Origin of the sequence: Pseudomonas sp. TH39(2020), assembly GCF_016650715.1 — a bacterium.
GTDB lineage: Bacteria > Pseudomonadota > Gammaproteobacteria > Pseudomonadales > Pseudomonadaceae > Aquipseudomonas > Aquipseudomonas mandelii_C.
On record NZ_JAEKFF010000008.1, the window covers coordinates 630637 to 745979 of the forward strand.

At 58.6% G+C, this 115343-nt stretch carries 105 protein-coding genes and 3 pseudogenes (1 of these 108 running past the window's edge); 64 read left to right on the forward strand and 44 right to left on the reverse strand.

The window, feature by feature from the left end; genetic code table 11:
* A pseudogene (locus JFU47_RS31215) lies at positions 1-723 on the forward strand (nucleotidyltransferase domain-containing protein) (it extends 53 nt beyond the left edge of the window).
* 397 nt (positions 724-1120) lie between these two features.
* Here the strand turns inward: JFU47_RS31215 and JFU47_RS31220 are convergent.
* Entirely contained in the window at positions 1121-1642 is a 522-nt protein-coding gene (locus tag JFU47_RS31220) for a hypothetical protein (RefSeq protein ID WP_201188157.1), read from the reverse strand.
* 108 nt (positions 1643-1750) lie between these two features.
* Positions 1751-2434 carry a winged helix-turn-helix transcriptional regulator gene (locus JFU47_RS31225; RefSeq protein WP_140683593.1) on the reverse strand — a complete coding sequence of 228 codons (684 nt, stop codon included), beginning with the start codon at positions 2432-2434 and terminating at the stop codon, positions 1751-1753.
* Positions 2435-2538: 104 nt separating this feature from the next.
* On the opposite strand from JFU47_RS31225, the gene JFU47_RS31230 reads away from it, so the two are divergent.
* A complete protein-coding gene (locus tag JFU47_RS31230; RefSeq protein WP_201188159.1) occupies positions 2539-3480 on the forward strand; it encodes a carbon-nitrogen hydrolase family protein in 942 nt (313 codons plus the stop codon).
* 42 nt (positions 3481-3522) lie between these two features.
* The gene (locus JFU47_RS31235) at positions 3523-3957 is read left to right on the forward strand and encodes a GFA family protein (protein ID WP_140683588.1); all 435 of its coding nucleotides are present in this window, start codon (positions 3523-3525) and stop codon (positions 3955-3957) included.
* Positions 3958-4056: 99 nt separating this feature from the next.
* Here JFU47_RS31235 and JFU47_RS31240 read toward each other — a convergent pair whose 3' ends face one another.
* Positions 4057-4527, reverse strand: coding sequence for an anti-virulence regulator CigR family protein (locus JFU47_RS31240; RefSeq protein WP_140894189.1), 471 nt, complete (start codon positions 4525-4527; stop codon positions 4057-4059).
* Positions 4528-4879: 352 nt separating this feature from the next.
* Between JFU47_RS31240 and JFU47_RS31245 the strand changes: the two genes are divergently transcribed.
* The 4 genes from JFU47_RS31245 to JFU47_RS31260 all read left to right on the forward strand — a co-directional run bounded on the left by JFU47_RS31245 (position 4880) and on the right by JFU47_RS31260 (position 9074).
* Entirely contained in the window at positions 4880-6376 is a 1497-nt protein-coding gene (locus tag JFU47_RS31245; RefSeq protein ID WP_201188161.1) for a methyl-accepting chemotaxis protein, read from the forward strand.
* 474 nt (positions 6377-6850) lie between these two features.
* Positions 6851-7660 carry a glycosyltransferase gene (locus JFU47_RS31250; RefSeq protein ID WP_201188163.1) on the forward strand — a complete coding sequence of 270 codons (810 nt, stop codon included), beginning with the start codon at positions 6851-6853 and terminating at the stop codon, positions 7658-7660.
* 83 nt (positions 7661-7743) lie between these two features.
* The gene (locus JFU47_RS31255) at positions 7744-8547 is read left to right on the forward strand and encodes a 2OG-Fe(II) oxygenase (protein WP_201188165.1); all 804 of its coding nucleotides are present in this window, start codon (positions 7744-7746) and stop codon (positions 8545-8547) included.
* A 41-nt stretch (positions 8548-8588) separates the two neighbouring features.
* Positions 8589-9074 (forward strand): GNAT family N-acetyltransferase, encoded by a 486-nt coding sequence (locus JFU47_RS31260; protein WP_201188167.1) that lies wholly within the window; start codon positions 8589-8591, stop codon positions 9072-9074.
* 22 nt (positions 9075-9096) lie between these two features.
* On the opposite strand, the gene JFU47_RS31265 is transcribed toward JFU47_RS31260, so the two are convergent.
* Positions 9097-9405 (reverse strand): panthothenate synthetase, encoded by a 309-nt coding sequence (locus tag JFU47_RS31265; RefSeq protein ID WP_201188169.1) that lies wholly within the window; start codon positions 9403-9405, stop codon positions 9097-9099.
* A gap of 287 nt (positions 9406-9692) precedes the next feature.
* Between JFU47_RS31265 and JFU47_RS31270 the strand changes: the two genes are divergently transcribed.
* Genes JFU47_RS31270 through phnE form a run of 4 tightly spaced genes read left to right on the forward strand, consistent with a single transcriptional unit; the run spans position 9693 to position 12923 of the window.
* Positions 9693-10544 carry a putative selenate ABC transporter substrate-binding protein gene (locus JFU47_RS31270; protein ID WP_201188171.1) on the forward strand — a complete coding sequence of 284 codons (852 nt, stop codon included), beginning with the start codon at positions 9693-9695 and terminating at the stop codon, positions 10542-10544.
* On the forward strand, positions 10541-11338 hold the full coding sequence (locus JFU47_RS31275) for a phosphonate ABC transporter ATP-binding protein (protein ID WP_201188173.1): 798 nt from the start codon (positions 10541-10543) through the stop codon (positions 11336-11338). Before JFU47_RS31270 ends, JFU47_RS31275 begins: the two co-directional genes overlap by 4 nt.
* Complete coding sequence (locus tag JFU47_RS31280; RefSeq protein WP_123366384.1) at positions 11332-12159, forward strand: PhnE/PtxC family ABC transporter permease; 828 nt, start codon at positions 11332-11334, stop codon at positions 12157-12159. The genes JFU47_RS31275 and JFU47_RS31280 overlap by 7 nt, the downstream gene beginning before the upstream one ends.
* Positions 12156-12923 (forward strand): phosphonate ABC transporter, permease protein PhnE, encoded by a 768-nt coding sequence (gene phnE / locus JFU47_RS31285; protein ID WP_201188175.1) that lies wholly within the window; start codon positions 12156-12158, stop codon positions 12921-12923. The genes JFU47_RS31280 and phnE overlap by 4 nt, the downstream gene beginning before the upstream one ends.
* 38 nt (positions 12924-12961) lie before the next feature.
* Here the strand turns inward: phnE and JFU47_RS31290 are convergent, their stop codons facing one another.
* The 4 genes from JFU47_RS31290 to JFU47_RS31305 are packed head-to-tail and all read right to left on the reverse strand — an operon-like array spanning position 12962 to position 17186.
* Entirely contained in the window at positions 12962-14086 is a 1125-nt protein-coding gene (locus tag JFU47_RS31290) for an agmatine deiminase family protein (RefSeq protein WP_201188177.1), read from the reverse strand.
* Positions 14087-14115: 29 nt separating this feature from the next.
* Positions 14116-15219 (reverse strand): extracellular solute-binding protein, encoded by a 1104-nt coding sequence (locus tag JFU47_RS31295; protein ID WP_201188179.1) that lies wholly within the window; start codon positions 15217-15219, stop codon positions 14116-14118.
* A gap of 1 nt (position 15220) precedes the next feature.
* A complete protein-coding gene (gene aguB, locus JFU47_RS31300) occupies positions 15221-16129 on the reverse strand; it encodes an N-carbamoylputrescine amidase (RefSeq protein WP_201188181.1) in 909 nt (302 codons plus the stop codon).
* Between the two features lie 4 nt (positions 16130-16133).
* A complete protein-coding gene (locus JFU47_RS31305; protein WP_201188183.1) occupies positions 16134-17186 on the reverse strand; it encodes an agmatine deiminase family protein in 1053 nt (350 codons plus the stop codon).
* Between the two features lie 134 nt (positions 17187-17320).
* Between JFU47_RS31305 and JFU47_RS31310 the strand changes: the two genes are divergently transcribed.
* Entirely contained in the window at positions 17321-18175 is an 855-nt protein-coding gene (locus tag JFU47_RS31310; protein WP_201188197.1) for a LysR substrate-binding domain-containing protein, read from the forward strand.
* An 8-nt stretch (positions 18176-18183) separates the two neighbouring features.
* Here the strand turns inward: JFU47_RS31310 and JFU47_RS31315 are convergent, their stop codons facing one another.
* Positions 18184-18534, reverse strand: coding sequence for a hypothetical protein (locus tag JFU47_RS31315; protein ID WP_446739652.1), 351 nt, complete (start codon positions 18532-18534; stop codon positions 18184-18186).
* A 67-nt stretch (positions 18535-18601) separates the two neighbouring features.
* Between JFU47_RS31315 and JFU47_RS31320 the strand changes: the two are divergent.
* A pseudogene (locus JFU47_RS31320) lies at positions 18602-19031 on the forward strand (tetratricopeptide repeat protein); the annotation flags it as partial.
* Positions 19032-19095: 64 nt separating this feature from the next.
* Positions 19096-19590 carry a PaaI family thioesterase gene (locus JFU47_RS31325; RefSeq protein ID WP_201188199.1) on the forward strand — a complete coding sequence of 165 codons (495 nt, stop codon included), beginning with the start codon at positions 19096-19098 and terminating at the stop codon, positions 19588-19590.
* 143 nt (positions 19591-19733) lie between these two features.
* Here the strand turns inward: JFU47_RS31325 and JFU47_RS31330 are convergent, their stop codons facing one another.
* Positions 19734-20324, reverse strand: coding sequence for a TetR/AcrR family transcriptional regulator (locus JFU47_RS31330; RefSeq protein WP_201188201.1), 591 nt, complete (start codon positions 20322-20324; stop codon positions 19734-19736).
* A 195-nt stretch (positions 20325-20519) separates the two neighbouring features.
* On the opposite strand from JFU47_RS31330, the gene JFU47_RS31335 reads away from it, so the two are divergent.
* From JFU47_RS31335 to JFU47_RS31365, 7 genes are all read left to right on the forward strand, one after another.
* Entirely contained in the window at positions 20520-21233 is a 714-nt protein-coding gene (locus JFU47_RS31335; RefSeq protein WP_201188203.1) for an SDR family oxidoreductase, read from the forward strand.
* Between the two features lie 10 nt (positions 21234-21243).
* Positions 21244-22152, forward strand: a complete 909-nt coding sequence (locus JFU47_RS31340; RefSeq protein ID WP_201188205.1) for an alpha/beta fold hydrolase — start codon at positions 21244-21246, stop codon at positions 22150-22152.
* Positions 22153-22205: 53 nt separating this feature from the next.
* The gene (locus tag JFU47_RS31345; RefSeq protein ID WP_201188207.1) at positions 22206-23531 is read left to right on the forward strand and encodes an epoxide hydrolase family protein; all 1326 of its coding nucleotides are present in this window, start codon (positions 22206-22208) and stop codon (positions 23529-23531) included.
* A gap of 219 nt (positions 23532-23750) precedes the next feature.
* Entirely contained in the window at positions 23751-24191 is a 441-nt protein-coding gene (locus JFU47_RS31350; RefSeq protein WP_201188209.1) for a phage infection protein, read from the forward strand.
* A 153-nt stretch (positions 24192-24344) separates the two neighbouring features.
* Positions 24345-24917, forward strand: coding sequence for a chorismate mutase (locus tag JFU47_RS31355; RefSeq protein ID WP_201188211.1), 573 nt, complete (start codon positions 24345-24347; stop codon positions 24915-24917).
* A gap of 147 nt (positions 24918-25064) precedes the next feature.
* Positions 25065-25493 (forward strand): nuclear transport factor 2 family protein, encoded by a 429-nt coding sequence (locus JFU47_RS31360; RefSeq protein ID WP_201188213.1) that lies wholly within the window; start codon positions 25065-25067, stop codon positions 25491-25493.
* Between the two features lie 181 nt (positions 25494-25674).
* Entirely contained in the window at positions 25675-27390 is a 1716-nt protein-coding gene (locus tag JFU47_RS31365; RefSeq protein ID WP_201188216.1) for an amidase, read from the forward strand.
* A 149-nt stretch (positions 27391-27539) separates the two neighbouring features.
* On the opposite strand, the gene JFU47_RS31370 is transcribed toward JFU47_RS31365, so the two are convergent.
* Positions 27540-27929, reverse strand: coding sequence for a c-type cytochrome (locus tag JFU47_RS31370; RefSeq protein WP_201188218.1), 390 nt, complete (start codon positions 27927-27929; stop codon positions 27540-27542).
* Between the two features lie 113 nt (positions 27930-28042).
* On the opposite strand from JFU47_RS31370, the gene JFU47_RS31375 reads away from it, so the two are divergent.
* Positions 28043-28351 (forward strand): DUF7693 family protein, encoded by a 309-nt coding sequence (locus JFU47_RS31375; protein WP_123366360.1) that lies wholly within the window; start codon positions 28043-28045, stop codon positions 28349-28351.
* On the opposite strand, the gene JFU47_RS31380 is transcribed toward JFU47_RS31375, so the two are convergent.
* Both JFU47_RS31380 and JFU47_RS31385 read right to left on the reverse strand, forming a co-directional pair.
* The gene (locus tag JFU47_RS31380) at positions 28335-29609 is read right to left on the reverse strand and encodes a glucarate dehydratase family protein (protein WP_201188220.1); all 1275 of its coding nucleotides are present in this window, start codon (positions 29607-29609) and stop codon (positions 28335-28337) included. The two genes, JFU47_RS31375 and JFU47_RS31380, sit on opposite strands and share 17 nt — an antisense overlap.
* Positions 29606-31003, reverse strand: coding sequence for an MFS transporter (locus JFU47_RS31385; protein WP_201188222.1), 1398 nt, complete (start codon positions 31001-31003; stop codon positions 29606-29608). The genes JFU47_RS31380 and JFU47_RS31385 overlap by 4 nt, the downstream gene beginning before the upstream one ends.
* Before the next feature lie 106 nt (positions 31004-31109).
* On the opposite strand from JFU47_RS31385, the gene JFU47_RS31390 reads away from it, so the two are divergent.
* The 3 genes from JFU47_RS31390 (at position 31110) to cls (ending at position 34319) form a co-directional block, all read left to right on the forward strand.
* A complete protein-coding gene (locus tag JFU47_RS31390) occupies positions 31110-32012 on the forward strand; it encodes a LysR substrate-binding domain-containing protein (protein WP_201188224.1) in 903 nt (300 codons plus the stop codon).
* A gap of 257 nt (positions 32013-32269) precedes the next feature.
* Positions 32270-32830, forward strand: coding sequence for a lipid-binding SYLF domain-containing protein (locus tag JFU47_RS31395; RefSeq protein WP_140679951.1), 561 nt, complete (start codon positions 32270-32272; stop codon positions 32828-32830).
* A 193-nt stretch (positions 32831-33023) separates the two neighbouring features.
* Positions 33024-34319 carry a cardiolipin synthase gene (gene cls, locus JFU47_RS31400; protein WP_242485191.1) on the forward strand — a complete coding sequence of 432 codons (1296 nt, stop codon included), beginning with the start codon at positions 33024-33026 and terminating at the stop codon, positions 34317-34319.
* Positions 34320-34617: 298 nt separating this feature from the next.
* Here cls and JFU47_RS31405 read toward each other — a convergent pair.
* Both JFU47_RS31405 and JFU47_RS31410 read right to left on the reverse strand, forming a co-directional pair.
* Positions 34618-34773, reverse strand: a pseudogene (locus JFU47_RS31405) (cysteine hydrolase); the annotation flags it as partial.
* A 206-nt stretch (positions 34774-34979) separates the two neighbouring features.
* Positions 34980-35339 carry a DUF6124 family protein gene (locus JFU47_RS31410; RefSeq protein ID WP_140679954.1) on the reverse strand — a complete coding sequence of 120 codons (360 nt, stop codon included), beginning with the start codon at positions 35337-35339 and terminating at the stop codon, positions 34980-34982.
* A 678-nt stretch (positions 35340-36017) separates the two neighbouring features.
* On the opposite strand from JFU47_RS31410, the gene JFU47_RS31415 reads away from it, so the two are divergent.
* Complete coding sequence (locus JFU47_RS31415; RefSeq protein ID WP_201188229.1) at positions 36018-37295, forward strand: DUF5677 domain-containing protein; 1278 nt, start codon at positions 36018-36020, stop codon at positions 37293-37295.
* An 85-nt stretch (positions 37296-37380) separates the two neighbouring features.
* Here JFU47_RS31415 and JFU47_RS31420 read toward each other — a convergent pair whose 3' ends face one another.
* Positions 37381-39330 (reverse strand): AAA family ATPase, encoded by a 1950-nt coding sequence (locus JFU47_RS31420; RefSeq protein ID WP_201188231.1) that lies wholly within the window; start codon positions 39328-39330, stop codon positions 37381-37383.
* Positions 39331-39988: 658 nt separating this feature from the next.
* On the opposite strand from JFU47_RS31420, the gene JFU47_RS31425 reads away from it, so the two are divergent.
* From JFU47_RS31425 to JFU47_RS31440, 4 genes are all read left to right on the forward strand, one after another.
* Positions 39989-40207: a hypothetical protein gene (locus JFU47_RS31425; RefSeq protein ID WP_109636033.1), complete on the forward strand. Its 219-nt coding sequence runs from the start codon at positions 39989-39991 to the stop codon at positions 40205-40207.
* A 125-nt stretch (positions 40208-40332) separates the two neighbouring features.
* The gene (locus JFU47_RS33695; RefSeq protein ID WP_123366410.1) at positions 40333-40641 is read left to right on the forward strand and encodes a hypothetical protein; all 309 of its coding nucleotides are present in this window, start codon (positions 40333-40335) and stop codon (positions 40639-40641) included.
* 751 nt (positions 40642-41392) lie between these two features.
* On the forward strand, positions 41393-42217 hold the full coding sequence (locus JFU47_RS31435) for a phage protease (RefSeq protein WP_201188233.1): 825 nt from the start codon (positions 41393-41395) through the stop codon (positions 42215-42217).
* Positions 42218-42326: 109 nt separating this feature from the next.
* Positions 42327-43187 carry an AarF/UbiB family protein gene (locus JFU47_RS31440; RefSeq protein ID WP_201188236.1) on the forward strand — a complete coding sequence of 287 codons (861 nt, stop codon included), beginning with the start codon at positions 42327-42329 and terminating at the stop codon, positions 43185-43187.
* Positions 43188-43202: 15 nt separating this feature from the next.
* Here the strand turns inward: JFU47_RS31440 and JFU47_RS31445 are convergent, their stop codons facing one another.
* From JFU47_RS31445 to JFU47_RS31470, 6 genes are all read right to left on the reverse strand, one after another.
* Complete coding sequence (locus JFU47_RS31445; RefSeq protein WP_140679963.1) at positions 43203-43661, reverse strand: GNAT family N-acetyltransferase; 459 nt, start codon at positions 43659-43661, stop codon at positions 43203-43205.
* A gap of 156 nt (positions 43662-43817) precedes the next feature.
* Entirely contained in the window at positions 43818-45221 is a 1404-nt protein-coding gene (locus JFU47_RS31450) for a purine-cytosine permease family protein (RefSeq protein ID WP_201188238.1), read from the reverse strand.
* Between the two features lie 50 nt (positions 45222-45271).
* Positions 45272-46012: a TorF family putative porin gene (locus tag JFU47_RS31455; protein WP_201188240.1), complete on the reverse strand. Its 741-nt coding sequence runs from the start codon at positions 46010-46012 to the stop codon at positions 45272-45274.
* Positions 46013-46122: 110 nt separating this feature from the next.
* The gene (locus JFU47_RS31460) at positions 46123-47865 is read right to left on the reverse strand and encodes an amidohydrolase (protein ID WP_140894205.1); all 1743 of its coding nucleotides are present in this window, start codon (positions 47863-47865) and stop codon (positions 46123-46125) included.
* An 18-nt stretch (positions 47866-47883) separates the two neighbouring features.
* Positions 47884-49752: an amidohydrolase gene (locus JFU47_RS31465; protein WP_201188242.1), complete on the reverse strand. Its 1869-nt coding sequence runs from the start codon at positions 49750-49752 to the stop codon at positions 47884-47886.
* A gap of 315 nt (positions 49753-50067) precedes the next feature.
* Positions 50068-51090, reverse strand: a complete 1023-nt coding sequence (locus tag JFU47_RS31470; protein WP_201188537.1) for a helix-turn-helix transcriptional regulator — start codon at positions 51088-51090, stop codon at positions 50068-50070.
* Between the two features lie 309 nt (positions 51091-51399).
* Between JFU47_RS31470 and JFU47_RS33215 the strand changes: the two genes are divergently transcribed.
* The 7 genes from JFU47_RS33215 to JFU47_RS31500 all read left to right on the forward strand — a co-directional run bounded on the left by JFU47_RS33215 (position 51400) and on the right by JFU47_RS31500 (position 55619).
* Entirely contained in the window at positions 51400-51699 is a 300-nt protein-coding gene (locus JFU47_RS33215) for a hypothetical protein (RefSeq protein WP_242485192.1), read from the forward strand.
* A gap of 199 nt (positions 51700-51898) precedes the next feature.
* Positions 51899-52246: a metalloregulator ArsR/SmtB family transcription factor gene (locus JFU47_RS31475; RefSeq protein WP_201188244.1), complete on the forward strand. Its 348-nt coding sequence runs from the start codon at positions 51899-51901 to the stop codon at positions 52244-52246.
* A 23-nt stretch (positions 52247-52269) separates the two neighbouring features.
* Positions 52270-53553 (forward strand): arsenic transporter, encoded by a 1284-nt coding sequence (locus JFU47_RS31480; RefSeq protein WP_201188246.1) that lies wholly within the window; start codon positions 52270-52272, stop codon positions 53551-53553.
* A gap of 29 nt (positions 53554-53582) precedes the next feature.
* Positions 53583-54053, forward strand: a complete 471-nt coding sequence (locus JFU47_RS31485; protein ID WP_201188248.1) for an arsenate reductase ArsC — start codon at positions 53583-53585, stop codon at positions 54051-54053.
* Positions 54054-54066: 13 nt separating this feature from the next.
* On the forward strand, positions 54067-54759 hold the full coding sequence (gene arsH, locus JFU47_RS31490) for an arsenical resistance protein ArsH (protein WP_201188257.1): 693 nt from the start codon (positions 54067-54069) through the stop codon (positions 54757-54759).
* Positions 54743-54844 carry a NapC/NirT family cytochrome c gene (locus tag JFU47_RS31495; protein WP_342215406.1) on the forward strand — a complete coding sequence of 34 codons (102 nt, stop codon included), beginning with the start codon at positions 54743-54745 and terminating at the stop codon, positions 54842-54844. The genes arsH and JFU47_RS31495 overlap by 17 nt, the downstream gene beginning before the upstream one ends.
* A 64-nt stretch (positions 54845-54908) precedes the next feature.
* Positions 54909-55619, forward strand: a complete 711-nt coding sequence (locus JFU47_RS31500) for a class I SAM-dependent methyltransferase (RefSeq protein ID WP_201188259.1) — start codon at positions 54909-54911, stop codon at positions 55617-55619.
* Here JFU47_RS31500 and JFU47_RS31505 read toward each other — a convergent pair.
* The 4 genes from JFU47_RS31505 to JFU47_RS31520 form a co-directional block, all read right to left on the reverse strand.
* Complete coding sequence (locus JFU47_RS31505; protein WP_201188261.1) at positions 55588-56166, reverse strand: eCIS core domain-containing protein; 579 nt, start codon at positions 56164-56166, stop codon at positions 55588-55590. The genes JFU47_RS31500 and JFU47_RS31505 overlap by 32 nt on opposite strands.
* A gap of 230 nt (positions 56167-56396) precedes the next feature.
* A complete protein-coding gene (yiaY, locus tag JFU47_RS31510) occupies positions 56397-57545 on the reverse strand; it encodes an L-threonine dehydrogenase (protein WP_140679976.1) in 1149 nt (382 codons plus the stop codon).
* Positions 57546-57838: 293 nt separating this feature from the next.
* Positions 57839-58585: a tetratricopeptide repeat protein gene (locus JFU47_RS31515; RefSeq protein ID WP_201188263.1), complete on the reverse strand. Its 747-nt coding sequence runs from the start codon at positions 58583-58585 to the stop codon at positions 57839-57841.
* 153 nt (positions 58586-58738) lie between these two features.
* Entirely contained in the window at positions 58739-59695 is a 957-nt protein-coding gene (locus JFU47_RS31520) for an AraC family transcriptional regulator (protein WP_201188265.1), read from the reverse strand.
* Positions 59696-59893: 198 nt separating this feature from the next.
* On the opposite strand from JFU47_RS31520, the gene JFU47_RS31525 reads away from it, so the two are divergent.
* From JFU47_RS31525 to JFU47_RS31535, 4 genes are all read left to right on the forward strand, one after another.
* Complete coding sequence (locus tag JFU47_RS31525; protein WP_201188267.1) at positions 59894-60847, forward strand: diiron oxygenase; 954 nt, start codon at positions 59894-59896, stop codon at positions 60845-60847.
* An 80-nt stretch (positions 60848-60927) separates the two neighbouring features.
* Positions 60928-61350: an MAPEG family protein gene (locus tag JFU47_RS31530; RefSeq protein WP_201188269.1), complete on the forward strand. Its 423-nt coding sequence runs from the start codon at positions 60928-60930 to the stop codon at positions 61348-61350.
* A gap of 230 nt (positions 61351-61580) precedes the next feature.
* Positions 61581-61982, forward strand: coding sequence for a hypothetical protein (locus JFU47_RS33220; RefSeq protein WP_242485193.1), 402 nt, complete (start codon positions 61581-61583; stop codon positions 61980-61982).
* Between the two features lie 58 nt (positions 61983-62040).
* Positions 62041-62781, forward strand: coding sequence for a Mut7-C RNAse domain-containing protein (locus tag JFU47_RS31535; RefSeq protein WP_140679982.1), 741 nt, complete (start codon positions 62041-62043; stop codon positions 62779-62781).
* A 41-nt stretch (positions 62782-62822) separates the two neighbouring features.
* Here JFU47_RS31535 and JFU47_RS31540 read toward each other — a convergent pair whose 3' ends face one another.
* Positions 62823-63518, reverse strand: a complete 696-nt coding sequence (locus tag JFU47_RS31540; RefSeq protein ID WP_201188271.1) for a tRNA (adenine(22)-N(1))-methyltransferase TrmK — start codon at positions 63516-63518, stop codon at positions 62823-62825.
* A gap of 884 nt (positions 63519-64402) precedes the next feature.
* Entirely contained in the window at positions 64403-75445 is an 11043-nt protein-coding gene (locus tag JFU47_RS31545) for a peroxidase family protein (RefSeq protein WP_201188273.1), read from the reverse strand.
* Between the two features lie 680 nt (positions 75446-76125).
* Between JFU47_RS31545 and JFU47_RS31550 the strand changes: the two genes are divergently transcribed.
* The 4 genes from JFU47_RS31550 (at position 76126) to JFU47_RS31565 (ending at position 82630) form a co-directional block, all read left to right on the forward strand.
* A complete protein-coding gene (locus JFU47_RS31550; RefSeq protein WP_129436876.1) occupies positions 76126-77862 on the forward strand; it encodes a type I secretion system permease/ATPase in 1737 nt (578 codons plus the stop codon).
* Positions 77863-77868: 6 nt separating this feature from the next.
* Entirely contained in the window at positions 77869-79209 is a 1341-nt protein-coding gene (locus tag JFU47_RS31555) for an HlyD family type I secretion periplasmic adaptor subunit (protein ID WP_201188275.1), read from the forward strand.
* Position 79210: 1 nt separating this feature from the next.
* Positions 79211-80539 carry a TolC family outer membrane protein gene (locus JFU47_RS31560; protein ID WP_201188277.1) on the forward strand — a complete coding sequence of 443 codons (1329 nt, stop codon included), beginning with the start codon at positions 79211-79213 and terminating at the stop codon, positions 80537-80539.
* 561 nt (positions 80540-81100) lie between these two features.
* Positions 81101-82630: a cytochrome c family protein gene (locus JFU47_RS31565; protein ID WP_242485194.1), complete on the forward strand. Its 1530-nt coding sequence runs from the start codon at positions 81101-81103 to the stop codon at positions 82628-82630.
* Here JFU47_RS31565 and JFU47_RS31570 read toward each other — a convergent pair.
* Both JFU47_RS31570 and JFU47_RS31575 read right to left on the reverse strand, forming a co-directional pair.
* On the reverse strand, positions 82627-83481 hold the full coding sequence (locus JFU47_RS31570) for a nitrilase family protein (RefSeq protein WP_201188278.1): 855 nt from the start codon (positions 83479-83481) through the stop codon (positions 82627-82629). The genes JFU47_RS31565 and JFU47_RS31570 overlap by 4 nt on opposite strands.
* Positions 83478-84977 (reverse strand): purine-cytosine permease family protein, encoded by a 1500-nt coding sequence (locus tag JFU47_RS31575; protein ID WP_201188280.1) that lies wholly within the window; start codon positions 84975-84977, stop codon positions 83478-83480. The genes JFU47_RS31570 and JFU47_RS31575 overlap by 4 nt, the downstream gene beginning before the upstream one ends.
* A 147-nt stretch (positions 84978-85124) precedes the next feature.
* On the opposite strand from JFU47_RS31575, the gene JFU47_RS31580 reads away from it, so the two are divergent.
* Positions 85125-86027 carry a LysR family transcriptional regulator gene (locus tag JFU47_RS31580; RefSeq protein ID WP_201188282.1) on the forward strand — a complete coding sequence of 301 codons (903 nt, stop codon included), beginning with the start codon at positions 85125-85127 and terminating at the stop codon, positions 86025-86027.
* Positions 86028-86057: 30 nt separating this feature from the next.
* Here JFU47_RS31580 and JFU47_RS31585 read toward each other — a convergent pair whose 3' ends face one another.
* Entirely contained in the window at positions 86058-86591 is a 534-nt protein-coding gene (locus JFU47_RS31585; RefSeq protein WP_123366327.1) for a cysteine hydrolase family protein, read from the reverse strand.
* Between the two features lie 69 nt (positions 86592-86660).
* Positions 86661-88388, reverse strand: coding sequence for a gamma-glutamyltransferase (gene ggt, locus JFU47_RS31590; protein ID WP_201188284.1), 1728 nt, complete (start codon positions 88386-88388; stop codon positions 86661-86663).
* Positions 88389-88538: 150 nt separating this feature from the next.
* On the opposite strand from ggt, the gene JFU47_RS31595 reads away from it, so the two are divergent.
* On the forward strand, positions 88539-89054 hold the full coding sequence (locus JFU47_RS31595; RefSeq protein WP_201188286.1) for a methylated-DNA--[protein]-cysteine S-methyltransferase: 516 nt from the start codon (positions 88539-88541) through the stop codon (positions 89052-89054).
* Between the two features lie 168 nt (positions 89055-89222).
* On the opposite strand, the gene JFU47_RS31600 is transcribed toward JFU47_RS31595, so the two are convergent.
* Together JFU47_RS31600 and JFU47_RS31605 are read right to left on the reverse strand one after the other, a co-directional pair.
* Positions 89223-89816: an NUDIX domain-containing protein gene (locus JFU47_RS31600; protein WP_201188288.1), complete on the reverse strand. Its 594-nt coding sequence runs from the start codon at positions 89814-89816 to the stop codon at positions 89223-89225.
* Between the two features lie 61 nt (positions 89817-89877).
* Positions 89878-90315 (reverse strand): hemerythrin domain-containing protein, encoded by a 438-nt coding sequence (locus JFU47_RS31605; RefSeq protein ID WP_123366323.1) that lies wholly within the window; start codon positions 90313-90315, stop codon positions 89878-89880.
* 145 nt (positions 90316-90460) lie between these two features.
* Here JFU47_RS31605 and JFU47_RS31610 point away from each other — a divergent pair, with 145 nt between their 5' ends.
* Entirely contained in the window at positions 90461-90889 is a 429-nt protein-coding gene (locus tag JFU47_RS31610; RefSeq protein ID WP_201188290.1) for a GNAT family N-acetyltransferase, read from the forward strand.
* 5 nt (positions 90890-90894) lie between these two features.
* On the opposite strand, the gene JFU47_RS31615 is transcribed toward JFU47_RS31610, so the two are convergent.
* Positions 90895-91245, reverse strand: a complete 351-nt coding sequence (locus JFU47_RS31615) for a hypothetical protein (protein ID WP_201188292.1) — start codon at positions 91243-91245, stop codon at positions 90895-90897.
* A 160-nt stretch (positions 91246-91405) separates the two neighbouring features.
* Here JFU47_RS31615 and JFU47_RS31620 point away from each other — a divergent pair, with 160 nt between their 5' ends.
* The 9 genes from JFU47_RS31620 (at position 91406) to JFU47_RS31660 (ending at position 96423) form a co-directional block, all read left to right on the forward strand.
* Entirely contained in the window at positions 91406-91654 is a 249-nt protein-coding gene (locus tag JFU47_RS31620; protein WP_008154823.1) for a hypothetical protein, read from the forward strand.
* 20 nt (positions 91655-91674) lie between these two features.
* On the forward strand, positions 91675-92004 hold the full coding sequence (locus JFU47_RS31625; protein ID WP_140680003.1) for a DUF6388 family protein: 330 nt from the start codon (positions 91675-91677) through the stop codon (positions 92002-92004).
* Between the two features lie 35 nt (positions 92005-92039).
* Positions 92040-92744, forward strand: coding sequence for a YoaK family protein (locus JFU47_RS31630; protein ID WP_201188294.1), 705 nt, complete (start codon positions 92040-92042; stop codon positions 92742-92744).
* Positions 92745-92951: 207 nt separating this feature from the next.
* Positions 92952-93344, forward strand: a complete 393-nt coding sequence (gene tusD, locus JFU47_RS31635; RefSeq protein WP_008154829.1) for a sulfurtransferase complex subunit TusD — start codon at positions 92952-92954, stop codon at positions 93342-93344.
* A 1-nt stretch (position 93345) separates the two neighbouring features.
* On the forward strand, positions 93346-93708 hold the full coding sequence (gene tusC, locus JFU47_RS31640; protein ID WP_201188296.1) for a sulfurtransferase complex subunit TusC: 363 nt from the start codon (positions 93346-93348) through the stop codon (positions 93706-93708).
* A complete protein-coding gene (tusB, locus tag JFU47_RS31645) occupies positions 93708-94001 on the forward strand; it encodes a sulfurtransferase complex subunit TusB (RefSeq protein ID WP_123366318.1) in 294 nt (97 codons plus the stop codon). Before tusC ends, tusB begins: the two co-directional genes overlap by 1 nt.
* Entirely contained in the window at positions 93998-94333 is a 336-nt protein-coding gene (locus JFU47_RS31650) for a TusE/DsrC/DsvC family sulfur relay protein (protein ID WP_140680010.1), read from the forward strand. The genes tusB and JFU47_RS31650 overlap by 4 nt, the downstream gene beginning before the upstream one ends.
* Positions 94330-95331, forward strand: a complete 1002-nt coding sequence (locus JFU47_RS31655) for a glycosyl transferase family protein (protein ID WP_201188298.1) — start codon at positions 94330-94332, stop codon at positions 95329-95331. The genes JFU47_RS31650 and JFU47_RS31655 overlap by 4 nt, the downstream gene beginning before the upstream one ends.
* Positions 95332-95421: 90 nt before the next feature.
* Complete coding sequence (locus JFU47_RS31660) at positions 95422-96423, forward strand: glutathione S-transferase family protein (protein ID WP_201188300.1); 1002 nt, start codon at positions 95422-95424, stop codon at positions 96421-96423.
* A 117-nt stretch (positions 96424-96540) separates the two neighbouring features.
* Here the strand turns inward: JFU47_RS31660 and cysG are convergent, their stop codons facing one another.
* From cysG to JFU47_RS31690, 6 genes are all read right to left on the reverse strand, one after another.
* A complete protein-coding gene (gene cysG, locus JFU47_RS31665; protein WP_201188302.1) occupies positions 96541-97935 on the reverse strand; it encodes a siroheme synthase CysG in 1395 nt (464 codons plus the stop codon).
* The gene (gene serS, locus JFU47_RS31670) at positions 97936-99216 is read right to left on the reverse strand and encodes a serine--tRNA ligase (RefSeq protein WP_123366314.1); all 1281 of its coding nucleotides are present in this window, start codon (positions 99214-99216) and stop codon (positions 97936-97938) included. It lies immediately after the preceding gene.
* A gap of 15 nt (positions 99217-99231) precedes the next feature.
* Positions 99232-99606: a fluoride efflux transporter CrcB gene (gene crcB, locus JFU47_RS31675; protein WP_123366313.1), complete on the reverse strand. Its 375-nt coding sequence runs from the start codon at positions 99604-99606 to the stop codon at positions 99232-99234.
* On the reverse strand, positions 99606-100928 hold the full coding sequence (locus JFU47_RS31680) for a replication-associated recombination protein A (RefSeq protein WP_111448954.1): 1323 nt from the start codon (positions 100926-100928) through the stop codon (positions 99606-99608). Before JFU47_RS31680 ends, crcB begins: the two co-directional genes overlap by 1 nt.
* A gap of 157 nt (positions 100929-101085) precedes the next feature.
* A complete protein-coding gene (gene lolA / locus JFU47_RS31685; protein WP_008154853.1) occupies positions 101086-101709 on the reverse strand; it encodes an outer membrane lipoprotein chaperone LolA in 624 nt (207 codons plus the stop codon).
* Positions 101710-101774: 65 nt separating this feature from the next.
* A complete protein-coding gene (locus JFU47_RS31690; RefSeq protein WP_140680021.1) occupies positions 101775-104180 on the reverse strand; it encodes a DNA translocase FtsK in 2406 nt (801 codons plus the stop codon).
* Between the two features lie 307 nt (positions 104181-104487).
* Between JFU47_RS31690 and trxB the strand changes: the two genes are divergently transcribed.
* The 4 genes from trxB (at position 104488) to infA (ending at position 107287) form a co-directional block, all read left to right on the forward strand.
* Positions 104488-105447: a thioredoxin-disulfide reductase gene (gene trxB, locus JFU47_RS31695; protein WP_140680023.1), complete on the forward strand. Its 960-nt coding sequence runs from the start codon at positions 104488-104490 to the stop codon at positions 105445-105447.
* Positions 105448-105511: 64 nt separating this feature from the next.
* Positions 105512-106192, forward strand: coding sequence for a leucyl/phenylalanyl-tRNA--protein transferase (gene aat, locus JFU47_RS31700; protein WP_201188304.1), 681 nt, complete (start codon positions 105512-105514; stop codon positions 106190-106192).
* A 57-nt stretch (positions 106193-106249) separates the two neighbouring features.
* Positions 106250-106957 (forward strand): arginyltransferase, encoded by a 708-nt coding sequence (locus tag JFU47_RS31705; protein ID WP_008154860.1) that lies wholly within the window; start codon positions 106250-106252, stop codon positions 106955-106957.
* 111 nt (positions 106958-107068) lie between these two features.
* Positions 107069-107287, forward strand: a complete 219-nt coding sequence (gene infA / locus JFU47_RS31710; protein ID WP_002553999.1) for a translation initiation factor IF-1 — start codon at positions 107069-107071, stop codon at positions 107285-107287.
* 156 nt (positions 107288-107443) lie between these two features.
* Here infA and clpA read toward each other — a convergent pair whose 3' ends face one another.
* Together clpA and clpS are read right to left on the reverse strand one after the other, a co-directional pair.
* Positions 107444-109714 (reverse strand): ATP-dependent Clp protease ATP-binding subunit ClpA, encoded by a 2271-nt coding sequence (gene clpA, locus JFU47_RS31715; protein ID WP_095129000.1) that lies wholly within the window; start codon positions 109712-109714, stop codon positions 107444-107446.
* Positions 109715-109744: 30 nt separating this feature from the next.
* On the reverse strand, positions 109745-110128 hold the full coding sequence (gene clpS, locus JFU47_RS31720; RefSeq protein ID WP_140680026.1) for an ATP-dependent Clp protease adapter ClpS: 384 nt from the start codon (positions 110126-110128) through the stop codon (positions 109745-109747).
* A gap of 225 nt (positions 110129-110353) precedes the next feature.
* Here clpS and JFU47_RS31725 point away from each other — a divergent pair, with 225 nt between their 5' ends.
* Entirely contained in the window at positions 110354-110635 is a 282-nt protein-coding gene (locus tag JFU47_RS31725; RefSeq protein ID WP_201188306.1) for a cold shock domain-containing protein, read from the forward strand.
* Between the two features lie 61 nt (positions 110636-110696).
* On the opposite strand, the gene icd is transcribed toward JFU47_RS31725, so the two are convergent.
* Positions 110697-111953 (reverse strand): NADP-dependent isocitrate dehydrogenase, encoded by a 1257-nt coding sequence (gene icd / locus JFU47_RS31730; RefSeq protein WP_010458895.1) that lies wholly within the window; start codon positions 111951-111953, stop codon positions 110697-110699.
* 496 nt (positions 111954-112449) lie between these two features.
* Here icd and JFU47_RS31735 point away from each other — a divergent pair, with 496 nt between their 5' ends.
* Positions 112450-114675: an NADP-dependent isocitrate dehydrogenase gene (locus tag JFU47_RS31735; RefSeq protein WP_123366305.1), complete on the forward strand. Its 2226-nt coding sequence runs from the start codon at positions 112450-112452 to the stop codon at positions 114673-114675.
* Positions 114676-114890: 215 nt separating this feature from the next.
* Complete coding sequence (locus JFU47_RS31740; protein WP_140894224.1) at positions 114891-115337, forward strand: NUDIX hydrolase; 447 nt, start codon at positions 114891-114893, stop codon at positions 115335-115337.
* The last annotated feature ends 6 nt before the right edge of the window (positions 115338-115343 follow it).

Below are 115343 nucleotides of genomic sequence, written 5' to 3' on the forward strand. Positions count from 1 at the left end.
GTCCAACGTCGAGGTGCAGCCACAGTTTCAGGATTTGCTGGCGGACGTTTGCATGACGCTCGCTCGGTCGGAACCTCTGCTGGACGGGATTTATCTTTATGGCAGCGTCGCTAGAGGCGACGCCGTACTGGGAGTTTCCGACCTGGACCTGACCCTTGTTCTGCACAGCCCTCCTGCGTCGCAGGATCTGGAAATGCTGGAGTCGAAAAGGCGGATGCTGGAAAGTCGGCATACCGAAGTCATCAAGATCGATTTCGACATCGGCAGTCGTTCTGAAGTATTGGCGGCTGACAATCGATTGAGCTGGGGCTATTGGCTCAAGCATCACTGTCGTTGCTTATGGGGGAATAATCTGGCCAAGCGATTCGACCGGTTCAAGCCGTCGCGTGATATCGCCATTGCCGTGAATGGTGACTTTGAATCCGTACTGACCCGGTATGCCGATCTTATCGATCAGGCGACCACACCGACGCAATCGCTACGCTTGCAACGCGAAGCCTCGCGCAAACTCATCCGGTCAACTCAAGTGCTTCGCTCTGAACAGGACTTGATGTGGCCGCAAACACTGGAAGAGCATGTTGAGCTGTTTGTTCAGCATTACCCGTGCATGAGAATGCAGATCTCTTTTTCTTGTCCCAGGCAAGGACCCCATGCGCGAAGCCAAAAGAGTTTACGACTCAGCTCCATGATTTTTTGACCTGGATGGCTTCAGAAACCAGTTAGGTCCGCGTGATGGCTGTGACTTGATGGATATGATCGGCCGACGCTTACGGGTTCAAGCAGCGGAACAAACGAAAACGGGCGCCTTGCCGGGCGCCCGTTTTGTTTAGGGTTGCGTGCTGCGGGGTTTGGTTGCTTGAAGCAGCTAAGCTTTACCAGGAGGCCTTCGCGAAACCCTGAAAGTCTGGAGGCAAACAATGAGCAAACAACCTCAACCCCGGAGCCGCTCCAACCCCCAACCCAGATCCCGCCCGGTAGTGCCTGCCCTGCCCTGCAAAACAGGCGCCGAATCCGGGGGCTTGCGCGGTCACTACCCGTCGAAGAAGTACAATTGACCTCAAGCGTGCGACAGGCTTTGCAGTTGAGTCTGTTGTACTTCCCTATCAGCCGTTATGGCCGATCAGTACGATTTTTTCGATACCGACGTCCCGGCTTTGCTCAACCCTTTCGCGTTGTGATCGCCTGGCGTCGAGGTCGAGATTGCACTGGCTTTGGCCACGCCGCGAGTATCTCTGGAATGGGCGATGCCTGAAGTCGTTTGGCCATGACCGCGATCACTATTGCGTTCACTGCCATAGTGGTTTCCGCTTTCACCACGGTCGCGAACAGCCTTGCCGGCATGATCGCTGCTCAGTCCATTGCCGTGGCCATTACTGGTAGAACCGCCGGAGTGATCTGAACCGCTGTGACCGCTGCCTGTACCGCCGCCGTGGCCACCGCCATTACCACCTCCGTTGCCTCCCCCATTACCACCTCCGTTACCGCCACCACCGCCGCCGTTACCGCCACCACCACCACCACCACCACCGTCTTTCGCATAGGCGGAGTTCATGATGGACAGGTCAGCAGGGAGTAATGGGGCGGCTGCAAGCATCAGGGCGCAGGACATTACAGCAATGAGACTCTTATTATTTAAAAGCATGGTGGCTTCCGTAGGGTTGATATCGCGAGTCTTACGACGCTTTTCGCCCCTGACAGTTCAAGTCCTGCGACCGACGGAATGCCATGAGTACTGCCCTAATAGGCGGCGCTAGCGAGCGGCGCTCCGGGTACCCGCGAACGCACTCGTACCAAGCCAGCGCCACAAGCTTTCCGCATCCTTCACCGCGCCATCTACACGCAGTTCTCGCGACTGCAGAACTTCCCGCGGTGTGCGGTCGCCCGTCCACACCTCGGTCAACGCTCGCACGCTGGAGTCCACAACGAGCGTCAGTTCACGTCCGGGATCGTCGCGGCACAGGTCTGCCACACCCTGTTCAACCACGAGCCACCACGCTTGCTCACCAGGCCGCGCGTCGCGGAATTTGAACTGGATGACCACCGGTCGGGACGGGAACGTTTCGATGCGCACGAACCGGCGCACGTCCCACATGAGCAGGCCCGCGTCGAGTTCGTCATCGCGAAGGCGACTGCCGATCCAGCGCGCGCCCCAATGCCCTAGCGCCATGATGATGGGGCGCAATTGCTCGCCTGCCTCGGTCAGGCTGTACTCCCAGACTTTACCGGTGGCCGTGCGGTGCACGACGCCGATTTCTTCCAAATGGCGCAGACGTTGTGCCAGCAGGTTGGTGGACATCCGTGGAACGCCGCGGTGCAGTTCATTGAAGCGCTTGCTGCCGCACAGCAACTCGCGCACGACCAAGGGTGTCCAGCGCTCGCAGAGGGCTTCAGCACCGCGCGCGACTGTGCAGAACTGACCGTAGCCTTCTTCCATCGCCAGGACTCCGCAACTATAAACGCTTCAGATTCTGAACTAGCCCCGCCACCTCGCCACGCGCACGCTGAAACCTCGAAAGCTAACCGCCAAAGGAGAACGCCATGACCAAGGTAGCCATTATTCAGCGCCCGCCCGTGCTGCTCGATCGCAGTGCGACGATCGCCCGGGCCGTGCAGTCGGTCGCTGAGGCAGCGGCGGCGGGAGCCTCGCTGATCGTTTTGCCCGAATCGTACATTCCCGGTTACCCGTCATGGATCTGGCGGCTGGCGGCGGGAAAGGACGGGGCTGTAATGGGCCAGTTGCACACGCGGCTGCTGGCCAACGCCGTCGATATCACCAACGGTGACCTGAGCCAATTGTGCGAGGCCGCCAGGGTTCACGCCGTGACGATCGTGTGCGGCATCAATGAATGCGACCGGCGCAATGGCGGGGGCACGCTCTATAACAGCGTAGTCGTTATCGGCGCGAACGGCGCCGTGCTCAACCGACACCGCAAGCTGATGCCAACCAATCCCGAGCGCATGGTGCATGGCTTCGGTGATGCCTGCGGTTTGCGTACGGTCGATACTCCGGTCGGTCGCGTGGGTGCGCTCATCTGCTGGGAAAACTACATGCCGCTGGCACGCTACTCACTGTATGCCCAAGGGGTGGAAATCTACGTCGCCCCCACGTACGACACGGGCGATGGCTGGATCAGCACGATGCGCCACATTGCTCTCGAAGGCCGTTGTTGGGTGCTCGGCAGCGGCACCGTGCTGCGCGGCAGTGACATCCCCGACGACTTCCCGGCGCGTGCGCAACTGTTTCCCGATCCGGACGAATGGATCAACGACGGCGACTCCGTGGTTGTCAGTCCTCAAGGCCGGATCGTGGCCGGTCCATTACACAAAGAGGCAGGCATTCTGTATGCGGACATCGACGTCTCACTTGTGGCGCCAGCGCGGCGGGCGCTCGACGTCACCGGGCATTACGCGCGCCCTGACATTTTCGAACTGCAGGTGCGGCGCACGCCGGCGACAGCGGTGCGCTACATCGACGGGTGAAGTCCGGCGGTATCGCCTGAGCATTGATCAAGGAGTCATGCCATGAGCATTGAACGGTCTTACAAGGGCAGTTGTTTTTGCGGCGCAGTCGAGTTCACCGTCAGTGGCGAGCCGGTCGGAATGGGCTACTGCCATTGCGAGTCGTGTCGGCATTGGTCAGCGGGACCGGTCAATGCCTTCACGCTGTGGAAACCCGACGCAGTGCAAGTGACTCGAGGTGCTGACAACATCGGCACCTATAACAAGACACCGCAGAGTTTGCGCAAGTGGTGCAAGACCTGCGGCGGGCACATCTTCACTGAACATCCGGGGATGGGGCTGATCGATGTGTATGCCGCGGTCATCCCGGATCTCGCGTATTCGCCAGGGCTTCACGTCCACTATCAGGAGACCGTGCTGCGCATCAGGGATGGATTGCCCAAGCTGAAGGACGTCCCCAACGAATTAGGGGGATCGGGCATCAGCGTGGACGAATAGTGCGGGATACGCCGGTTGCCACCTGCTCGGCAGCAACTCGGCAATTTCATGGGCAGCCGCGTCTGAACAGCCTTCAAATGGGCATATGGATCATGCCCATTAATCAAAAGCACCGTTGAGCACTTCGTAGATAAGCCCGGTTGCCAACGCGACCAATATCAAGTCGGTGCCAACTTGCTGCCATTCATACCCATCATACTGAGGCAGCCTGCCGATCAACCGGCCGTCCAGTTTTTTGGCAATCCCGGGAGGAAGCGGCTTACCTCGCGCGAGGTTCTTTTGAATGCCGGGTGGCAATGCAGGTCCGGGGCTCCAGTAGTCTCGATACCCGCCAACAATCCCAAGAACGCTGCCGCGATTGATGCTTGGGCCATTATCCCAATCGCCGCCCCCGGAATTTTTGCCTTTGCCTCCCTGACCTCCCTGGTTGCCATGAACCTGGCTGTTTTGCGGGTTTCCCTTGCCGTTTCCCTGGCCCTTTCCATTACCAGGATCGGCCAATGCAGTCACTGAACCGGAAACCAGCGCAAGGCATGTAATTGCTGCAATCAATGAGCGAGATCTGAGCATGAGTCGTTCCTTCGGGGTGGCGGGACATCTCTCTGTAATTTAGACGCTGTCGGTGATGTGGGTTCCATTTCCTCCCATCGACACCCAAATTCCCACGGCCGGATTGCAACGGAGCCTGTCGTACTGCCCGTCACTTCAGCATTACCTGCCTCTATTTCTGACATTGTTTCCGGTGTTCAGCGTCGAACACGGGAGGTGTGATGGCAAACGGCTACGCTCTTCAGGGTTTCTCATGTATGCCTCGACATGCCGACTACAGATTTGAGTACCTGACTCTGCAGTTCAGTCAAGAGATAGCACGAGCGACAAATGACCTGCTTTATTCCGGCTCAATTACATGGAGTAAACGTGAATGCCTTTGCCCCCTCGTTTTCTTGACCACTACCGCAAGGCCGACCGAATCATGCTGGGCCTGATCTGGCTGATGTTCCTCTTCGCGTTGGGTCTGGCTTTCTGGCACGACACCTTTATTCAGGCGTTGTTGGTGGGTGGCGGCACGAGCCTGCTGCTGACGGTGTGTTATCGCGCAATGGGCGGCACGCGGTTGATGCGGTGTTGCCTGGGCATTGGTTTGATGGTCATGGCGGCGTTGCATATCAATCAGGCCGAGGGCGTCATTGAAGCCCACTTCGGTATTTTCGCGTTGCTGGCGGTGCTGACTTTTTATCGCGACTGGCTACCGATTCTGGTCGCCGCTGCAACGATCGCCGTTCATCACGTGGTTTTCCATGCGCTGCAACACCAAGGTTTTCCGGTCTACGTCATGGCGCATCACGGTGGGTGGACGATGGTGTTTGTTCACGCCTTCTATGCGGTCATGGAGACGGTCGCCCTGCTCTATCTGGCCGTACACAGTCAGGCCGAGGCAGTGGAGAGCCAGGACATGCTGGACAAGATGCTCGCGGCCACGTCCCAGCTCGCCGTCGATGCTGGCAAGGGAGACAAGGCCACAATGCATGTATCGCTGGCGGATCGTTTCGATCAATTCCTGATGCAGATTACCGCCCTGGTTGACGGGGTTGTTCGCGACTCTCACGGCTTGGGTGAGCTGGGCCAGGAGCTTGCCAAGGCGAGCAATACGCTGGAGAAAGGGGCCAAGCATCAGCTGACGGAAATTGCCCAGATGACGGGTTCGATGCAGCGGATGGGGGACGCGATGGGGCATATTGCCGTTCACGTCGAACATGCCGTTGAACATGCCGGCCAGGCCAGCGTGCAAATCACCCGAGGACAGGAAAGTGTGAACCGCGCGCAGCATGAAATCACTCAGTTGGCGTCTCGCCTGAAAGGCACCCACTCAACCGTGCAGGTGCTGGCGGGACAGGCGGAGCAAATCGGTACTGTCCTGGAGGTCATCAGCAGTATTGCTGACCAAACCAACCTGCTGGCGCTCAACGCCGCCATCGAAGCTGCTCGCGCTGGTGAGCAAGGCCGAGGTTTTGCCGTAGTGGCCGATGAAGTGCGCAGTCTGGCGCAGCGCACCGCCCTCTCCACGAAGGAAATCAGGACAATCATCGAGGACTTGCAGCAAGGCAGCCGCAAAGCCGTCGAGGCGATGCATGACAGCCGTGAAGGCGTGGAGCGCTGTGTCGAAGACAGTCAACTGGCGGCGGCGATGTTGCAGGCGGTGGGCAGCGACATTTCGCATATTGATGAACTCAATGGGCGCATTGTCACCACCACCCGCGAACAATCCACGGCAAGCCGCGAAGTGGTCGGGCGCTTGCAGTCTGTGCAGGCCATCGCGCAAAACACGTCAGACGATGTCGAAACCCTTGCCCTGAGCAGCCAGCGCTTGCCCCCCATCGCCGTCCGCCTGGATGCACTGGGCCGTACGTTTCATCAGTAATGCTCAATGCGCAGTTAGTGCCAGCATGTACAGAAACGGTTGTTTTCTGTGGCGCCGCCTCGGTCATAACAACCCGGTAAATTTTCCACACAGTGCATTTCCCTCATAACCATGAAAGATAGGTCCCAGGGTCATCAGCGGGCGACAGTCGACACGAGATCCGGCGCTCATTAATTTGGCCAGCGACAGTAATCTACATGCCTGCGACTTAGCCAAGCTGCGTGTACGAGAGGTAGCTAGCAGGGGACATGTAACAAATTAAGTCACGAATGTTTACCGACAGAGCCGATCCTTATACGATGAAGTCCGCATATACTGCGGACCATCAGGCAGAGTAAGCTATGATTATGTTTGACAAGCGGCCTAACAAATTGTGTTTTTATAGTCAAGCAAATCTTACACAAACAAATTAGCGAGAGCTGTATACATGTTCAATTATTCCTACAACATGCAATATCATTGGGCGCATGAACGATGAATAACACTAGCTTCCCGGCTGACGACCCCAAAACCTTCAGCATAGTTATAGTCAATTACAAAACACCAGAAATCACCAAGATATGCTTAGACTTATTGCACCAGCATTTCGGCAGCCACGGCGTCCCAATATGGGTAGTTGACAACTATTCCGCCGATGAAAGCACTGAGTATTTACGAACTCTTGACTGGATAAATTTAATCGAGCGCTCTGTTTCCGAACCAGAACCTGGGCATATCGCGCATGGCAAAGCACTTGACCTGGTTTTGGAGCGAGTTGAAACTGATTATTTATTTCTAATGCACACCGACACATTTGTTTTCGATAAAAATGTTTTTCCGATGATGCTGAATAAATGCTTAAAAAACAAAAAAGTCGTAGCCGTCGGTTGTGTTGAGCAATTAAACCGCGGCACCACGAGAACGCTTTGGCGCTTTAGCTCACGACTGTTCAAACACCATTTCAGGCACCTGAAAATCTCCATGGGTTTACGCTCCAGAGAACCCAAGCCGTACAGAGAAGTCTACTTGAAGAGTTTTTGCACATTGTGGAACTGCAAACTTATCAAACAGCACGACATGCATTTTTTGATGGATGATCGCGTGCCAGGCTACACCCTCCAAGACCGCATGACCGAGCTTGGCTATGTCGTCGAAATGTTATCACCGCGTAAAATCTTCAGTTATCTGGATCACATCCAGGCCGGTACTGTTGCAGCGGCTGGCGGCTATGAAAAGACTCATAGACGAACCAAAATGTACAACGATATTCTTAAGCGCCTGAAAAAAGAAGGCAGTAAAAGTTAAGCGACGAAGAGACACAACGAGCAGTGCGCTGGACGCTGCTTGAAGTCACCCACAAGTCTTTATATCAAGTTATTGGAGCGGTAATGGCACCCATCACTCAAGCACTACCTATGACCCTCTCCCCGGAGCTTGATTTCGACCAGAACGCCGCCAGCGCCATGGGTCACTCATTGGCCAGTCGCTATATTCAGGCTACGCCATTTCCGCACATCGTCATCGATAATTTCCTGGATGAAGAGCTGATTGCGAGTATCTGCTCGCACTTCCCAATCGAGCCAACCAACAACGAAATGCTCTATGAGCGCGGCTATAAAGGTCAACTAAAACGTCAAATCAGTCCCAACGAATGCCCCCCCTTTTTGAAGACTGTTTTCAACGCCTTTAACTCAGCCCCCATGTTGCAGTTTCTTGAAAAGCTCACCGGCATTGAAGGCTTGATACCCGACCCCTACTTTGCTGGTGGCGGCTTGCATGAAACGAAAAGTGGTGGTTTCCTGGGGGTACACTCGGACTTCAGACTCAACAAAAAGCTTAATGTTGAGCGCCGACTGAATATCATCATTTATCTAAATGAAGACTGGCGAGAGGAATACGGCGGCAATCTTGAACTTTGGGATGTCGGGATGAAGACCTGCCTTAAAAAAGTCCTGCCCATTTACAATCGCTGTGTCATTTTCAATACAGACAAAGACAGCAATCATGGGCATCCAGAGCCTTTAACAACTCCAGAGCACATCACGCGCAGGTCCATAGCGCTGTATTACTACACCGCAGGAACCATGGTGATCGATCCTGCACAAAGAAATAAAACCCACTACAAGCCAAGGCCCAAAGATCGTTTAAGCCTAAAGTACTACCTGGCTAAACTAATCAAGAAAAAAAACTAGACTACGAAAGCAGCCATTGCGCGCCATCTTTAAGGAAGAACATGGACATTCGATTGACGGAAGCCAAAGACTGGATGTTTTTGAAGCAAGTCCGTCTTGCTGCGCTTCTGGACACACCGACAGCGTTTGGAGTGAGTTACCAAACGGCCGCTCATTACACTGACGAGCAGTGGATAGAACGCGCCTCGTCAGCGGCCGGACCGGAATTCTGGTTGGCCATCAAGGACGATAAATCGGTGGGGATGATAGGTGCGGGAGTCACTCAAGCGAATCGCTATAACCTGATCGGAATGTGGGTAGAACCCGCTGCACGTGGTTCTGGTGTGGCAGCTCAGCTTGTTGAGGCGGTGAAATCTCGCGCGATCGACAAAGGGCATGATCGCGTTTTTCTGGATGTCTCCCCGGACAATGCAAGAGCCTCGAATTTCTATCTAAAGCAGGGTTTCTCTTTCATCGATGAATGGGAACCTTTGGCCAGTCATCCACATATCAGGGTTCAGACCATGCTGTGGACTGTACGGAACTGACTAATCAGACGTGGCTGGCCACTCAGCACGCCCACGTTTGCCCCAGCGTCTCCAGACCGGCCTTTTGCAGATCCTGCGCGCTCATCACAATACGGAACTTGCAAGTGGCGTTAAAGTTGAGAAAAAAGGGCTCCGCCAAGGCGGGGATGTCGGAGGGGTCTTGTACGTCGACCACAAAAATCCCACCACGCAAGCCATCTTGCTCGGTAAAATACGCCGCCTCTGGTTTGATGCTGTTCAGGATGCGCTCAATAACCTCGCCCACCTTCCCGGCTTTGACAAGGGTGTTGAAGGGTTCATTAGGGCACTCGACCATCAGTAACATCTTCATCATTCAATCCTATGTTCAACTTGCACCTGTAGTGTCATCAAGAATAGCGAAGCCTGAGCTAACCCTCGTGCCGGGTTACGGGCGGTCATGAAACATGGCGATTTCGGGCTGCTAAAAGCGCTAGCCCAAGGATCATCCTGGCCGGATCGACGTCAGGCTTGTCGTACTAACAATTGGGCCAAAACGGTCAATTTCACTCCATTTCGTCTACCCTCACATGCGCCATGCAGCAACCCGCTTGCGCTTGGCGTATCGACATTGTTGCCTTAATGCACCGGAGATTTTTCATGCTCAACCGTACCCTGGCATTGGCTGTCGGCTTGACGCTGTCTTTTTGCACCCTGTTGGCGCAGGCCGCCGACACCCTGAAAGTCAGTGCGATTCCCGATGAAGCCCCGACCGAACTGCTCCGCAAGTTCAAGCCACTGGGCACCTACCTGGAACAAAAATTGGGCATGAAAGTCGAGTTCGTTCCCGTGAGCGACTATCCGGCCGTGGTCGAGGCGCTGGCCACCGACCGAATCGATATGGCTTGGCTGGGCGGCTTCACGTTCGTGCAGGCCCGCCTGAAAACCGGCAATGCCATTCCGCTGGTACAGCGCGAACAGGACGCCCAATTCACCAGCAAATTCATCACCGCCGACCCGGCCGTCAAGTCACTCGCCGACCTCAAGGGCAAGACCTTCGCCTTCGGTTCGGTGTCCTCCACATCGGGCAGTCTCATGCCGCGCTATTTCATGCTGAAGGACGGCATCAAACCGGAAACCTACTTCAGTCGCGTGGGCTATTCCGGCGCCCATGACGCCACTGTCGCCTGGGTCCAGGCCGGTAAGGTGGACGCCGGGGTACTGAACGCCAGCGTGTGGGAAAAACTGGTCGCCGCCGGCAAGGTCGACACCACCAAGGTCAGAGTGTTTGAGACCACCCCGGCCTACTTCGACTACAACTGGACCGTGCGCGGGACCCTCGACCCGGCGCTGGCGGCCAAGATAAAAGCAGCTTTTCTGGCTCTCGATCCCTCGAACCCGAAGGACAAGGAGATTCTGGATCTGCAGGCTGCCAGCCGATTCATCGAAACCAAACCCGAGAACTACAAGGGCATCGAGGAAGCCGCACGCGCTGCCGACCTGCTCAAATGACATTGCTTCTGACCCAGATCAACCTTACCCACGCCAACGGCGTCCAGGCGTTGCGTGGGGTGGATTTGCACATCGGTGCCAGCGAACAGGTCGCCATCATCGGCCCGTCCGGTGCGGGCAAGTCGAGCCTGCTCAACCTGCTGGCCACCGCCCTGCGACCGGACAACGGCGAGCTGCAGGTGCTCGGCGAGCGCGCCTGGCAGCTGTCTGCCCGTCAGCGTCAGCGTCTTCGCGCGCGCATCGGCCTGATCCATCAAGCGCCCCCGCTGCCACCGCGCCAGCGCGTGGTCACTGCGGTTCTGGCTGGAAAGCTGGGTCAGTGGGGGCTGGGCAAAAGTCTGCTGAACTTGTTGCGTCCGGTGGATATTCCGGGCGCACGTGCGGCGCTGGCCAGGCTGGACCTCAGCGACAAGTTGTTCGCGCATTGCCAGCAACTGTCCGGTGGACAGCTACAGCGCGTGGGCATTGCCCGCGTGCTGTATCAAGCGCCCGAGGTGTTGCTGGCCGATGAGCCGGTCTCGGCCATGGACCCGGTGTTGGCCGAGCACACGCTGTCGGTACTCTGCCGTCATGCCCGGCAGCACAACGTCACCCTGGTCGCCAGCCTGCATGCGGTGGAGCTGGCCCTGGCGCACTTTTCGCGCATCATCGGCTTGCGTGATGGACAGATCCTGTTCGACCTTGCGGCCAGCGAAGTCGACCGCGAGCTGCTCGACAAGCTCTACGCCAACGAACAACTGCAATCCCCACCGATTACTCCGGCGCCCTTGAGTGTGCAGATTCCCCGATGCTGACCCGTGATACCCGAGACCCGGCTACCCTGCCCCGCCTGCTGCTCATCTTGCTGGCCCTGGCCTTGCTGTGGCCGGGTATTCACTTCAGCGAGTTGGACCTCAGTGTTCTGGTGGCGAGTGACAGTCAGAGCGAGATGGGCCGGTTTGTCTCAGCCTTCTGGCCACCGGCCCATGGCGAGGAATTCATTGAGCTGTTAGTGCAAGCCACTCTGCAGACCCTGGCCATCGCCACGGCCGGCATGGCTCTGGCGTTGCTGTTGGCCGTCCCCGCCAGCCTGCTGGCCAGTCGTGCTCTGTCGCTGTCTGCTGCCTCCCGAGCCGGCCACCCAAGCTATTGGGGCCAATTGCTGCGTTGGCCGGTCCGCGGTTTACTGATCTTCCTGCGCAGCGTGCCGGAAATCGTCTGGGCGCTTTTGTTCGTGCGCGCCGTCGGCCTCGGCCCGACGGCCGGGGTGCTGGCCATTGCCATTACCTACAGCGGGATGTTGGGCAAGGTCTACGCGGAAATTTTCGAGTCGGTCGACCAGCGCCCGGCCCATGCACTGCTGCAGGCTGGCAGCGGTCGGCTCGCAGCCTTTTTCTACGGGATCCTGCCCAATGTCGCTGCCGAGCTGCTGTCGTACACGGTGTACCGCTGGGAGTGCGCAATCCGCGCCTCGGTGGTGATGGGTTTCGTCGGTGCCGGCGGTCTGGGCCAGCAAATGGACCTGTCGTTGCGCATGTTCGCCGGCGGTGAAGTGGCCAGTTTGTTACTGACGTTTCTCGTCCTGGTACTGCTCGCCGATCAACTCAGCCGCCTGCTGCGCTGGAGGCTGGCATGAACCGCCTGATCAACCTGATGCTGCTCCTGTGTATCGGCGCAGCGGTGGTCGCCTCGTTCATCTACCTGGGCATCGACCTCGGCGAGCTCGGTGGCAGCGGTAACCTGAAGCAGATGGGCGCTTATGCGCAACGCTTTCTCAGCCCCGACCTGAGCGCGGGCCATCTGCAAGCCATCGGCCATGGTGCCCTGGAAACCCTGGCCATGTCTGCCCTCGGCACCCTGCTCGCGGCGGTACTCGGCCTGTTTTTGGCATTGCCCGCGGCCGGGCGTTTCGGCTGGCCTTTGCAGAGCGCGTCGCGTCTGGTGCTCAACGCTTTGCGCGCGGTTCCGGAACTGGTGTGGGCGGCGCTGATGGTCCTGGCCGCCGGGCTCGGCCCCAATGCCGGCACCCTGGCCTTGGCCTTGCACACCACCGGCGTGCTCGGCCGGCTGTTCGCCGAAGCACTGGAAAACACCCCACCCGAACCGGCCGAAGCCATCCGCCTGCAGGGCGGCAATGCCGTTTGGGCTTTCTGTTACGGATCACTGCCCAACCTGTTGCCACAACTACTGGCCTACATCCTGTACCGCTGGGAAAACAATATCCGCATGGCCAGTGTGCTCGGCTTCGTCGGTGCCGGTGGTTTGGGGCAAATGCTCTATGTCAGCCTCAGCCTGTTCCAGGAAGCTCAAGCCAGCACGGTCATTCTGGCGATGCTGTTGCTGGTATTTGCTGTCGACACATTGAGCAGTTGGAGCCGTCAACGCTGGGTCAAGGCCTGACGGCTTCGCAGATCCGGATGGCAAAGCGTTGATCCAGACTAAGCCAACGGTTGGTGACTGGTCACACAGTGGATACCGCCGCCACCGGCAGAGACTGCGTCGATGTTGAGCTGTACCACTTCACGGTCCGGGTAGAGTTCCGACAATAAATCAAAGGCTTTGGAGTCTGCCGCCCTGTCACCAAACTCGGGCGCAATGACCGCCCCATTGATCACGAAGTAGTTGATGTAGCCAGCCGCAAAGTCCGGGTTGTTGCGGCTGAACTTGCTCTTACGTGGGTTGAGCGGTGGCGACACGGTATGCACCTGCAGCTTGCGGCCATCGGCATCCGTGGCATTGTTGAGAATGTCCAAATGGGCCCGCGTGACGCCGTAATCGTATGACTGAGGGTCGTTGTCGAGGTTGGCGATCACAACGCCGGGCTTGACAAAACGGGCGTAAAAATCGACGTGGGCATCCGTGATGTCCTTGCCTTTGATCCCCGGCAGCCAGATGATCTTGCGCAAGCCCAAGCGCGCTTTCAGCTCTTGCTCGATCTCGGCCTTGCTCCAATCGGGGTTGCGGTTGGCATTGATCCAGCTGCTTTCGGTCATGATCCCCGTGCCGTGACCATCCACTTCGATACCTCCGCCCTCGCCCACCAACTCGCTGCGGATATGGCGGGCATCAACGGTGCTCGCAACCAAAGCGGCCAGTTGCGCATCCTCGCCGTGCTGCTGTTTGTTGCCCCAGCCGTTGAAGTTGAAATCCACGGCGCCGAGCCCGCCGTCCCCATCAATGACAAAGTTGGCGCCAGTATCGCGCATCCAGATGTCGTCGAGTTCGCTGGTGACGTAGGTGATGTTAGCCGTGCCGCAATATTCTTCGGCCAGCTCCCGCTCACCCTCACGACAGAACACGGTCACCGGTTCATATCGCGCGAGGGTGCGAGCGATCAGGCCAATGGCGGCTTGTACGTCGGGGGTGAAATCCTCCCAGATCGCTTCCTGTGCGCCAAATGCGATGAAGGCCCCCTGATGCCTGTCGCCTTCATCCGGCATACGCCAACTGTCGGGCGTAGCCGCTTGCGCGCAAAGGGGTGTCAGGCCAAGCCCGATAGACGCTGCCGCGCCCAAACCGGCGACGACCGATACCTGCTTGATGAACTCACGACGCGTCGACATGTGTTGCTCCCTGGAATATTTGTCTGAAGTCATTTCGCGGTGGCCGTCTTGAACTTGGTCCAGGTGCGCATGCGCGCCCGCATATCGGGCTGGGGAATGTCCTTGCCCGGAATCAGCCGTGTGTAAGTGGCCTCATCGAGGTAAATATCCGGGTTGTTGCGCATGGACTCATCGACGCTCGCACGTGCCTTGGCATTGGAGGTGGGGTAGCCGGTGAAGTTACTGATGGCAGCCATGTTGTCCGGGCGCATGACGAAGTTGATGAACGCATAGGCGTATTCCGGATGTCTGGCGTCGACCGGAATCGCCATGGTGTCCATCCACACCGTGGTGCCTTCACGGGGGATGCGGTATTGGAACATGGCGTGCTTGCCGGCGGAATCCGCCGTCCGTTGCGCCTGCGTCATGTCGCCGCTGTAACCGAGCGACAGGCACAGGTTGCCGTTCACCAGGTCGGTGACCGGCTGCGACTGGAACTTGCGGATGTACGGCCGTAGTTTAAGCAACAGTTCACTCGCCGCGGCCAGGTCCTCGGGCTTGGCGCTGCGTGGCTCGCGGCCCAGGTAGTTGAGCACCACCGCCAGCACTTCGTCGGGCGAATCGATCATCGAAATGCCGCAGTCGGCAAATTTGGCAGCCAGTTCCGGTTTGAACAACATGTCGAGACTGTTGACCGGAGCATCCGGTAAACGCTGTTTGATCTGCTCGGCATTGTAGGTCAGGCCGATGGTGCCCCAGGTGTAAGGGACGGTGGCCTGGCGCGAATACTCGTAGTGCGTTCGCAGCTTCTGCAAGCCAGGTTCGATGTCATCCAGGGCCGTGAGTTTTGACCGGTCCAGCGGTTTCAGGCTGCCGGCGCGCATCAAGCGTTCGGCGACGGTGTCACCCGGGAAGATCAGGTCATAACCGCTGCCGCCGGCGAGCATTTTGGCTTCCAGTGTTTCACTGCCATCCATGACGTCGTAGATCACTTTGATCCCGGTTTCGGCGGTGAATTTGGCCAGCGTGTCCTCGGCAAAATAGTCGGCCCAGTTGTACAGCCTGAGGGTTTTTTCTTCCGCGTGCAGCGCCGGCAAGGCACAGCCCAGCGCCAGGCCCAAGGCGCCGCTCAACAGTTTATTGATCGAGTGCATATCAAACCTCTTGAGTCTTCCAGCGTGCATGGGTGTGACGACCGTCCTGAGTCAGCAGCGCGCCGTACATGTCCGGACGGCGATCGCGGTAAATGCCCCAGCTCAAGCGCTCTTCGCGCATGGCGGCCAGGTCCAGGCTTTGCACTAGCACGCCGGTGCTGTCGCGGTCGGCCTCGGCAAGCAACTTGCCCTTGTGATTGCAGATAAACGACGAGCCGTAGAAGCTCATCTGCAAGGTCGGATCGGTGGTCGCCGCCTCTCGGCCGACGCGATTGGCCGCCACCACCGGCAGCAGGTTGGCGGCGGCGTGGCCGCGCATGGTCATCTGCCAGTGGTCCCGGGAATCCAGCGTCGCGCAGCCAGGCTCAGAACCGATGGCGGTGGGAAACAGCAAGACTTCAGCGCCCATCAACGCCAGGCAGCGCGCGGTCTCGGGGAACCACTGATCCCAGCAGATCCCCACACCCAGGCGCCCGAACGCCGTGTCCCAGGCACGAAAACCGGTGTCGCCGGGGCTGAAGTATTCCTTCTCCTGATAGCCGATGGCGTTGGGAATGTGGGTCTTGCGATACACCCTCAGCAGGCGCCCATCGGCATCGGCCACGCACAAGGAATTGAAGTAGGCACTGCCGGCCTTCTCGAACCAGCTCAGCGGCAGCACCACTCCCAACTCTTTGGCCAATGCGGCAAAGCGCTTGAGTACAGGGCTGTGTCGATATTCTTCAGCCAGCTCCAGGTGCTTGTGGTTTTGCTCGATGCAGAAATACGGCGTGGCAAACAGCTCCTGCAACAGGATGACCTGGGCGCCTTTGGCCGCGGCCTCGCGCACAAGTTGCTCGGCCTGATCGAGGTTGTGTTGCAGGTCCCAGGTGCAGGGCATCTGGGTGGTGGCAATGGTCAGAAGCGTCATGGCATCAACCCTCCACCGGCCAGGCGGGCTGTTGCTGAGTGATGCAATGCACACCGCCACCGCCGTGGGCCAGGTGATTGATCCGCACCGGCACCACTTCTCGCCCGGGGAACGCCTGAGCCAACACTTCGGCCGCGACGTTGTCGGCATCAATGCCGTAGGCCGGCATGATGATGGCGCCGTTGGCGATGTAGAAGTTGGTGTAGGAGGCGCAGAACACTTCGGCATCGGTGTCCACGGCATCGGTGGCTTCATACAATTCGATCAGCTCGAACTGTCGGCCTTGGGCATCGGTGGCCAGCTCCAGGGCTCGACGGTTTTCGCGGGCCACTTCGGCATACACCGAGTGCTGGTCGTGGGTGGCGTCCACCAGCAACACGCCAGGGCGGGCGAACGCGCACACGCCATCGACGTGGCCATCAGTCATGTCGCCGGTCACATAGTCCGGATCGCCTGGCAGCCAGATCGTCTTCTTCACGCCCAGCAGACGCGCGAAGATTTCCTCCATCTGCGCCTTGTTCATGCCCGGGTTGCGATTGGGGTTGAGCAACACCGACTCGGTGGTGATCAGCGTGCCCTCGCCGTCCACATGGATGGCCCCGCCTTCATTGCTCAGCGCGGTACCAAAGCACTCCACGCCCAAGTGATTGAGTGCGCGACGAGCCAGGCTTTCGTCCAGATCATGGGCCGACTTGCCGCCCCACGCGTTGAAGCGCCAGCTCACCCCGGCCAGGCCTTGTTGCGGATGGCAGACGAAGCTCGGACCGGAGTCCCGGCACCAGCTGTCGTTCACCGCCAGCTCGATCAATTCGATGTTCGGCCCACATAACGCTTTGGCACTGGCGATCGCAGAAGGGTCGACGACCAGTTTCACCGGTTCGAAACGGGCGATGGCGTTGGCGACGCGAGCGAAGTCCTCTTGCACCTGAGGCAATGTCACGCCCCAACCGGACTCCCAGAGTGCGGTGTTGTGTGGCCAGACCATCCAGGTGGCGGCGTGCCTGACCCACTCGGCCGGCATCATCCAACCGCTGTTTCGAACTTCATTCTGCTGCATGACAAGTACCTTTAAGTTAAGTCATTGTGTTCAATGAAAACTGCTTGGGTGGTCCTGGCATGCATGCTACGGCCGTAAAATCAGGCAAACAAACGATGGATTTAGCGGACAAATGATTAGAGGAACTTATCAATATGCTCAAGCACTGGCCGCCTCTCAGCACCCTTCGCGGCTTTGAAGCCGCCGCCCGCCTGGGCAGTTTCCACAAGGCGGCCGCCGAATTGCACCTCACCCAATCGGCGATCAGTCAGCAGATCCGCAGCCTTGAGGCGTACCTCGAACAACCCTTGTTCTTTCGCAGTGGACGCAGCGTCAGCCTGACCGATGCCGGGCACGACCTGCTCAGCACCACCCAGGCGTTGCTGCAACAATTGGCCGTCGGCATTCGCCGCCTCGGGCAGTACCAGAAACCCAATCAACTGGTGCTCAACACGACGCCGGCGTTCGCCCGTCACTGGCTGCTGCCACGCTTGGGGGATTTTCGCCGCGAACACCCGGACGTTGATCTGTGGATTTTCAGTACCGATGAAGTCCCGGACATGACCACCCAGACCATCGACCTCGCAGTGCGCGATGACATCAGCTCCCAGGCCGAGTGCAGCTTCAAGGTGCTGCACGCCGACCGCCTCTATCCGGCGTGTCACCCGAGCCTGTTGGCACTGCCACGGGAACAACGCACAACCCTGCATGGCGAGCGGGAAATGGATTGGAGTCACTGGGCGGTGGAGGCTGGCATCGATGTGGGCCAGAAAGATCAGGGGCTGAATTTCTCCGACCCCGGCCTGCTGCTGGACGCCGCGTGCGCGGGGCTCGGTATCGCCCTGGTCAGCCGGTTATTGAGTCGGCAGGCGCGCGCCCAGGGATTGTTGCAACCCTTGGTGGAACAAACCATTCGCGGCCCGAACTGGGCCATGCTGACCCATCGTGACAGTGAGAATAATGCGTTGGCGCGAAGCTTCAGTGAGTGGCTGCTGGCTAACCTGGACTGAGTGAAGCCTCACGCTACGGTTCGCGCTGTGCGTACTTTCGCGTATTTCGACAGTCCGATCTTGATGCCAACCAGCATGGGCGCGGCGACTACAAAAAGCAGGGCGACAGCAATGAACGCGGTGTCGAAGGCAATCACAGTGGCTTGACCTGACACGATCCGGCCCAGAAGACTCACCGCTACACGGCCGGCGGCCGCTGCATCCATCCCTTTCACCGACAGCATGGCTGTCGTGGTCGTCAGCCGTTCGATGACCGCAGTTCCTCCCGGGGTGACATTGGCGCCGAGGACCACGGCATTGGCGAAGACGTTATGGTCGATCAGTGTCTGGAGTCCTGCGACGCCCATCAGACCACCCAACTGGCGCCCCGTATTGAAGAGACCTATACCGCAGGCGAGGTTTCGGCTGTTGAGGCCGCTGAAAGCGATCAGCGTGATCGATAGAAACAGGAAGCCAAGGCCCAACCTCCTCCCGCCTGGTACCTGGGCGGTATCCTGCGCGCACTGCGCGGTGAAACAGACGAAGCGATTGAGCATTTGACGCATGCCGTTCGTTTGAGTCCGCTGGACCCGGAAATGTTCAGGATGCAGGTCGGAATGGCGCTCGCGCATTTCTTCGCCGGGCGCTTCGACACCGCTTCTGCCTGGTCGGAAAAGGCGCTGGGGAACCTGCCCAGCCTCCTGGTCCCGGCGGCCTTGGTGGCAGAATGGACAAAGCGAAACAGGCGATGCAGCGCCTGCAAGAGCTGGATCCATCGTTGCGCGTCTCCAACCTGAAAGACTGGCTGCCCATCCAGCGGCCCGAGGATTTCGCGCGCCTCGCGGATGGACTGCAGCGGGCGGGGTTGCCCGAGTGACCGAAGCCCGATTGCAGCGTTAAAATCCGACGGTTTGGTTCACATTTTTGAGGATGACCACGGTATGTCCAGGCTCGACATCTCCCTGCAAGACACCGCCGCACCTGAAGGCGTTTGTTACGGCTGCGGCAGCAGTAATCCGCACGGGCTTCACATCAAGAGCTTCTGGCATGAGGACGGCGTGCATGTCATGGCCGAACACGTGCCCGATGCCAAGTATTGCGGCTGGCCGGATCTGGTTTACGGCGGACTGACAGCGATGCTGGTTGATTGCCATTCAAACTGGACGGCGATGGCATATCACTACCGTATGGAACGCCGCGAAGTCGGGAACCTCCCACGCATCAATTGCGTCACTGGCAACCTTGGCATCAAGTTCATCAAACCGACACCGATGGGTGTACCGCTGACCCTGCGTGCGAAAGTCGAAGGTGAAGTCGGACGCAAAACTCGCGTCATCTGCGAGGTCTATGCGGGGGATGTGCTGACGGCTATTGGAGACTCCATTTTTGTTCGCGTAGATACCGAGCAACTGGCAGCCGTTGCTCATAGTCGGTAGGTTGCCTCCACGCACGCCGGCCTCGCCAAATGCGGTTCATTTGCAGCGAATTGCTGGTCTGATGGGGCCGTCAGTTGCAGTTATTGCTGGCCGAGAATCGTGTCAAATGCAGTCCGGCGCGTTTTTATCGCATGTCTTTCCAATTAGTCCGGTTTGCGGAGCGCGGCGTCGATAATGTGACGCACGCCCCTCAGTGCCTGGGCCGACACCTCCGGTCTGGCCTTCGCCGTGGCACGTGCAACCGAGAGGCCGCCAACCATTGCGGCAACGATGCCCATGGCGATCGCAAGCGCGTCGGCGCCAGGATTGTTGGCCGCCACTCTGCGCTCGAACGCCCGCACCAGCACCAGGTAGCCCTCGGTAAACTTTGAGCTGATCGCCACATCCTGGCGGCCAATTTCGCTGGCTGACGCGGCCATTGCACAGTGGTCGGCGTAATCGTCGCGTTTATCGACGGACAGATAGTCGCAGAGAAACCGTTCCAGGTCCGGCTCGCCGTCCACCGTACCCGAATAGAGCTTGGCATTGCTCTGCTCCAGGCTCCACGCGAGCGCCTCGGCTGCCAGCGCTTCCTTGGATGGGAAGTGTGCGTACAGCGCGCCGTGGGTCAAACCAGCCGACTTGCTGATTTCGGCAACGCCCACGCCATCGATCCCTTTCTGCTGAAACAGGCGGCTCGCCGTCTCCACCAATGCAGCGCGATTGGCTTCTGATTTTTCTTTCGAGATTTTCATGATGAGGCTCCTATGCGTTCATTCTTGCACACTATGATTGCACTCACAATGAACAAAAACCCTATACTAGCAAGGCTTTATTACGCCGCTAATATTTGTCTTGACTTTAATAAATGCGACCACCATTATTAATTCAATGATTGCGATCGCAATCTTACAGGGCGAAAGCCGCTTATCCAACCAGAGCACACCATCATGAAAATAAAAAATTCCGTTGCCTTCGTTACCGGCGCCAACCGTGGTCTCGGTCTTGCGTTCGCAAAAGAACTCGTGGCCCGCGGCGCGAGCAAGGTGTATGCCGGGGTGCGCAATCCCGAAGGCGTCGACATTCCGGGCGTGATCGCCATTCGCCTCGACGTCAGCGACCCGGCATCGGTTGCCGCGGCTGTGGCCCAAGCGGGCGACGTGACACTGCTGGTCAACAATGCAGGCATTGCCCGCATCCTGCCATCCATGCTTGATCCTGGCCTGGTAGAAGCCGCTCGCGAAATCTTCGAAACCAATTACTACGGCGTCATGCACGTCAGCCTGGCCTTCGCTCCTGTGCTTAAAGCCAACGGCGGCGGCGCGATCGTCAACGTCCTGTCGGATGCGACCTGGGTCGCTGCGCCTTTCCTGTCCGCTTACGCGGCATCGAAAGCGGCAGCGTGGAGCTTCACCAACTCGCTGCGGCTCGAACTCCATGGCCAGGGCACCAACGTGCAAGGCCTGCATGTGGGCTTCATCGACACCGACCTGACCCATGGTTTTGACGTGCCAAAAGTCCAGCCATCCGAAGTCGTGATCCAGTCGCTGGACGGCGTGGAAGCCGGCCTGCAAGAAGTGCTCGCAGACAAAGGGACACGCGCCATCAAAGCCAGCCTGTCTACTGAGCAAGCGGCTTATCTGAATCCCGAAACCGTCGCGTGAGGAGCACACCATGCACCTCTTCCAACGGCTAGCCCTCGGGGCGGCATTCTTTGCCATCGCAGTCAGCGGCGCCATTGCCGCGCCGACTGCCACGCACAACAGTGCACCCAATCAATTCGTGGAAGCTGACGGAGTGCGTTATGCCTATCGTCACTTCGGGGCGGAGACTGGCATTCCTGTCATCTTGCTCCAGCACTTTCGCGGCAATATGGATTACTGGGACCCGGCAGTGACCGATGGCCTGGCAAAGCAGCGCCCGGTCTACCTGTTCGACAATGCTGGCGTGGGTCTTAGCAGCGGCGAAACACCCGATTCATTCGAAGGTATGGCCGACCACGTTGCCGCATTTGCCCGCGCCCGCGGGTTGACGCAAGTAGACGTGCTTGGCTTTTCAATCGGCGGCATGGTGGCGCAGGAAGTTGCGTTGCGTCATCCACAACTGGTGCGCCGGCTGATCCTGGCGGGAACGTCGCCGCGCGGCGGGGTCTCGGGACATGATCCACGGGTTCCGGGGATCGCGCTGCGCGAATCGATCGCCACGCAAGAAGAGACCGCTTACCTGTTCTTCGATCCGACGCCGTCAAGCCAGCAGGCGGCCCGGGAATTCTGGGAAAGGCGCCACCAGCGCACGGAAGACCTCGACAAGCTCAGTTCGATGAAGGTCATCGCAGCCCAAGGGGCGGCGCTGGGCAAATGGAGCATTCCCGGTGACGGCACTTTTTCGCAATTGAGCAAGATTACCCAGCCAACTCTGGTGGTCAACGGCAGCAAGGACGTGATGGTGCCCACCGAGAACTCCTACACGCTGCAACAGCATATTCCGAACGCCAAGTTGCTCATCTATCCAAGCTCGGGACACGGTGCATTGTTCCAATATGCCAACGATTTCGTGCTGCAAGCCAATGCCTTCCTGAACTAGATCGGAACCCATCGCGCTCGAAACTATCGCCCCAATACCCCTGGAGAACGACCATGTCAGCACTATCGTTTGCCGCGTTCCGGCGCGGCCTGTTAGCTGTTTCAGCAACCGCTGGTGCCATCGCACTGGTCGCCCTCGTCTCGCCCACTTACGCCCGGGCCAGTACGACGCCGCAGGTTGTCGTCACCGTCGAGAAGGACAGCGCGATTCGTCCATTCAAGGTCAACATCCCTGAAGACGCGGTTGCCGATCTGCGCAAGCGCGTACTGGCGACCCGTTGGCCCGACCGTGAAACGGTCAACGATCAATCTCAAGGTGTACAACTGGCAAAACTGCAGGCGCTGGTGGGCTACTGGGGCACGCAATATGACTGGCGCAAGGTTGAAACCCAACTCAATGCCTTGCCGATGTTCGTGACCAACATCGACGGCCTCGACATCCAGTTCATCCACGTCAAATCGAAACATCCCAACGCCCTGCCGTTGCTGCTCACCCACGGCTGGCCCGGTTCGATTCTGGAACTGACCAAAGCCATCGGCCCGCTGACCGACCCAACGGCCTACGGCGGTCGAGCCGAAGATGCCTTTGACGTAATCATTCCCTCAATGCCCGGCTACGGTTTCTCGCAGAGACCCACCGACGGCGGCTGGGGTCCTGACCGTATCGGCGCGGCGTGGGATGTGTTGGTGAAGCGCCTGGGCTATAAGCGCTACGTGTCGCAAGGTGGCGACTGGGGATCGGTGATCGCCGACGCCATGGGACGCCAGGCACCACCCGGCTTGCTGGGTATCCACGTGAACATGCCGGCCACCGTGCCAGCCGATGTCGCCAAGGCGATCAACGACGGCACCCCGCCTCCCGCCGGTCTGTCGGCCAAGGAGACCGCGGCCTATGAGTCGCTGAAAACCTTCTTCAGCAAAAATGCGGCTTACGGCGCCATGATGAGCACCCGGCCACAAACCGTCGGCTACGGCTTGTCGGATTCACCGGCAGGGCTGGCCGCGTGGATGTTCGATAAGTTCAACCAGTGGACCTACAGCGGCGGCGATGCGGAAAAATCCCTGACCAAGGACGAAATACTCGACGGTATTTCACTCTATTGGCTGACCAACAGCGCCATCTCGTCTGCTCGCCTGTATTGGGAAAACAACACCAACAACTTCAATGCCGTGGAACAGAAGACCCGGGATATCAAGATCCCTGTCGCCGTGACTGTGTTTCCGGGCGAAATCTACCAGGCGCCGAAAACCTGGACCGAGCGCGCCTATCCAAACCTGATCTATTTCAACGAAGTGGATAAGGGCGGGCATTTCGCAGCATGGGAACAACCCGAGTTGTTCGCCAAGGAACTGCGCGCAGCCTTCCGCACCTTGCGCTAAGTATTGCGTTGCATTGGCCTGCCCATTGTCCTGATGGGCAGGCCGTACCACCGATTTCCGTCCGCAAGGACGTCGCGGTTCTGGCTGAGCGGTAGAGCCAACGACTGGAGGATCATTGCCGGCGTCGATAGTCACCATCACCTCAATGAAGTTCTCATAAAAAATCCGCGGCGTAACATCAGCCCCATACCAAACAACTACACCCCGGAGCACACCATCATGAAACGCCAAATCCTCCTCAGCATCGCTTTCTCGGTTTTTGCAGTTAACGCTTTCGCCGCTACCTCTGCTCACCCCGTTGTCGCTGAAGGCGGCTCGGATCGTCTGATTGAAAGTCGTGTGGCTGAGGGTGGTTCGGATCGTTTGATTGAAAATCGTGTGGCCGAAGGTGGTTCGGATCGTCTGATCGAAAAACGCGTCGCTGAAGGTGGTTCGGATCGTCTGATCGAAAAACGCGTCGCCGAAGGTGGTTCCGATCGTCTGATCGAACACCGCGTCGCCGAAGGTGGCTCCGATCGTCTGATCGAAAAACGCGTCGCTGAAGGTGGTTCGGATCGTCTGATCGAAAACCGCGTCGCCGAAGGTGGTTCGGATCGTCTGATCGAAAAACGCGTCGCTGAAGGTGGTTCGGATCGTCTGATCGAAAGCCGCGCTGCATAAATGAATAGCTTTACCGAAGCACTCAACGAAAAGCCCGGCCTGACAAGCCGGGCTTTTTCGTGCACAAAATAAATCGATCCCTGCTTAATGCCTCCGCCACACCTGTGATACATAACACCTGATTGTGAGTCCCGTACCCGATGAGGTTTGCCGATGCCCCGTTCCCCACATTTACCGCAACTGCTGATCTGCGCCGTCCTCGGTTTACTCGCCAGCAGCGCACAGGCCAGTGTGCCCTCCCCGGTACCCGATAGCTTGCAACCGCTGCTGGTGACGTTGAACGAACGTCTGAGCATTGCTGATCTTGTGGCGCTGACCAAGTGGGACAGTGGCAAACCGATCCAGGACAGTGCCCGGGAAGCGCAAGTCATCGCCAACGCCAGGAAGCTGGCCGTTGAGCGCAAACTGGACCCCGACGAGTTCGCCGAATTGATCGCCGCCCAGATTGAAGCCAACAAGCTGGTGCAGTACGGGCTGGTGGCCCAATGGCGAGCGGCTGGCAAAGCGCCTGACACGCCGCGACCAGACCTCGCCAATCAAATCCGGCCACAGCTTGATGAGCTGCAAAACCGCCTGTTGCAGCAATACGCCGCCTTCGCGCCCTATCGCAATGACCCGGAATGCGCGAACTGGCTAGCCAAAGAACGATCCAGCCTGATCAAGGACGGCCTGCATGGTCAGGCACTGATACGCGCCACCGGGGAGCTGTGTGTCGCTGATCAGTGACTGAGTAGCTTTAAAGCGGTCTCTGAAAAGAAGCCCGGCCTGATCAGCCGGGCTTTTTTTTGTGAGCTACTTTTAGTGCATCCGCAGGGTCGCAAGTCGATCCTGGCGGCACTATTGAATGTCACACGGCAAACCATCGGAGTTGAAATGTCTGAACTGAAATTGCATCCCAAAGCCGCAGAATCCCTGAACCAGTGGCACGACATGATCAGCAAGGGTGACTTGAGCGCCTTGCCCGGTTTGTTGGACCCACAGGCGATATTCCGCTCCCCGATGGCTCACACGCCTTACTCGGGTGCGGCCGTGGTATCGATGATTCTCAACACGGTCATCGAGGTATTTGAGGATTTTGTCTACCTCCGGGAACTGTCGACCGCAGACGGGCTGAACGTCGTCCTGGAGTTCAGCGCCAGCGTCGGCGGAAAAACGTTAAAGGGCATCGACATGATCCGGTTCAACGAACAAGGAAAAATCGTTGAGTTTGAGGTGATGGTCCGTCCCTTGAGTGGTCTGCAAGCCTTGGGCGAGCAAATGGGACAACGCCTTGGCGCTTACCTGGCGGCCAGCAAAGCCTGAAGACGTTGCATCGCCTTGGGCGATGCCTCTGCTCCCGGCTTGGTGTTAAATAGAGCGCGTAAAGCAGCGCAACGAGAACACCGATGAATACCCTTTTTGAGATTAATGATGTCCCTGAGCCCAACATTCAGCGTGATGGAAACATTCATCGCATCGCCCATCAGCAGACGGTGGTAACAGCATGATCGAGGTCACCGAAGTTTCCATTGCCGAACTGCGTGCTGCGCTCGAATCTGGTCGAACCACTGCGGTTGAGCTGGTCCAGGCCTATCTCGCCAGGATCGATGCCTACGACGGACCCGACACGCCGACCGCCCTCAACGCGGTGGTGGTTCGAAACCCCGAGGCGCTCGACGAGGCGCAGGCGTCCGATGCCCGTCGGGCCAAGGGCGAGACGCTGGGTCCGCTCGATGGCATTCCCTATACGGCCAAGGACAGTTACCTGGTGAAGGGGCTCACCGCTGCCTCTGGCAGTCCGGCCTTCGCGAACCTGATTGCTTATCGCGATGCATTCACGATCGAACGGCTTCGCGCTGCTGGCGCGATCTGCCTGGGCAAAACCAACATGCCGCCCATGGCAAACGGCGGCATGCAGCGCGGGGTCTACGGCCGCGCGGAGAGCCCGTACAACGCTGACTATCTCACCGCCCCCTTCGCCTCGGGTTCATCGAACGGCGCCGGTACGGCAACTGCCGCCAGCTTCGCGGCATTCGGCCTCGCGGAAGAAACCTGGTCGAGCGGACGCGGCCCTGCATCGAACAATGGTTTGTGTGCCTATACACCTTCGCGCGGGGTAATCTCGGTGCGCGGCAACTGGCCGTTGACGCCGACGATGGACGTTGTCGTGCCATTTGCCAGAACCATGGCCGACCTGCTCGAAGTGCTCGACGTGGTGGTGGCGGATGATCCCGACACCCGTGGCGATCTGTGGCGGATGCAACCCTGGGTGCCGATTCCGAGCGTCGCTTCGGTGCGCCCCGCTTCCTATGCCGAGTTGGCGGTGAAGTCCGATGCACTGGCTGGAAAACGCTTTGGCGTTCCGCGCATGTACATCAACGCGGATCCGGATGCCGGCACGAGCGATGCACCTGGCATCGGTGGTCCGACGGGGCAGCGAGTCGTCACCCGCCCTTCCGTGATCGGGCTCTGGGCAGAGGCGCGCAAGGCACTCGAAGCTGCCGGTGCGCAAGTGATCGAAGTCGATTTCCCGCTAGTCTCCAATTGCGAAGGTGATCGCCCTGGTGCGCCGACCGTATTTACGCGGGGCCTGGTGTCCAAAGAGTTCCTGCATCATGAGTTGTGGGACCTGTCGGCCTGGGCGTTCGATGATTTTCTGCGGGCCAATGGCGATCCCAAGTTGAACCGCCTGGCCGATGTCGACGGACCGCTGATTTTCCCCCACGACCCGGGCACTCTCCCCAACCGGGAGGACGACCTTGCCGCAGGCATGGACGAGTACGTGAAGATGGCCGAGCGCGGCATTACCCCGTGGGACCAGATCACCACCGTTTCTGACGGACTGCGCGGACTTGAACAGACGCGTCGAATCGATCTTGAGATTTGGATGGATCGGTTGAGGCTCGATGCGGTGCTGTTCCCGACGGTTGCCGACGTGGGTCCGGCGAATGCCGATGTCGATCCGAAATCTGCGGATATCGCGTGGAGCAACGGCATCTGGGTTGCCAACGGCAACCTCGCCATCCGGCACCTGGGCGTTCCCACAGTCACGGTGCCGATGGGCGTCATGCCGGACATCGGCATGCCCGTCGGGCTGACATTTGCCGGTCGTGCCTATGACGATTCGACGCTGCTGCGCCTGGCTTCAGCGTTCGAGTCGATCGGGTCAAAACGATTGATCCCGCCTCGAACCCCATCCTTGCCGGTTGGCAAACAATAGAAAGAGCGGGATTGGGGCGTTACACACTCCAATCCCGTCCACTGGTTGACCGTCGCCCCGGAATTCAGCGCCAACGTCGACGAAAAAGTGAGGAATTTTTTCGACGAGGCGCAAACGGCCATGAAATGCCTTACGTACGTCACAAAGCCCTATTGCGGCTGAAACGTCTGAAGGTACGCCAACAGGTTGTCGATCTTTTCCGGGTCGCTGAGCCCCCAGAAAATCATGCGAGTACCGGGTACTACTTCTTTTGGAGCTTTGAGGTACGCGGTCAGTGTTTCACGGGTCCAGACGATACCGGCTGATTTCATCGCATCAGAGTATTGGTAATCCGTGGTGCTGCCCGAAGGGCGTCCAAAAATGCCATTGAGCTGCGGCCCGAATGAACCGCGCGCCGACTCCCCGACCTGATGGCAGCCACCGCATATCCGCTTGAACAGTGTCGCACCCGCTTCAGCATCGCCGGCTGCCTGTGCTTGCGTGCTGAATAATCCTGCATTGAGCATCAGGGCGAAGGTGAGTACCGCGGCTTTCTTCATGTAGGGTTCCAGATCAGTAGGTGTTCACAGCACAAGCTCGCGGAGATTTCACCATGATCGTCTATTCTGTGCACCCCGATTCTACGCAAGCCACGAACTCACCGGAGACACCTGTGCTACCCCTGACCGCCCGCGAGGTTTACCAGCAATTGCGCGACGCCGCGCTGGAAGTTCGGCTTCTGAAGCGCCTCGACGAACAATCCGAGCCGGGCCAGGTACAGGTCGAAATCGAGGGTTGGCGTCTGACCCTCGACTTCGACGGCAATCACCTGCGCCACTGCCAACGGTGCCAGAGCCCGGACGGCCGCGAGGGTGAGTTCGACAGTTGGCAACGTTACGGCACCGACCCGGTCAGTTTGCTCAGCACCTGGGAGCTGGCACAGATAGAGCGTTTGCTGACTGAACTCAAAACCGCGGTTTGACCGCCTTCCACTCCGGCTTGTAACGCTGCATCTGTTTCACGTCATCGCGCTGACGAATGCCGCACGTCAGGTACTGGTCATGCAGCTTGCCCAGTTGATCGTGATCCAGTTCCAGGCCCAACCCGGGGGCGCGGGTGATTTTCACGCAGCCATCGACGATGGGTATTTTGCCGCCCTTGATCACTTCTTCATCCGGTTCCTGCCACGGGTAATGCGTGTCGCAGGCGTAATCCAGATTGGGCACCGCGGCGGCGACATGCGCCATCGCCATCAGGCTGATGCCCAAATGGGAGTTGGAATGCATCGACACCCCTAAGCCAAAGGTCTCGCACATTTTCGCCAGCGCCTGGGTGTCGCGCAGGCCGCCCCAGTAGTGGTGGTCGGCGAGGACGATCTGCACGCTGTTCAACGCCACGCTGCGGCGGAACTCATCGAAGTCGGTGACCACCATGTTGGTCGCCAGCGGCAGGCCGGTGCGCTTGTGCAGTTCGGACATGCCGTCCAGGCCCGGCGTCGGGTCTTCGTAATATTGCAGGTCATCGCCCAGCAGTTCGGCCATGCGGATCGAGGTTTCCAACGACCAGTTGCCGTTCGGGTCGATGCGCAACGGGTAACCGGGGAAAGCCTTTTTCAGCGCCTTGATGCACGACACTTCGTGCTCCGGCGGCAGCGTGCCGGCCTTGAGCTTGATGCTCTTGAAACCGTTGGCCTCGATCATGCGTCGGGCCTGGGCGACGATCTGTTCTTCGTTTAGCGCTTCGCCCCAACTGTCGGGTTTGTAGGGTGAGTCGACGTGCTGGGCGTACTTGAAGAACAAGTAGGCGCTGAACGGAATTTCGTCGCGAATCGCACCGCCCAGCAAGTCCACCAACGGCACGTTCAACGAGTGCGCCTGCAAATCCAGGAACGCCACTTCGAACGCCGAATACGCATTGCTCACCGCTTTGCTGGCATGGGAGCCGGGCGCCAGTTCCGCACCGGCAATGCTCGCCGGTTTGCTCGCCGCCACAGTGGCCTGCACGATGCGGCGCAGTTGATTGAGGTTGAACGGGTCGAGGCCGATCAACTGGTCTTGCAGTTGCTGCTGGATCAACAGCGCCGGGGTGTCGCCGTAGCTTTCACCGAGGCCAATGTAGCCGTTGTCGCTTTCAATCTCGATGATCGAGCGCAGCGCAAAGGGTTCGTGAATACCACTGGCGTTGAGCAGCGGCGGATCACGGAAGGCGATTGGGGTGACGGTGACTCGTTTGATTTTCAAGAGGCTGCTCCCTTTGGATCAGGTTTCAAAGCTGGGTGACTTATAGATTTTTGTGGTGCCGCGTCGGCGGCAGGTTTGCCGGTCAGCGCCCGAAGCGCATCGCCACGCGGTGCCGTGCGGGCGAAAAAGATCACCACGGCCGCGACCAGTGATGTGGCCGCCAAACCGTAGAGGCCGCCTTCGATGGAGCCGGTTTTTTGCTCCAGGAAACCGAACGCCGTCGGGGCGACGAAACCGCCGAGGTTGCCGATGGAATTGATCAAGGCGATCACCGCGGCGGCGATGCGAGCGTCCAGATAGCCTTGCGGAATCGGCCAGAACAATGCGGAGGCGGCCTTGAAACCAATGGCGGCAAAACAGATGGCGACGAAGGCGAAAATCGGCCCGCCGGTGGTGGACATGAACATGCCGAACGCGGCGATCACCAGAGTCAAGGCCACCCAGGCTTGCTGGTGTTTCCATTTGCTGGCCATGGCGGCGAAGCCATACATCGCGATGATCGAAATGATCCACGGAATCGAGTTGAACAGGCCCACCTGGAAGTCGCCGAGGTTGCCCATTTTCTTGATCATGCTCGGCAGCCAGAACGTGGCGCCGTAGATGGTCAGGGCGATGGAAAAGTAGATGAAGCAGAACAGTGCGATTTGCTTGTCGGCCAGCAGCTTGAACATCGACGGCTTGACTGTCTGTGTGGCCTCGCGGGCCTGTTGTTCCAGGGCGATGGCGTCAACCAGTGCGTCCTTTTCTTCGGCGCTCAACCATGTCGCCTCGCGGGGATGGGATTGCAGCCAGAACCACACAAATCCACAGAGCACGATCGAGGCAAAGCCTTCAATCAGGAACATCCACTGCCAGCCATGCAGGCTGAAACCGCTGACATTCAACAGCGCGCCGGAGACAGGACCGGAGATCACCGAGGCAATGGCCGAACCGCTGAGGAAAATCGCCATGGCTTTGCCACGTTCGGTCGACGGCAGCCATTGGGTGAAGTAGTAAATGATGCCGGGAAAGAACCCCGCTTCGGCTGCACCGAGAACAAAACGCAGGACATAGAAGCTGGTTTCACCGCGCACAAACGCCATGGCCATTGCTGCCGCGCCCCAGGTGAACATGATGCGCGTCAGCCAGGCGCGAGCGCCGTAGCGTTGCAGCAGCATGTTGGAGGGAACTTCGAAGATCGCGTAACCGATGAAGAACAACCCGGCACCCAGGCCATAGGCGGCTGCGCCGATGCCAAGGTCGGTTTCCATGTGGCTGCGCACGAAGCCGATGTTGACCCGATCGATGTAGTTGACGATGAACATCACCACGAACAGCGGCAACACATGGCGCTTCACCTTGGCCGCTGCGCGGGCGAGTACATTCGGGTCCGGCGGACTCTGGACGGCATTCAAGGGGCAACTCCCAATCATTGTTTTTTTAGGGACAGGCCGATGATGGACGCAGGTATTGATCCCGTCTAATCTAACTTGGCATTCGATTGATACCGGAATTAGATCAATGTTCGAACTGACCCAACTGCGCTGTTTCACCACCGTGGCGACTGAACTGAATTTCCGCCGTGCCGCCGAACGGTTGAACATGACTCAACCGCCCCTCAGTCGACAGATTCAACTGCTGGAACACCACCTGGGCGTCGAACTGTTCACCCGCACCACCCGCAGCGTCGCCCTGACCGCCGCCGGCCGCGCCTTCTTCATCGAAGCGCAGAACCTGCTGGAGCGCGCCCAGCAAGCCGCCGTCACCGCCCGCCGTTTTGCCGAGGGCGACATCGGCTCGGTCAACATCAGTTTCGTTGGCAGCGCGGTGTATGAATTCCTGCCCAAAGTCATCGCCGAAGCACGGCTCAAACAGCCGCATGTGAAAATCGACCTGACGGAGATGAACACCTACCAGCAGCATGAAGCCCTGCGTGCGCGGCGTATCGATCTGGGCATCGTTCGAGCGCCGTTGCTGGAGCCTGGATACGCCACCGAATGCCTGGTGCGTGAACCGTTTGTATTGGCGGTGCCGAGCAGTCATCGGCTGGCGAGTGCAGAAACCGTCTCGGTCAACGACCTCGATGCGCAACCGTTCCTGATGTACTCCCACGCCGCCTACCCACCGTTCAACGAACTGCTGACCGGCATGCTCCGCTCTGCCCGCGTCGCCCCGGAGTACGTGCAATGGCTCGGTTCATCGTTGACCATCCTGGCCTTGGTCAACGCCGGAATGGGCCTGGCCCTGGTGCCTCGCTGCGCCACCAGCGTGGTGTTCAAGAACGTGGTGTTTCGCGATATCGATTTGGGCGAAGGTGTGCAGAGCGAGCTGCATTTGATCTGGCGCGAGAACAATGACAACCCGGCATTTGCGATGTTGCTGGAAGGCATTCGAAGGGCTGTGCGAGAAGGATGGGGTATTTGAGTTTGTCGTTGCCGGGCATTTCTTTTGGGGTCATCAACCACTTTGCCTCAGACAACGAACCCGGCCATTGCGCAGTGGTCCAACCAACTGATGGCATCGCGACTGATCACCGGCCTTGGGCCTGGTTCATTCAAAAGCGAAGCTTTGCTATTCACACACATCAGGGTGCGCCGGATAACGTTCAGTAGGTTCGGATCCTGTCTGGTGCAGGCGCTGACTGCTGCTCCCATCCCCTGCTCCCTTACCGGAGTACGAAAATGACTCAGTCAATGCGCTTCTTCCTCTCAATCTTCCTCGCGACAGCCTCATTGGCATCAGCGAGCCTCCTCAACACTGCAGGTGCGGCAACCGCCGAGGACCTGAATGCCGACTCCAAGCAAGCGTTGCAAACGCTTTACAAGGCCTCACCCGTTGCCAAAGACATTTCGCAGAAAGCCAAAGCGGTGCTGGTCTTCCCGAAAATCATCAAGGCCGGCCTCGTGTTTGGTGGCAGCTATGGCGAAGGCGTGCTGATGAAGGGCTCGAAAGTGGATAGTTATTACAACTCCGTAACGGGGTCATGGGGGCTGCAGGCAGGCGCCCAATCGTACGGTTATGCGTTGTTCCTGATGACTGACAAAGCCGTGAACTATGTTCGTGAGACCAAGGGCTGGGAAGTCGGCGTGGGGCCAACCGTTGTCGTGGTTGACGCAGGGGTCGCGAAGAATCTGTCGAGTTCGACACTCAAGGACGATGCCTACGCGTTCATCTTCGACCAGCAAGGGTTAATGGCTGGGGTGAGCATCGAGGGCACGAAGATTTCCCTGATCAAGCGCTGAAACCCGTCCATCAAGGCGTCTTGCGTAGTCCGCAAGGCGCCCGGACAGAGCGCTATCACCGTCCTCGCCAAGAGGGGGCCTAATGAATCTTCTAACCCGATGTAAGGGTGCATGTATTGCCCTGGTGCTAGGCGTGGTTGTGCTCCTGACATTTGTGATTGGCTCCAGTGCTTTGCCGAGGATAGTGCCCGACATGGCTCGCGCTCCTTCTGCGCCAGTGCAACTCGACGGGATAAACGGACCTCTGTCAGCCGAGCGCAGCAAAGCCATTCTCGACCGACTCAAGTCCACCGGAGCAGAGACCAACATCTTCGATGTGCACCTCGCAATCGAAGAATCCGTTGCCGGTAACCCGCTAACGGAAGGAAACAAGATCGACTTGCTGCAGGACGGTCCCAGCACCTACCAGTCGATGATCAAAGCCATTGAAGCTGCGCGCGACCACATCAACATGGAGACCTACATCCTCGACGATGATGAAGTCGGTCAGCGTTTCTCCGCCGCACTGATCGCTCAGCAACAAAAAGGCGTACAGGTCAATCTGATCCGTGACAGCGTCGGAACCCTTGGCACACCCTCAGCGTTTTTCTCTCGATTGACCGACGCGGGCATCAAAGTGCTGGAGTACAACCCAGTCAATCCGGCGACGGCGAAAGTGGGTTGGGACGTGAACCAGCGCGACCACCGAAAGCTGCTGATAGTGGACGGCCGTATTGCCTTTCTCGGCGGGATCAACATCAGCAGCGTCTATTCGGGGGGGTCGTTCAGCGCTCACTCGAAAACTCGTCCAACGGGTGAATTACCCTGGCGAGATACCGACTTGCGCATCGAGGGGCCCGTGGTTGCGGACCTGCAGAAGCTGTTCATCGGAACCTGGACGACCCAGAAAGGTGAGCCACTCGCGGCTCGCCACTACTTTCCGCCACAGGAGCGCAAAGGCACCGAAGTGATTCGCGCCATCGGTAGCTCGCCAGATGAGCCGTTCAGCCAGATCTATGCGACGTTGATTTCGGCGCTGCATAGCGCGCAGACCGAGATATGGCTGACTAACGCCTACTTTGTGCCCGATCCGCAGTTGTTGGCGGCACTCAAGGAGGCGGCAGCACGTGGCGTCGACGTCAAGCTGGTGCTGCCCAGCAGCACCGATTCATGGCTGGTGTTCCATGCCGGACGTGCCTACTACAGAGAACTGCTGGAGGCCAACGTCAAGCTTTACGAACGCCGTGATGCGCTACTCCACGTCAAGACTGCCGTCATCGATGGTGTGTGGTCGACTGTCGGCTCCACCAACCTCGACTGGCGCAGTTTCCTGCACAACGATGAAGTCAACGTCGTTGTGCTGGGCACCGGATTTGCAAAAAAGATGCAGGCGGCATTCATGGCTGACCTGGCCAAGTCGAAGGAAATCAAGCTGGAAAAGTGGCAGCGCCGCTCGCTCGCTTCGAGAGCCAAGGAGCAGATGGGGCGACTGTGGGGATACTGGCTATAAGTCGGGTCGCGCGGTTGCAAATGAGCAACGGAGCCAGGTGTGTTGCGCAATGGAATTGCCAGTAAAGGTGCAGTACCTTGTGGTTGTAACGACCACATTTCGCAATCCATTCAGGTTGAGAGGTGGAATTCATGAACAACATCATCTACATCGTCGGGGTAGTTGTAATTGTCGTGGTTATCCTGTCGTTTCTCGGGTTTGCATAGAATCGAAGAGCGTCTCGTATTGACAAGGCTGTACCCCGCACCGCGAGGCACAGCCTGGTCGCGCTTGACCTATTTGGCCTTTAGAAACTCCACAGGTTCGCCGCCATGCCCGCCAATATGATTTGCGACACGCCGTGCTTGCGCGGCTGCAGCGCCAGGTCATTGGTTTCCGGGCCATAAACCATGTGCGGTGAAGCAATGATGGTTTTGCCGTCGAGGATGTAGGGCTTGTACTCGGGCATGAAGTCGCCGCAATACCTGTGGGAGCGAGCTTGCTCGCGATGAACGATGACGCGACATCCCAGGCCTGACACAAAACCAATCACCGGTCAGCAACGGCAACCGAGAAACCTGTGGCGAGGGAGCGTGCTTCCGCTGGGCCGCGCAGCGGCCCCCAAAAGGGAAAAACTGCCCAACCCAACGTCAGTCACCCACTCACCCCAGCAGACCGCACTTACGCAGGTGGTTCAATTTTATCCAGCAATCGGTTTGCCGTGATTTCGGCCACCATGACGCTGTTGGAAATGCCCAACAGGGAATAGCGCGAGCAACCCTCCAAGAGGTCCGCCAACTCGTGGACCATCACATCAACCGAGGCCAGGGTTTCGACCAGAAAAACCGCCAGGGTTTCGGTCGTGGCCTCTGGGTCCACGTAAAACAGAGTGCTGCGAGTTCGCGGGGTGGCTTTGATGTCGGCAATCGACGGGAAGTGGTAATTGAGAGCCCGCTCGGCGGCTTCGTTGAGTTTTTTTGAATCGGGTTCGTACGGGGAGACCGGATCGGTGTCCGGCGGGTTGGGTGTGACCTTGAACATGTTCAGTACTCCAATTTGGAGCCGTCACCGTGTCGCTGCTAAACGATGGGTGGCAGCTGAGCGCAGGTTAGCAGACCGGGGAGTACGAATCCGGCGCGCCCGAGGGCGCCCTGCGCACAGCTACCAAGAAGTGCAGGCATTAAATGACCTGACTGTCTGGATGCAGATGCGCTTCGTAAACCACGAGCTGCTAAACCCGATCACTGATGGGCAGTGACACGAATCAAGTTACCGAGGGCCCCCAAGGCGCACAAGCCGGCGGATTCTGGCGCAGCCGTAGGCAACGGCGCAAGGTTTTGTAGCTTTCAGGACGTAACCTTGAGGGCGCTTAAACAAGCACCCTATGGAGATGTTTAAAAATCTGATGCACGCTTCTTGCGCGAGGTGAAACCTTGAGAAAATCGTGGACGCATCCGACATATTTTTAAGGTTGAGCGTCGCAGGTGTGGTGGGTAGTGTGAACTCTTGAATCAGTCTGATTCCGGCCAAAATCGGACGTTGGTTTTCTACTAAATTCATCATCCACTAACAGTGGACTCGTTACCGGCTTTGTCGTCATCATGAAGGGTGACTAGCCCCTGTCTACTTGCGTACGGGGGGACAATGAAATGTTCTTATTTGAAACGGAAGTCGACAGTGAAAAAGCCGTGTGGAATACAGGAACAATTGGATAAGGCTATGGAGCAAACCGTAGCACCCGAAAATGTTTTGCCGATGGCTATGTCTAAGTCGGTTAAGCGGCTGGGTTTGGCCTGCGACGAGTCCGACTTGAAAGCGTTGATAAATGCGCTTAGTAATGCCGAAGATGGCAGCATTAAAATTGATTTAGATATCCCATGCTCGTTCGGCAAGACAGGAGAAGAAATACAGGCCACGATTACCTGCCTTATAGAGGATCTAAAAGACACAATTAAGGAGGTCGGAGCGCAAATAACTGAAGCTTTACCACCGGCTGTCCAAGTTACATTGGAGAAGATGGCCGATTTAATCGGAGTGGAGCTACACACCCAAGCGATGGAGCACACTGAATATCTTAATAAAACACAGGAGTTGCGCGCTAGCACAGTTGAAAAGCTTTGGGGGAAAGCCGTAGATCAGTTAAATATGCTAAGACATCTAGTGGTAGAGTGGGACGGGACTGCATCTGCAATTAAGAGTGGGCCGTACGCCAATCCGAACACTGCACTCGCGTTGAATAGAGTAGTTTTACGAGTATATAGCGTAGTCGGTGAAGTCATAGCGCTTGCACGAGCTGGGTATGCCGATGGTGCATTAGCGAGGTGGCGATCAATTCACGAAATTTGTATTGTTGCGATTTTTTTGAGCAAACAATCTGATAAGTGTGCGCAAATGTACTTGGCACACAGCATAATTGACGAGTTGAGACTGGTTGAGTCAGGTTGTAGTGAGGGTACGAATGGGGCTAAGAATAAAGCGGATGAAAAATATTTAAGTTCGCTAAAAAATCAGAAGCGGCAACTGGTAAAAATTTTTGGCCCATCCTTTGCCAAAGATTTGGGATGGGCAGCGGTAGAACTAGGTCGAGCAAGAGTCACCTTTCGAGAGTTGGAAGATTTTGTTGAAATGGAGATGCTGAGGCAAGGCTATCAGTACGCTAATAGTGCGACTCACGGAGGCGCACTAGCAGCTCTAACAAGAATTAGTTTGGGGATGAATGTCGAGTATAGTGACGAGATCTCACCTGCCTTCGGATGCGAAGTAGCTATGGGCTACGTCGCGGGGTCTCTATCAACATTGATTGCAGAACTTTGCGTAGAAACAGAAAGCGCCGATCTTTTAATTATGAATATGGTTATTCAAAATTTTTCTTCGGATGTTCGTGAACACATCAAGAATTCAAAAAAGAAACTCTCTCGGATTACTCCTCGAGTTAGGTTTCAGCTTCAGCAATCGGAAAAATCTCTCTTCAATGCTAGAAGAGGGAAGAGAAATTGAGAGTAAAAACGAAAAGGGGACGGGTTTGTTTTCCCAGGACAAAAAATAAACCTGTCCCTTTTTCTGCTCACAGGTATCCGTAAAGCTAACCTCTTGGTTTATTAGCGCGAGTCTTTCTAATAATTGGAAACAAGAAGTCAGTTAGCTCATTCATCCACGATGGAGTATTCAACACGTCCGCAATCTCAGCATATTTGAGAGCAAACTTAACTTTAAATCTAGGTAAGTTGAATAATTCTTCCATACTGCGTTGCTCAGTTGTCCGCAAATCGAACGCCAACCCCGCAGGCCAGTCTTCATGATCATGATTTATCGCCTCCAAGAGAGGCCCGACGTAGTCCCCAAAGTCTGGATCACTTTCGAAGCTTCTAAGTGTGGTTATAAAATCGCTGGGTATTAGTGTGTCCTCAATAACCGTTGGAGGATGATATTCAGTATTATTTGTTGATTTCAGCATTGTTCTGCTTTCATCGATGTCATTATGTATGCGCTTGATTTGAATTTGCTTTATCGATTCGCTAGCATCATATTTTTCAAATGCCTTATCAGTGTCTAGCAGTAAAAAAACTTTACCCTTAATGTCGTCTCGATGGTCATCAAGAGCCATCTCCAAGTATCTAAATATTTTCTTAACGTGCTTAGAACCACCAACTGGCAGAATAAATAATTTTTTTCTCGATAAATAAAAGTCGAGATAAATCTTGTCTGCCGAGCCTTCGCAAACTATCCACCTATAGTCATTGCCTGTTATAGAAGCTATCATTGACTGAACGAGATCGTTTAATCCTTTAAGCTCTATGTCCGAAGGTAGCTTTCCTTGCGTCGTTTTTCTAAGCTTTGCAATGTCCTCCCTGAAGCATCGCAAATCAATCATTATTAGTTCGCTTTCAAGCTTAGGGCAGTAAATGGCGACACCGTCAGATACAATCGGCATGAATCCGTACCAATGGGTAGTGACAATTGTCTGGACCCGAGCTTGAGAGATGTCTTTCAATTTTTCGAATTGTTCAAAGCACGCGGAAACATGCAGGGAAAGCTCGGGCTCATCTATAGCAAATATAACATGATGCTCCCTGGTTGCTTCAGTCTCTAAAAGAAACGCTCTTGCAATATCGATCAGAGCTTGTCTTTTTTCTCCAGAACTTAGATTGTTTACTGGAACACTATCTTTCCCCACCGTTTTCGTAAGAATTTTACTATCAAAGAAAGCTTCTATGATTTTTTCTGTTAAGTGCGATTGGTTGAATAGGTTCTGTTTTTTTGCAGGTTTTTTGTATTCGTAATTTTCAAGTGTATTGGAGATTTCTGCTAGGAACGCATTGAGCTTCTGGTTGATGTCGGTGACTGTCGCTTTTTTTACTATATTTCTGACTATCTCCTCAATTTTTGTTCCTAGAAGTGCTTGGACTGTTTTGCTTTCTATCTTTGTGTATTCTTTGAAATTGATCTCGGATGGAACGTATATGTATTGGTATGTTGTTTGCACATAGTAAAATAGGGCATCTTCAAACCCTGTCCAATATGGATCATCTTTAAGAGCCCCAAATTCTTCCAGAGATTCAAATATTGAAAAGTACGAGCCGGGCGCTGCACCCGCCGCTGTTTTAATCAGCCCTAAAGGTAGAAGGTAATGACTATGAACTCCGTAACCACCACTCAGTAAAACATCTCTATTGGAACAGAATTCGCTAACAGGTTTCGGCGATGAATTAAATTCTTGCGGGGTTGCCGACCATGCCATTTCATTTATTTTCTCAAGAAAATCGTCATGTTCCTCGTACTCGAAGTCAAATGAACCCTTTTTTATAAGAAAAATAGGACAAATGTACGGTTCCCTCTCGGGATACCCTTTCGTCAAACTGTGATTCAGATTCCATTCTGTTGAATTAAAGAAACTATCAAGCGCCTCTAGAACAGAACTCTTACCTGAGCCATTTTCGCCAACTATTGCTGAAAACATACTGCCGTTAGAAAGAGGTATGTAATTTATATTTTGGTATGTTTTGTAATTTCTTAATAACAGCCCTACGATCACATGCTTCTCCTTGTAAATGCGCCGTGCCAGCATGCTAGCAGATTGCCTCAGTAAAGCATTTTTTATAAAGGCGCCTCTAAGAGCGTTGCGTGTCCTGGCCAATGCCAATCATTGTCGTTGGGCTGCGGAAGAGGCCTCGATGGATACTGGTCCTCCGGTCTGCATCGGCATACCACTAGCCAGAAAACCGGTCCTAGCTGTTTTTTTTGAAGCGGTTTTACTTGCGCGAGAGTGTTAGAGATAAAACTCTCAACAATCAAAATCGCGACGCCGAGAATGGGTGCATTTTGGTCATCCGCTGAAATGCTGTGATGACTGTCTAAAATGGTCGATTTCTGCCTATCGCGAAGGGCGGCAATCCACATTTGATGAACAATCGTCAGGTACGTAGTAACTCGATATCGCCAAAGCAGGCCTGAGTCGAACGTCCCCTAATGGCCGTTCTCTGCCGGTCGTCATTCCCACGTGCGCTGGTCAAGTCGGCTGCAAATGACTGGTCAGTTGTGATGCAGATGGGGGGCAAGTCCGTGCAACTCCAAAAGCCCAGCCGCCCGCTGGGCTTTTTACTGCCCGCTCATCTGCTCAGTCGCACACTTTCCACCTGCCAAATTCAAACTATTACGGCCCAGAAAAGCTGGACCTCATTGGTGAGGTGGGTATGTCTACCGATTCGAGTTTTCAAAACCAAACACAAGGTTCTGTTCCATCCAAGCCTGAGCCAGGTTCAGATGAGCCGACGCTAGATCCAGACGATCCGAACAAATACGATCCGTTGAAAAATCCAAGCGATGATCGTCCAGAAGACTGGAAGGATCCTGGTGAGAGGACTACCCCAGAGGCGGATGAACAGACACCGCTTTCTGACGATAGGAGATAGGAGAGAAAGCCCGGCCAGTGAGCCGGGTTTTTCTTCTCCGTTCGTCCACTGCGCTGCACTTGTAACGCTTTGCCGTTTCTCATGTTCAAGCACGGACATCCCGCGCATCAGTACGGAGGTTCAGCATGGACATTGACGAGAACGCACCTGGCAACAAATCACAGCAGCCCGAAACGCGCACGACGGACAACGAAACCGGCCATGACCCCAAGAGGGACGAGCCCGAAGTTCCGCTGCCTCCAGACGACGAGGCTCCTGTCGACGAAGACATGACTGACGTGGATGCAAATAACTCGGTGTCGAGTGAGCATCCAGAAGCTGGACAGAGCGGTCGAGTCGATAACCCTGACGCCGACCCACAGATGGACGATCAGGACGAAAACGATAAGGAAGCTCGCGGTATGCCTGCGAGTGACCCTGAATCAGGTGCCTGAATTAGTTCGGATGATTTCCGATGCCCGCTCAACGCGGGCTTTTTTACGCCTCGAGTTTACCTGTAGCCAGGGCAGCCCTTGGGAAGGCCTGGACGTCGATGGCCGGATAGTGCGACGTACGGAATCAACACCGGCGACCCCCGTACCCTGACCTCACATGCTTTCGGGGTGGTGCGAGACGGGATCAGCGAGACCGATGCAATAGGGCGTTGGCGCCGTGAACGTCTTCGGCAGACAGCGGGATTTAGAGCAGTGAATAGCCGCTGGGTTCGTACACGCGTCTAATGCCTGCTTTTGGCCGGTTGCTACCGGATACAACTGGCAGCTATTGGCCGACTCGTGCCCTCCATCACGGCCCGCTTCGGGTCAACAGCCGTCCATTGTAACCAGCAGTAATCGCCCAGTTTCCACCACTGAAACCAATGGCTCTCCCCGTTAGCTATAGCTCAGACCAAGACCAGACCCGAAGGCTTTACACAGTCGTCTTAGAAGGCACAAGCAACGGTACACTGCGTGTCGGCTCACGGTTGAGCGAACAATACGACGTAAATGCTTTATAAAGCCAGTCAGCCGCATTGCGCACCACTGGCTCTCCTCATCATCACTTCCCATCTCATCTCGCTCATCAAAACCATCACACCCGCCGCGAATCTCGCCTGGCACTCCCACCCAAACCCTTTAAACCCGATTAAAAGCCCCAAGCCACCTTCAAGCCCACGCTCTGCTCATTACTCCAGTGCAGCGCTCAACCATGAAACCCCTCCACATCTTCAAACCCGGCACCCACACCGCAATGTGTGGCACCAGCTTCAACTTCACCGAATCCGACCTATCCGCCACCGTCGCCGCCTACAACCCATCGCTCCACGAAGCCCCCATGGTCATCGGCCATCCTAAGCACGACGCCCCAGCCGCCGGCTGGATCAAATCCCTATCAGCCACCACTCAAGGCCTCATCGCCGAGCCCCAACAAGTCGACGCCACCTTCGCCGAACAAATCGCCAAAGGCAGCTACAAAAAAATCTCCGCCTCCTTCTACCACCCAGACGCCGCCAACAACCCCGTGCCCGGCGTCTACTACCTGCGCCACGTCGGCTTCCTCGGCGCCCAACCGCCATCAGTAAAAGGCCTACGCCCCATCGAACTCGCTGACGACGAACAAGGCGTCATCGAATTCAGCGACCACGGCCACTACCTCAGCGCCGACCTCTGGCGCCGCTTCCGCGAATGGCTCATCAGCCAATTCAACAAAGACACCGCCGACCAGGTCGCCCCGTCGTGGGCCATCGACAGCCTCGCCGACACCGCCCGCCAACCAGAACAGCCCATGGCCACATTCACTCAACCCAAAGACCTGGGCGACTTGCTGCAGGTCGAAGTTAGCCCCGGCTGGCCCCGCTCCAAGGCCACGCCGCTGGCCGGCACCGACAACTCGCTGGGCCAGATGCAGGCCAAAGTCGCCGGTAAATACCGCTTCAACCACCCACGCGGTGCCGTCCTGTTGGCCTATGGCAAGTCAACCTTTGGCGTCTCGGAAAGCACCGATGCGGCGTACGTGCAGCCAACCCAGCGGTAAAAAATCAACTCCGTGAGTAAGGGTCTGCAGCGCCCTGCCGATATCGACAAAGCGTCGCGCTCTTTTGCCGGCGTTTTATGGACCGCAAAGCATTTAGCAAGGACTTTACATGCGTCACCTCCGACACCTTACTTCCCCTCTGAATCCGCAAAAGATTGCCGACGTCACGTTCCATTTCGATTCGTCTGATCAGAACGAACTGGTGACGGTGCTCCAGCGTTTTTTTGCCGAGCCGGATCAACATGCCTTGCTGGATATTCCCGAGGAAACCCGCCGCGTGTTCCTGCTCGAAGGTGAGCGCAAATGGGTGTTGAAACACAACCACCTGACCCACTGGAAAAAGCAGCTGCAGAATTTCCTGGGCCTCAAGCGTGTGTTCGGGCTGCATGACCTGACCAACGAATTCATCAATCTGTCCGTTGTGTCCGCCAAGTCAGAATCGTCGCCCAGAGTGGCTGCATTCGGCCATGTCGGACGTTTTCCTTTTCTCAAGGAAGAGTATTTGCTGGTCAGTTTTTTCGACAACCATTGCAGCGTCGATGATCGACTGATCGCCCAACCCGAGCAGGCACAAACGCTGCTGTCGGACATTTTCCAACTGTTTGGGCGGACGCTGATCGAGGGGTTTGTACACATGGACCCGCACCCCAAGAATATCCTGATCGGCCCCGATGGCAGGCTGCGCCTGATCGATTTCGAATGCTGCGCGCATTCGGTGCTGGATCACGACTTCAGCCTGGGTTTTCTGCTGGGTTACTTCTATCGCTTCTGGTTCAACAAGTTCATATCGGTTGAACACTACAACGCGTGCTGTGAACGCTACCTGAAGCATCAGCACCCAGCATTGAACCGTGCAGTTTTCCAGGCGGTGTATGAACGCTTTCGGGACCGTGATGTTTCCCGTAGCACCCGTTACCGCATCCTCACCTGCCCCAAGGCCCAAGCTGCATTCCTGCACGAGTTGATGTAACCGGCAGCGGTTGGCTCAGCCTTGTTTCAAATCGAGGCAGTAGGTGTAGTAACCCGTATCGCGCACATAGCCCAAGGATTCATACAACCGTTGCGCGCCGACATTGTCCGTGGCCGTTTCCAGCACCATGCCTTTTGCGCCGGTCAACAATGCAAAGGCTCGCGCAGTGTTCATCAGCAACCTGCCGACCCCTTGCCCTCGGGCGGCGGGTGTTGTGAAGAGGTCGCCGAGCAGCCAGGTGCGGTGCGCGTCGATGGAGGAGAACGTCGGGAACAACTGGACGAAACCCAGCGCCTCTCCGCTGGGGGCCTGGGCGAAGAAGATCGCGGATTCATCCCGGGCAATGCGCTCGGCGATGAAGTCGCGAGACTGCGGCAGGTTCGACGGCTGGCCGTAGAAACCTCGATAGGCGTCGAACAGGCTGGCGATTTTATCGAGGTGGGATGCGTCGGCGCGCAGGGCCTGGATGTCCATGTTGACCGTCTCCTTGCGGATTGATTTGATGTACGGGAACAGGGAATGTAGATCAAAAGATCGCAGCCTGCGGCAGCTCCTACAGGTGTACGCCGTCCCTTGTAGGAGCTGCCGCAGGCTGCGATCTTTTGGGATTCACCCAATCCTTAAGGCCTTTCAGTTCCGCGCAGGAGCCACCGCCGGCATTGATGTCCTGGCCAGCCCGTAATAAAGAATCCCCGGCACCACCAGACCAACGATCCAGGAAATATCGACACCGCCGAGCTGCGCGACCATCGGCCCGGAGTAGAAGTGCGTATCGACAAAGGGCAACTGGATCAATACACCCACGACATACACGCTGATCCCGCGCATGTTCCAGCGACCATAACGGCCCGCCGGGTCGGACAACGCCGGGATGTCATAGCGTTCTTTGTTGATGAAGTAGTAATCCACCAGATTGATCGCGCTCCACGGTGTGAAGAAGGTCAGCAAAAACAGGATGAAGTACTTGAAGGTGTTGAGAAACGAGTACTGGCCCAGCAGCGCGAGCGTGGTGGACGCCGCGACAATCACCAACACAAACACCATCCGCTGCCGGGCGGAAATCTCCAGACGACTGCGGAAACCGCTGATGATGGTGGCCACGCACATGAAGCTGCCATAAGCGTTGAGCGTGGACACTGTGACCTTGCCGAACACCACGCTCAGGTACAGCAGGGACGCCATCACACCGGTACTGCCCAACCCGACGATGGTCGCCACCTCATGACCGCGGAAGTTCGCACCGGCCAACGCCGCGGCGAACACTCCCAGCACCATGGACGCCTGGGCACCCAGCACCGTTCCAAGCCCGACGGCAGCAAACGTCTTCCACGACGAAGTCTTGCTCGGCAGGTAGCGTGAATAGTCCGCCACATAAGGGCCAAAGGCGATCTGCCAGGAAGCAGACAACGACACCGCCAGCAGGAAAGTACTCCAGCCGAAATGACGGTTTTCCAGCAACAGGCCGATATCGTTGAGGGTCATCAACCGGGTAAACAGATAGACGAAGGCGATGATGCCCAGCACGCTGGCCACCCGGCCGACCACGTGGATGACCCGGTAACCGAAGATCGTCAGAAACGCGATGCAGGAGGCGAAAATCAGGATGCCCGCGCTGTCGCTGACATGAATCAACTGGGCAATGGCCTGCCCTGACAGCACTGCGCCGGTGGCGCTGAAACCGAGGTACATCAGGCACACCAGTACAATCGGGATGGCCGCCCCATAGACCCCGAACTGCACACGACTGGAGATCATCTGCGGCAGCCCAAGCTTCGGTCCTTGCGCCGCGTGCAGGGCCACCACCGCCCCGCCGAGCACCTGGCCGATCAGCAAGCCGATGAGCGACCAGAACACATCGCCGCCCAGCACCACGGCCAGGGCGCCGGTGACAATCGCGGTGATCTGCAGGTTGGCGCCGAGCCACAGGGTGAACTGGCTGTAGAGGCTGCCATGACGCTCGGCCTCGGGGATGTAATCGATCGAACGTGTCTCGATCAGGGGACTTCGCTGCTGACTATCGCTGACCTTGGTCATTACGCTGTTTTCCTTTGAGGCGCTTGTTTTTATGGTGTGGACTCGAACGCTTAGAACGCCTTGCTGGCACTGGCAACCACAGTGGCGGAGCACAAATCGCCATAGCCGTACCAGCTCGTGCATTCGCTTTTCGACAGGTCGGTATCAATGTAGCTAAGGCCCCAGGTCACGCCCACGAAGTCACGGGTCAACTTGGCTTCCCACTCGCTGTAGGCATCACGGCTTTCGCCGCTGGCGGACCAGAAAGCCGGGTCTTTGACATCGTTGCGACCCACGCGCAGGTCCAGGCCGATTTCGGCCGGCAATTCGATTTTGTAGCTGAGGTAGGTGTAAAGGGTGTCTTGGTCCTCGCCAAAGAAGTTCGGCGTATCGTTTGAGTAGTTGGCGCCGAGCTTCACGCCATAAACGTCAAGGACGGCGTAGACCTCACTCAGGTTGAATTGGCCCTCTTTTGGATAGTCGTACTTGATGTACCCCAGATCGAGGCTGATGGCCTCGGTCGCCTGCCAGTAGTAGCCCGCGTAATACTCGAGTTCCTGCCGCGTCTTGAACTCGCCGCCGAAGTCGACATTCGAGGTCCAGGCGCCCACGTACAGGCCGCTGCTGTGTACCAGCGTGGCGCCGGCCTGAGCCGCCGGATCACCCAGGGTTTGCGAAATGCCACGGGTGCGGTAGTCGCTGACGACTCCCAGGGTCATGTCCAGGCTGAAGTCATCGTTAAGTGGCAGTGCCTGGGTGGTCAGGGGTGCCAATACAAGCGCGGCAAGGGTCAATACTGAGCGTGCGTTCATACAAGTCTCTTATTTTTATGGAGGTGCGGGTTATTTCAGCCACGGCGATGCCGAGCCCCTCGTCATACGAGGAGCCAGGCGTCTTTTGCGTGGTGCGGGTGAAGGGAGAGTCAGGACGCGGGCGCGTACACCTCTTTACCGGCGAAGAAGGTCTTCAGGACCTTGGTGTCGAACAGTTCGTCATCGCTGACCTTGAAGACATCACGGTCGAGGATGATCAGATCGGCCTGTTTGCCAGGTGTCAGCGAACCAATCTGCTGCTCCAGGCGCAGGGCCTTGGCGGCATTGAGCGTGTAGGCGTAGAACATGGTCTGGCGATCGATGCTTTCCTTGGCATTCAACACGCCCAGCGGCCCTTTGCGCGTGCTGGCCTGAGCGATGGCGTTCCATGGATTGGGGCTGGACACCGGCCAGTCACTGCCACCGGCGATGACCGCACCGGCGTTATGCAGGGACTTGGCGGGATACTGATAACCGTAGGCAAATGCACTGATATAGGGTTTGACGAGCTCGACGGTGTAACTCTCGCCGGTGGCCCACAGCAATTGCATGGAAGCGATCACGCCAAGTTGCTTGAAGCGCGGAAACTCTTTCGGGTTGACCAATTGCAGGTGACTGATGCTATGAGCCACCGGTGTCGGGTTGAGTTTGCGCGCGTAGGCAAAACCATTGAGTGATTCACGCACCGCACGGTCGCCGACCGCATGCATGTGCACAATCCAGTCACGCTTCTCTGCTGCCACGACCAACTCACCGAAGTGCGCGGGGTCGATCAGCAATTGACCGTTCTTTTGGCTGTTCTTGAAGGGAACGATGACCGCGGCGGTCTGCCCCGGAAACTCGAGAACGCCGTCAGCGAAGACCTTGATGCCAGGAAAACTCAGGTTGGGTACGCCCTCGAATTTCTTCATCACCTTGGCCAGCACTTCCAGGTCGGCCGGTCGGCTTTTCGGGTTGGCCAACAGCAGCGCGGCGACGTGGGCATTGAGCTCGCCCTTCTCTGCCAGTTCGCGGTAAAGCGGCAGCACGCCGTAACTCTGCTCGGTTGCCTTGAAATCGAACAACGAATCGCCACTGCCGGCATTCGCCGCCGCGTCCATCCAGGCGGTGACGCCGTATTGATTGTTGACCCTTACTGCCTCGCGGGCGGCTTTCAACATGACCTCGTCGCTGGGCGCGGGGATCTGGCTGCGTACCTGGTCCCAGCGCGACTCGGCAAAATATCCATTGGGGGTGAAATCCCCGTCGTGCCCCACAAAGCTGCGATCCTGTTCCGAGAGTCCTTTTACCAATGTCGCGTCGATTTTCAGACGCTTGAGCATGGCGTTGTTGGCCCAGCCGGTGTGGCCGTCGATCCCGCTGAGGACCACCGGTTGATCCACCCAGCGTCCCTGATTGAAGCGCTGGCCCAGCTCACGGCTTTTGTCCCAATAGGCCGAACTCACCCCGGCGATGCTGATCACGTCACCGGCGCGGGCAATGCCCGCCTGATCCTGTTCGATAATCCACTGTTCAAGCGCCGGCAATGGCTTGACCTCGTCGAGCAGGTTGGCCCCCATGCTGTTGAAGGCGGCAACCACCGGGTGGCTGTGGGTATCAATCATTCCCGGCATCAGCACCTTGCCCGCCAGATCGATCCGTTGCGTGCCGGTGTCGGCCAGGGCGTTGATCTCGGCATTACTGCCCACTTTGAGAATCTTGCCGTCTTGCACGGCCACCGCCTGGACCAGTCCCTGACCGGGTTCGGCGGTGAAGACCTTGCCGTTGAACAACACCAGGTCAGCGGCGGCCATGGCTTGCACCGAAGAAAAAGCCAGGGCTGCGGCCAACAGGTTTGGAATAAATCGCTGCATCGGAACACTCTCTTGTTTTTATTGGGCTGGGCGGGCGGCTGATGCCTGGGACAACGCCTTCGGATCAAGGCCAACGAACGGCGCCTTGGCCCATACGACCTGGCCGCCCACGACCGTCAGCAGCACGTCATTGCGGGCCAACTCCTCCTCGGGCACCTGCATGAAGTTCTTGTCCAGAACGATCAAGTCGGCGAACTTGCCCACCTCGACTGAGCCGACCACAGCGTCCAGTTTCAGCTGCTCGGCAGCGTTCATGGTGATGGTGCGCAGCACTTCAGAGCGCGACAGCGCCGGGGCGGCATTCAGCCTCCCCGCATACTTGGGGCCGTAGCTGTGCGGGTTCAGCGGATCGCCAGAGCGGGTAACACCGATCTTCAGCGCCAGGAACTCGTCGAGCGGGTCGACGGGCCAGTCGCTGCCATACGCAACGCGGCCGCCGGCACGAGCGATGCTGCCGGAAGGCTCCATGCGGGCAAATCGCGTAGCCCCCAAATGCTCGTTGGTACCGTCGACCGTAGAGGGTGCCTGCTGGGCCCACTGGAAAGACATATTGGCGGTCACGTCGAGCGCCTTGAAGCGCGCGTAGTCGGCAGGGTCCACCGACTCGTTGTGAGTAATGGCCGGACGGAAGCCATTGCCGGGCAGTTGCTGGCGCACGTATTCGATGCCGTTCAGTGAGTCACGCACCGCGCGGTCTCCGGTGGCGTGAAGGTGCGGATCGAGGCCGGCCTGAACGGCCTTCAGCAGCAGCGGGTTGAGCACTTGCGGCGGGAAGTAAAGCTCACCGGTGTTCTTGCCGGGTGTCCACTTCGGCGCCGTATCGGTGCCGGCGTTGCGCAGGTACGGCGTCAACATGGCACCGGTGTCGGCCGGCGCGTTGATGATGCCGTCCATGAACAATTTGACGTGGCGCATGCTCACGCCCGGCGCCGGTTTCGCTTCGCCCTGGTCGTAAGTGGTGGCCAGTGCCTTGGCCTCAGCGATGGTTTTGTCCGGGTCGGCAGCGGCGGCCGCAGGGTCAAGTTTGATCGCCAGCAAGGCCCGGGCCGTCAGCTCACCCGACTGCTGCAGGGTGGTAAACGCTTTGCCGTTTTCCGGCCCCGACAAGGCATCGAAGAAACTGGTGATGCCTTGCTGGCGCATGGCGTCGAGCGCCGCGCGGGTCTGATTGAGTTTCTCTGTGTCGGTGGCGGGCGGCACCACGGCGGCCATGGCCTCGGCGGCTCCGTCTTCGCAGATGCCGTTCGGGTTGCCGGCGCTGTCGCGCACGTACTTGCCATCACCGGGATTGGCCGTGTGCTTGTTGATGCCGGCGACCGCCAGACCGCGGGAGTTGGTCAGTACCGTATGGAAGTCGGTGGAACGGACTTGAATCGGACGGTTGGTCTTGAGCGCGTCCAGTGTCGACTTGTCGGGGTCGCCGTCGAGTCCGGTCATGCCAATGCGGTCCCAGCTGCCCACTTCGAGCCAGACATCGGGGCCTTTGTCCTTGTCGGCATCCAGGCACGCCTGAATGGTTTCCTGGAAAACCTTGCGGGTCATCGTCTGGTATTTCAGGTCGCACAAGGTCATGGCGCGGCCTCCGTCTCCCGGATGCATGTGCGCATCAATGAAGCCCGGCATCAGCATGCGACCCGCCAGGTCGATCAACTGGGTCTGCGGGCCGACGTAAGAGGCAACCCCTGCATCGCTGCCGACATAAACGATCTTCCCGCCCGTGACGGCGATCGCCTGCTGCACGGAATTCTTGCCGTCGACGGTGTAGACATAGCCGTTGCGCATGACCATGTCGGCGCCTGTCGAAGCGTGTGTCTGACACCCCACCAGCGCCACACAGGAAAATGCCGTTGTCGCGGCAACGGCGATAAATAGCCTGGAAAATTTCAACTGCCTCACCTCTATTTTTATAGTTTTGGAAGTGGCCCGAACGGACGGTCGCAAGCCCCTGATATGCAGGGCATACCCTATAGAGCGCGGCCGTCGGATGGACCTCCACAAATGAGGAGGGGTAAGGCAAATACCAGTCAGTTGAGCAGCAACGCATACCTCGTAGCAGCTGCCGAAGGCTGCGTCCGGCTGCGCAGCAGTCGTGAAATCAGACTATGCGGTGCACCAGACTCACCGCGCACTCAGGGTTTACGACTGCTGCGCAGCCGGAAGCAGCCTTCGGCAGCTGCTACAAGGACTGCGTTATGGCGCTGCTTAATTACGACGTGCAGTTTCCGCAAGCGAGGTCGATGAGCGCAGGACAGAACCCAGTTCCACTTTGCTCTTCACGCCGAGCTGCAAGTAGCAGTTGCGCAGATAGGTGCGCACTGTGGCCGGACTCAGTGCAAGGATTTTGGCAATTTCCTTATAGGAATGGCCGGCGGCGAACAGCATCGCCGCCGTGCGCTCGCGTGGCGCCAGCACCGCCCCGCGCGACTGTGATTCGAGCGACAGAATCACATGCTCGGCGTTAGGACTCAGCGTCAGCGCACAACGACCGAGGCGAATCACACACGGCGCTTTTTGCAGTTGCGCGATGACCTCCGCGGGAAGCATTGAACCACTCCACCCGGGCAACTCGCGCTGAATGGCGGCGCACAGACTTGCGCCCACATACAGCAGACTGCCATCCATCCGGGCGACCCCGAAGTCACTCGCCCCGTTGCCCGTGTCGCAGCGAATCATGTCCTGCACCTGAAAGCGCCACAGCTGCAACAGATGGTCGCAGAACGCCGAAAACAACCCGGCCTCGCTGTCATTGAAAGCCGGTGCATGAAGGCCACGGTAGAGACAGACGAAGAACATCAAGCCGCTTTCAGGGAGCTCGAAGGTGATGCACATCAGGTGGTAGAGGTCGTGTCGCCGTGCGAAGTCGTTCACCTCCTCGCAGGGATCGGTGAACCCACTGTCGCGCACCACTTCCCCGGGTTGACTTAAGGTCTCCTGGGAAAATCGGTCGCTGACTGCCACTTTGTGCCATTCGACGGCAAACGACTCAGGCAGATTGATCCGCCCGTGCATCCAGCTTTGAGGGGGTGTGCTGGCGTCTGACGTCGACATCTCGCCCCACCATGCCGAAGCGAAGGGCACCAGTTGACGGAAGGCCTGCAAGCCGTCGGCGATGAATTGGGAGGCGCCGCGATCTCGAGCAAGCCGCCCCAGGTGCAACACGCAACGATTGAACGCCTTTAGCGTTGCCATCGACGTGTTGGCGCCGACCTCATTACCCTCCTCCATTGTTTTTATCCTGTTTACTACATGGCGTATTTTTTCGACGATGCCATAGGCGCGGTTATGGCGTCCAGCGAGCGCTGTTGCTGCGGGAGAGTTCTGGTGACTGGCAGCGTTCGGCAATAGCTGCCCGAAGGCCACGCTGTGCGCAAACGGATCGCCGCTCGCTGTCGTACGGTTTACTCCGGCTGTCAGCAAGAATGACTCAAATGCGCTAATTCCGCTAAACCGACCCAAGGGCCGGCACAACACCGTCTAATCTGAATAGAGCACGACCACAACAAGCCTCTAGCCTCTTGATACAGGGGAGATGGGATGACCGGAAAAACAGCGCGCCGATGCTCGTCATGGGGCCTGCTCTCCCTGCTCGTCATCAACCTGGCGCTGACAGCGGGATGTGCAGGCAAAGCTTCCACGGCTCGCTATTCGGCCTCAAGCATAGGCGACAGCTGCTATGCAAAAGCGCTCCCCACTGCCGGCGAGGGTGGCCTGGCTTGGGGCTCCACCTTGAACATGGCTCGCAAAAAATCCCTGAGTAATTGCATACGCTATGCCGGCCGATCCGGTGGCACGCCCGATACCTGCAAAGTGGTGTTGGCCGAATGCAAAAATTAAGTGAAGCGGGCCGTTCGGTTCGCGGTCAACCACCTGAGCATCTGAAGCTTTAGGCCCGGAAGCAGCCATTCACTGAATCAAGCCCCCTTGGCAAGGTCACTTGCGACAGGTCGTCTTCCTGACGTCGATCTGATTGGGTTTGCTCAATACATATGGATAGCCGTATATTCGGATAACCACATGTATCGAAGACGCCTCCATGCTGAACCCTGCCGCCGTATTCAAATGCCTGTCCGACGAAACTCGCACGCGGGCCACCTTGCTGATCACCCGTGAGGGAGAGTTATGCGTTTGCGAACTGGTCTGCGCCCTGAACGACAGCCAGCCCAAAATCTCCCGCCACCTCGCGCAGCTCCGGGCATGTGGCCTGCTTCTAGACCGCCGTCAGGGTCAGTGGGTGTATTACCGGCTCAACCCCGAACTGCCAAAGTGGGTTCGTAGCCTTCTTGAGACAACACTGGAAGCCAACGCCGATTGGCTTGAGGCAAACAGCACTCGACTCAAAGCGATGAGCGACCGTCCTCTCAATACTGCCGCCTGCTGCTGACTCATCACTCGTCGAGACTGCTCATGTTTACTGCGTTCGCTATTTTTCTCGTCACCATTGTGTTGGTCATTTGGCAGCCCAAGGGACTGGGTGTCGGCTGGAGCGCCTGCTTGGGGGCTGCTCTTGCACTGATTGCAGGCGTCGTGACGCTGGACGATATTCCACTGGTGTGGGGCATTGTCTGGAACGCCACCGCTACGTTTATCGCGGTCATCATCATTAGTTTGTTGCTTGACGAGGCAGGCTTCTTTCAATGGGCCGCATTGCATGTGGCACGCTGGGCCAAGGGCGATGGTCGTCGCCTGTTCGCTTTCACGGTGCTACTGGGCGCAGCCGTTTCCGCCCTGTTTGCCAATGACGGTGCGGCGCTGATACTGACCCCCATTGTCATTTCGATTTTGCTCGCCCTGCGCTTTTCCCCAGCGTCCACCCTGGCGTTTGTGATGGCGGCGGGCTTCATTGCCGACACCGCCAGCCTGCCCCTGGTGGTGTCGAATCTCGTCAATATCGTTTCAGCCGACTACTTCGGCCTGGGTTTCAGCGAGTACGCTTCGGTCATGGTCCCGGTCAATTTCGTTGCCGTGGGCTCCACTCTCGGGATGCTGTATTGGTTTTTCCGTCGTGACATACCCGAACGCTATTCACTGGATGACCTACAAGATCCACGACGTGCCGTGCGAGACCCGTTGACCTTTCGCGTCGGCTGGATTGTTCTGGGTTTGTTGCTGATTGGGCTGTTTGCGCTGGAGCCTCTGGGCATTCCGATCAGTGCCATTGCGGCTGTCTGCGCCGCGATGCTGTTCGCCGTTGCGGCGCGTGGGCATGTGATCTCAACCCGACGTGTGTTGCGTGAAGCGCCATGGCAGGTCGTGACCTTTTCGCTGGGCATGTACCTGGTGGTTTATGGGCTGAAAAACGCTGGCCTGACAACCTATCTGACGGTGGCCCTGAACTACTTTGCCGATTTCGGCCTGTGGGGCGCCGCGTTGGGTACTGGTTTTCTCACGGCGTTGCTGTCATCCGGCATGAACAACATGCCTACGGTGTTGGTGGGTGCGCTGTCGATCCAGGCCAGTGACGCCACCGGCGTGGTGCGTGAGGCCATGATCTACGCCAATGTCATCGGCTCTGATCTGGGCCCGAAAATCACGCCTATCGGTAGCCTGGCAACACTGCTCTGGTTGCATGTTCTGGAGCGCAAGGGCATCCGCATTACTTGGGGTTACTACTTCAAAGTGGGTGTCATTCTGACGCTGCCGATTCTGTTCATCACCTTATCTGCCCTGGCCTTGCGCCTGGGCGTTTAGCACCTGCCCGTCTGGAAAGAGGAGTTGCCATGCGCGTTCTGTTCATGTGTACCGCCAATAGCTGTCGCAGCATTCTGTCCGAAGCGATGTTCAATCATCTCGCACCGCAAGGTTTCCAGGCGATCAGCGCCGGCAGCTTCCCCAAAGGACAGGTTCTGCCGCGCAGCCTGACCACCCTGCAAGAAGCCGGGATTGCGATCGACGGGTTAAGCAGCAAAGGGAACGACGCCTTCGAGGCCAACCCGCCGGACATTGTCATCACTGTCTGCGACAAGGCCGCCGGTGAGGCGTGCCCGGTCTACTTCGGGCCGGCTTTGAAAGCCCATTGGGGATTGGAGGATCCATCAGGCGTGAAGGGTGACGAAACGGTCGTCGCCGCTGCATTCCACTCGACGCTTGCGCGCATCGAAACACGTTGCCGGGCGTTCCTCGCCCTGCCCTTCGCCCAACTTGATCGCGATGTACTGAAACGCGAACTCGACCGCATCAGCACACTGTAACGGGAGCCCCCTCATGACCCACTCACTGCCTAATCTCGACGCGTCATTGATTCAGCCCATTGCCAGTGACGACGGCCGACACAAACCACGAATCCTGTTGCTGTACGGGTCGACCCGCGCACGGTCATTCAGTCGGCTGCTGGTCGAAGAAGCAGCCCGTCTGCTCGAACACTTCGGTGCAGAAACGCGGATCTTCAATCCATCGGGACTGCCGCTACCGGATGACGCCCCCAGCGATCACCCGAAAGTTCAGGAATTGTTTGAGCTGATGCAATGGTCTGAAGGACAGGTCTGGTGTTCACCCGAGCGCCACGGCTCCATGTCTGCCGTATTCAAGGCCCAGATTGACTGGGTACCGCTGGCCTTGGGCGCCGTTCGCCCGACCCAGGGGAAAACGCTCGCCGTCATGCAGGTCAGCGGCGGTTCCCAATCCTTTAACGTGGTGAATCAGCTTCGCGTGCTGGGACGCTGGATGCGGATGTTCACGATCCCTAATCAATCTTCCGTGCCGAAGGCTTATCTGGAGTTTGACGAAGGCAACCGCATGAAACCGTCCTCGCTGTATGACCGGGTGGTAGACGTCATGGAAGAACTGGTGAAGTTCACGTTGCTGCTGCGCGAGCGCCCGGATCTGGTTGACCGCTACTCGGAACGCAAGGAGTCAGCGGAAGAACTGACTCAACGTGTGAATCAACGGTCGATTTGAATTCTGCGTCGTACGAGCCTGTATCGACTGCCACAAGGGCATCGCTCACAAGCTGCCCGATATGAGCGGAGTGAAAGGCTGGTAAGGATTTCTCGATCCATCCGCACATGTCCTATCCTTTTATCCAACCCACAACGCCGGTCACCGACATGCCCACCCCCGAATCCACCCTCCTGCAAAGCTGGCACCACAACGCCCATTCCTGGGTCGAAGCCATCCGCACTGGCGCCATAGAAAGCCGCCTCAAGGTGACCGACCAGGCAATCCTGCTGGCGGTACTGGGCCGCCAGCCCGAGCGCGTGCTCGACCTGGGCTGCGGCGAGGGCTGGCTGTTGCGCGCGGTGGCTGAACGGGGCATCAAAGCGGTCGGTGTGGATGGCGATGCGACGCTGGTCGAGGCGGCGCGGGCGGCGGGCTCTTCGCCGGTGCATCTGGCGAGCTATGAAGAGTTGGTGGAAGCAAAGGTCGACATCGGCTGCGACTACGACCTGATCTGCGCCAACTTCGCCCTGCTGCACCAGGACATCATCCCTTTGCTCGCCGCCATGAACGCCCTGCTCGCCCCTGGCGGCGCGCTGGTGATCCAGACGCTGCATCCGTGGACCGCTGCGGCGGGCGACTATCAGGACGGCTGGCGGGAAGAGACCTTCGCCGGATTCAAGGGACAGTGGCAACCCATGCCGTGGTACTTGCGCACCTTGTCCAGTTGGTTCAATGCGCTGGACATGGCCGGTTTTCAGTTGATCGGCCTGCAGGAGCCGCAGCACCCGCAAAGTCCTGTGCCGCAGTCGTTGCTGTTGGTGGCCGAGCGGCGGGGTTCGCTACTCATCAGTAAGTCCCTTGCCGCCCCCACCGCCTGACCTCAGCCTGTATGGCATAAGCCGGCGCCTCCACCGCATTGAAATCCTGTGTATACCGCTGGGCAAATCCCTCTACCCCCCATTCCTGATACTGCTGCACATGCTTCAATTCGTGAGCCCAGAGCGCGATGTCCTGTTCTGCGCTTTGAGCGTCCCGGAAGAGGATGATGTCGATCAGCGTCACGGCACCGACATCGGGGTTTTGCAGCATGGCTGTGGCGGCGTTGAATTGGCCGTTGTCGCTCACTTTGTAGCGCGCAGTATCGAGGACGCTGGGGTCGTACCAGCGCAGCAGTTGCTCGCGGATGTGCGGTGGAATGGGTTGGATGCCGGCGCTGGCTGCGTCAGCGCGGGCTTGGGTCAGCCACATCGCCAGGGCCGGTGCCGCGATCTGGTAGAGGTCATCAGGCACCCGGCCTGGCAGGCAGATGCAGCCGTCCAGGCACACTTGTGTCTCGCCGGCTGGGCAGGCGTTGGTCTGGGCTGGCACTTCAAGCGTCAGGCAAAGAACAAACAGCGCCACCAGGCGCGTGATAATGGACGGCATTGGGCGCTCCAGGGACGGACGCTGCGCGGGTCACAATTGATCGACGATCCGCATGGCTTTAGCGTAGCCCCGAAACAAGCGCCCCCAAGATAATCGCAGGAAGTGGCAGACCACTGTTACCTTGAATCCACAGTCGATAGCGGTCAGGTAACCCGCGAAGAACCCAAAAAAAGCCCCGCTCTTCAACCGAAGGCGGGGCTCTTGATCTGGCTGGCGTCACTTCACACCGGTTACATCGCGGTATGGAAAATCTGCTCGATCTCGTCCTGATTCGCAGGACGCGGATTGGTAAAGCCGCAGGCATCCTTCATGGCATTGGTTGCCAGGATCGGGATATCGTCGGCCTTGGCGCCCAGTTCGGCGAGGCCGCTCGGAATACCGACATCCGAAGACAGTTTACGGATGGCGGTGATGGCCGCGGCGGCGCCTTTTTCCGCATCCAGATGCTGGGTGTCGACACCCATTGCGTTGGCGATGTCTTTAAACCGGGCCGGACATACGCTGGCGTTGAAGCTGGCGACATGGGGCAGCAGGATCGCATTGCAGACGCCGTGAGGCAGGTCGTAGAACCCGCCCAGTTGGTGCGCCATGGCGTGGACATAGCCCAGCGAAGCATTGTTGAAGGCCATGCCGGCAAGAAATTGCGCGTAGGCCATATTTTCCCGGGCAGTCATGTCGTCACCCTGGGCAACGGCAGTGCGCAGGTTGGCCGAGATCAATTCCACGGCCTTGAGTGCACAGGCATCGGTGATCGGCGTTGCCGCAGTCGACACGTAGGCTTCGATAGCGTGGGTCAGCGCGTCCATGCCGGTGGCGGCGGTCAGGCCTTTGGGCATGCCCGCCATCAGCGAAGGATCGTTGACTGACAACAGTGGGGTGACGTTACGGTCGACGATGGCCATTTTCACGTGCCGGACTTCGTCGGTAATGATGCAGAAACGGGTCATTTCACTCGCCGTGCCGGCGGTGGTATTGATCGCGATCAACGGCATCTGTGGCTTGGCGGATTGATCCACGCCTTCGTAATCACTGATGTGCCCGCCGTTGGCGGCGCACAGGGCAATGCCCTTGGCGCAGTCATGGGGTGAACCGCCGCCCAGGGAAATAATGAAATCACAATCGCTGCGACCCAGCAGCTCAAGGCCTTTCTCGACATTGCTGACCGTCGGATTCGGTTTGGCGCCATCAAACAGGGTGGAGTTGATGTCCTGCTGGGCCAGAAGGCTGGCTACCTTGGCGGCCACGCCGGCTTTGGCCAGGCCTGCATCAGTGACGATCAAGGCTTTACGGAAACCATATTTGCGGATTGCGAGCATCGCTTCGTCGAGACTGCCAATGCCCATCATGTTCACGGATGGAATGAAGAAGGTGCTGCTCATGATAAATCCTCTTTTATTCTGGAAACCCGAAAATCAGGTGAGGTCTTCTACTCATATCGCAGGCTGTGAGGCGGGTCTGATTGTCATCATTGACGACGTTCAGCGGGAGACGTGCTGCATCAAGTGTTCAGGCGAACAGTGTTTTAAGATGCAGAGGTGAATGGGCCATCGCAGCCGGTATCTTTTGATCATGGGATTAACCCTAAACCTATGACGCCAGACTGGAATGGTCCTTTAGCTTTCATTGGCACCTCCTTTAGTACTGGGAGGTAATGCGCAGGACACTCAGAAACTCAACCGTGCACCAGGTAGGCTCCTGACGGAACCCGATATCGCAGCTTCTTGCATTTGCCAGGTTTGGGCTGATGCCCGGGCGGGCGATCAGGAAACCAGATTCGGCATTTCCCCGGAGGCGGCCAATGGCCGCGGGGAATCTCACCCTCATCGTACGCGGGCTCTGGCTCGACGGAAGCCACTGGCAATTCTCCTTCGGGCCGTGGCCTGCCAGCCATCGGCGAATCCGATACCCTCTCTGCCTTTGCGCTAGCGAAGTTGCCAGCGTTGAGTTGTTCAGCAGCGGCCATTTCTGCTTCGCGGCGCTTTTGGGCATCCTCTTCGAGCCCCTTCTGTACGGCGACCAGGTCCTCTTTGGCGTTGGGTGAGGTACTCGAAGCCTTGGCCTGCTGCGCCGCCTGGATCAATTGGAAGTTGCGGTTGCGTAACTCGACGTTGCGACCAACCCGCATGTTCGAGCGCGCCGCCAACGTTTCTGCCTGCTGGTACTGCCCCTGCTGAAGACGCAACACACCAAGGTAATGCAGCGTCGCGGGATTGTTCGGCTGGATATGCAGGGCACGCTCCAGCGTGGCAGCGGCTTGATCCAACTGGCCATTTTCATACTGTCGCGAGGCGGTTTCGATTAGCGTGGTTGATGCGCTGTTACTTTGCGAGGGCGCCTTTCGCTCGGCAGCAACCGAGCAAAGCGACGCGACGGCGCAGAACACCAGGATGAGACCCGGCAGAAAACTTTTGGTTGGCATCAGGGGGGCGGACTCGGCTGATCTAGGACGGCACTGCAAACAGGCCACCAGCGCTGCTCGGCATCGCCGATACAGGGCCCCTGTTGACCTGGCCAGTACCCTGAAGTTCCCGCTGCAACGGCCATTGCCGAAGGCGTGGAATCTGCAGCCTGCTCACGCGGATTGTCTGCGCCAGGTGCCGGGTGATGTGCCGAACTGGCGTTTGAATGCGCGACTGAACGCGGCTTCGGATTCGTAGCCAACCGCAAAGCCAATTTGCGCCACATTACCCCGGCCTTCGCGCAGGTGTTGAGCCGCCACATGCATACGCCAGAGCGTCAGGTATTGCATCGGTGGCTGTCCGACCAATGCCGTGAATCGCTCCGCGAATACCGAGCGCGACATGCCCACTTCAAGCGCCAGGGCTTCTGCCGTCCAGCCCTCGGTTGGACGAGCATGGAGCAGCGCCAGTGCGCGCCCGACATGCGGATCTCGCAAACCCGCCAGCCACCCGCGCCGCTCAGCCGGGAGGCTCGCGACATACTGGCTGATGGCTTCGACGAACAGCAATTCGGATAGCTTGGCAATGACCGTAGCCGAGCCGACTCGCCCCGCCGCAATCTCACTGACAGCGAAACGGAATGAGCTTTCAATCCAGGCTCCCGAAGCCGTCGCGCGGACATCTAACTTCAATAAGGAAGGCAGCGACGAAAGCAGCGGACTGAACGGTGTTTCAGAGCCGAGGAATCCACACAATAACTGTGTGGCCTCGCCGCCCCCGCCGTACTTGATTCTTGAAATGCCGCCGACTTCCGGCAGCTGAATAACTTCGCGCCCCGACATGGGCGCAATGCTTAGGTCACTGCCAAAAGTATGAACGTCATTGCGAGGAAGCAGAATGAGTTCGCCTGCCCGCACGTCGAGGGTGGCGCCATCGTCGATTCGTAATTGCATGTGCCCCGCGGCGACAAAATGCGACGCAATGACATGTCGAGGTGCCGCCAGGAACGGCTTGCAATCGTCCGCTGAGATTCTTCCGTTGATGCACCAGGGCGCGGTGAACTCCGCCTCGAGGAAGACCCCTCCAGACAGCCGAATCACCCGCAAGACATCAGACAGTGCATCCAACAATTGCCAGCCCTCCTTTCCGGAGTCCGGAGCATGTAATCAGGCGCACTGGTCATTCGCCGCCTGAACTGCAAGGCCTAGATTAGCACCAACGCGGACTCAGTGATCGAGGCTGTCCCAAGAGGCTTAACCCATGCTCATTGGCTCCGACGTTAACCGTAATGGCCCCTTCCAACTCGACCAGGGAAGCAGGAGATCGATATGAACACCGTCGCTACCATAACCAGCTCAGATTCGGGCAACGCCGCCCGTTATGCTCAACTTGTCAGATCATCGAAAAAAGCGGAATGGCAGATCGATCGCGATTTGCTGCAGGAGCGCAGCTTCGACTTCTCGCGCAAATTCTTGCCCGACGGACTATCGCGGATCGACCGCCTGACCTTTCTCGCTGCGGACGAGGCGCGCCTGCTTAGCCAGATTCAGGGCCGAACCTATGCGTATATCTTTGGCCTGGTCGAGCGTTTTATCAGTGCCAAAATGCTCGATCAAGGCCGAGCCCATGTGTTTGACGATCAGCTCGCACTCGAAGCGCTGGTGCGCTTTTCCAACGACGAGATCAAGCACCAGGAGCTGTTCCGGCGCATGGAGACAATGATTGGTTCGCAATTGCCAGCCGGATATCGCCAGGTTGCCGACCCAAACGATGTGGCGCGTTCGGTACTTGCGGCCAGTACCTGGTCGGTGCTGGCGCTGACCTGTCATATCGAGCTGTTTGTTCAGGCGCACTACACGCAAAGCATCGCCCCGCGGGAGGAGTTGTGCCCACTGTTCAAGGATGTCTTCAAATTTCACTGGAAGGATGAAAGCCGGCACGTCGTGCTCGATGAGCTGGAGTGGAAGGCGGAACACGCAAAACTCTCGCCAGCCGAGCACGAGCAGGCAGTGAGCGATCTGATTGCGCTGGTGGCAGCCGTCGACGCAATCCTGCAGGCACAATCGGCGTCCGATGCCGACTACTTTATTCGAAATGTTTCACGATCGTTCAGTGTCGATGAGACAGCGCAAATCAAAGCCTGCGTGCTGAGCGCCTACCGCTGGCAATACATTATTTCGGGCGTGCAGCATCCACACTTTGGCCGGCTGCTTACCCGTATGACAACACCCGCACAGATGTCCAGGATTCAGGCCGCACTGGCACCCATCATGAGCCATTGATCGACAGGTGCGACCGACCGCGCGTCGGTCGCGCGACAGTGGGATGACGTGCCGAAAATGATTGATTGAGGATGGCAGCCATGACGATTCCGATGTGGATGCTGCTTGGATTTGCGACCTGGACTTTACTGTTGTTGATGGCAACCGTCGGGGTATATCGCTGGGTCAGGATCCTGTTCTCGAATGTTCCGATTGCTTCTTTCCGAAGCGATCAGCTCGAAGGCCAGGATTGGTATCGGCGCGGGACAAGAGCACACGCAAACTGTGTGGAAAATCTGCCGGTCTTTGGCGTCATCGTGTTGGTGATTTCAGCCCTTGGGGTCGACGGCCCTGCAGTGAGCTACTTGTCCATAATCGTCCTGATCGCTCGCGTCTGCCAGTCTCTGGTTCACGTATCCCATGTGCAAACCGATACGTTCGTGGCGGTTCGGTTTACCTTCTTTTGCGTGCAGTTGGTCTGTTTTCTAGCGCTCATTGTTATAGCCGCTTGTTACGGCGCCTGAATACTCAATTAGATCATCGGCACAGCGCGCCCGTCGATCACCGAAGGGCGCGCTGCTATAGCACAGTTCTGGACGTACAACGTTGGCTATTTAAGCAGTGGTTCCCTAGAACTTTTCCCTATTTATCTGTCTATGTGGATAGGCACATCCGCTCGGTAAGCGCGAACCCGCAGGCTTCCCGCAGCCAGATGGCCACACGTCCGATTGTCTATCAGAGGTTGTCTTCGCTCATGAAATTTCATGACCCACGGATGGTGCTCTTCGGCCTGTTCGCCGCGTTCGCGGCAGTGGGCTCGGCATCAGCAACACAGATGAAGACCTCAACCCCTGTTTTCGCAGCAGAAGTCACAGCCGTTGAGGCTCCTGCCCAGGCCGCCGGCAACCCTTGGCCGACCTTGGCCAGTATGGCCGGCAAGCAGCCAGGGCCGTTGCTTGCCCATGACGACCGATACTGGCGTGACGGCCGTTGGCACGATCGTAGAGACGATTGGCGCCGAGACGAGTGGCGTAGAGACCAGTGGCGTAGAGAGCAAGCCCGCCGAGAAGCCGAACGCGATCGTGATTGGGACCGCCACCAGGATCGGGCCATGCGGCACCGCTACGAGGACGATCACCGCTACTATCGTCGCTAGGCGCAGACGATGTCCGGACTAGACTCGCTCATCCTGTAGCCCTGCCATACTGTACAGCATGACCCGTGCAACCTTCCGCTTCTACGAGGAGCTCAACGATTTCCTGCCGGCCGAACGGCGGCGGCAGTCATTCACCTGCGAGTGCGCACGAGGGGCGACGGTCAAGCACATGATCGAGGCGCTCGGGATACCGCACACGGAGGTCGAATTGGTGCTGCTCAACGGAGAGTCGGTGGGCCTTGAGCGGGTGATCTTCGACGGTGACCGGCTGGCGGTGTATCCCAAGTTCGAAGCGCTGGACATCAGCCCGCTGCTAAAGGTTCGTGCGCATCCTTTACGGGTGCTGCGCTTCGTCGCTGATGCGCACCTGGGCGGGCTGGCCAGCCTGCTGCGCATGAGCGGCTTCGACACCCTCTACGACAATGGTTTCGAGGATGGCGAGATCGCCGAGATCGCTGCGCAGCAAGGACGCATCGTGCTAACCCGCGACCGCGATCTGCTCAAGCGGCGAATCATCAGCCACGGCTGTTACGTGCATGCCCTGAAACCGTCGCTGCAGCTGCGCGAATTGTACGAGCGCCTCGACCTGGCGCGTAGCGCGCGACCATTCAGCCTGTGCCTTCATTGCAACCTGCCGCTGCGCGAGATCAGCCCGGAACTGGCCCGGCCGCAGGTGCCGCCAAGCGTTGGCGCCCTCTATTCGCACTTCTTGCGCTGCGACGCCTGCCAGCGGATTTACTGGGAGGGTTCGCACTGGCGCGGCATGTGTGCACTGCTGGCACCTCTGCTGGACCGATAGCCGAGCGCATCGACTTTTTCGTACAAACCCTGGACCGGGGCTCAAGCCAGCAGTTCGGTGATCCACCGGGCCTGCCGGGTGATGTCTTGCACCTTCTCCTCGGGCACGGCCTGCCGCGCACGGGCGAAGTGAGTCAGGGTCTTCTGCTTCTCGCGCAGTATGCGCTGCCACTTGATCAGGAACGCCGGGCTGCGTGCCTGCATCTGCAGCGGGCCGAAGTAAAGCTCCTCGGCGGTGTACATCACCGGCCCGGCGCGCTCGGCGACGATGATTTCGTAGTCGAAGCCATTTTCCCGCAGCAGTTCCTCGCAGAGGATGCGGTAGCCATTTTCCATCAGCCATTGGCGCAGTGGCTGCTCGCCGCCGTTAGGCTGCAGAATCAGGCGCTCCTGGCCGCTCAGGCGCGCCTTGCCGCTGTCGAGGATGTCGCGGATCGTCTCACCGCCCATGCCGCAGATACTGATCGCCGTGATCCCGTCACCCGGCTCGATCGCCGCCAGGCCATTGGCCAGGCGCACGGTGATCCGCAGGTCTTGGTCGTTCTCGCGCACGGTGCGTTCGGCCGAGCGGAACGGCGTCAATGCCAGCTCGCCGGCCACCGCCGCCGCGATGGCGCCACGGCGCATCAACGCCACCGGCAGGTAGCCGTGATCCGAGCCGATATCGGCCAGGCGAGCACCTGCTGGCACATGCGCCGCCACGCGCTCCAGGCGCATGGACAATGTCTGTTCGTTCAACTGCAGTTCCTTTTTTTCGGTGTCCGCATCAGGTCGATATCAGCAGGTCGCGAAAGGCGCAAGCACGTATCCCGGCCATAAACGCACAGAGCGTTCCAGAACCGGCCTCCAATACCAACCAAAGCTATCTGTAATATTGCCATACCCACGTTGAGAGAAATCCCCCATGAATGGGCTGTATTACCCGCATCCTGTTTCAACTTGTTTGATGGAGAACCAGCCACAGAATCAGGCGGCCTCGCCGGCGGGGAATTATAGGCTGTTTAGTTTTTTGGCATAGAGAATGCCGTGAGTTCACTAGCGCATTAATTGAGCGTTTGAAGCGCTGTTACCGCTGGAAAAACAACTTTCCTGGGGCACTCCCTATACATGCAACCGTTGCCTTGAAAAACACCTGCGCCACAGATCAGGCGCGCATTCCTAGCCCTTCTGAGGAGTCACTTTGATGCGCGTCGAGCCGCTAATCCTAATGCGGGTACTCATTCTTTTCATTTTTGCGATAGGGGCAGCCTGGAGTCTTATCATCTTTTTCAGCAGTTAAGAGTCAGCGGGAAGCATTCATCATGTTGGGGTTACAGGTGACCCAAGGTGATCTTGTTCGCAGGCAGTGCTATTGAGTTGCACGACAGTCATTCGCTAATAACCCGTCGAAGACCGCATTTATCCAATTTGGATCGCTGCCTGCTGCTCTCGATCCAACGCCTTTTCCCACTCCCCACTCAAATGTTGATCGAGCGTTTCCTACGGTCCGACATACCGACCTGCCAGGGTGGTTCACCCATTTTCAGCTCAACAAACAGCCAGTTTTTTTAAAGAAAAAAAGGGAGGGCATCCATGCCCTCCCCTCCGCTTTTCACGCGTCTGCGACAGTACTGATCAGGACCTCAAGTGGCGAGAATGAAGTCTGCGGCAGTGACGGTTGTTGCATCGGCCACACCGACCAGGCGGATGGAGTCAGCTATTCCTGCGGAGCTGATCAAGGTATCCGCACCGACATCGGTGATGATGACGCTGCCGGCAAAGGTCGCAGCAGTGACGCCGAACGCGGAAATATCGAGCCGGTCCTGGCCTCCCACCGCGTTGGCATCGAAGCCGATGATCTGATCGGTCCCGAAGCCCGCTGCGAACATGAAGATATCGTTGCCACTGCTGGCAACCATCATGTCGTTGCCGGCACCGCCAGTGACCGTATTGTTGCCAGTACCGCCATCGATAAAGTCATTGCCGGTACCACCCAACAATATGTCGTTAGCGTCACCACCGAGCAGCGTGTCGTTGCCTGTTCCACCATTCAAGACATCCGCCCCATCACCGCCGTCGAGGCTGTCATCGCCAGTGCCGCCGTTCAGGGTATCCGTGCCAATGCCACCGAACAGTTGGTCGTTACCGGCGTCGCCATTCAGTGTGTCGTTGCCGCCGTTGCCGGTGAGGATGTCGTTGCCGTCGCCACCATTGAGGGTGTCATTACCCACCCCGCCGGTGATGACGTTATTCAACCCGTTACCGTTGCCGACGAAGTTGCCGACTCCGGTGTAGGTCAGATTTTCGACATTAGCGCCCAGCGTGTAGCTGGCCAGCGAGGTCTGCACGGTGTCCGTACCACCACCCGCCACCTCGACCACCACGTCTGCGGCTGCATCGACAACGTAGGTATCGTTGCCGGCTCCCCCCACCAACCGGTCAGCACCTGCACCGCCATTGAGGAAGTCGTTACCCACCCCGCCGGTGATGGTGTTGGCTAGCGCGTTACCGGTACCGGTGAAGTTACCGGCTCCCGTATAGGTCAGGTTCTCGACGTTGGCACCGAGCAGGTAGTTCGTCAGACTGGTTTGCACCAGATCGGTACCACCACCCAGCGCCTCGGTGACGGAGTCACCGACGTTGTCGACCACAAAGGTGTCGTTGCCGGCACCGCCGTTCATGGCATCCGCGCCGAGCCCACCGTTGAGGATGTCGTTGCCGTCCTCGCCATTGAGGACGTCGTTGTCGTCTCCGCCGTTGAGGATGTCGTTGCCAGTGCCGCCAAACAACTGGTCGATACCGGCGAGGCCATTCAGCGTATCGTTCCCGCCCAGGCCAAGCAGCACATCGTTACCCGCGGTGCCGGTGAGGGTGTTCGCCAAAGCATTGCCCTGCAGTACCACGCCCTGTACCACAACCGCCGCCGTCGCCGCAGAGGTCACCGACTCCAGCGTGCCGAAGCCATCGGTGTAGCGCACGATCACTCGCAGTTGCAGATTGACCTGCGCCGCACCAGGGGTGAAGGTCGCAGCAGTCGCGCCGTTGATGTTAGTGAAGGACGCGCCGACACCTTGCTGCCACTGGAAGCTGAAGGTGCCCAGCCCATCCGGATCGGCAATCCCACCCGTCAGCGCGGTCAGCACCTGCCCTTGATCCGGTGTCGTATCGCTGATCAGCAACGCGCCTGTCGGTGCATCGTTGACGTTGGCCACCGGCCCCAGGATGTTGGACGAAGCGCTTTCGGCCGCACCGAAGTCATCCACGTAACCGACCACCACGCGCACTGCCTGGCCGACCTGAGCCTGGCCAAGCGCGAACGTGCTACTGGTAGCTCCGGCGATGTTGACGAAGCCAGGCCCGTTGTTCGCCTGCCATTGGTAGGTGAACTGCGGATTGCTGAGGCCATCAACGTCGATGATGCTCGCCGGGTTAGCAGTCAACACCTGGTTCTGCACTGCAAGCCCGGTTACGGTCGGCCCTGCAGTCGGTGCATCGTTGACGTTGTCCACCGGCCCCAGGATGTTGGACGAAACGCTTTCGGCCACACCGAAGTTATCCACGTAACCCATCACCACGCGCATTTCCTGGCCGACTTGAGCCTGGCCAAGCGCGAACGTGCTACCGGTAGCGCCGTCGACGTTGACGAAGCCAAGCCCGTCGTTCGCCTGCCACTGGTAGGTGAACTGCGGATTGCTCAGGCCATCGAGGTCGATGATGCTCGACGGGTCAGCGGTCAACACCTGGTTCTGCACGGCAAGCCCGGTAACGGTCGGCCCTTCGGTCGGTGTACTGTTCCCCGACGAGTCGACGATCTCCAGCGTGCCCTTGGCATCCTGGTACACCGCACGGACGCGGATGTTCAGACCTGCCACATCGTCCGCCACCCGGTAGGTGGTGCCGATCGCCCGCGATACCTCGCCAGCGGCGACAAAGGTGATGTCTTCAAAGACACCCGTGCCGGGAATGTTTTCGACTTGCCAGTAGTAAGCCACCCCACCGGTCACCGCACCGGTCGGATTGGCTACGCTTTGGTTGTCCGCGTCGTGTACCGCCGAATCACTGACGCGCAGCAACTGGCCGGCGACCGGCGTTTCGTCACGCACACCGGTGGCAGCATCGAGGATTGCCAGATGACCCGATGGGTCTTTGTTTTGGGCGGTGCCAACCCCGGACGACTGCGCAACGTCAGCGAACTGCAGACGTTCGATCCCGGTCAGGCGATCGACACCATCACGCCCCGCCACCGAGTCGGTCACGATGACCGTGTTGCCATCGATCTCGATGCCGTATTCGCCAAAATTGCCGGAGAACAGCGCGGTATCGAAGTTGTCAGTGCCGGTCAGAATCTCCCGCACGATGACCAACTGGCCCGGGTTGTAAGTGCCGTTCAGCATCAGCGGCACCATCGGCTCCATGCTGTCGAACGTGGCGATTTCCGGGCCAGTGCCATCCGCGTTCGCCCGTACGCTGATGCGTACGTTCAGCCACTTGTCACCATCGATGATGTCGTCACCACCGCGACCTTCGATCAGGTCGCTGCCGCTACCGCCGAGAATGATGTTGCCGCCATCGAAGAACGTCGCTCCGGCTGGCAGCAGATCCGCCAGGCCATTGATCAGGTTGATGTTGGTCAACACACTGCCCGTTGCGCCCGCAGTGGGCAGCGATGTGGCGTCTTCGTTGTCACCGCGCAGGAAGTCACCGTGGGACGAACCCGACAGACCTTCCACGATGTCGAAACGCACCAGCGCCGAGGCCCCCGAACCCGGGACCGGCGGAACATCGAAAAAGCGGTCGCTGTAATCGATGGTCACACCCTGTGCGAGCCCTTTGAAAGTCGCCCAGTCATAGCCTGAGCCGCCGATATAGCGGTCACCCATGCCGAGACTGCCGACCATGATGTCGTCGCCGCCTTCGGCATTGAACTTATCGTTCTCGTTACCGCCAATGAACACATCGTTGCCGATCACCGTGTCGTTGCCGAGCGGGTCGAAGTTGTCGCCAGGTGCACCGTCCGAAGTGCCCTTCTCGATCCAGTCGTCGCCTTCGTTACCCATGTCCTGTTCGTTGGCTTTGCTGCCCAGAATGAAGTCGTTGCCCTGGCCACCAATGGCTTCGGAAGCGTCCTCACCGGTCACGATGAAGTCATTGCCGAAACCGCCGATGATCAGGTTGACGCCGTTGCCTCCGTGCAGCACGTCGTTGCCGTCGCCACCCTGGATGTTATCGTCGCCGCCGAGGTCGGTGATGATGTCGTCGCCGGCGCCACCGCGCAGTTGGTCGTTGCCATTACCGCCTTCAATGCGATCGTTGCCGCCGTCACCCCAGACCGTGTCATCACCATCACTCGAAACGAGGATGTCTGCGCCGTTGGTGCCGCCCAGCACGATGTGCTCTTCACCCGTGTACTTGATGTAGTTGGTGTCCGGCCCCGTGGTCAGCGGATTGTCGCGGAACACCACCTGCTCGCCGTTCTCGCCAAGCGGATCGGCGTTGCCCAGTCCATCGTTGTACTGCTTGCTCTGGTCCCTTTCCAGATAGAACCCAGGGTCCGAGAACACCAGGCCCGGCAAGTGTGTGGCCGAGGTGTTGGCCATGATCAGCTTGGCGAACGAGTTGCTTTCCAGTTCGGCATTCATCGACAGGCCAGCGGTACGCTCCAGGTAGTAGAAGCGGTCACCGTCCTGCAGTTTTTCCAGCTGGTTCTCGAACACGAAGTTGAAGGTCGAGCCGAGCATGCCGCCGAACGGGGTTTTCTCTTCGGCCAGGCCGCCGATCCAGAGGTCGATGGCATCGACGCCCGTGATGGTCACACCCTTCAGGTCGTCGGCAGTCCCCAGCACGCCATCCTTGCCGGCCAGCGTTACGTTCGCCCACGCACCAGTGCCGTTGAGGAAGTCCAGTCGATCAGCCGGTGCACCCGTACCACCAAATACCAGCGCCATGGCTGCATCGCGCTTGCCTTCCAGCGTGGTCGCTGCGGTGATCGTTCCATGCGTGCCATAAGCCGCGATAAAGTTGATCAACGACTCCGGATGCTTGAGGTGCTGCACCAGGTCGACCCAGCTGCTGTACGGTTTGAGGATGGCATCACCCGTCTGGCTGTAGATGTCGCGGCGCACCGCGTTGAACGAGGGAATGCCCACGTCGCGCCCACGGGCAATATTGAGCGCCGGCAGGTCAAGTGGCAGGCCGAGCAGATTATTGCGCAGCGCCTCGGTGACGAACTCGTCGATTTCATTACCGGCTTGTCGAGTCAGCCCACGCACGATCGCACTGGTCGCATCCTCTGGCGTCACACCGCTGGCGGCGTACGCCAATGGGTTGAGGAACGCCGCGATCAAGCCCATTTGCTGATCGGGATCAGCGCTGTTTGGATCGCCAACCACGTTGAAATCGACGTCGAAGCGATCGACAGTCTCGGTCAGCATCGAGTGGCCAAACCGATACACGGTGTGGGCGAACTCGGCGACGATCGAGGCGTCGAGGTCAACGTCATAGACCTGGGTCGGTGCGAAGAACAGGTCGACGTTAGGCTGGATGGTTCGGGCAAACTCCTCGAACACCAGGTGCTGATACTGCATCTCGGTGCCGAACTTGGCCGCCTGGAACAAGCGCTCGCCATTCCACACCAGCGCATCGATCTCGGCCTGGTTGGCGGGCAACGCGCTCACTGGAGTGAGCAACCACTCGTTCAGGAAAGCCACGTCACCCGAATCGAGCACGGTGTCCTTGGTCTGCGCGACCAGTCGATTGTGCTCGGAGTGGAAGATCGCATGCACCGTGGTCAAGCCGATGTTCTCGTTGACCCGGCCGTCGCCAGCGATGTAATGCGCATCAAGCAACTCGTTGTCGTAGGCCAGGTTGGCCCCGGTCTGCGGATTGAACGGCACTGCGTTGCCAATATCGGTATCCGCGTCAGGCATGAGCACGCCACCGCTGAACACCGGCGCTGCATTGTTGTTAATGTCGACGAGGAACTGGTGACTGGTGCGCACCGCATTGGTCAGGCTAATGGGAGAAAGTGGATTGCCTTCGACGAGGACGTCATCAGCCGTGCCACCAAGACCGTCAGCACCCTTCATCACGACCATCGGGAAGCCGTTCGGCCCCTTGATGAAATTGCCATAGGCGTCGGTCGCCAACAGCGGGGCGTTATCGACGTCGGCATCGGTAAGGTGGATACCCAGAATGTCGTTGGCCTGCGCCTTGACCACTTTCCAGGTCGCCATACCACCGATTTCGGTGTCGTCTGCGGTACCAAACTTGCCATCCGCCCCCAGGTCACGGTTAGTGATCAGCCTGCCGGTCGCGATGGGGCCGTTGTCGGTAAGCTCATAACCGCGCAGGAAAACCTGGTGTGATGGGTGCGAGCTGTAGGTCTGGTTTTGGTCCACGAACGGCGTCGTGGTGTTGGTTTGCTCATGGATGTCGTCGGCCGTGCCGAGAATGCCATCCGCCCCTGGCAGGTTGGTCGCGCGGGTCAGCACCATGAAATTGGAGCTGCCGCCAGGCACATACAGCGGATCATCCGGTTGCAGCGGGATGAAGACGGTGCCCGAACCGCCTTTGGTGACCAGATCGAGACCATGATCGAAGAACTGCCCGAAGAAGGTCATCCACGAGTTGAACGGCGCGGACAACCCCGCATCCGGCGCGGTGTTCTCAAACATGTACACATCCTTGTCATCGGCAGTACCAAACTGGCCGTCCATACCCGGGCTGGCGACTATCCGCACACCATCCTTGAGGATGTCGTCGTTACCCGCCGTGCCGAAGTTGAGCACACCGTCCGCACCCGGGTCGTAAGCCGTGGCGTAAGCCGCCGGGTTGTGCGACGTCTGGTCGACGATCAGATTACTGATGGTGCGCGGCTGCGAGTCAAACACATAGCCGCTGGTCTGTTGATACGACGATCCCGGAATGGCCGGCGAGCCGGGACCGAAGAAGCCGGCAGGCGCACCTTCCGCAGGATTGAACACCGGATCGGTCAAACGCGGAAAGACGTTATCGGCAGCACCGAACTCGGTGTTGTTGATGCCATTGAGGTTCATCAGGTTGTTGTTCGAGCCATCGACAGCACGCAGGCCCAGTGGCGCGCGGATGTTCGGGATCAGCGAAAGGATGTCCTGACCATTCGCGTCAGCCTCGGCAATCTTGATCTGATCAAGGATGAAGTTGAGGTCAGAGCGGACCATGTGCAGGCCCGCGCCACCCGCAGTGGCATTGACGACCGGCACCTGCGCCGTCGGCACAACCGGCGCGCCGGGAGCCACCACGTCAGTCGGCTGCGAGAACACCACTTCAGTCGTGCCATGACCATCCTGGTAGATCGCCTTGACCCGCAGTGACAGCCCGGCAAGATCCGGGGACACTTTGAACGAGGTGCCGTCTGCACTCTGGAACGCCAGGTCACCCGCAGGCAGCAGGATGATGTCTTCGAACACGCCGGTGCCGGGGTTGGCTTCGAACTGCCAATAGTAGGAAACCGAAGTGTTGTTGACGAGACCCTGCAGGTTACCCACGGTGATGTTGTTGTCATCGCGCACCCCGGCCATGCTCACGGTCAGTGTGTCGCCCACTGTAATGTCGCCGCCGTTGCCATCCGTGACAGTCGGCCTGCCGACCGGTTGCGCATTCAGCCCCGGCACCAGCACCCGCTGGGTGTCGGCGAATTGCAGGCGTTCGATATGCAACAGGGTATCGGTGCCGTCGCGTCCCGCTACCGTATCGGCCACGGTCCAGACATCGTCCGCCAGGTTGGCCGTGCCACGGGTGTCCTGGGTCACCGTGTACTCGGACTGAAGCCCGGAGAAAATCGCGGTGTCGAAGGCCGCCCCGCCCGTCGAGGTGCCGGACAGAATTTCCCGCACAGCCTTGAGCTGACCCGGGTTATAGGTGCGGTCCAGCATGAACGGAATCATGTCGACCATGCTGTCGAAGGTGGCGATCTCGGGGCCGGTATGGTTGACGTCGCCAGGGGCATAAACCGCGATTCTGACGTTGATCCATTTGTCGCCGTCGATCAGGTCATCGCCCCCACGGCCTTCGATCAGGTCACTGCCATTGCCACCGAGGATGATATTGCCAGTGGCAAAGCCGGTAGTCGGCAACCCGGCATCGGCCAGGAACTGGTCCAGTCCACGGATCAACGCCACATTGGTCAGCGCACTGCCTGTGGCACCACCGTGGTTGACGATAGTGACCGCATCGACATCATCGCCTTTGAGTACATCGGCGAATTTCGACCCGGACAAGCCTTCGACCTCTGCAAAACGGTCGAGGATCGAGGCCGGCGAGGCGCCGACCGGATTGAACACCCCGGCGTTCTGGTTTGGCGCGTTACCGTGTGGCTGCGCCAGCGCGGCCAAGGACAGGTCAACGGTCACGCCGACCCTGTCATTTTTGTAGGTCACCCAGTCGAAACCGGACATGCCGTCCATCTTGTCCTGGGCATCACTGCCGACAAAGATGTCATCGCCACCTTCGCCGATCATTTCGTCGAAGCCACCACCGCCGACAAAGATGTCGTTGCCGACCACATCGTCATTGAGCAGCGGCGAGAAGTTATCGCCAGGCGCACCGTCCTGGGTGCCCTTCTCGATCCAGTCATCACCTTCGTTGCCGGTAGGAGGCAGGTTGGTCTTGGCACCGAGGATGAAATCGTCACCCTGACCGCCGAAGGTGGTGGTGATGTCTTCAGTGGTGACAATGAAGTCCTGGCCATCGCCTCCGAGGATCAGATTACCTAGCACCTGCATGCGACCGGCCACGATCACGTCGTTGCCGGCATTGCCTTCCAGGCGGTTGTCGCCGAACGAGTCGGTGATGATGTCATCGCCGGCGCCACCCAGTACCGCATCGTTCCCGGCGCCACCTTCGAGGCGGTCGTTGCCTGCGTCGCCGTAAACAGTGTCATCGCCCTTACCGGAGACGATGATGTCATTGCCGGCGGTGCCACCCAGAACGACATGGTCTTCACCGGTGTAATGCAGATAATTATTGTCCGCACCGACGGTGTCGGGGTTGTCGCGGATCACCAGCGGCACGATTTCCACGCCGTTGATCATGAGGCCGCCCGTCGGATCGGCGCTGCCGTCCACGCCAAGGTTAGTGAACTGATTGGCCTGATTCACTTCCAGGGTGAAGGTCGGCGTCAGGAACACGGTGTTCGACAGGTGGGTGACATCGGTGTTGAGCATGATCAGCTTGGCAAAGGAGTTGTTCTCCAACTCGGTGCCGAAGTTCAGGCCCGCGGTACGCGACAGGTAGTAGAAGCGGTCGCCGTTCTGCAACGCCTCCAGCTGGGTCTCAAACACGAAGTTGAACGTCGAGCCGAGCATGCCGCCGAACGGCATCTTCTCTTCGGCGAGGCCACCGACCCAGAAATCGATGTCGTCGAGGCCCGTGATCGTCACACCCGTCACGTCGTCGGCAGTACCCATCAGCCCATCCTTGCCGGCCAGCGTTATGTTGGCATAGGCACCGGTGCTGTTGAGGAAGTCCAGGCGGTCAGCCGGTGAACCACCACCGCCGAATACCAGCGCCAAGGCTGCAGCGCGCTTGTCTGCCAGTGTGGTCGCCAACGTAATCGTGTCATGCGTGCCAAAGGCAGCGATGAAGTTGACCAACGACTCGGGGTGCTTGAGGTGGTCTGCAAAGTCAGCCCAACTGATGTACGGCTTGAGTTGGCTGTCACCGGTTGATGCGTACATCTCACGGCGCGCTTCATTCAACGTGGGGATGCCCGTGTCGCGACCACGCGCCATGTTCAGGGCCGGCAAATCGAGCGGTAGACCGAGCAGATTGTTGCGCAACGCTTCAGTGACGAACTCGTCGATCTCGTTGCCGAGCTGGCGGGTCACACCGCGAATGATCGCCCCTGCCGCTTCGTCCGCAGTCGCCCCGCTGCCGGCGAATGCCAGCGGGTTGAGGAAGGCCGCGATCAGACCCATTTGCGAGTCCGGGTTGTTCGGGTCAGTGAGCAGCGGATTGAACTCGGGGTCGAAGCGATCAACGGTCTCGGTCAACATCGAGTGACCGAAGCGGTACACCACGTGGGCGAACTCGGCGAGGATTGCCGGGTTGATCGAGGTGTCATACCCGTTGGGGGCAAGGAATCCGTCGATCTGCGGCTGAACGGTCCGCGCGAACTCCTCGAACACCAGGTGCTGGTACTGCATCTCGGTGCCGAACTTGGCGGCCTGGAACAGGCGTTCGCCGTCCCACACCAACGCCGCGATTTCGGCGGGTGTAGTCGGTATCGCGGCCACGTCGTCCACCAGCCACTCATTGAGGAAGGCCAGATCGCCGGCGGCAAGGAGGGTGTCCTTGGTTTGCTGGACCAGGCGGTTGTGTTCGGAGTGGAACACATGGTGCACCGTGGTCAGGCCGATGTTCTCGTTCACCCGGCCGTCGCCGGCAATGTAGTGAGCGTCGAGCAGTTCGTTGTCGTAGGTCAGGTTGTTGCCGCCCGCGCCAACCGGCTGCGCATTGCCGATATCGGTGTCAGCATCCGCCTGCAGAACCCCGCCGACGACTACCGGCGCGGCATTGTGGGCGATGTCGTCGAGGAAGCCATGCCCGGCGCTCACGGCGTTGGCCAGGCTGATCGGAGCATCCCGGTTGCCTTCGACCAGTTGAGTGACGTCATCCGCTGTCCCGGCGATCCCGTCAGCACCGTTGCTGACGCGCATCACCACCTGCGGCATACCGCTCGAGCCCCGGATGAAGTTGCCATACGCATCGGTTGCCAGCAGCGGCACGCTATGCACATCGGCGTCGGTCAGGTTGATACCGAGAATGTCACGTGCCTGGGCCTTGACCACTGCCCAGGTCGCCATGCCGCCATTTGTGCCGTCGCCATCATCGGCAGTGCCGAACTTGCCGTCGGCGCCGAGATCGCGGTTGGTAATCAAGCGTCCCGTTGCAACAGGGTCACCTGCCGCGTTGAGGACATACTCGCGCAGGAACACCTGATGCGAGGGGTGCGAGCTGTAAGTTTGGCTTTGGTCCACGAACGGCGAGGTGGTGTTGGGCTGGCCATCATCGGCAGTGCCGAGTATGCCGTCCGCGCCGGGGGTATGCACTGCACGTGGCAGCACCATGAAGTTGGTCGGGCTGCCCGGCACGTACAACGGATCGTCCGGCTGCAGCGGAATAAACACGAAGTCGGTACTGCTCTTGGTGACCAGGTCGAGGCCGTGGTCGAAGAACTGGCCAAAGAAGGTCATCCACGAGTTGAAGCCGGCGGTCAGACCGGCGTCCGCCGACACGTTGGGGATGAAGAACACTTCCTTGTCGTCGGCCGTGCCGAACACGCCATCCAGACCGGGGCTGATCACCGGGTCGGCGCCGCCGTTCGCCGCAACCGCGGCCGGGTTGTTGGCAGTCTGGTCAACGATCAGGTTACTGATAATCCGTGGCTGCGGGTCGACCACATTCCCTGACGCGGCATAGGCCGCTCGATACTGGGCATCAAGCACGCGCAGGAAGGAATTGTCCGCGGCGCCAAACTCGCTTTGCCCGGCGACCAGGTTGTTGTAGCTGCCATCGACAGTGCGCAGGCCGAATGGCACCTGACTGTTGGGTAGCAAATCACTGAGGCTGGCGCCGTCGGCATGCGCTTCTGCGATGAAGATTTGTTTGAGGATGAACTCCAGGTCCGACTTGTTGAAATTGGCCATTTTGATTGCCCTCGATCTCTTTGGGGGAAGGACACAGGACGATAAGAATCCTCCCGCGCCCAGTCCGGTGCTGGCTTGCGCAGTGTGTTGGTTCTTTTTTTTGGCGATCGCTGACGCGGGATGGCAAAGCCGTTACACGGCCCCCCGGGATGCGCGCCTGGAATTCGCGAAAGAATGGCTCGCTCGGCGATTAGGCAGAGCGAACCCGAGCCTTGGGTGGGCCATGGAAACTTGAAGTAACGGCGAACTTCCTGAACAGCCCCTTCACTCCGCAGTAGAACGAAATCATCGACATGGTGTGCTCCATCGGGAAAATCATCACACCTTGCGTTGCCAAAAAGTTGACAGGCTTCAGGCGAGCGGCTCCCTCAATGACTGAGACTAAAGTTGCATAGCGAAAAATTGTCAATTTTACGACACGCAAAACAGACGACTGGTGATTGACCTCACAACTAGCTGTTTTTAAAAGACTTATAGATAGTTCATTGCAGTATTAGAGCGAAATGTTATTTCAGATTGTTTCGACGCCACCTACGCTGCTGGCTATGGAAGCAACGCAGAGATTTGCAGGAGATCCGCCCTAGAGCGACCACCCTGCGTATCGACAAACTGCCTGCGGACTACATCTGTTAGCTGTTGCGCCGCAAGGGCTAACGGCTTTTCGAAGAGGGGTCACCCAAATGCACAAACAATCGAGCACTCGATCAGAACTGGCTGACGCGCTTTTTCGACTTCGCCGCAGTTTTTACTCGTTGGCAGGGTTTAGCGGCGTCATCAACGTCATGATGTTGACGCCAGCTATTTATATGCTGCAGGTCTACGATCGGGCCTTGGTCAGTCGCAACGTCACAACGTTGACGATGTTGACCATTCTGGTGATAGGCCTGTTCTTGCTGATGGCCACGCTGGAAATGTTCCGCACCCGCGTGCTGATCCGGGTCGGCAACTGCCTCGACATGGACCTCAATCGACGCATTTTCACCGCAGCATTCGAGCGCAACCTGAGCCGCGCCGGAGGTAATCCGGCCCAGGCCCTGCAGGATCTCGCGCAGGTGCGTCAGTTCCTCACCGGCAATGGCCTGTTCGCTTTCTTTGATGCGCCATGGACGCCGATCTACCTGCTGGTCGCCTATCTGATCCACCCGCTGCTCGGACTGGTCACGCTGATCGGTTCGCTGATTCTGGTGGGCCTGGCTTATCTCACCGAGAAGGCGACGCAAAAGCCGCTGGCCGAAGCCAATCAGGCCGCCCTCTCCTCCGCCAGCTACGCCAACAACAACCTGCGCAACGCCGAGGTCATCGAGGCCATGGGCATGCTGCCGTCGATCGGCAAGCGCTGGTACCAAAGCCATTTGCGCATTCTGGAAATGCAGACCCTGGCCTCCGACCGTGCCGCCCTGATCAGCAGCACCGGGCGCTTCGTGCGTATCACTTTGCAGTCGCTGATCCTCGGCGCCGGCGCGCTGCTGGCGATCGAAGGCAAGATCACCCCCGGGATGATGATTGCTTGCTCGATCCTCACCGGCCGAGCGCTGGGCCCGGTGGAACAAGTCATCGCGTCGTGGAAGCAGCTGCTTGGCTGCCGTTCGGCTTGGGGCCGGTTGAACGAGATGCTGAACGACTATCCGCGCCGGCCACCGAGCATGTCACTGCAGCGGCCGCTGGGCATGCTGGCGGTGGAGAATGTGTTTGCCGGCGCCCCCGGCACCGGCAACACGATTCTGCGCGGGGTGAGCTTCAACCTTTCCCCCGGCGAAAGCCTTGGCATTATCGGTCCATCCGCCTCGGGCAAATCCACCCTCGCCCGCCTGTTGGTCGGCGTCTGGCCGGCACAGGCCGGCAAGGTGCGCCTGGACGGCGCAGACATATTCACCTGGAACAAGGGCGAACTTGGCCCCTGGCTCGGTTACCTGCCACAGGACGTGGAGCTGTTCGAGGGCACCATCGCCGACAACATTGCGCGCTTTGGCGAAGTGGACAGCGACGCGGTCATCCGCGCCGCCAGGACTACTGGGGTGCACGAGATGATCCTGCGTCTGGCGCAGGGTTATGAGACCCGCCTGGGCACCGATGGCAGCCCGCTTTCCGGTGGCCAGAAGCAACGCATCGCCTTGGCCCGCGCGCTGTATGGAGAACCCAATCTGATTGTGCTGGACGAGCCGAACGCCAACCTCGACGACATCGGTGAAAAGGCCTTGGTCGATGCGCTGGCCCAACTCAAAAACCGCGGCGCCACCGTCATTCTGATTTCCCACCGTCCCAATGTGCTCTGCGCCGTCGATAAGGTGCTGATGCTGCGCGACGGCGGCGTGCAGATGCTCGGCACTCGCGACGAAGTATTCGCAGCGCTGCGCAAGGCCAGTGTGATGCCTGCAGGCGCGTCAACTCCGCTGGCCTCCGTCAAAGCACGGGAGTAACCGATCATGCAAATGAGCCAACACACCGACATGATTCACACCGATCCCAGGAACGTGGTGGATCTGGACGTCGGTAAACCCGTGCGCTGGGGCATGTTGCTGATGGTCGCTGGCTTCGGCGGCTTCCTCCTGTGGTCCTGGCTGGCGCCGCTGGATGCCGGCGTGGTCGCGACAGGCACGGTAAAAATCACCAGCAATCGCAAAGCCGTGCAGCATCTGAGCGGCGGCACCGTGGAGGCCATTCTTGTTCGCGAAGGCGATACAGTGAAAAAAGGCCAGGAGGTGGTCCGCCTCGACTCGCTGCGTGCCGCTGCCGAACAGGGTGCGGTCAGCGCCCAGTACATCGTCAGCAAGACTGTGGAAAACCGCCTGGAAGCGGAACGTGACGGCCGCGATGTGGTGAACTACGATCCCGAATTGCTCAAGCGCTTCGGGAATGACTACCGCCTGGTGGCCGCCATGGATCTGCAACAACGCCTGCTGGACACCCGGCGTGCTGGCCTCGCAGGCGAAATCAGCATCCTGCAGGAAAACCTCGCGGCGTCGGCGGTGCAGCTCAAGGGTCTGCAGCAGGTCTATGGCGCCCGCGCCTCGCAGATCAACTTCCTCAGCCAGGAACTAACAGGCACCCGCGTGCTGGCGGCCGAAGGCTATGTCCCGCGCAACCGTCTGCTTGAGCTGGAACGCAGCAATGCCGACCTCTCCGCCGGCCAGGCCGAGAACCTCAACAACATCGCTCGCGTGCGTAGCCAGACCACCGAAATCAAGCTGCGCATCCTGCAGCGCCAGCACGATTATCTGAAGGAAGTCGAATCGCAGCTCACCGACACTGCCAAGGAAAACACCACCTTGGCCGACCGCTTGCGTGCGCTGGACTATGAAGTGACCCACACGGTGATTCGATCGCCCATTGATGGCATGGTCCAGTCCCTGAGCATCGCCACCATCGGCGGGATCATTCAGCCCGGCTTCAAGATCATGGAAATCGTTCCGGACAACGAACCGCTTCAAGTCGACGCGATGATTCCCGTGCAGGCCATCGACAAGATGGTCCCCGGCCTCGCCGTGGACATCGCCTTCCCGGCCTTCAACCATGCCCGGACGCCCAACATACCCGGCCGCGTGAAGACCGTCTCCGCCGACCGCCTGCTCGACGAGGAAAGCAAGCAACCGTTTTACCTGGCTCAGGTGGAAGTTACGCCCGATGGGATGAGCCTTCTTGGCAGCAATCACATTCGTCCCGGCATGCCTGCCAGCGTCACCATCAAGACTGGCGAGCGCAACATGATGAGCTATCTTCTCAAACCAATGCTTGAGCGTGTTGACAGCTCCTTCAAGGAACAATGAAATGGACCGTCATTGCCTGTTCTTCAGCCTGCTGGCGCTGTCCCTCCCGACCAGCGCCATGGACCTCAAACAAGCCTGGGATCTGTTGCAGTACCAAGGCCCCGTCTATCGCGCCGCCGTGCATGAAAAAGAGGCTGGTGCGCAAAACCGCGACATCGGCTTGGCCGGTCTGCTACCCCAAATCAATGCCTCGGCCTACGACAACAAGGTCAATGGCACCCAACGCCAGAGCGGCGTTGATAGAGATCTCGACTACACCTCCAAGGGCGCTAACGTGCGCCTGCGCCAGCCGCTGTTCAACAAACAGAAGATGGCCGAGTACCGCCAGGGCAAGCAGCGTGCCGACTACAGCGTCGCGGTGTTCGATGCCAAGAGTCAGGACGCCGCAGTGCGCCTGGCTGAAAGCTATTTCGACGTGCTCCTGGCCAGCGAAACCATCATCCTTTCCAAGTCCAAGCTGAGCGCCTTCGACGAGCAACTCGCCTCGGCGAAACGGCGCATGGAGTTGGGGGCCGGCACCGTCACCGACATCGACGAATCGGCCGCTCGTCGCGACCTCGCCGAGGTTGAGCTGATCGAAGCGCAGGACAACCTGGTCAACTCGCGCCGCAAGCTTGAGGAATTTATCGGTGAAACCCCCGATTCGCTGACCACCTTGCGTCCGAGCTTCGATACACCACCGCTGCTACCAAGCAACCTGCAAGACTGGTTGGTCAAAGCCCAGACCGACAGCCCGCTGATCCATGCGCGCCGTCATAGCAGTGACCTCGCCGAAGAAGAAGTGAAGCGCGCCAAGGCCGGCCACTGGCCAACACTGGATTTCGTGGCCGGCTACACCGCGGGTCAGAGCCAATCAATCTCCGAGCTGAATCAACGCAACCGCTACGCCTCAATCGGGCTGGAAGTAAACTTTCCGTTGTACAGCGGTGGCGGCACCAGCGCGTTGACACGCCAGGCCAGTGCTAATAGCTATAAGGCCCTGGACGAACTCGACGCCACGCGCCAGGAAGTCATCACCGGTACCACCCGTGAGTATCGCGGCGTACAGAGCGGCGCCCAACGTATTCGCGCGCTGGAGAAGGCAGTGGAGTCCAACGAACGCTCACTGGTTTCGACACGCAAGGGCTTCAAAGAAGGCGGCACCAGCACCAACTCGGACGTCCTCAATGCCGAAGAGCTGCTCTTCGTTGCGCGCCACGATCTGTTCGAAGCCAAGGTGCGCTATTTGATGTCGCACCTGCGCCTGGCCTCTTCGGTGGGCAGTCTGGGCGACGACGATATCGACCGGATCAACGACTACCTCGGCCCGGAACTGTTGGTGACCAACTGACTTCACCTGCGCGGCAATTTTTACAAGGTGGTCGGCAAAACCCAGGCACAACAGCGTAATGCCGATCAGTTAAGCCATTTCAGCCGCAACGCAAACCTTGTAGCAGCTGGCGAAGCCTGCGTTCGGCTGCGGAGCAGTCGTAAAACCTGAGCGCGAGGTCTTCCTGAAGCACCTCGTCGTCTGATTTCACGACTGCTCCGCAGCCGAACGCAGGCTTCGCCAGCTGCTACAGATCGCGTTACGGCTTAACTGACTGGCATTAGCCACACCTCCCCCGATTCCGGAGTGAACTCCCCCACTAATGGGTGCCGTTCCCCTGCAGTATTCGCATCTCGACCAGCACAAATTCAGCCTTCGACCAATGTTTGCTGGACCTCCAGGTCATTGCACATATTTTGTCACAGTCCTTGCAACGTCATTACCGAGTGAGCTTCTCCCGTTCATGAAAGGTGGAGAGTCGAGGAGCCGTACCTGTAACCATTGGCTTGCAGGATGAAGTACCCCTGTCAACTCAATGGAAGTGCTGCCGTCATCCTCTGCAACTGTCTTGGGGAAACGCTTATGAACCACCCCACATGCAAACACGCGCCCAGGCCAGGTGAATTACTGGCAGCCTTTGTCCACAACCTGATCTACCGGGTGATCAAACCTTTCGTTCGCCGTTTTTTATGCTTTCTAGCCTGCCTGCTGACGGTAACGCTGGTGGCGGCCGACGAACCTCAGGGCAATGACAATCAGGCTAATGAGAAGTGGCTGGAGCCGGCACGCTCCAAGCTCATGCATGTGATTGGCGGGATGCCGTTCTTTCCGCATCGGGCCAATACCCCCGGCAACCTGGTTTTGAATGTAAAAGACTTCGACAATGCCCAGGTATGTGGCGCTTGTCATACGGAGATCTACAAGCAGTGGCGCTCATCGATGATGTCCCAAGCCTGGGATGAACCCATCTATCGGGCCTTGCTCAAGCGTGCGAGTTCGGCCACCGAGGGGAAGGTCGATAACTTCTGCACCGGCTGCCATACCCCGATCGGTCTCACGACCGGGCAAATCACTTCGGAAATCAATCGCTCCTCGATTGAAGACAGCACGAAAAATCATCCGATGCCTGGGGTCGATTGCGAGACCTGCCACAACATTAGTGCCCGCACGGGCCTCGATAACGGCGCCTATGTCCTGAGCCCTCGAGCGCACGGTAAACCGACCAAGTTCGGCCCGCGTAAAGATGCCGTTTCGCCCTATCACGACACCGTATATTCCGCTCTGCACACGCGCTCGGACTTTTGCGGCACCTGCCACAACGTCACGCACCCGTTCAGCGGTGTGGCGGTCGAGCGAACCTATGACGAATGGCAGGAGAGCGCCTACAGCCTTAACGATATAACCTGCCAGAGCTGCCATATGCCGGGTTTTGCGGGTAAGGCCGCGATCATGGGACCAGACCGCGAGGAGGTCGCCTCGCATTGGTTCAGCGGAGCCAACTCGATGATGCTCAAGCATCTCGGTCAGGAAGCGGGCGCGCAACGCGGGCGCGACATGCTCGCGCGTGCGGGGGAAATAACGTTCCAGCAACTGCCGGCAACCATCATTCCCGGGCAATACACCTCGGTAGCCGTGAAAGTTGCCAATGTCGGCGCCGGGCACAAGCTGCCGACCGGCTTTCCGGAGGGACGGGAGATGTGGATCGATTTCCGGGTGCTGGATGCCAGTGGTCGCGAGCTCTATCGGCTGGGCTCGATCAAGGACGGCAAGACTGAGGACAACACGCGAAATTTCAAAGTGCACATAGGCGACAAGGACGGCAATCCGTTGGACGTCGAGGTCTGGAATGCCGCACAAATTCTCTCGGACAACCGCATTCTGCCCAAGGGCTACGATATTGGAATGTTCACTTTCCTGGTGCCGGCCGACGCCGTCGGGCCGCTCTCCTTGACTGCCGAACTGAACTACTGGCCGTTTTCGCAGAAGCTGGCCGACTACCTGCTTGGCAAGGATAAGTTGCAGGTGGAAATCACACAGATGGCCAAAGTCACACAGAGCGTACCCCTGTCGACAAGTCTGCCAGTTGTCGGTGCAGACACTGCGCACTTTTAGTTGCGCAGTGTCGACGTCCAGGCTGGCCCATACAACTGCGACCGCCGATCCCGATGCAAATCATTACGCGCACTGATTCGCTTATTCCGCGCCTCAGCAAGATTCAGCGTCGCCAACAAAATCTGCTCGCCACCCTGCTCCGCCGGCCCTGCCACAGGGTAGCCATCGGCATCGACGATCACCGAGCCTTGCACCCAACTGACCCCACGTTCATGACCATGCCGATCACACGCGGCGATGAACATTCGGTTGACCGAGGCGTTGGCCTGGACTCGCACAACTTCGGCCGGACGCTCGGTTTGCGGCCGTGGCCCATCGGGCCAATTAACCGGTGCGCAGAGCAGGTCCGCGCCGGCCAGCGCCGGGAGTCGCACCCACTCGGGGAATTCCAGGTCGTAGCAAATCAGCATGCCAATCCGTCCATGAACGGTTTCTACAACCGGCGGCGCGTCGTTTCCGGCGCTGAATATTTCGTTCTCGCCATCCCAGAGGTGCGCCTTGCGGTACACGGCGCGCAGGCCTTGGGCATCGATCATCGCCGCACTGTTGGCCAGTTCATCGTCGGCTAACCGCTCGCAGAATCCACCCACCACCACGATGTTCAGTTCCCGGGCCAACGCCGTCCACAGACGCAAGGTCGGCCCTTCGACGGTTTCCGCCAGGGACAGGGCTTCGCTGCGGTTGGCAAACAAGTAGCCGCTCTGGACCAGCTCAGGTAGCACCACCACCTGGGCGCCCTGGTAAGCCGCCGAACGAATCGCCCGTTCGGTCAGCTTCCGGTTGTAAGCGAGGTCGCCTATCTTCGGCGCCAGTTGGCAGCAAGCGACCACGGTACTTTGGGTGCTGTTCAACGCCCCTCCTCCACAGACTGATGAGCCATGGAAACAATGTCGCTCTCAGTAATCGAATCGATAATCCGGCGTTCGTACTCAAGGTCTATCGAACGGCTGAGGAGGTAATACGTCAGGCCCGAGACCACCAGGCCAACCAGCCAGGCGATATCCACGCCTTCCAGCATCCGCGCCAGCGGCCCGACGAACACCTCTTTGCCGGCCGCCGCATCAAAGATGTAGAAGAACGGCACCATGGCGGCGAAGCCAATCAGATAAGAGACGATGCCGCGAAATTGCCAGGCGCCGTAAATGCCCTTCGGCGTGAAGAAATGCGGGATCGCGTAGCGGCCTTTGCGCACGAAGAAGTAGTCCACCAGATTGACCGCAGTCCAGGGCACGAGGAAGTACAGGAGCAGCACGAGGAAGGTGTTCAACAGGGCGATGCCATCGCCTTTGATCGACAGCACACAGGTCAACAGAATGACGCTGATCGCGGAGATCGACATCACTCGGGCACGAGGTGTCGGTGTGATTTTTTTGATCGAATCCACACCCGTGAGCAACGTCAGCATGGCGCTGTAGGTGTTGAGCGCGATGATCGGCAGAAAGCCCGCCACCGAAACGATCACCAACACATTACCCAGGCCGGGAATCATCGAAGAACCCACCTGATTCAGCGCCACCAGCGCATCCGCCGCTTTCAACTGCTGCGCAAGCCAGGCCCCGAGGCCGATCATCCAGCCGCCCGACAACGACGCGCCGATGAACACGGCGGCGATCAGTTTTGGTCGACTGGTGTTTTTCGGCAAGTAACGGGAATAGTCAGAGACATAAGGCGCATAGGAAATGTTGTAGCTCGCGCCGATGGCAAACAGTGTGGCAAAGGCAATCCAGCTGAAACCCAAGTCGGTCGCCGGGGTGACGCCCTCCTGCCCCGCACCGAACATCAAGGCGATGGTGACCAGCGCATACAGCGGCAACGTGGCCAGCAACGCCCACTTGAAGGCTTTGTGCATCAGATCGTGGCCATAAATCGACAGCAGCGCGCCGATCAGCACTACCGCAATGGCCACGATGGTCGGGTCGATGCCAAACACGTGTTCGAGGCCGTTCATGATCAACGAGATGTTCACCACGTTGAATCCGACGAACACAAACATCGTCGCCATCAAGGCCAGGATCACCCCGCGATAACCAAACTGCGCACGCGACTGGATCATTTGCGGCAGCCCCATTTCCGGACCTTGCGAGCCATGAAACGCCATGAAAATAGTACCGAACATGATGCCCAGCGCACCGGCCAACATCGTCCACAGCGCCGACAAGCCAAGGCTTGGGCCGACAAAACCGATGGAGATGGTGAAGAAGTGGAAGTTGCCTAGAAACCAGAAAGGGCCCTGGCTGCTGAGCTTGGCGTGACGTTCATTTTCCGGAATGTAATCGATCGAGTGGCCTTCGATGGCCAACCCGCTGCTCGCCTCGATGGCGTGCGCAGATTGAGGGGACCCTGACATATGAGTGTTCCTATGCTGGTGATTGTTGTTTTTATGGGCAAGGCGCCGGTTTCATTGCAATGTAGGGCGTTGGTCAGGGCTATAAAATATCGCAGGCACACTGTTTACATAGATCCACGTCTATGTGAGTGAATATCGGGGGCACGCATGCTGGGCACTGTATCGGAGCTGGATCTGCGTTTGATCCGGGTATTTCTGACCGTCGTTGAGGCGGGCGGGATCTCGGCCGCGCAAACGGCGCTCAATACCACTCAACCCACCATCAGTGCGCAATTGGCGACACTGGAAGCGCGGGTGGGGTTTCGTCTTTGCGAACGCGGGCGCGGCGGATTTTCGGTGACACCCAAAGGCAGCCAGTTTGTCGAGGCGGCTCGTCGGTTACTGGCGGCTGCCGAGGGGTTCCGGGTTGAAGTCCAGCACATCAATCGCAAGGTGTCGGGCAACATCAACATCGGCCTGCTCGGTCAAATCGATCCGGTTGCCAACAAGAAAATCGCCTTGGCCATTGCGCGATTACGGTCCCGACATGAAGGGCTGTATTTCCATTTCACGGAGCTGTCGTCATCGCTGCTGGAAGAGAAAATTATCAACGGCCATATCGATCTGGCGATCGGCTATTTCTGGCACCGCCTGCCCAACATTGATTACTTTGCGTTGTTCCAGGAAACCCAGATCGCCTACTGCGCCCCCACTCATCCGCTGTTCGAGCAAGTGGGCGAGCTGAGCCGGGATGACGTCAGCGATTACGATTGGGTATGGCCCAGCCATCCTTTGCCGGAAATGCCGGCGCCCACCTCGATAGAACGCCTGACGGTGCTCACGGACAGCATGGACGGCGCCGCCCTGCTCATTCTGTCGGGCCAGCATTTGGGGTTTCTGCCGCAGCACTATGCGGCGAAGCATGAACAACTGGGGCAGTTGCATCCGCTGAATCCTGAGCTGTTGCGCTATGAGGTGGGGTTTCATGCGGCGGTCAGGCATTCGGCGCGTCAGCGGGATTTGGTGAGTGCTTTTTTGACTGAATTGATCGACATTTTCGGAGCCGTGTAAGCGTCAACGGGAGCACGCCTCTCACCCGTTTCAGATCCGGATTTCGCTGGTCGGAACAACGTCGATCCGCGCCACGGGCCCCGTCAAGTGCGCCAGCTCTGCGTTGTGCTCGGTGATGATGTCTTCGGCGGCGAGGTTGCCGTTGTCGACGGTGGAATGCGCATCGGCGGCGAGCACTACGTCATAGCCCAGGTTCAGGGCCTGGCGGACAGTGGCGTTGACGCAATAGTCGGTTTGCAGCCCGCAGATGATCAGGCGGTCGGTGCCCAAATCCTGCAATTGGGCTTGCAAGTGGGTCCGGTAGAACGAGTCTCGATTGGTTTTTCGCACGCGAAGGTCTTGCGGCGAAGTCTTCAGTCTTTCGTCCAGTTGCCAGCCTTCGGAACCGTGTTGCAGCTGGTCGCCCTTTTCTTCGTGCTGGATGAGGATGACCGGGATGCCTGCTTCGCGAGCCTTGGCACTGAGGCCGTTGATGTTCTCGATAACGCGCTTGATCTCAAAACATTCGTACTCGCCAGTGCACAGGGCGCGCTGGACGTCGATGATCAGCAGTGCGGTAGCCATGGTCCCTTCCTTGAAAAGTCAGTGGATCAGGGGACGAAAAATAGATCCGTCCCCTTTGAAAAACAACCCTCAATAACCGAGCGACAACCCAGTGTTACGACGTGGATCGTTCGCCCCATAGAAGCGGTTTTTGCCCACCGGTTTGCCTTCCAGCGACGGTGCACCGACCAGAATCGCCGCCACATGGTTGGCGTCCTGTGGTCCGGCAAACTTGTGCCCCCAGCTTTCGAGCATCTTCACCGTATCGGGGCTGGTAGTGAAGGTCTCAAGGTTGGTCTCTTCCGGCAACCACTGCTGGTGGAAACGCGGTGCATCGACCGCTTCCTGGATGTTCATCCCGTAGTCGATCACGTTGAGCATAGTCAACAAGGTTGCGGTGATGATGCGACTGCCGCCGGGGGTGCCGACCACCATTACCACTTTGCCGTCCTTGGTGACGATGGTCGGGCTCATGGACGACAGCGGTGCCTTGCCGGGCGCGATGGCGTTGGCCTCCCCTTGCACCAGGCCGTACATGTTTGGCACGCCGATTTTCGAGGTGAAATCGTCCATTTCGTCGTTGAGGATGACCCCGGTTTTGCTGGCCATGACGCCGGCGCCGAACCAGTCGTTCAAGGTGTAGGTCACCGAGACCGCGTTGCCCCATTTATCGACGATAGAGTAATGGGTGGTGTTGCTGCCTTCATGGGGCGCTACGCCGGGTTTGAGCTCGCGGGACACACCGGCCTTTTGCGGATCGATGGCGGTGCGGATTTTGGTGGCGTAGTTTTTATCCAGCAAATGGGCGATCGGGTTTTTCACAAAGTCCGGGTCGCCCAGGTAGCTGTTGCGGTCCACATAAGCGTGGCGCATGGCTTCGATCTGGTAGTGCATGCCCTGGGCCGAGTGGTAGCCAAGGTCTTTCATCGGGTAACCGTCGAGGATGTTCATGATCTCGCAAATCACTACCCCGCCGGAGCTTGGCGGCGGTGCCGAGACCACATGGTAGCCGCGGTAATCGCATTCAATCGGGGCCAGTTCGCGGGTCTTGTATTTGTCGAGGTCGGCCTGGGTGATGATGCCTTTGTTGGCCTGACTGGAGGTGACGATCGCATCGGCCACCCAGCTTTTATAGAAGCCGTCGGCGCCCTTTTCGGAGATTTCCCGCAGGGTTTTTCCGAGGTCTTTTTGCACCAGTTTCTGACCGACTTGCATCGGCTCGCCGTTGCTCAGGAAGATCGCACCGGAATCCTTGATGTCCTTCTTGAACACGTCAGTGGCGTATTCCAGCAACTCGACATCGCCCTGCTCCAGCACAAAACCGTCTTCGGCGAGCTTGATGGCCGGGGCGATCACTTCCTTGCGCGGTTTGGTGCCGTATTTCTTCAGCGCCAGCTCCATACCGGACACGGTGCCCGGCACGCCAACGGCCAGATGGCCACGGGTGCTCAGGTCAGGGACGACGTTGCCCTCCTTGTCGAGGTACATGTCGGCGGTGGCGGCCAGCGGGGCTTTTTCGCGGAAGTCGAGGAAGGTCTTGCGCCCGTCCGCCAACTGAATGGTCATGAAACCGCCGCCGCCCAGGTTGCCCGCCGCGGGATAAACCACCGCCAGCGCATAACCGACCGCTACCGCGGCATCGACGGCGTTGCCGCCGTTCTTGAGCACATCGACGCCCACGTGACTGGCCAGATGCTGGGCGGTGACGACCATGCCGTTTTCGGCCGCGACCGGCGCCACGGAGGCCGCGTAAGCACTGAGGCAGCTGAGCGCCAATGAGGTCGCAATCAGCGTTTTGGCAAAAGGTTCGAACTTCATGAGTCGGTCTCTTTTTGTTTTTAGGCTCTGTACAAAAACAGAGGGAAGGCTTCAAGAGCACAGGCAAGTATGGCTGGGATTGCGTATTGCGCCTCCTCGTCGAGGCAGTATGCTTGGCCTCTGCTCAGCACTTTTACGGAGTCCACCGGCATGAGTTACACCTTCATCACCCTCGCCACGCCGGTGGGCGAGCTGAAGCTGGTCGCAAACGGCTCGCGACTGGCAGCCATCCTCTGGGAAAACGACAAACCCGACCGGGTGCGGCTCGGCCCGATGCGCGAGGCACCGGATAATCCGATCCTGATGCGCACCGCTCAGCAGCTGCGGGAATACTTTGCGGGCACGCGCAGTCGTTTCGACCTGGATCTGGAGTTTGCCGGGACGGAATTTCAGAAGAAGGTCTGGGCAGCGCTGCTGACCATTCCGTTTGGCGAGACCCGCAGTTATAGCGAGATAGCCCGGCAGATCGGCAATCCCAGTGCAGTGAGGGCGGTGGGTGCGGCGAATGGCAAGAACCCGATCTCGATTGTTGCGCCGTGTCATCGGGTGATCGGCGCTTCGGGGAAACTCACCGGGTTTGCCGGTGGACTTGAGGCGAAGGAGCAGCTGCTGACGCTGGAAGGATGCGAATGGTCAGGGGCCGGCAGGACAGGCGATTTGTTCTGATCAGCCGTAACGCGACCTGTAGCAGCTGCCGAGCCTGCGAGGCTGCGTCCGGCTGCGAAGCAGTCGCAAACTCAGGCGCCACGGTTTATCCGGAACAGCGCGGTGAATGGTTTTGCGACTGCTGCGCAGCCGGACGCAGCCTCGCAGGCTCGACAGCTGCTACCTTGATTAGGCTGCGGTGAAGATGTTTTTCATCGCCGCATACTGCAGCAACATGATGGTCTTCGCATCGCAGATTTCCCCGCGATAAAACGCCTCAAGTGCGTCATCGAACTTCCACTCCAGCACTTCCAGTTCCTCGGTCTCCTCCTCCAGTCCGCCGCCATCACTGACCTTGGAAGCGGCATCGTATTCGGCGATGAAGAAATGCAGTTTTTCAGTCACCGAGCCGGGGCTCATGTAGGCCTCAAACACCTTGTGCACATGGTGCACGCGATAACCGGTTTCTTCCTCGGCTTCTTCGCGGATGCGCTCTTCAGGCGCCGCACCTTCGAGCAGCCCCGCCGCCACTTCGATCAGCAACCCATCGTGGCCGTTGACGAACACCGGCAACCTGAATTGCCGGGTCAGTACGACGGTTTTCTTTTCGCGGTTGAACAGCAAAATCGCCGCGCCGTTGCCACGGTCATAGACCTCGCGGGTCTGGCGTTGCCATTCGCCGTTGTTGCGCCGGTAATCGAAGGTGATTTTCTTGAGCAGGTACCAGTCGTGGGACAACACCTGGGACTCGATGAGGTTGACCCGTTCGGCTGTGTTCGACATGACAATGCATCCCTTTTTTCGTCAGAAGGCGCACATCTTAGGCGAAAACGAAAGCCTGGCGCTAAGACAGTTGCGCCTTGTATTCCTTCTCATACTGGCCCGCCAGCGTCTCTTTCTGTTTGTCGTCAAGTAGCTTGCCGGCCATCTGGAAGAACTTTTGCTCTTCCTCTTCCAGGTGATGATTGACCTTCTCGGCGAGCTTCTTCGCAGTCGCCAGCCAGGCGGGGCTGGACATCTCGGTCTCGTCCAGTTCCTCCATCATTTCATCCATCTCGTGATGTTCTGAAATGGCATGACGGCTGAGGTCGACGCCGTTATCGAACTCCATCAGCGGGATGTAGAAATGCCGCTCTTCAGCGGTTTCGTGGGCCTGGAGTTCGGACTTGAGTTGCTTGTAAGCCTCGACTCGCTCGGGGGTGTCGCCGCTGGTCTGGATCAGTGCCTCGGCGTAGGTGCGTTGGCGGTCGTGGCTTTCGCGCAAGGCTTCGAAAATATTCACGGAGGGTCCTCATAGGCCGCGTTCTGGAATGACGCTGTTTAGGCTAGACATCTGCGCGATGACGACGGTTCCACTTGTTCTCAGGGGATGGAACAAGGCTCGCGACCGAGATAGGCTGCCACTTCACCGCCATAAGGATATAGCCATGACCCTGCGAGTCGAGTTATCGCAAAACCCCACGAATGAAGACCGTGAGGCGATCCTCACGCCATTGCGCGCCTATAACGCCGCGCAGGCGGGAGAGGCGAACTCGCAGCCGATCGCCTTGCTGGTACGCGACGACAGCGGCGAAATCCTCGGAGGGCTCTATGGCAGGTTTTTTTACCGGTGGTTATTCATCGAATTGCTGTCGGTGCCAGAACAAGCCCGGGGACAGGGCATGGGCACGAAGCTGATGCAGATGGCTGAAGACCTGGCACGGGAAAAGGAATGCATCGGAATCTGGCTCGACACCTTCGACTTCCAGGCGCCGGAGTTCTACAGGAAGCTCGGCTACAGCGAGTTAGGCCAGATCGCTGACTACCCGCCGGGCCACACGCGCTTCTTTTTCCAGAAGCGCCTGATCAATAGCTGAACGACTTATAGGCAGGTCGCCAACGCCGCCAGTCGGCGCTTGGCGACAAAGTCGTCATGCTGCGCGTAATAACTCAACACCGTACCGGATGCATCGGTCGTCACGTCCACAAAGGACTCCGCCGAGCGCGTGTAAACGGTAGAACCGCCCTTCTTGCCCGGCTGCAAATACGCGCCAGCATCGACACCGAACACCGCCTCGTCCTGCCAGGAAAACTGCACACACTGGGCAACGACTTTTTCCGGCTTATCCGACGTCAGGGTTTTGTACGGGGTTCCAGTGCGGGCGTCGTTCATCGCCGAGCCCGCGCATCCCGCCAGCAACGTTACGGCCAGCGCCACCATCAGAATTCGCATTGCGTTCGCTCATCAAGAAAAAGCGGACTGTATCACCGCGGCACGGCGTATCGTTCTGCTTTACTTCATTTATACCGCGACACCGAGTGACGATTCGCGCACCCTGTCGCGCCATTAACACCGCATCGCCCGTTTTCCGGGCTTATTTTCTGGAAAGGTCATGACACCCAACGCCGAATATTACAAACCGACCGCTGAATATGCCGACAAGCTGATCAGCCAGATCGGTCAGACACCGTCCTGGATTGCCAAGCGAATTGGCGTCACCGACAAGCGGATTCGTTACATCCTCGACGGCGAAAGAACCGTCAAAGGTGAAACCACGCCGATTCAAATGACGTATCCCGAGCAGTTTGCCCTCGAGTGCCTGGCAGCAGCGGCCAAGGCCAGCAAGAAGCAGTCTTCGTAATCCAGCCTCAAGGAGCGACCATGGCGGCAACCGAACAGCAACACGAGCAAGCGCTGAAGAAGTTTCTCGATGAGCGCCCTGAGCTGCGCGTCGAACTCGACAACCTCAACCCTTTGTTGGCTCAGGCCAAGGGCGAAACCGCGGCGCAGTACCGCGACGAGCGCTTGCATGAAGCTTTCGAAGCCGAGGCCGAACGCCTGGGATTGTTTGCCTGGGAGCTGACGCTGCAACTGACTGCGGCGACGTCCGAGGACTATCAGGCACAGCGCATGGAAGTGCACAAGGAAGTGGCCGAGATGGCCGGCATGGACTGGCTGGAGTACTGCGAGTTATATGGATTGAGTAAGTGACCATTTCGGTCGCTGCCTGAGGACGACCTTCGCTGATGTTGCCATCCCTCTCAACTGACCGCGCCAGTCCTGGCCACCTGCATACCCGCAAATGGCGCGGACGCATCGGCATGTCGCTGGTGGCCAGCCTCTCCGTGCTCGCTGGCATGACCGACGCCATCGGTTTCATGGCCAGCGGCGATTTCGTCTCGTTCATGAGCGGCAACACCACCCGCCTCGCCGTCGCCATCAGCGACGGCAACCTGGGCCTGACCTTGCGCCTGGTAATCCTCGTCGGCACCTTCATCGTCGGCAACGCCTTGGGGATTGTCGTCAGCCGCCTCGGCGGCCGTCGGGCGCTGCCCTTGCTGCTGTGCATCGCCACGCTGCTCTGCGGCGCCGCTGCCTGGCCCTACGACGAACAATTGCCAGCGCTGCTGGCGGCGATCATCGCCATGGGCATGCTCAATGCCGCCGTGGAAGAAGTGAACGGCCTGCCGGTCGGCCTGACCTACGTCACCGGCGCCCTGTCGCGCTTCGGCCGTGGGCTGGGACGCTGGATGCTCGGCGAACGGCGCAACGGTTGGCGCGTGCAACTGATCCCCTGGACCGGGATGTTTGCCGGCGCAATACTCGGCGCCGTGCTGGAACATCACCTGGGGCTCAGCGCCCTGTTTGTCAGCGGTCTGCTGGCCGGCCTGGTCGGGCTGCTGTCGTTGAAAATCCCGCAGCGCTGGCAGTTGGGTTATATGCCGCGCTGAATTGGGCGGTGTCTGTCAGGCCCCTTTCGCGAGCAGGCTCGCTCCCACAGGGGTTTCGTGGTGGATTTCAATGCTATGTACGACACAAATCCCTTGTGGGAGCGAGCCTGCTCGCGAAGGGTGCGACTCGGTCCCAAGGGAAAACCCATTTAGCCCCCCCGGCGATAAAGCTTTATCATGGCCGCAGTTTTACTGATCGAGTCCGTCATGAAGTTCGCCATCGCGCTGTTTTCCGCCGCCCATGCGCCCTCCTCGCGCCGCGCCTTGCTGTTCGCCCAGGCTGCGCTGGCCGGTGGGCATGAGATTGTCCGGCTGTTTTTCTATCAGGACGGCGTCTACAACGCCTCCGGCAGCGTGGTCACGCCGCAGGATGAGCAGGATTTGCCCAAGCAATGGCGCAACTTCGTCACCGAGCATCAACTGGATGGTGTCGTGTGTATCGCGGCCGCCCTGCGTCGTGGCGTGTTGAACGAAGAAGAAGCCGGGCGCTATCAGCGTGAAGCCGTTGCGGTGGGCGCGCCGTGGGAACTGTCTGGTCTGGGCCAGTTGCATGACGCGGTGCAGGACGCCGACCGCCTGATTTGTTTCGGAGGCGCGTGAGATGCCTAAATCCTTGCTGATTATCAGCCGTCAGGCGCCCTGGTCCGGACCGAGTGCGCGGGAAGCGCTGGATATCGTGCTGGCCGGCGGAGCCTTTGATCTGCCGATCGGCCTGCTGTTTCTCGATGACGGGGTGTTCCAGCTCGCCGCGAAACAGGATGCCAAGGCCCTTCAGCAGAAGGACCTGAGCGCCAACCTGCAAGCCTTGCCGATGTTCGGTGTCGACGAGCTGTTTGTCTGTGGCGACAGCGTTGCGGAACGGGGTCTGAACCTGGCTGGCTTGTCGCTGGAAGAAGCGCAGGTGCTGGCCGCCCACGAAATCACCGCACTTATTGACCGTTACGACCAGGTGATCACCCTCTGATGTCGACTTTGCATGTGTTGTCTCATTCCCCGTTCGGCGACGATCGCTTGACCAGTTGCCTGCGCTTGATGGGCGCTGACGATGCGCTTCTGCTGACTGGCGACGCGGTTTATGCGTTGCAACCAGGCACCGCGCCATTCAATGCGCTGAACGCCCGCACTCTGAAACTGTTCGTACTGGCCGAAGACGTCCAGGCTCGCGCGCTGGAGATTCCTGACACGGCCAAGGCCATCGATTACCCGGCCTTCGTCGAGCTGTCGATTCACTACGACAAGGTCAACAGTTGGCTATGAAATCCCTGACGGTCGGCGCACGCGCCATCGAGTTGGACAAGGACGGTTTCCTGGTAGAACTGAGCGACTGGTCCTCCGAGGTGGCCAGCGCCCTGGCAGCCGCCGAAGACATCGAGTTGAGCCCCGAACACTGGGAAATCCTCGAACTGCTGCGCAGCTTCTACGCCGAATTCCAGCTGTCGCCGGCCACCCGTCCGCTGATCAAGTACACCGCAACGAAGCTGGGCCCGGAAAAGGGCAACAGCCTGCACCTGAACCGACTGTTCAAAGGCACCCCTGCCAAACTCGCCGCGAAACTGGCGGGCCTGCCCAAACCGACGAATTGCTTATGACCGACTACCCTGCGCTGACCCTCGAAACACCCCCCGAACACCCGTTCGCCCAGTTCGTGCGCATTCTCGGCAAGGGCAAACGCGGCGCCCGCGACTTGACCCGCGAGGAAGCCCGCGAAGCCATGGGCATGGTGCTCGACCACAAGGTCGAAGACACCCAGCTCGGCGCCTTCCTGATGCTGTTGCGGCACAAGGAAGAAAGCGCTGAGGAGATGGCGGGTTTTACCGAAGCGTTGCGCGAACGTTTACAGGCACCGAAGTTGAATGTGGATCTGGACTGGCCAACCTACGCCGGCAAGAAGCGTCATCTGCCGTGGTATCTGCTGGCGGCCAAATGCCTGGCGCAAAATGGTCTGCGCATTTTCATGCATGGCGGCGGCGCACACACGGCGGGTCGGCTCTATAGCGAGCAACTGTTGGATGAGTTGAAGATCCCGTTGTGCCGCGACTGGCAGCAGGTCGGCGACGCACTGGATAACGGCGGTCTGGCCTTCATGCCGCTGGTGGATTGGGCACCGCAGCTGCAACGAATGATCGACCTGCGTAATACATTGGGTCTGCGTTCGCCTATCCACTCCCTGGCGCGAATTCTCAATCCGTTGGGTGCTCGCTGTGGCCTGCAAAGCATTTTCCACCCCGGTTACCAGGCTGTGCATCGCGATGCCAGCGGCTTGCTCGGCGACACCGCGATCGTGGTGAAAGGCGACGGCGGCGAAATCGAGATCAACCCGGACGCCGACAGTCACTTGTACGGCACCACTGGCGGCGAAAGCTGGGACGAGGAATGGCCACAGTTGTCGGCACAACGCCACGTCAAACCGGCCACCCTCGATCCCGAGCATTTGAAAGCCGTGTGGCGTGGCGACGTAGTCGACAGCTATCCGCAAATGGCGTTGATCTCGACCATGGCCCTGGCCTTGCGCGGCCTCGGCCAAACCCGCGAACACGCCTTCGAAACCGCCCAGCAATATTGGGACGCTCGGGACAAATCGATTTAACCGATCATAAGCGCCCAACCTTTGCGCTTTTTTATCGAACCTATGCGAATAGACTCCTCTCCAACGCTTATTGGCTGAGGAGTCTTGAACATGGGTTTGTTAGTTGAAGGTCGCTGGCATGACCAGTGGTACGAAAGCGGCAAGGACGGTACGTTCCAGCGTGAACAAGCGCAGCGTCGTAACTGGCTGACCGCCGACGGCAAGCCCGGCCCGACCGGTGTCGGTGGCTTTGCGGCCGACACCGGCCGTTATCACCTCTACGTGTCCCTCGCCTGTCCATGGGCTCACCGCACACTGATCCTGCGCAAACTCAAAGGCCTCGAAAGCCTCATCGACGTCTCGGTGGTCAGTTGGCTGATGCTGGAAAACGGCTGGACCTTCGACCAGAACCTCGGATCAACCGGCGACAAACTCGATCACTTCAATTTCATGCACCAGCGCTACACCGCCGATACCGCCGACTACACCGGCCGCGTCACGGTGCCGGTGCTCTGGGATAAACAACAGAATCGCATCGTCAACAATGAATCGGCGGAGATCATCCGCATGTTCAATGGCGCCTTCGATGATTTGACCGGTAATGACCTGGATTTCTACCCGGCGCCGCTGCGGGGCGAGATCGACGCGCTGAACGAACGGATTTATCCGGCGGTGAACAATGGGGTGTACCGCGCAGGGTTTGCCACGTCGCAGCAGGCGTATGAAGAGGCGTTCGATGATGTGTTTGCCGAACTGGATCGGCTGGAGTTGCTGTTAGGCGAGAACCGTTACCTGGTCGGTGAATATCTGACGGAAGCGGATATTCGGCTGTTCACCACGTTGATTCGCTTTGACGCGGTGTATTACGGGCACTTCAAGTGCAACCTGCGACGGATTGCCGATTATCCGAATCTGTCGAACTGGCTGCGGGAGATTTATCAGTGGCCGGGGATTGCCGAGACGGTGGATTTTGAGCACATCAAGAATCACTACTACGGCAGCCACAAGACCATCAATCCGACGGGCGTTGTGCCAAAAGGGCCGGCGCAGGATTTCACCGCGGCCCATGATCGGGAGCGGTTGAGCGGGAAAGGGGTTTGGCGCAGGGCCTGAGGTTTTGGGCTGGATTTTAAGGCCCCATCGCGAGCAGGCTCGCTCCCACAGGGGATTTGTGAACGACACAGATCCAGTGTGGGAGCGAGCCTGCTCGCGAAGGGGGCGACGCGGTCTCTAGACTTGCGCCTGAGCGCCCTCAAACCACGCCAGTTTCTCGCGCAACTGCACCACTTCCCCAACGATCACCAGCGTCGGCGCATGCACTTCATGCTCCGCCACCAGACTTGGCAAATCGGCCAAGGTGCCGGTAAACACCCGCTGATTGACCGTGGTGCCCTGCTGGATCAACGCCGCTGGCGTATCCGCCGCGCGACCATGCTTGATCAACTGTTCGCAGATGATCGGCAAACCCACCAACCCCATGTAAAACACCAGGGTTTGCGCCGGCGCGACCAGGTCGGCCCACGGCAAATCGGTGGAACCGTCCTTCAGGTGCCCGGTGACAAAACGCACAGACTGCGCGTAATCGCGGTGAGTCAGCGGAATCCCGGCATACGCCGCGCAACCGCTGGCCGCGGTGATACCCGGCACCACCTGGAACGGGATGCCATGGGCCGCCAGTTCTTCGATCTCTTCGCCGCCGCGACCGAAGATGAACGGATCACCGCCCTTCAACCGCACGACCCGCTTGCCTTGCTTGGCCAAATCCACCAATTGCTGGTTGATCTGATCCTGAGGCACTGCGTGATCGGCGCGCCGCTTGCCGACGTAAACCCGCTCGGCATCGCGACGGCACAAATCCAGAATCGCCGGCGCCACCAAGCGGTCATACAGCACCACATCGGCTTGCTGCATCAGACGCAAGGCACGGAAGGTCAGCAGGTCGGGATCACCCGGGCCAGCGCCCACCAAATAGACTTCGCCCGTTGCAGTCGGTGCTTCACCGGCAATTTTCGCCAGCATCAAGCGCTCGGCTTCGGCGCCCTGCCCGGCCAGTTGCCGGTCGGCAATCGGGCCCTGGAACACATCTTCCCAGAACGCCCGACGCTGCTGCACATCCGGGAACAGGTGTTTGACCTGGGTGCGAAAACGCGCTGCCAGGCCGGCCAGTTGACCGTAGGTGGAAGGAATCCAGGTTTCCAGTTTGGCGCGGATCAACCGCGCCAGCACCGGCGCGTCGCCGCCGCTGGAGACCGCTACGATCAAAGGAGAACGGTCGACGATCGCCGGGAAGATCACGCTGCACAAGGCTGGCGCGTCCACCACGTTGACCGGCACACAACGCCGATGGGCATCGGCGGAGACTTGCGCGTTCAGCGGTTCGTCGTCGGTGGCGGCGATGATCAGCCCGCAACCGTCCAGGTCCGACTCAACGTAGCCTCGCACCAGACACTCGCCACCACTGCCGGCAACCAGTTCGCGCAGTTGCGGTTCGATTTCAGGTGCGACCACCCGCAGCAGCGCACCGGCTTCGGCCAGCAGGCGGGATTTGCGCAAGGCAATCTCCCCGCCGCCGACGACCAAGACACGACTGCCGCGAAGGTTATGGAACAGCGGCAGATAGTCCATTTAGCCGATGACCTCAAGGCCACCCATGTACGGTTTCAGCACGTCCGGCACACGAATCGAACCGTCGGCTTGCTGGTAGTTTTCCAGCACCGCCACCAGGGTACGACCGACCGCCAGGCCGGAACCGTTCAGGGTGTGAACCAGTTCAGGCTTGCCGGTTTCCGGGTTGCGGAAACGCGCTTGCATACGGCGGGCCTGGAAATCACCGCAGTTGGAGCACGACGAAATCTCGCGGTATTTGTCCTGGCTCGGGATCCACACTTCCAGGTCGTAGGTCTTGACCGCGCTGAAGCCCATGTCGCCGGTGCACAGCGCAATAGTGCGATAAGGCAGCTCGAGCAATTGCAGGACTTTTTCGGCGTTGGCAGTCAGGCCTTCCAGCGCTTCCATCGAGGTCGACGGCTCAACGATCTGGACCATTTCAACCTTGTCGAACTGGTGCTGACGGATCATGCCGCGCGTATCGCGACCCGACGCACCGGCTTCACTGCGGAAGCATGGGGTGTGGGCGACGAACTTGATCGGCAGCAGTTTCGAATCGACGATTTCGCCAGCGACGATGTTGGTCAGCGACACTTCGGCGGTCGGAATCAGGTACAGATCGGCTTCGCCTTCGCGAGTGATCTTGAACAGGTCTTCTTCGAACTTCGGCAGCTGACCCGTGCCTTGCAGCGTCGGCGCTTGAACCAGATAAGGCGTGTAGGCCTCTTCATAACCGTGTTCGCTGGTGTGCAGGTTGATCATGAACTGCGCCAGGGCGCGGTGCATCCGAGCAATCGGGCCACGCAACAGGGCGAAACGGGCGCCGGACAGCTTGGCGGCGGTTTCGAAGTCCAGCCAGCCGAATTTTTCGCCCAGGGCGACGTGGTCCTGAACCGGGAAATCGAACGCGGTCGGGGTGCCCCAGCGGCGCACTTCGACGTTGCCGTCTTCGTCATCACCGATCGGCACGGATTCGTGCGGCAGGTTCGGGATGCCGAGCAGGATCGAATCCAGATCGGTCTGGATCGCGTCCAGCTCGACTTTACCGGCGCTCAATTCGTTCGCCATGCGCTCGACGTCGGCCATCAGCGGCGCGATGTCTTCGCCGCGTTGCTTCGCCTGGCCGATGGATTTGGAGCGCGCATTACGGTCAGCCTGCAGTGCTTCGGTGCGGGTCTGGACGGTCTTGCGCTGTTCTTCCAGCGCTTCGATGCGCGCAACATCCAGCGTGTAGCCACGGGATGCCAAGCGGTCCGCTACGTCCTGAAGGTTGCTACGTAACAGTTTGGAATCGAGCATGTCGGTCTCTCGTTATCAAAGTTTGGTCAAGGACAGGCCAGCCCAGGTGGCGAGCAGCCCGCCGAATACGCTGATGGCAGCATAGCCCAGGGCCAGCGGCACCTGCCCGCTTTCAAGCAGGCGCACCGTATCCAGTGAAAAAGATGAAAAAGTCGTCAGCCCCCCGAGGAAGCCAACCATCAACCCGGCGCGCACCTCGATCGGCACCTCCGGGCGTATTAAAAACAGACCGTATAGAACGCCGATCAGCAAACAGCCGACGATATTAACGGCCAGCGTCGCGGTATAGAAGTGCCGCGGCCAATTAGCGTTGATCCAGTTACTGGTGGCAAAGCGTAACAGCGTGCCGGCGATCCCGCCGACGGAAACCGCAACGATTAATGGAAGCACTATTTTCTCCGCTGCCGGGGGCTGAGACGGTCAAGTTGCGCGAGGTGATTGAGCTTCTCGCCGATCTTCAGCTCCAGGCCACGCGGCACTGGCTGATAAAACGGTTGTGGCTCGAGCTCCTCCGGGAAATAGTCTTCGCCAGCGGCGTAAGCGTCCGGCTCATCGTGGGCGTAACGGTATTCGTCGCCATAACCCAGTTGCTTCATCAGCTTGGTCGGCGCGTTGCGCAGGTGCAGCGGCACTTCCAGCGAACCGTGTTCGGTGGCGCTGCGCATGGCGGCTTTGAACCCCATGTACACCGCGTTGCTTTTCGGCGCGCAGGCCAGATAAGTAATGGCCTGGGCCACCGCCAACTCCCCTTCCGGGCTGCCGAGGCGTTCCTGCACTTCCCACGCTGCCAGGCACAGGCTCAAGGCGCGGGGGTCGGCGTTACCGATGTCTTCGCTGGCCATGCGCACCACGCGCCGGGCCAGGTACAGCGGATCGCAACCGCCGTCGATCATTCGGGCGAACCAGTACAGTGCACCGTCGGGATTGGAGCCGCGCACCGACTTATGCAGCGCGGAAATCTGGTCGTAAAACGCTTCGCCGCCCTTGTCGAAACGCCGGCGGGTATCACCGAGCAGGCTTTGCAGCAGGTCGACGCCGATCTCGCTGTTGTCTTCAGCCAGGTCCGAGGCGTTTTCCAGCAGGTTGAGCAGACGCCGGCCATCGCCATCGGCGGCCGACAGCAGCATCTGGAAACCTTCATCGCTGAGGGTCAGTTGCCGCTTGCCCAAGCCACGCTCTTCAGTCAGCGCGCGATGCACCAGTTTGCGCAGGGCCGCTTCGTCGAGGCTTTTGAGCACGTAGACGCGGGCCCGGGAGAGCAACGCGTTGTTAAGTTCGAATGAGGGATTTTCGGTGGTGGCGCCGATAAAAATCAGCGTGCCGTCTTCGACGTACGGCAGGAACGCATCCTGCTGGGACTTGTTGAAGCGATGCACTTCGTCGACAAACAGGATGGTCCGCCGGCCGTACTGCCCGGCTTGCTGCTTGGCGATTTCCACCGCCTGACGGATTTCCTTTACACCGGCCAACACCGCCGAAACCGTTTCGAAGTGCGCATCCGAGACCTCCGCCAGCAGCCGCGCCAGGGTAGTCTTGCCCACACCCGGCGGGCCCCAGAAAATCATCGAGTGCAAGGCACCCTGCTCCAGCGCTTCGCGCAAAGGCTTGCCGCGAGCGAGCAGATGTTCCTGACCGACGTACTCGTCCAGATTGGCCGCGCGCAAACGGGCGGCCAAGGGCTGAGCAATCGGGGCACTGCGAAACAGGTCCATCACTACTTATGAAACCTCACTGACTATCAGTCAATAATCTGAACACCGCCGCTCCCTGTGGGAGCGAGCCTGCTCGCGATGGCGGCATTACATTCAACATCAATGTTGACTGACCCGACGCTATCGCGAGCAGGCTCGCTCCCACAGGTTTTGCGTCTTACTCTTGAATGACGTCCGCCCCTTTCGGGATGTCGAACTTGAACTTGGACGCCGGAATCGGCTCGTTGGCTTTCACGCCGGTGAACAGGATGTTGGTGCGCTGACCGACGCTGTCGATCATCTGCATGTCATTGACCAGGCCGTTACGGAACGACAGGCGAAGGCTGTCGAACAGAGTGTCCTTGGTTTTCGGCTTCAAGGTGAAGTCGATCACGCCACCGGCTTCCTTGGCGCTGATGTCGAAGCTCTGGCTGATCTTGGACACGTCACCGGACAGCAGCAACGCCGGAGTCTGGGTCAGGCGCTGATCGAGGTTCTTGATGGTGGCTTGCTCCAGGTCCGGATCCCACAACGTCACCTTCTTGCCGTCGGAGACCATCGTTTGTTCGGCCGGCGCGTTGGTGTGCCAGTAAAACAAGCCAGGACGCTGCAAGGACATTTCACCCGCGGTTTCCTGCAACTGGGTGCCGCTGCCGTCGAGGGTCAGTTGGGAGAAACGCGCCGTCAGGGTCTGGGATTTTTCCAGCAATTGGGTCAGGCGCGCCACGTCCTTGTCATCGGCGTGCGCCGAGAGCGTGGTCAAAGCCAAAACCGGCAGCAACAGCATGCGGATAAGACGCATGGGAGTCCTCATAACATTCGTGGGGGTGCGATGGCGCGTCATTACGCCACCGCGTTTCAATCAATTCAGTCGCGTACCGGGCCCGGAGCCAGGACTTCACGCGAACCGTTGGTATTCATGGACGTCACGACACCGGCCATTTCCATGGCTTCGATCATGCGCGCGGCGCGGTTGTAGCCGATTTTCAGCTTGCGCTGAACCGCAGAGATGGACGCACGACGGCTTTCCAGTACGAACTGCACCGCTTCGTCGTAGAGCGCGTCGGATTCACTGTCTTCGTCGCCACCACTGCCGCCTTCAAAGCCACTGCCCGGCTCTTCGACACCGGCGAGAATCTCGTCGTTGTATTCCGGCGCGCCGCGCAGTTTCCAGGCTTCGACCACCCGGTGAACCTCGTCATCGGACACGAAGGCACCGTGGACACGAATCGGCAGACTGGTGCCCGGCGGCATGTAAAGCATGTCACCGTGACCCAACAGTTGTTCGGCACCGCCCTGGTCGATGATGGTCCGGGAGTCGATCTTGCTCGACACCTGGAACGCCATACGCGTCGGAATGTTGGCCTTGATCAGACCGGTGATCACATCAACCGACGGCCGCTGGGTCGCGAGGATCAAGTGGATACCGGCCGCACGCGCCTTCTGGGCGATACGGGCGATCAGTTCTTCAACCTTCTTGCCGACGATCATCATCATGTCGGCGAATTCGTCCACCACCACGACAATCGTCGGCAGCTTGGTCAACAGCGGCGCTTCGTCGTGAATGCTTTCGCGCTTGTACAACGGATCGGTCAACGGCGTACCGGCGTCCTGGGCTTCCTTGACCTTGGCATTGAAGCCCGACAGGTTACGCACGCCCATTTTCGCCATCAGCTTGTAGCGACGCTCCATCTCCGCGACGCTCCAGCGCAGGGCGTTGGCGGCGTCCTTCATGTCGGTCACGACCGGGCACAACAGGTGCGGAATGCCTTCGTAGATCGACAGCTCAAGCATTTTCGGGTCGATCATGATCAGCTTGGCGTCTTCCGGGCCGGACTTGAACAGGATCGACAGGATCATCGCGTTCACGCCCACCGATTTACCGGAACCGGTCGTACCGGCTACCAGCAAGTGCGGCATTTTCGCCAGGTCGGTGATGACCGGCTTGCCGCCGATGTCGTGGCCCAGAGCCAAAGTAACCGGCGACTTGAAGTTGTCGTACTCGGGGGTCGACAGCACTTCGGAGAAGCGCACGATCTGGCGGTCTTCGTTAGGGATCTCGATACCAACGGTGGTCTTGCCCGGAATCACTTCCACCACGCGCACGCTGGTCACGGCCAGGGAACGTGCCAAGTCTTTCGCCAGGTTGGAGATGCGGCTGACCTTGACGCCCGCCGCTGGCTGGATTTCGTAACGGGTAATCACCGGGCCCGGGTGAATCGAATCCACCGAAACCTCGACGCCGAATTCCTTGAGCTTGATTTCCAGCAAGTGGCCGACCGCCGCCAGGGATTCAGGCGAATAATTGAGTTGTTTCTTTTCTGCCGGGTCGAGAATCGAGATCGGCGGCAAGGTGCCTTCGACGGCGCTGTCAACGAACAACGGCGCCTGTTTCTCTTTTTCCACGCGCTTGCTGGGCGCCGCTGGCTTGGGCGGCGCCGGGGCAATCACCGGCGGCACCTGCTTCTCGCGGTCCGACATGTGTTTGCTCAGGGCCTGCTCACGTTCGATCAGGCGCTCCTTGACCTTGGCTTGCTCGCGTTTGTCGGTGACGGTCGGCGCCACTACGTCATGGACGCGGTCGTCGACTTCACGCAACTGCGCAACCAGCTGTTTGCGCTCGACACGGGCGGCCCACCAGCGATTGGCCGCGCCCTGGAACAATTCGAGCAGGTCGAGGGTGATCTTGCCGGTGAGGTCCATCACTTTGAACCACGACAGGTCGGTGAACACTGTCAGGCCAAACAGGAACAACGCGATGAACAACAGCGTACTGCCCTGGATATTCAGGGCGTTCCTGGCCAGGTCGCCGAGGCTTTCGCCTAACGCGCCGCCAGCGCCGGCCGGCAGACCGGTCGCAGCGTGGAAATGGATATGGGCCAGTGCCGCGCCCGAGAGCACCAGAAACACCAGGCCGATCAGGCGCCAGGAGAACAGCCAGCCGCTCCACTCCCACTGCTCGTGGCGTTGACGGAAGATTTGAAAAGCCTTGATCGCCAGCAACAGCGGGAAGATGTAGGCGAAGTAACCCAACACCATGAACAGGATATCGGCGCTGTAGGAGCCTACCGGTCCGCCGAAGTTCTGCACATCGTCGATTTTGCTGTTATGGCTCCAGCCCGGATCGTCCTTGCCGTAGGTCAACAAGGCCATCATCAGGAACAGGCACAAGCCGCCGATGGCGATCAATGCACCTTCCTTGAGTCGGTAGTGCAGTTGCTGGCGCCAGAGCGGAACGACGGCTGGTTTAGGTGCTGCGGTGGATTTCTTCAAAACGCTTCTTTTCCTGCGCCTATGGCGCGTCCATCTGTTGAATGACTATAAAAAACTGCCCAATCCAGGCAGGTAAAAAAGTTAACAGGTGTAACTGGGACTACTTTTAACACTACGCTCCGGTTTTTATAAACACGGCGTGTCGCGCTCATTTTATTACAAACGCTGTTACAGGCAGGCATTGTACGGGTTTGTTCGTCCGATGCCATGCTTGAAACCCAAGGTGTAGCATAGCCAACAGCACATTACGTGCGGTTCAATTTGAGCATGCATTCTCTTTTGTGACAAAGGCTTATGAGGTGTTTTTATGAGCGAAGCGAAGCATTCCCGCCTGATCATTCTGGGTTCCGGCCCTGCCGGTTACAGCGCTGCCGTTTATGCCGCCCGCGCCAACCTCAATCCCGTTGTCATTACCGGCATACAGGCAGGTGGCCAGCTCACCACCACCGTCGAAGTCGACAACTGGCCCGGTGATGTCGAAGGCCTCACCGGCCCGGTGCTGATGGAACGCATGCAAAAACACGCCGAGCGTTTTCACACAGAGATCGTTTACGACCACATCCACACTGCCAAGTTGCAACAGCGCCCATTTGAACTCATCGGCGACAGCGGCACTTACACCTGTGATGCGCTGATCATCGCCACCGGCGCCTCGGCGCAATACCTGGGGCTGCCATCGGAAGAGACATTTGCCGGCAAAGGGGTGTCGGCCTGCGCGACGTGCGACGGTTTCTTCTACCGCAATCAGGTGGTCGCAGTCGTTGGCGGCGGCAACACGGCAGTTGAAGAAGCGCTGTACCTGTCAAACATCGCCAAGGAAGTTCACCTGATTCACCGCCGCGACAAGTTGCGCTCGGAGAAAATTCTTCAGGACAAGCTCTTCGAAAAAGCCGCCAAAGGCAATATCCGCCTGCACTGGAACCAGAATCTGGATGAAGTGCTGGGTGATGCCAGCGGTGTGACCGGCGCCCGCCTGCGGGACAGCCACAGTGGCGAAACCAGTGAATTGCCGCTGACTGGCGTGTTCATCGCTATTGGCCACAAACCCAACACCGACCTGTTCGAGGGTCAGCTGAAAATGCGTGACGGCTATCTGCTGGTCAAGGGTGGCAGCGAAGGCGATGCTACCAGCACCGAAATCGCAGGCGTGTTTGCCGCCGGTGACGTGGCCGATCACGTTTACCGCCAGGCCGTGACGTCTGCCGGGGCCGGCTGCATGGCTGCGCTGGACGCCGAGAAGTATCTCGACGACATTCCAGTCGTTTGACGGCACACTTCACGGTGGGCCCACCCGCCCACCACCGCCCTCCCCTTCTGCAAGCCCGGATGCCATGCTGACTTGGTTACAACGCAACACCCTGACCTTCCCGCCCCTGGAAAAAGCCATGCGCGATCCCAACGGGCTGTTGGCCGCGGGCGGGGATCTGTCCGCCGATCGTCTGATTCAGGCCTATCGCCACGGCTGTTTTCCGTGGTTCTCGGAAGGCCAGCCGATTCTCTGGTGGTCGCCGGATCCACGCACCGTACTGTTTCCCGACGAACTGCACGTCTCGCGCAGCCTGAACAAATTGCTGCGCCAGCAACGCTATCAAGTGACCTTTGATCAGGATTTTGCCGCGGTCATCCGCGCTTGCGCCGCACCTCGGGATTACGCCGACGGCACCTGGATCACAGAAGCCATGCAGAACGCCTACCTCGAGCTGCACAGGCGTGGCTACGCCCATTCGGTGGAAGTCTGGGACCAGGGCGAACTGGTCGGCGGGCTCTATGGCCTGGCGATGGGTCAGCTGTTTTTCGGCGAGTCCATGTTCAGCCGCGCCGACAACGCCTCGAAATATGGCTTTGCCACACTGGTCCGACACCTGAAAGACTCAGGCTTTGTGCTGATCGACTGCCAGATGCCGACCGACCATCTGCACAGCCTCGGCGCCCGAGCGATTCCCCGCCGCGAGTTTGCCGACTACCTTGCGCAGCATCTGGACCGGCCCAGCCGCGCCACCTGGGTTTGCTGAGCGACTTTTGCGCCAGTGGCTTACACTTAATTCAAAACCTTATCCCGAGGGTTGATCATGACCGAGTTGGCGCGTTTGAAGTTCTATGCCACTCAGCCCCACTCTTGCAGTTATCTGCCCGAGGAGCAGGCCACGACCCTGTTCCTCGACCCTAGTCAGCCCATGGATGTGCATGTCTATGCAGACCTGTCTGAAATGGGTTTCCGTCGTAGCGGCGATCATCTTTACCGGCCTCATTGCCAGAATTGCAATGCGTGCGTACCGGCGCGCATCCCTGTGGCGCAATTTTCACCTAACCGCCAGCAGAAACGCATCTTCAAACGCAACGTCGACCTGCAGGTGCGCCCTGCCAGGCCGCAATTCAGCGAAGAGTATTTCGACCTTTATCAGCGGTATATCGAACAGCGTCACGCCGATGGCGATATGTACCCGCCGAGTCGCGATCAGTTTGCGACGTTTCTGGTACGTGACCTGCCGTTTTCCCGATTCTACGAATTCCGCCTCGAAGGACGGCTGGTGGCGGTGGCCGTCACCGACTTGCTGCCGAACGGTCTGTCGGCGGTCTACACCTTCTACGAGCCCACCGAAGAACGCCGCAGCCTGGGGCGTTACGCGATCCTCTGGCAAATCGCCGAGGCTCAGCGTCTGGGGCTGGAAGCGGTCTATCTGGGCTATTGGATCAAAAACTGTAAAAAGATGAGTTACAAGACTCAATATCGCCCTATCGAACTGCTGATTAATCAGCGCTGGGTCATCCTGAACTAGAGCAAGCCGTAAACCCCTTGGCTTAAACCCCATTTTTCGGGCACAATGCACGCCGCTTTTGCCTGGCGCAGTTGCACCGGGCCATTCATTGGACACCGAGGGCTTTACTGCATGTCGAAAGAAGACAGCTTCGAAATGGAAGGCACTGTCGTCGACACCCTGCCCAACACCATGTTTCGTGTGGAGTTGGAAAATGGGCACGTCGTAACCGCGCATATTTCCGGCAAGATGCGCAAGAACTACATTCGTATTCTTACCGGTGACAAAGTGCGCGTCGAGCTGACGCCCTATGACTTGAGCAAAGGGCGCATCACTTACCGCGCTCGCTAATCAAGTCAATACAAAACGCCCGGTTTATGCCGGGCGTTTTTGTGTGCGCGTGATTTAACGGCTGCCGAAAATCCGCTTGCTACCCGGGGATTGATGTACATCTGAAAGACAGCAAAAAGGCGCCTTTCGGCGCCTTCTGCTTTCTTGCGGTAACTATCAGGCCATTTCAGCCGTCGTCTCGAAGTCGAAGGTCAGCTCGCCGTCCTTGAGATCGATGTGAACCACACCACCATGGTCGGCCAGTTCGCCAAAGAGGATCTCTTCCGCCAGCGGACGCTTGATCTTGTCCTGGATCAAACGCGCCATTGGTCGAGCCCCCATTGCCGTGTCGTAGCCACCCGCTGCCAGCCAGCTGCGCGCCGCGTCCGTCACTTCCAGCTGCACGCGCTTGTCTTCCAGCTGCGCCTGAAGCTCGGTAAGGAACTTGTCCACCACGCTTTTGATGACCTCATGACTGAGGCGACCAAACTGGATAATGGTGTCCAGACGGTTGCGGAACTCTGGCGTGAAGCTCTTCTTGATCACTTCCATCGCATCGGACGAGTGGTCCTGATGGGTGAAACCGATCGAAGCGCGAGCTGCCGTTTCGGCACCGGCGTTGGTCGTCATGATGACGATCACGTTACGGAAGTCCGCCTTGCGCCCGTTGTTATCGGTCAGCGTACCGTGGTCCATCACCTGCAGCAGCAGGTTGAAGACTTCCGGATGCGCCTTCTCGATCTCATCGAGCAACAGCACGCAGTGAGGCTGCTTGGTGATGGCTTCGGTCAGCAGACCGCCCTGGTCGAACCCGACGTAACCTGGAGGCGCACCGATCAGACGCGATACGGTGTGGCGCTCCATGTACTCGGACATGTCGAAGCGAACCAGCTCGATCCCCAACGCCTTGGCCAGCTGACGCGCCGCTTCGGTTTTACCGACACCGGTAGGCCCTGCGAACAGGAACGAACCGACGGGCTTGTCAGGCGACTTGAGGCCGGCACGGGACAGTTTGATCGCGGTCGACAGCGAGTCGATTGCGGCATCCTGGCCAAATACCGTCAGTTTCAGGTCACGCTCAAGGTTACGCAGCAGCTCTTTGTCGGAGCTGGTGACGTGCTTAGGCGGAATCCGCGCGATTTTCGCGACGATGTCCTCGACCTGAGGCACTTCGATGCGTTTCACGCGCTTCTCGATTGGCTGCAGACGCTGGTAGGCGCCCGCCTCGTCGATGACGTCGATGGCCTTGTCCGGCATGTGCCGGTCATTGATATAGCGCGAGGCCAGTTCGGCCGCCGCACGCAACGCTTCATCGCTGTATTCGATGTTGTGGTGCGCTTCGAAACGACCTTTCAGGCCGCGCAGGATGCCAATGGTGTCTTCCACCGAAGGTTCCGACACGTCGACCTTCTGGAAGCGCCGGGCCAAAGCACGGTCCTTCTCGAAGATCCCGCGGAATTCCTGGAACGTGGTCGAGCCGATGCAACGGATATCACCCGACGACAGCAGCGGCTTGAGCAGGTTCGAGGCATCCATGACCCCACCGGACGCGGCACCCGCACCGATGATGGTGTGGATCTCGTCGATGAACAGAATCGCCTGCGGACGTTTTTTCAGCTCATTGAGCAACGCCTTGAAGCGTTTCTCGAAATCACCGCGGTATTTGGTCCCGGCCAGCAAGGCCCCCAGATCGAGGGAATACACCACGCTGTTGGCCAGCAGGTCTGGTACCTGATTGTCGACAATACGCTTGGCCAGGCCTTCGGCAATCGCGGTTTTACCCACGCCCGCTTCGCCCACCAGCAGCGGATTGTTTTTGCGACGACGCGCCAGGATCTGCGCGACGCGCTCAACTTCCAGCTCACGGCCTACCAATGGATCGATTCGACCCTGGCGCGCGAGTTCGTTGAGGTTGCTGGCATAAGCATCCAGAGGATTGCCTGAAGAAGAAGACTCACCGCCCTCGTCGTCCTGCATATCTTGCTCACCTTCAGAGTGATCGCCATGCCCCGGCACTTTGGAAATGCCGTGTGCGATGTAGTTGACGACATCGATGCGCGCAACGCTCTGCTGTTTCAGCAGGAACACTGCCTGACTCTCTTGCTCACTGAAGATCGCGACCAGTACGTTGGCGCCAGTCACTTCGCGTTTGCCCGAGCTCTGTACGTGAAAGACAGCACGTTGCAGAACACGCTGGAAGCCCAGGGTTGGCTGGGTCTCACGATCCTCGTCATGAACGGGGATCAATGGCGTGGTGGAGTCGATGAACTCCTGCAAGTCATGCTTGAGTTTGTCGAGGTTTGCGCCGCAGGCACGCAAAACGGTGGCGGCAGCCTCATTGTCCAATAGGGCCAGCAGGAGGTGCTCGACGGTCATGAATTCATGACGCTTCGAACGGGCCTCCTTGAAGGCAAGATTGAGGGTGACTTCGAGCTCGCGGTTTAACATAGCTTCACCTCATACCCAAGTGGTCGGCGATTAACCGTCCTTCTCGATTTCACAGAGTAGCGGATGCTGGCTTTCCCTGGCGTACTGGTTGACCTGCATGGCCTTAGTCTCGGCGATGTCGCGGGTAAACACTCCACATACTGCCCGTCCTTCTGTGTGGACGGCCAGCATGACCTTGGTCGCCAGCTCGCGATTCAGGTTAAAAAACACCTCGAGCACTTCGACGACGAAATCCATCGGTGTGTAGTCATCATTGAACAAAACCACCTTGTACATCGGCGGCGCCTGTAAAGCAGGCTTTGCCTCCTGAACAGCAATGCCTGCGGAATCGTCCTCGTGAGCCCCCGGATGATCTTTTTGGAGAGCCGGGCGATCCTGATTGAATGTTAGTCGAATCTGGCTGATTGCATGCATGGAAAGAAAGGTTCGTCAGTTGTGCGAATACAGTGGTGGGGGCGACCATCGTCGATTTCAACTCCGACTGCCTGGTCACCTTGACTATCGGCAAAACGGTGTTACAACCAATAGAGCCCACAGTGGGTAAAAAAGGTCCGCTGAGTCAATCTTATTTCCAGGAAATGACTGCGGATGTACTGGATGATACTCCAGTGATGGAGTCTGTTGCAGAGGGATATGAGCATGGCTGTCGGCAAGGTGAAATGGTTCAACAATGCCAAGGGGTTCGGTTTCATTAACACCGAGGCCAGGGAAGGTCGCGACGATGACGGCCATCTTATTGATTTCTTTGCCCACTATTCAGCCATCGAGATGGACGGATACAAGACCCTCAAGGCCGGGCAAGTCGTGAGCTTCGAAATCATTCAGGGCCCCAAGGGGCTGCATGCAGTGAAGATCGGGTCTGTCGCCACGGGGAATGATCAAACCGCACCGGTCACTCAGCAAGAAACAGCGTCGAGTTGATAGCACCGGTCATCCAGTCATGAAAAAACCGCCCGAAGGCGGTTTTTTTGTGCCGATTCGCTTACATGTGCGAAATCAGCGCATCACCAAACGCAGACGAAGACAGCAGTTTCGCGCCTTCCATCAAACGGTGGAAGTCATAGGTCACGGTCTTGGCGGAAATCGCGCCGTTGGTGCCCTTGATGATCAGATCAGCTGCTTCGGTCCAGCCCATGTGACGCAGCATCATCTCTGCGGACAGGATCAGGGAACCCGGGTTGACCTGGTCCTTGCCAGCGTACTTCGGCGCAGTACCGTGGGTCGCTTCGAACATCGCAATGGTGTCAGACAGGTTGGCACCCGGCGCGATACCGATACCGCCCACTTCCGCCGCCAGGGCGTCGGAGAGGTAGTCGCCGTTCAGGTTCAGGGTCGCGATCACATCGTATTCGGCCGGGCGCAGCAGGATCTGCTGGAGCATGGCGTCAGCGATGGCGTCTTTGACGATGACGTTCTTGCCGGTTTTCGGGTTTTTGAACTGCATCCACGGACCGCCATCGAGCAGGGTCGCGCCGAACTCTTCAGCCGCTACTTCGTAGGCCCATTCTTTGAAGGCACCTTCGGTGAACTTCATGATGTTGCCTTTGTGCACGATGGTCAGCGAGTCGCGGTCGTTGTCGACCACATACTGCAGCGCTTTTCGCGCCAGACGCTTGGTGCCTTGCAGCGAAACCGGCTTGATGCCGATACCGCAGTTTTCGTCGAAACGGATCTTGGTGACGCCCATTTCATCTTTAAGGAACTTGATGACCTTGGTCGCTTCCGGCGAACCAGCTTTCCACTCGATACCGGCGTAGATGTCTTCCGAGTTCTCACGGAAGATCGTCATGTCGACGTCGCCTGGCTTCTTGACCGGGCTAGGCACGCCTTCGAACCAACGCACAGGGCGCAGGCAGACATAGAGGTCGAGTTGCTGACGCAGGGCCACGTTCAGGGAACGGATGCCGCCGCCGACCGGGGTGGTCAGAGGGCCCTTGATGGAAACCACGTAATCCTTGACTGCGTCCAGGGTTTCCTGGGGAAGCCAAGTGTCCTGATCGTAAACCTGAGTCGCTTTCTCCCCGGCATAGACTTCCATCCAGGAAATTTTGCGCTCGCCGCCGTAAGCCTTCTTAACAGCAGCATCGACAACCTTGATCATGACCGGGCTGATATCAACGCCAATACCATCGCCTTCGATGAAGGGGATGATCGGGTTGTTAGGAACATTGAGAGAATGGTCCGCGTTGACGGTGATTTTGTCGCCGACTGCTGGAACCTGAATCTTCTTGTATCCCATGCTGAACTCCATTGTTTGGATTGAACATCTGGCTTCGTTCGAGCGTACCCCAGTTAAATCGGCACGCAAACCCTATGTTCCAACCATCGGCCGCAAAGCTGCACAGTTCGCGACGTACAAGCCTGAAAGCAAAGGGAAAAGCGCCAAACTCAAGCACGGTGCAAGACTCTACGCCCCACTCGCCCCTGCGACCTTTAGACCAATGGACGACAATCGTTGCATATGAACCATCGGCAGATTGCCAGCTTCCTATGTATAATGCCGCCCGCTGACCACAGAGTCACGACGGCCGATCTCTCTACTACGAGACTTTGAGCCCGAAAAAGCAGGGCTGTTACCGCAGTCCACCCGCTTGACGCTCGACTGATGCACCCAACATCACCGCGCACAAATCTCGACATTCGGCTCATGGATGACTTTGAACGAACGCGCTTACCCGGCGCCCCTCGAGTTTTTCTGCGCACGCTTTAGCAAAGAAGAGAGAGTTAATCCGAATATGCCCACCCGCTCGAAGATCATCTATACCTTCACCGACGAAGCTCCCGCCCTCGCCACTTATTCACTGTTGCCTATCGTAGAGGCCTTCACCGCCTCCGCTGATATCGCCGTGGAAACCCGCGATATCTCTCTTGCAGGGCGCATCCTGGCCAGCTTCCCCGAGCAATTGGGTGACAAAGCCGTAGCCGACCACCTCGCCGAACTGGGCGACCTGGCCGTTACGCCCGAAGCCAACATCATCAAGTTGCCGAACATCAGCGCCTCGGTTCCGCAACTGCAAGCCGCGATCAAGGAACTGCAAGCCCAGGGCTTCGCACTGCCTGACTACCCGGAAACCGTGACCAGCGACGCCGACAAGCTCGCCAAGTCGCGTTACGACAAGATCAAGGGCAGCGCCGTGAACCCGGTTCTGCGCGAAGGCAACTCCGATCGTCGTGCACCGCTGTCGGTCAAGAACTACGCACGCAAGCACCCGCACAAAATGGGCGCCTGGGCTGCGGACTCCAAGTCCCACGTCGCGCACATGAGCACCGGCGATTTCTACGGCAGCGAAAAAGCTGCCCTGATCGACGCCGCTGACGCTGTCAAAATCGAACTGATCGCTCAAGACGGCACCACCACCGTCCTGAAAGAAAAAACCACCGTGCAAGCCGGTGAGATCCTCGATTGCGCGGTACTGAGCAAAAACGCCCTGCGCAGCTTCATCGCTGCCGAGATCGAAGACGCCAAGCAAAAAGGCGTGCTGCTGTCGGTCCACTTGAAAGCCACCATGATGAAGGTCTCCGACCCGATCATGTTCGGCCAGATCGTTGCCGAGTTCTATAAAGACGCACTGGCCAAGCACGCTGACGTGCTGGCGCAGATCGGCTTCAACCTGAACAACGGCATCGGCGACCTGTACGCTCGCATCAAAGCCCTGCCGGCTGAGCAACAAGCGCAGATCGAAGCGGACATCCAGGCGGTCTACGCCGCTCGTCCGTCGTTGGCCATGGTCAACTCCGACAAAGGCATCACCAACCTGCACGTGCCGAGCGACGTTATCGTCGACGCCTCGATGCCGGCGATGATCCGTGACTCCGGCAAAATGTGGGGCACCGACGGCCAGCTGCACGACACCAAGGCTGTGATCCCGGATCGCTGCTACGCCACCATCTACCAGGCGGTGATCGAAGACTGCAAGCTGCACGGCGCTTTCGATCCAACCACCATGGGCAGCGTGCCAAACGTTGGCCTGATGGCAAAAAAAGCCGAAGAGTACGGTTCGCACGACAAGACTTTCCAGATCAAGGCAAACGGCGTAGTTCGGGTTTCCGATGGCGCTGGCCGCACCTTGCTGGAGCAGTCGGTTGAAGCCGGCGACATCTTCCGCATGTGCCAGACCAAAGACGCGCCAATCCAGGATTGGGTCAAACTGGCCGTCAACCGTGCTCGCGCAAGCGCAACTCCAGCGATTTTCTGGCTGGACCCAATGCGTGCCCACGACGGCGTAGTGATCGAGAAAGTTCAGGCTTACCTGAAAGATCACGACACCTCCGGCCTGGACATCCGCATCATGTCGCCAGTCGACGCGATGGCGTTCACCCTGGGCCGCACTCGCGAAGGCAAGGACACCATCTCGGTGACCGGCAACGTACTGCGCGACTACCTGACTGACCTGTTCCCGATCATGGAACTGGGCACCAGCGCCAAGATGCTGTCGATCGTGCCGCTGATGAATGGCGGTGGCCTGTTCGAAACCGGCGCTGGCGGTTCGGCACCCAAGCACGTTCAGCAACTGCTGGAAGAAAACTTCCTGCGCTGGGATTCCCTGGGCGAGTTCCTGGCCCTGGCCGCCTCCCTTGAGCATCTGGGTGTTACTTACAACAACCCTAAAGCTCTGGTTTTGGCCAAGACCCTGGACCAGGCCACCGGCCAGTTCCTGGACAACAACAAGTCGCCATCGCGCAAAGTCGGCAACATCGACAACCGCGGCAGCCACTTCTATCTGGCGCTGTACTGGGCTCAAGCCCTGGCCGCCCAGACCGAAGACACTGCACTGCAAGCGCAGTTTGGCCAGCTTGCAAAAAGCTTGACCGAGAACGAAGCAACCATCGTTGCCGAGCTCAACGCCGTTCAGGGCAAGCCAGTGGACATCGGCGGTTACTACCACGCCAATGCCGAGCTGATCAGCAAGGCCATGCGCCCGAGCAACACCTTCAACGCCGCGATTGCTGCGCTGGTTTAAGGTTGTAAGGGAACATCACAAACCCCGGCCTCGTGCCGGGGTTTGTGTTTCTGGCGCTCACACAAATTTATCTGCCTGACCCGGCCCTTGTGGGAGCGAGCCTGCTCGCGAATGCGGTATATCCTTCAATCCTGTATTGACTGACCTACCGCTTTCGCGAGCAGGCTCGCTCCCACATTGATCTTTGTTCCAACATAAAAAATCGAGGAAGTCTCATGGATTGGCTACCCCACATCACCGTCGCGACCATCGTCGAAGACAACGGCCGCTTCCTGATGGTCGAAGAATCCAAGGGCGGACGAACGGTGCTCAACCAGCCCGCCGGTCACCTCGACCCGGACGAAACCCTGATCGAAGCCGCTGTACGCGAAACCCTCGAAGAAACCGGCTGGGACGTCGAGCCGACCGGCGTGGTGGGCATTTACCTCTACACCGCTCCGAGCAACGGCGTGACTTATCAGCGGGTCTGCTTCACTGCAAAACCGCTCAAACATCACCCCGACTATCAGCTGGACGACGGCATCGTCGGCGCAAAATGGCTGTCGCGTGACGAACTCATGGCACAGCGCGCAAACTGGCGCAGTGAGCTGATCATCCGCTGTATCGATGATTATCTGGACGGCCAACACTTCGGTCTCGAACTGATCCGCCCTTCTCTTTAGCCTTGC

Coding starts and splice junctions, on each gene's coding strand:
- trxB (WP_140680023.1), top strand. CDS start 104,488: ATGAGCGAAGCGAAGCATTCCCGCCTGATCATTCTGGGTTCCGGCCCT.
- infA (WP_002553999.1), top strand. CDS start 107,069: ATGTCGAAAGAAGACAGCTTCGAAATGGAAGGCACTGTCGTCGACACC.
- JFU47_RS31535 (WP_140679982.1), top strand. CDS start 62,041: ATGACCCGTGCAACCTTCCGCTTCTACGAGGAGCTCAACGATTTCCTG.
- JFU47_RS31545 (WP_201188273.1), bottom strand. CDS start 75,445: ATGGCCAATTTCAACAAGTCGGACCTGGAGTTCATCCTCAAACAAATC.
- JFU47_RS31345 (WP_201188207.1), top strand. CDS start 22,206: ATGTCAGCACTATCGTTTGCCGCGTTCCGGCGCGGCCTGTTAGCTGTT.
- JFU47_RS31350 (WP_201188209.1), top strand. CDS start 23,751: ATGAAACGCCAAATCCTCCTCAGCATCGCTTTCTCGGTTTTTGCAGTT.
- JFU47_RS31415 (WP_201188229.1), top strand. CDS start 36,018: ATGGAGCAAACCGTAGCACCCGAAAATGTTTTGCCGATGGCTATGTCT.
- serS (WP_123366314.1), bottom strand. CDS start 99,216: ATGCTCGATTCCAAACTGTTACGTAGCAACCTTCAGGACGTAGCGGAC.
- JFU47_RS31235 (WP_140683588.1), top strand. CDS start 3,523: ATGAGCATTGAACGGTCTTACAAGGGCAGTTGTTTTTGCGGCGCAGTC.
- JFU47_RS31395 (WP_140679951.1), top strand. CDS start 32,270: ATGACTCAGTCAATGCGCTTCTTCCTCTCAATCTTCCTCGCGACAGCC.
- JFU47_RS31630 (WP_201188294.1), top strand. CDS start 92,040: ATGTTGCCATCCCTCTCAACTGACCGCGCCAGTCCTGGCCACCTGCAT.
- JFU47_RS31475 (WP_201188244.1), top strand. CDS start 51,899: ATGCTGAACCCTGCCGCCGTATTCAAATGCCTGTCCGACGAAACTCGC.
- JFU47_RS33215 (WP_242485192.1), top strand. CDS start 51,400: ATGACCGGAAAAACAGCGCGCCGATGCTCGTCATGGGGCCTGCTCTCC.
- JFU47_RS31530 (WP_201188269.1), top strand. CDS start 60,928: ATGACGATTCCGATGTGGATGCTGCTTGGATTTGCGACCTGGACTTTA.
- JFU47_RS31610 (WP_201188290.1), top strand. CDS start 90,461: ATGACCCTGCGAGTCGAGTTATCGCAAAACCCCACGAATGAAGACCGT.
- JFU47_RS31585 (WP_123366327.1), bottom strand. CDS start 86,591: ATGGCTACCGCACTGCTGATCATCGACGTCCAGCGCGCCCTGTGCACT.
- JFU47_RS31565 (WP_242485194.1), top strand. CDS start 81,101: ATGAACCACCCCACATGCAAACACGCGCCCAGGCCAGGTGAATTACTG.
- JFU47_RS31245 (WP_201188161.1), top strand. CDS start 4,880: ATGCCTTTGCCCCCTCGTTTTCTTGACCACTACCGCAAGGCCGACCGA.
- JFU47_RS31225 (WP_140683593.1), bottom strand. CDS start 2,434: ATGGAAGAAGGCTACGGTCAGTTCTGCACAGTCGCGCGCGGTGCTGAA.
- JFU47_RS31275 (WP_201188173.1), top strand. CDS start 10,541: ATGACATTGCTTCTGACCCAGATCAACCTTACCCACGCCAACGGCGTC.
- JFU47_RS31500 (WP_201188259.1), top strand. CDS start 54,909: ATGCCCACCCCCGAATCCACCCTCCTGCAAAGCTGGCACCACAACGCC.
- JFU47_RS31660 (WP_201188300.1), top strand. CDS start 95,422: ATGGGTTTGTTAGTTGAAGGTCGCTGGCATGACCAGTGGTACGAAAGC.
- JFU47_RS31505 (WP_201188261.1), bottom strand. CDS start 56,166: ATGCCGTCCATTATCACGCGCCTGGTGGCGCTGTTTGTTCTTTGCCTG.
- JFU47_RS31220 (WP_201188157.1), bottom strand. CDS start 1,642: ATGCTTTTAAATAATAAGAGTCTCATTGCTGTAATGTCCTGCGCCCTG.
- JFU47_RS31440 (WP_201188236.1), top strand. CDS start 42,327: ATGCGTCACCTCCGACACCTTACTTCCCCTCTGAATCCGCAAAAGATT.
- JFU47_RS31705 (WP_008154860.1), top strand. CDS start 106,250: ATGACCGAGTTGGCGCGTTTGAAGTTCTATGCCACTCAGCCCCACTCT.
- tusC (WP_201188296.1), top strand. CDS start 93,346: ATGCCTAAATCCTTGCTGATTATCAGCCGTCAGGCGCCCTGGTCCGGA.
- JFU47_RS31255 (WP_201188165.1), top strand. CDS start 7,744: ATGGCACCCATCACTCAAGCACTACCTATGACCCTCTCCCCGGAGCTT.
- JFU47_RS31600 (WP_201188288.1), bottom strand. CDS start 89,816: ATGTCGAACACAGCCGAACGGGTCAACCTCATCGAGTCCCAGGTGTTG.
- JFU47_RS31515 (WP_201188263.1), bottom strand. CDS start 58,585: ATGCCAACCAAAAGTTTTCTGCCGGGTCTCATCCTGGTGTTCTGCGCC.
- JFU47_RS31560 (WP_201188277.1), top strand. CDS start 79,211: ATGGACCGTCATTGCCTGTTCTTCAGCCTGCTGGCGCTGTCCCTCCCG.
- clpS (WP_140680026.1), bottom strand. CDS start 110,128: ATGCATGCAATCAGCCAGATTCGACTAACATTCAATCAGGATCGCCCG.
- JFU47_RS31410 (WP_140679954.1), bottom strand. CDS start 35,339: ATGTTCAAGGTCACACCCAACCCGCCGGACACCGATCCGGTCTCCCCG.
- JFU47_RS31295 (WP_201188179.1), bottom strand. CDS start 15,219: ATGCACTCGATCAATAAACTGTTGAGCGGCGCCTTGGGCCTGGCGCTG.
- JFU47_RS31615 (WP_201188292.1), bottom strand. CDS start 91,245: ATGCGAATTCTGATGGTGGCGCTGGCCGTAACGTTGCTGGCGGGATGC.
- JFU47_RS31360 (WP_201188213.1), top strand. CDS start 25,065: ATGTCTGAACTGAAATTGCATCCCAAAGCCGCAGAATCCCTGAACCAG.
- JFU47_RS31390 (WP_201188224.1), top strand. CDS start 31,110: ATGTTCGAACTGACCCAACTGCGCTGTTTCACCACCGTGGCGACTGAA.
- phnE (WP_201188175.1), top strand. CDS start 12,156: ATGAACCGCCTGATCAACCTGATGCTGCTCCTGTGTATCGGCGCAGCG.
- tusD (WP_008154829.1), top strand. CDS start 92,952: ATGAAGTTCGCCATCGCGCTGTTTTCCGCCGCCCATGCGCCCTCCTCG.
- JFU47_RS31280 (WP_123366384.1), top strand. CDS start 11,332: ATGCTGACCCGTGATACCCGAGACCCGGCTACCCTGCCCCGCCTGCTG.
- tusB (WP_123366318.1), top strand. CDS start 93,708: ATGTCGACTTTGCATGTGTTGTCTCATTCCCCGTTCGGCGACGATCGC.
- JFU47_RS33695 (WP_123366410.1), top strand. CDS start 40,333: ATGGACATTGACGAGAACGCACCTGGCAACAAATCACAGCAGCCCGAA.
- JFU47_RS31270 (WP_201188171.1), top strand. CDS start 9,693: ATGCTCAACCGTACCCTGGCATTGGCTGTCGGCTTGACGCTGTCTTTT.
- arsH (WP_201188257.1), top strand. CDS start 54,067: ATGACCCACTCACTGCCTAATCTCGACGCGTCATTGATTCAGCCCATT.
- JFU47_RS31365 (WP_201188216.1), top strand. CDS start 25,675: ATGATCGAGGTCACCGAAGTTTCCATTGCCGAACTGCGTGCTGCGCTC.
- JFU47_RS31340 (WP_201188205.1), top strand. CDS start 21,244: ATGCACCTCTTCCAACGGCTAGCCCTCGGGGCGGCATTCTTTGCCATC.
- JFU47_RS31290 (WP_201188177.1), bottom strand. CDS start 14,086: ATGTCGACGCGTCGTGAGTTCATCAAGCAGGTATCGGTCGTCGCCGGT.
- JFU47_RS31485 (WP_201188248.1), top strand. CDS start 53,583: ATGCGCGTTCTGTTCATGTGTACCGCCAATAGCTGTCGCAGCATTCTG.
- JFU47_RS31525 (WP_201188267.1), top strand. CDS start 59,894: ATGAACACCGTCGCTACCATAACCAGCTCAGATTCGGGCAACGCCGCC.
- cls (WP_242485191.1), top strand. CDS start 33,024: ATGGCTCGCGCTCCTTCTGCGCCAGTGCAACTCGACGGGATAAACGGA.
- JFU47_RS31435 (WP_201188233.1), top strand. CDS start 41,393: ATGAAACCCCTCCACATCTTCAAACCCGGCACCCACACCGCAATGTGT.
- lolA (WP_008154853.1), bottom strand. CDS start 101,709: ATGCGTCTTATCCGCATGCTGTTGCTGCCGGTTTTGGCTTTGACCACG.
- JFU47_RS31250 (WP_201188163.1), top strand. CDS start 6,851: ATGAATAACACTAGCTTCCCGGCTGACGACCCCAAAACCTTCAGCATA.
- JFU47_RS31330 (WP_201188201.1), bottom strand. CDS start 20,324: ATGAAAATCTCGAAAGAAAAATCAGAAGCCAATCGCGCTGCATTGGTG.
- JFU47_RS31550 (WP_129436876.1), top strand. CDS start 76,126: ATGCACAAACAATCGAGCACTCGATCAGAACTGGCTGACGCGCTTTTT.
- JFU47_RS31425 (WP_109636033.1), top strand. CDS start 39,989: ATGTCTACCGATTCGAGTTTTCAAAACCAAACACAAGGTTCTGTTCCA.
- JFU47_RS31455 (WP_201188240.1), bottom strand. CDS start 46,012: ATGAACGCACGCTCAGTATTGACCCTTGCCGCGCTTGTATTGGCACCC.
- JFU47_RS31740 (WP_140894224.1), top strand. CDS start 114,891: ATGGATTGGCTACCCCACATCACCGTCGCGACCATCGTCGAAGACAAC.
- JFU47_RS31680 (WP_111448954.1), bottom strand. CDS start 100,928: ATGGACCTGTTTCGCAGTGCCCCGATTGCTCAGCCCTTGGCCGCCCGT.
- clpA (WP_095129000.1), bottom strand. CDS start 109,714: ATGTTAAACCGCGAGCTCGAAGTCACCCTCAATCTTGCCTTCAAGGAG.
- JFU47_RS31230 (WP_201188159.1), top strand. CDS start 2,539: ATGACCAAGGTAGCCATTATTCAGCGCCCGCCCGTGCTGCTCGATCGC.
- JFU47_RS31595 (WP_201188286.1), top strand. CDS start 88,539: ATGAGTTACACCTTCATCACCCTCGCCACGCCGGTGGGCGAGCTGAAG.
- JFU47_RS31735 (WP_123366305.1), top strand. CDS start 112,450: ATGCCCACCCGCTCGAAGATCATCTATACCTTCACCGACGAAGCTCCC.
- JFU47_RS31650 (WP_140680010.1), top strand. CDS start 93,998: ATGAAATCCCTGACGGTCGGCGCACGCGCCATCGAGTTGGACAAGGAC.
- JFU47_RS31325 (WP_201188199.1), top strand. CDS start 19,096: ATGTCCAGGCTCGACATCTCCCTGCAAGACACCGCCGCACCTGAAGGC.
- JFU47_RS31265 (WP_201188169.1), bottom strand. CDS start 9,405: ATGAAGATGTTACTGATGGTCGAGTGCCCTAATGAACCCTTCAACACC.
- JFU47_RS31370 (WP_201188218.1), bottom strand. CDS start 27,929: ATGAAGAAAGCCGCGGTACTCACCTTCGCCCTGATGCTCAATGCAGGA.
- aat (WP_201188304.1), top strand. CDS start 105,512: ATGCTGACTTGGTTACAACGCAACACCCTGACCTTCCCGCCCCTGGAA.
- JFU47_RS31655 (WP_201188298.1), top strand. CDS start 94,330: ATGACCGACTACCCTGCGCTGACCCTCGAAACACCCCCCGAACACCCG.
- JFU47_RS31480 (WP_201188246.1), top strand. CDS start 52,270: ATGTTTACTGCGTTCGCTATTTTTCTCGTCACCATTGTGTTGGTCATT.
- JFU47_RS33220 (WP_242485193.1), top strand. CDS start 61,581: ATGAAATTTCATGACCCACGGATGGTGCTCTTCGGCCTGTTCGCCGCG.
- JFU47_RS31460 (WP_140894205.1), bottom strand. CDS start 47,865: ATGCAGCGATTTATTCCAAACCTGTTGGCCGCAGCCCTGGCTTTTTCT.
- JFU47_RS31355 (WP_201188211.1), top strand. CDS start 24,345: ATGCCCCGTTCCCCACATTTACCGCAACTGCTGATCTGCGCCGTCCTC.
- JFU47_RS31575 (WP_201188280.1), bottom strand. CDS start 84,977: ATGTCAGGGTCCCCTCAATCTGCGCACGCCATCGAGGCGAGCAGCGGG.
- JFU47_RS31625 (WP_140680003.1), top strand. CDS start 91,675: ATGGCGGCAACCGAACAGCAACACGAGCAAGCGCTGAAGAAGTTTCTC.
- JFU47_RS31445 (WP_140679963.1), bottom strand. CDS start 43,661: ATGGACATCCAGGCCCTGCGCGCCGACGCATCCCACCTCGATAAAATC.
- ggt (WP_201188284.1), bottom strand. CDS start 88,388: ATGAAGTTCGAACCTTTTGCCAAAACGCTGATTGCGACCTCATTGGCG.
- JFU47_RS31725 (WP_201188306.1), top strand. CDS start 110,354: ATGGCTGTCGGCAAGGTGAAATGGTTCAACAATGCCAAGGGGTTCGGT.
- JFU47_RS31335 (WP_201188203.1), top strand. CDS start 20,520: ATGAAAATAAAAAATTCCGTTGCCTTCGTTACCGGCGCCAACCGTGGT.
- JFU47_RS31240 (WP_140894189.1), bottom strand. CDS start 4,527: ATGCTCAGATCTCGCTCATTGATTGCAGCAATTACATGCCTTGCGCTG.
- JFU47_RS31620 (WP_008154823.1), top strand. CDS start 91,406: ATGACACCCAACGCCGAATATTACAAACCGACCGCTGAATATGCCGAC.
- cysG (WP_201188302.1), bottom strand. CDS start 97,935: ATGGACTATCTGCCGCTGTTCCATAACCTTCGCGGCAGTCGTGTCTTG.
- JFU47_RS31580 (WP_201188282.1), top strand. CDS start 85,125: ATGCTGGGCACTGTATCGGAGCTGGATCTGCGTTTGATCCGGGTATTT.
- JFU47_RS31260 (WP_201188167.1), top strand. CDS start 8,589: ATGGACATTCGATTGACGGAAGCCAAAGACTGGATGTTTTTGAAGCAA.
- yiaY (WP_140679976.1), bottom strand. CDS start 57,545: ATGAGCAGCACCTTCTTCATTCCATCCGTGAACATGATGGGCATTGGC.
- aguB (WP_201188181.1), bottom strand. CDS start 16,129: ATGACGCTTCTGACCATTGCCACCACCCAGATGCCCTGCACCTGGGAC.
- JFU47_RS31450 (WP_201188238.1), bottom strand. CDS start 45,221: ATGACCAAGGTCAGCGATAGTCAGCAGCGAAGTCCCCTGATCGAGACA.
- JFU47_RS31305 (WP_201188183.1), bottom strand. CDS start 17,186: ATGCAGCAGAATGAAGTTCGAAACAGCGGTTGGATGATGCCGGCCGAG.
- JFU47_RS31470 (WP_201188537.1), bottom strand. CDS start 51,090: ATGGAGGAGGGTAATGAGGTCGGCGCCAACACGTCGATGGCAACGCTA.
- JFU47_RS31555 (WP_201188275.1), top strand. CDS start 77,869: ATGCAAATGAGCCAACACACCGACATGATTCACACCGATCCCAGGAAC.
- JFU47_RS31310 (WP_201188197.1), top strand. CDS start 17,321: ATGCTCAAGCACTGGCCGCCTCTCAGCACCCTTCGCGGCTTTGAAGCC.
- icd (WP_010458895.1), bottom strand. CDS start 111,953: ATGGGATACAAGAAGATTCAGGTTCCAGCAGTCGGCGACAAAATCACC.